At 56.1% G+C, this 114,824-nt stretch carries 105 protein-coding genes, 2 tRNA genes and 1 pseudogene (2 of these 108 cut by a window edge); 69 read left to right on the top strand and 39 right to left on the bottom strand.

Annotated elements, in window-relative coordinates; genetic code table 11:
• The 6 genes in view from HMPREF0573_RS00750 to HMPREF0573_RS00725 are tightly spaced (at most 44 nt apart) and all read left to right on the top strand, a layout consistent with a single transcriptional unit that may run on beyond the window.
• Positions 1–197, top strand: the 3' portion of a protein-coding gene (locus tag HMPREF0573_RS00750; protein ID WP_013188621.1) for a type II secretion system F family protein. Its footprint begins 691 nt before the window's first position; the window shows 197 of its 888 coding nt (coding positions 692–888); the start codon falls outside the window, past its left edge; its stop codon occupies positions 195–197.
• A gap of 3 nt (positions 198–200) precedes the next feature.
• On the top strand, positions 201–1,112 hold the full coding sequence (locus HMPREF0573_RS00745) for a type II secretion system F family protein (RefSeq protein WP_013188620.1): 912 nt from the start codon (positions 201–203) through the stop codon (positions 1,110–1,112).
• A 32-nt stretch (positions 1,113–1,144) separates the two neighbouring features.
• A complete protein-coding gene (locus tag HMPREF0573_RS00740; protein WP_004009881.1) occupies positions 1,145–1,330 on the top strand; it encodes a hypothetical protein in 186 nt (61 codons plus the stop codon).
• A complete protein-coding gene (locus tag HMPREF0573_RS00735; protein ID WP_244855359.1) occupies positions 1,299–1,769 on the top strand; it encodes a TadE/TadG family type IV pilus assembly protein in 471 nt (156 codons plus the stop codon). Before HMPREF0573_RS00740 ends, HMPREF0573_RS00735 begins: the two co-directional genes overlap by 32 nt.
• A gap of 44 nt (positions 1,770–1,813) precedes the next feature.
• Positions 1,814–2,230 (top strand): hypothetical protein, encoded by a 417-nt coding sequence (locus HMPREF0573_RS00730; protein WP_013188618.1) that lies wholly within the window; start codon positions 1,814–1,816, stop codon positions 2,228–2,230.
• A 22-nt stretch (positions 2,231–2,252) separates the two neighbouring features.
• Positions 2,253–2,735 (top strand): pilus assembly protein TadG-related protein, encoded by a 483-nt coding sequence (locus HMPREF0573_RS00725; protein ID WP_236589562.1) that lies wholly within the window; start codon positions 2,253–2,255, stop codon positions 2,733–2,735.
• Between the two features lie 11 nt (positions 2,736–2,746).
• Here HMPREF0573_RS00725 and HMPREF0573_RS00720 read toward each other — a convergent pair whose 3' ends face one another.
• The 3 genes from HMPREF0573_RS00720 to HMPREF0573_RS00710 form a co-directional block, all read right to left on the bottom strand.
• Complete coding sequence (locus HMPREF0573_RS00720) at positions 2,747–5,461, bottom strand: ABC transporter permease (RefSeq protein ID WP_013188616.1); 2,715 nt, start codon at positions 5,459–5,461, stop codon at positions 2,747–2,749.
• Between the two features lie 3 nt (positions 5,462–5,464).
• Positions 5,465–6,310: an ABC transporter ATP-binding protein gene (locus HMPREF0573_RS00715; protein WP_041797846.1), complete on the bottom strand. Its 846-nt coding sequence runs from the start codon at positions 6,308–6,310 to the stop codon at positions 5,465–5,467.
• 190 nt (positions 6,311–6,500) lie between these two features.
• On the bottom strand, positions 6,501–7,481 hold the full coding sequence (locus tag HMPREF0573_RS00710; protein WP_004009876.1) for a hypothetical protein: 981 nt from the start codon (positions 7,479–7,481) through the stop codon (positions 6,501–6,503).
• 118 nt (positions 7,482–7,599) lie between these two features.
• On the opposite strand from HMPREF0573_RS00710, the gene HMPREF0573_RS00705 reads away from it, so the two are divergent.
• The 9 genes from HMPREF0573_RS00705 (at position 7,600) to HMPREF0573_RS00670 (ending at position 19,057) form a co-directional block, all read left to right on the top strand.
• Positions 7,600–8,127: a ribosome maturation factor RimP gene (locus HMPREF0573_RS00705; protein ID WP_211582371.1), complete on the top strand. Its 528-nt coding sequence runs from the start codon at positions 7,600–7,602 to the stop codon at positions 8,125–8,127.
• A 23-nt stretch (positions 8,128–8,150) separates the two neighbouring features.
• On the top strand, positions 8,151–9,137 hold the full coding sequence (gene nusA, locus HMPREF0573_RS00700; protein ID WP_013188614.1) for a transcription termination factor NusA: 987 nt from the start codon (positions 8,151–8,153) through the stop codon (positions 9,135–9,137).
• A gap of 287 nt (positions 9,138–9,424) precedes the next feature.
• Complete coding sequence (locus tag HMPREF0573_RS00695) at positions 9,425–10,684, top strand: cell wall-binding repeat-containing protein (protein ID WP_013188612.1); 1,260 nt, start codon at positions 9,425–9,427, stop codon at positions 10,682–10,684.
• A gap of 342 nt (positions 10,685–11,026) precedes the next feature.
• Positions 11,027–13,795 carry a translation initiation factor IF-2 gene (gene infB / locus HMPREF0573_RS00690; protein ID WP_013188611.1) on the top strand — a complete coding sequence of 923 codons (2,769 nt, stop codon included), beginning with the start codon at positions 11,027–11,029 and terminating at the stop codon, positions 13,793–13,795.
• Between the two features lie 96 nt (positions 13,796–13,891).
• Complete coding sequence (gene rbfA, locus HMPREF0573_RS00685; RefSeq protein ID WP_004008140.1) at positions 13,892–14,329, top strand: 30S ribosome-binding factor RbfA; 438 nt, start codon at positions 13,892–13,894, stop codon at positions 14,327–14,329.
• Positions 14,313–14,444, top strand: a complete 132-nt coding sequence (locus HMPREF0573_RS10010; RefSeq protein WP_013188610.1) for a hypothetical protein — start codon at positions 14,313–14,315, stop codon at positions 14,442–14,444. The genes rbfA and HMPREF0573_RS10010 overlap by 17 nt, the downstream gene beginning before the upstream one ends.
• Positions 14,437–15,501, top strand: coding sequence for a tRNA pseudouridine(55) synthase TruB (gene truB / locus HMPREF0573_RS00680; protein WP_013188609.1), 1,065 nt, complete (start codon positions 14,437–14,439; stop codon positions 15,499–15,501). Before HMPREF0573_RS10010 ends, truB begins: the two co-directional genes overlap by 8 nt.
• A gap of 54 nt (positions 15,502–15,555) precedes the next feature.
• Positions 15,556–17,490: a cell wall-binding repeat-containing protein gene (locus tag HMPREF0573_RS00675; RefSeq protein WP_013188608.1), complete on the top strand. Its 1,935-nt coding sequence runs from the start codon at positions 15,556–15,558 to the stop codon at positions 17,488–17,490.
• A 136-nt stretch (positions 17,491–17,626) separates the two neighbouring features.
• Positions 17,627–19,057 (top strand): alanine/glycine:cation symporter family protein, encoded by a 1,431-nt coding sequence (locus HMPREF0573_RS00670; RefSeq protein WP_013188607.1) that lies wholly within the window; start codon positions 17,627–17,629, stop codon positions 19,055–19,057.
• 44 nt (positions 19,058–19,101) lie between these two features.
• Here HMPREF0573_RS00670 and HMPREF0573_RS00665 read toward each other — a convergent pair whose 3' ends face one another.
• Both HMPREF0573_RS00665 and HMPREF0573_RS00660 read right to left on the bottom strand, forming a co-directional pair.
• Entirely contained in the window at positions 19,102–20,373 is a 1,272-nt protein-coding gene (locus tag HMPREF0573_RS00665) for a CapA family protein (protein ID WP_013188606.1), read from the bottom strand.
• A 38-nt stretch (positions 20,374–20,411) separates the two neighbouring features.
• Positions 20,412–21,407 (bottom strand): bifunctional riboflavin kinase/FAD synthetase, encoded by a 996-nt coding sequence (locus HMPREF0573_RS00660; RefSeq protein WP_013188605.1) that lies wholly within the window; start codon positions 21,405–21,407, stop codon positions 20,412–20,414.
• Positions 21,408–21,528: 121 nt separating this feature from the next.
• Between HMPREF0573_RS00660 and HMPREF0573_RS09865 the strand changes: the two genes are divergently transcribed.
• The 5 genes from HMPREF0573_RS09865 to HMPREF0573_RS00640 all read left to right on the top strand — a co-directional run bounded on the left by HMPREF0573_RS09865 (position 21,529) and on the right by HMPREF0573_RS00640 (position 27,045).
• Complete coding sequence (locus tag HMPREF0573_RS09865; protein WP_013188604.1) at positions 21,529–22,011, top strand: alcohol dehydrogenase catalytic domain-containing protein; 483 nt, start codon at positions 21,529–21,531, stop codon at positions 22,009–22,011.
• Positions 21,956–22,522: a zinc-binding dehydrogenase gene (locus HMPREF0573_RS09860; RefSeq protein ID WP_236589564.1), complete on the top strand. Its 567-nt coding sequence runs from the start codon at positions 21,956–21,958 to the stop codon at positions 22,520–22,522. The genes HMPREF0573_RS09865 and HMPREF0573_RS09860 overlap by 56 nt, the downstream gene beginning before the upstream one ends.
• A 240-nt stretch (positions 22,523–22,762) precedes the next feature.
• Positions 22,763–23,032 (top strand): 30S ribosomal protein S15, encoded by a 270-nt coding sequence (gene rpsO, locus HMPREF0573_RS00650; RefSeq protein ID WP_004008132.1) that lies wholly within the window; start codon positions 22,763–22,765, stop codon positions 23,030–23,032.
• Positions 23,033–23,240: 208 nt separating this feature from the next.
• A complete protein-coding gene (locus HMPREF0573_RS00645; RefSeq protein WP_169310017.1) occupies positions 23,241–25,619 on the top strand; it encodes a polyribonucleotide nucleotidyltransferase in 2,379 nt (792 codons plus the stop codon).
• A gap of 76 nt (positions 25,620–25,695) precedes the next feature.
• A complete protein-coding gene (locus tag HMPREF0573_RS00640; RefSeq protein WP_013188602.1) occupies positions 25,696–27,045 on the top strand; it encodes a carboxylate--amine ligase in 1,350 nt (449 codons plus the stop codon).
• A gap of 12 nt (positions 27,046–27,057) precedes the next feature.
• On the opposite strand, the gene HMPREF0573_RS00635 is transcribed toward HMPREF0573_RS00640, so the two are convergent.
• Both HMPREF0573_RS00635 and HMPREF0573_RS00630 read right to left on the bottom strand, forming a co-directional pair.
• Positions 27,058–27,327, bottom strand: coding sequence for a hypothetical protein (locus tag HMPREF0573_RS00635; protein WP_013188601.1), 270 nt, complete (start codon positions 27,325–27,327; stop codon positions 27,058–27,060).
• Positions 27,328–27,339: 12 nt separating this feature from the next.
• Positions 27,340–29,703 (bottom strand): PspC domain-containing protein, encoded by a 2,364-nt coding sequence (locus HMPREF0573_RS00630; RefSeq protein ID WP_236589566.1) that lies wholly within the window; start codon positions 29,701–29,703, stop codon positions 27,340–27,342.
• A gap of 113 nt (positions 29,704–29,816) precedes the next feature.
• Here HMPREF0573_RS00630 and HMPREF0573_RS00625 point away from each other — a divergent pair, with 113 nt between their 5' ends.
• The 4 genes from HMPREF0573_RS00625 to HMPREF0573_RS00610 all read left to right on the top strand — a co-directional run bounded on the left by HMPREF0573_RS00625 (position 29,817) and on the right by HMPREF0573_RS00610 (position 35,673).
• Positions 29,817–31,076, top strand: coding sequence for an ATP-binding protein (locus tag HMPREF0573_RS00625; RefSeq protein ID WP_236589569.1), 1,260 nt, complete (start codon positions 29,817–29,819; stop codon positions 31,074–31,076).
• Between the two features lie 28 nt (positions 31,077–31,104).
• Positions 31,105–31,806: a LuxR C-terminal-related transcriptional regulator gene (locus tag HMPREF0573_RS00620; protein WP_004009858.1), complete on the top strand. Its 702-nt coding sequence runs from the start codon at positions 31,105–31,107 to the stop codon at positions 31,804–31,806.
• Between the two features lie 100 nt (positions 31,807–31,906).
• Positions 31,907–33,043: a sialidase family protein gene (locus HMPREF0573_RS00615; RefSeq protein WP_013188598.1), complete on the top strand. Its 1,137-nt coding sequence runs from the start codon at positions 31,907–31,909 to the stop codon at positions 33,041–33,043.
• Complete coding sequence (locus HMPREF0573_RS00610; RefSeq protein ID WP_013188597.1) at positions 33,040–35,673, top strand: ATP-dependent helicase; 2,634 nt, start codon at positions 33,040–33,042, stop codon at positions 35,671–35,673. The genes HMPREF0573_RS00615 and HMPREF0573_RS00610 overlap by 4 nt, the downstream gene beginning before the upstream one ends.
• Before the next feature lie 42 nt (positions 35,674–35,715).
• On the opposite strand, the gene ppk2 is transcribed toward HMPREF0573_RS00610, so the two are convergent.
• Positions 35,716–36,699 (bottom strand): polyphosphate kinase 2, encoded by a 984-nt coding sequence (gene ppk2, locus HMPREF0573_RS00605; protein ID WP_013188596.1) that lies wholly within the window; start codon positions 36,697–36,699, stop codon positions 35,716–35,718.
• Positions 36,700–36,863: 164 nt separating this feature from the next.
• Between ppk2 and sucC the strand changes: the two genes are divergently transcribed.
• The 8 genes from sucC (at position 36,864) to HMPREF0573_RS00565 (ending at position 46,914) form a co-directional block, all read left to right on the top strand.
• Positions 36,864–38,024 (top strand): ADP-forming succinate--CoA ligase subunit beta, encoded by a 1,161-nt coding sequence (gene sucC, locus HMPREF0573_RS00600; RefSeq protein ID WP_013188594.1) that lies wholly within the window; start codon positions 36,864–36,866, stop codon positions 38,022–38,024.
• 15 nt (positions 38,025–38,039) lie between these two features.
• Entirely contained in the window at positions 38,040–38,963 is a 924-nt protein-coding gene (sucD, locus tag HMPREF0573_RS00595; protein ID WP_004009850.1) for a succinate--CoA ligase subunit alpha, read from the top strand.
• A gap of 195 nt (positions 38,964–39,158) precedes the next feature.
• Entirely contained in the window at positions 39,159–40,571 is a 1,413-nt protein-coding gene (locus HMPREF0573_RS00590) for a cell division protein PerM (protein WP_236589571.1), read from the top strand.
• A complete protein-coding gene (purN, locus tag HMPREF0573_RS00585) occupies positions 40,568–41,212 on the top strand; it encodes a phosphoribosylglycinamide formyltransferase (RefSeq protein ID WP_013188592.1) in 645 nt (214 codons plus the stop codon). The genes HMPREF0573_RS00590 and purN overlap by 4 nt, the downstream gene beginning before the upstream one ends.
• 112 nt (positions 41,213–41,324) lie before the next feature.
• A complete protein-coding gene (locus tag HMPREF0573_RS00580; protein ID WP_013188591.1) occupies positions 41,325–43,169 on the top strand; it encodes a bifunctional phosphoribosylaminoimidazolecarboxamide formyltransferase/inosine monophosphate cyclohydrolase in 1,845 nt (614 codons plus the stop codon).
• A gap of 90 nt (positions 43,170–43,259) precedes the next feature.
• Positions 43,260–43,619, top strand: coding sequence for a hypothetical protein (locus tag HMPREF0573_RS00575; protein WP_004009846.1), 360 nt, complete (start codon positions 43,260–43,262; stop codon positions 43,617–43,619).
• Between the two features lie 51 nt (positions 43,620–43,670).
• Positions 43,671–45,572, top strand: coding sequence for an AMP-dependent synthetase/ligase (locus HMPREF0573_RS00570; protein ID WP_004009845.1), 1,902 nt, complete (start codon positions 43,671–43,673; stop codon positions 45,570–45,572).
• Between the two features lie 124 nt (positions 45,573–45,696).
• Entirely contained in the window at positions 45,697–46,914 is a 1,218-nt protein-coding gene (locus tag HMPREF0573_RS00565) for an NADP-dependent isocitrate dehydrogenase (RefSeq protein ID WP_013188590.1), read from the top strand.
• Here the strand turns inward: HMPREF0573_RS00565 and HMPREF0573_RS00560 are convergent.
• The 4 genes from HMPREF0573_RS00560 to HMPREF0573_RS00545 are packed head-to-tail and all read right to left on the bottom strand — an operon-like array spanning position 46,871 to position 57,528.
• Positions 46,871–47,908 carry an isopeptide-forming domain-containing protein gene (locus HMPREF0573_RS00560; RefSeq protein ID WP_013188589.1) on the bottom strand — a complete coding sequence of 346 codons (1,038 nt, stop codon included), beginning with the start codon at positions 47,906–47,908 and terminating at the stop codon, positions 46,871–46,873. The genes HMPREF0573_RS00565 and HMPREF0573_RS00560 overlap by 44 nt on opposite strands.
• Entirely contained in the window at positions 47,893–48,864 is a 972-nt protein-coding gene (locus HMPREF0573_RS00555; RefSeq protein WP_004008113.1) for a class C sortase, read from the bottom strand. The genes HMPREF0573_RS00560 and HMPREF0573_RS00555 overlap by 16 nt, the downstream gene beginning before the upstream one ends.
• A 56-nt stretch (positions 48,865–48,920) precedes the next feature.
• Complete coding sequence (locus HMPREF0573_RS00550) at positions 48,921–50,420, bottom strand: SpaH/EbpB family LPXTG-anchored major pilin (RefSeq protein WP_013188587.1); 1,500 nt, start codon at positions 50,418–50,420, stop codon at positions 48,921–48,923.
• Positions 50,421–50,433: 13 nt separating this feature from the next.
• A complete protein-coding gene (locus tag HMPREF0573_RS00545; RefSeq protein WP_013188586.1) occupies positions 50,434–57,528 on the bottom strand; it encodes a DUF5979 domain-containing protein in 7,095 nt (2,364 codons plus the stop codon).
• A gap of 346 nt (positions 57,529–57,874) precedes the next feature.
• Here HMPREF0573_RS00545 and HMPREF0573_RS00540 point away from each other — a divergent pair, with 346 nt between their 5' ends.
• The 3 genes from HMPREF0573_RS00540 to HMPREF0573_RS00530 are packed head-to-tail and all read left to right on the top strand — an operon-like array spanning position 57,875 to position 61,125.
• Positions 57,875–59,278, top strand: coding sequence for an ABC transporter permease (locus HMPREF0573_RS00540; RefSeq protein ID WP_013188585.1), 1,404 nt, complete (start codon positions 57,875–57,877; stop codon positions 59,276–59,278).
• Positions 59,275–60,483: an ABC transporter permease gene (locus HMPREF0573_RS00535; protein WP_236585908.1), complete on the top strand. Its 1,209-nt coding sequence runs from the start codon at positions 59,275–59,277 to the stop codon at positions 60,481–60,483. Before HMPREF0573_RS00540 ends, HMPREF0573_RS00535 begins: the two co-directional genes overlap by 4 nt.
• Positions 60,484–60,492: 9 nt before the next feature.
• Positions 60,493–61,125 (top strand): ABC transporter ATP-binding protein, encoded by a 633-nt coding sequence (locus HMPREF0573_RS00530; protein ID WP_004008108.1) that lies wholly within the window; start codon positions 60,493–60,495, stop codon positions 61,123–61,125.
• 44 nt (positions 61,126–61,169) lie between these two features.
• Here the strand turns inward: HMPREF0573_RS00530 and HMPREF0573_RS00525 are convergent, their stop codons facing one another.
• Complete coding sequence (locus HMPREF0573_RS00525; RefSeq protein ID WP_004008107.1) at positions 61,170–62,603, bottom strand: sodium-dependent transporter; 1,434 nt, start codon at positions 62,601–62,603, stop codon at positions 61,170–61,172.
• A gap of 14 nt (positions 62,604–62,617) precedes the next feature.
• On the opposite strand from HMPREF0573_RS00525, the gene HMPREF0573_RS09760 reads away from it, so the two are divergent.
• The 3 genes from HMPREF0573_RS09760 (at position 62,618) to HMPREF0573_RS00515 (ending at position 63,751) form a co-directional block, all read left to right on the top strand.
• Positions 62,618–62,770, top strand: coding sequence for a hypothetical protein (locus HMPREF0573_RS09760; protein ID WP_004008106.1), 153 nt, complete (start codon positions 62,618–62,620; stop codon positions 62,768–62,770).
• A 259-nt stretch (positions 62,771–63,029) separates the two neighbouring features.
• A complete protein-coding gene (locus HMPREF0573_RS00520) occupies positions 63,030–63,314 on the top strand; it encodes an HU family DNA-binding protein (RefSeq protein WP_004008105.1) in 285 nt (94 codons plus the stop codon).
• Positions 63,315–63,442: 128 nt separating this feature from the next.
• Positions 63,443–63,751, top strand: a complete 309-nt coding sequence (locus HMPREF0573_RS00515; RefSeq protein ID WP_004008104.1) for a DUF3039 domain-containing protein — start codon at positions 63,443–63,445, stop codon at positions 63,749–63,751.
• On the opposite strand, the gene HMPREF0573_RS00510 is transcribed toward HMPREF0573_RS00515, so the two are convergent.
• Entirely contained in the window at positions 63,748–65,085 is a 1,338-nt protein-coding gene (locus HMPREF0573_RS00510) for a nicotinate phosphoribosyltransferase (RefSeq protein WP_013188584.1), read from the bottom strand. The two genes, HMPREF0573_RS00515 and HMPREF0573_RS00510, sit on opposite strands and share 4 nt — an antisense overlap.
• 154 nt (positions 65,086–65,239) lie before the next feature.
• Here HMPREF0573_RS00510 and HMPREF0573_RS09755 point away from each other — a divergent pair, with 154 nt between their 5' ends.
• The 4 genes from HMPREF0573_RS09755 (at position 65,240) to murI (ending at position 67,433) form a co-directional block, all read left to right on the top strand.
• Complete coding sequence (locus HMPREF0573_RS09755; RefSeq protein WP_004008102.1) at positions 65,240–65,389, top strand: hypothetical protein; 150 nt, start codon at positions 65,240–65,242, stop codon at positions 65,387–65,389.
• A gap of 73 nt (positions 65,390–65,462) precedes the next feature.
• Positions 65,463–65,765 (top strand): ATP-dependent Clp protease adapter ClpS, encoded by a 303-nt coding sequence (clpS, locus tag HMPREF0573_RS00505; RefSeq protein ID WP_004008101.1) that lies wholly within the window; start codon positions 65,463–65,465, stop codon positions 65,763–65,765.
• A gap of 15 nt (positions 65,766–65,780) precedes the next feature.
• Positions 65,781–66,605 carry a DUF2017 family protein gene (locus tag HMPREF0573_RS00500; RefSeq protein WP_004008100.1) on the top strand — a complete coding sequence of 275 codons (825 nt, stop codon included), beginning with the start codon at positions 65,781–65,783 and terminating at the stop codon, positions 66,603–66,605.
• Positions 66,606–66,623: 18 nt separating this feature from the next.
• Positions 66,624–67,433: a glutamate racemase gene (murI, locus tag HMPREF0573_RS00495; protein WP_013188583.1), complete on the top strand. Its 810-nt coding sequence runs from the start codon at positions 66,624–66,626 to the stop codon at positions 67,431–67,433.
• Between the two features lie 18 nt (positions 67,434–67,451).
• Here the strand turns inward: murI and HMPREF0573_RS09750 are convergent, their stop codons facing one another.
• From HMPREF0573_RS09750 to HMPREF0573_RS00475, 5 genes are all read right to left on the bottom strand, one after another.
• Positions 67,452–67,616 carry a hypothetical protein gene (locus HMPREF0573_RS09750; protein ID WP_004008098.1) on the bottom strand — a complete coding sequence of 55 codons (165 nt, stop codon included), beginning with the start codon at positions 67,614–67,616 and terminating at the stop codon, positions 67,452–67,454.
• A 34-nt stretch (positions 67,617–67,650) separates the two neighbouring features.
• Positions 67,651–67,920 carry a hypothetical protein gene (locus tag HMPREF0573_RS00490; protein WP_231294218.1) on the bottom strand — a complete coding sequence of 90 codons (270 nt, stop codon included), beginning with the start codon at positions 67,918–67,920 and terminating at the stop codon, positions 67,651–67,653.
• Positions 67,921–68,144: 224 nt separating this feature from the next.
• Positions 68,145–68,840, bottom strand: a complete 696-nt coding sequence (gene rdgB, locus HMPREF0573_RS00485; protein ID WP_013188582.1) for an RdgB/HAM1 family non-canonical purine NTP pyrophosphatase — start codon at positions 68,838–68,840, stop codon at positions 68,145–68,147.
• Entirely contained in the window at positions 68,837–69,610 is a 774-nt protein-coding gene (gene rph, locus HMPREF0573_RS00480) for a ribonuclease PH (protein ID WP_004008095.1), read from the bottom strand. Before rph ends, rdgB begins: the two co-directional genes overlap by 4 nt.
• Positions 69,611–69,622: 12 nt before the next feature.
• Positions 69,623–70,840 (bottom strand): YlbL family protein, encoded by a 1,218-nt coding sequence (locus tag HMPREF0573_RS00475; protein WP_013188581.1) that lies wholly within the window; start codon positions 70,838–70,840, stop codon positions 69,623–69,625.
• An 18-nt stretch (positions 70,841–70,858) separates the two neighbouring features.
• Here HMPREF0573_RS00475 and HMPREF0573_RS00470 point away from each other — a divergent pair, with 18 nt between their 5' ends.
• Positions 70,859–72,373 (top strand): zinc-dependent metalloprotease, encoded by a 1,515-nt coding sequence (locus HMPREF0573_RS00470; protein ID WP_013188580.1) that lies wholly within the window; start codon positions 70,859–70,861, stop codon positions 72,371–72,373.
• On the opposite strand, the gene HMPREF0573_RS00465 is transcribed toward HMPREF0573_RS00470, so the two are convergent.
• Positions 72,374–73,390 carry a hypothetical protein gene (locus HMPREF0573_RS00465; protein ID WP_013188579.1) on the bottom strand — a complete coding sequence of 339 codons (1,017 nt, stop codon included), beginning with the start codon at positions 73,388–73,390 and terminating at the stop codon, positions 72,374–72,376. It abuts the gene before it with no gap.
• A gap of 174 nt (positions 73,391–73,564) precedes the next feature.
• Between HMPREF0573_RS00465 and HMPREF0573_RS00460 the strand changes: the two genes are divergently transcribed.
• A complete protein-coding gene (locus tag HMPREF0573_RS00460) occupies positions 73,565–75,124 on the top strand; it encodes an ATP-dependent helicase (RefSeq protein WP_004008091.1) in 1,560 nt (519 codons plus the stop codon).
• A 27-nt stretch (positions 75,125–75,151) separates the two neighbouring features.
• Here the strand turns inward: HMPREF0573_RS00460 and HMPREF0573_RS00455 are convergent, their stop codons facing one another.
• A complete protein-coding gene (locus tag HMPREF0573_RS00455) occupies positions 75,152–75,853 on the bottom strand; it encodes a hypothetical protein (RefSeq protein ID WP_236589574.1) in 702 nt (233 codons plus the stop codon).
• Between the two features lie 312 nt (positions 75,854–76,165).
• Here HMPREF0573_RS00455 and HMPREF0573_RS00450 point away from each other — a divergent pair, with 312 nt between their 5' ends.
• Positions 76,166–79,492 (top strand): UPF0182 family membrane protein, encoded by a 3,327-nt coding sequence (locus HMPREF0573_RS00450; protein WP_013188578.1) that lies wholly within the window; start codon positions 76,166–76,168, stop codon positions 79,490–79,492.
• Positions 79,493–79,659: 167 nt separating this feature from the next.
• Positions 79,660–79,733, top strand: a tRNA-Met gene (locus tag HMPREF0573_RS00445).
• Here the strand turns inward: HMPREF0573_RS00445 and HMPREF0573_RS10070 are convergent.
• Positions 79,693–79,953: a helix-turn-helix domain-containing protein gene (locus HMPREF0573_RS10070; RefSeq protein ID WP_420835176.1), complete on the bottom strand. Its 261-nt coding sequence runs from the start codon at positions 79,951–79,953 to the stop codon at positions 79,693–79,695. The genes HMPREF0573_RS00445 and HMPREF0573_RS10070 overlap by 41 nt on opposite strands.
• 191 nt (positions 79,954–80,144) lie before the next feature.
• On the opposite strand from HMPREF0573_RS10070, the gene HMPREF0573_RS00440 reads away from it, so the two are divergent.
• The 11 genes and pseudogenes from HMPREF0573_RS00440 (at position 80,145) to HMPREF0573_RS00395 (ending at position 89,702) form a co-directional block, all read left to right on the top strand.
• The gene (locus tag HMPREF0573_RS00440) at positions 80,145–80,393 is read left to right on the top strand and encodes a MerR family transcriptional regulator (RefSeq protein ID WP_013188577.1); all 249 of its coding nucleotides are present in this window, start codon (positions 80,145–80,147) and stop codon (positions 80,391–80,393) included.
• Positions 80,394–80,419: 26 nt separating this feature from the next.
• Positions 80,420–80,545: pseudogene (locus tag HMPREF0573_RS10065) on the top strand (helix-turn-helix domain-containing protein); the annotation flags it as partial.
• A 345-nt stretch (positions 80,546–80,890) separates the two neighbouring features.
• Entirely contained in the window at positions 80,891–81,475 is a 585-nt protein-coding gene (locus HMPREF0573_RS09855; protein WP_236589793.1) for a hypothetical protein, read from the top strand.
• Between the two features lie 186 nt (positions 81,476–81,661).
• Entirely contained in the window at positions 81,662–82,141 is a 480-nt protein-coding gene (locus HMPREF0573_RS00430) for a prefoldin subunit alpha (RefSeq protein WP_013188574.1), read from the top strand.
• 97 nt (positions 82,142–82,238) lie between these two features.
• Positions 82,239–83,099, top strand: a complete 861-nt coding sequence (locus tag HMPREF0573_RS10005; protein ID WP_049776686.1) for a hypothetical protein — start codon at positions 82,239–82,241, stop codon at positions 83,097–83,099.
• A gap of 2 nt (positions 83,100–83,101) precedes the next feature.
• Positions 83,102–83,314 carry a hypothetical protein gene (locus HMPREF0573_RS00420; RefSeq protein WP_013188573.1) on the top strand — a complete coding sequence of 71 codons (213 nt, stop codon included), beginning with the start codon at positions 83,102–83,104 and terminating at the stop codon, positions 83,312–83,314.
• 12 nt (positions 83,315–83,326) lie between these two features.
• Positions 83,327–83,743: a PrgI family protein gene (locus HMPREF0573_RS00415; RefSeq protein WP_013188572.1), complete on the top strand. Its 417-nt coding sequence runs from the start codon at positions 83,327–83,329 to the stop codon at positions 83,741–83,743.
• Positions 83,640–86,078: a VirB4-like conjugal transfer ATPase, CD1110 family gene (locus HMPREF0573_RS00410; RefSeq protein ID WP_041797841.1), complete on the top strand. Its 2,439-nt coding sequence runs from the start codon at positions 83,640–83,642 to the stop codon at positions 86,076–86,078. Before HMPREF0573_RS00415 ends, HMPREF0573_RS00410 begins: the two co-directional genes overlap by 104 nt.
• Positions 86,068–87,150, top strand: a complete 1,083-nt coding sequence (locus HMPREF0573_RS00405; protein ID WP_013188570.1) for an RCC1 domain-containing protein — start codon at positions 86,068–86,070, stop codon at positions 87,148–87,150. Before HMPREF0573_RS00410 ends, HMPREF0573_RS00405 begins: the two co-directional genes overlap by 11 nt.
• A 352-nt stretch (positions 87,151–87,502) precedes the next feature.
• Positions 87,503–88,837, top strand: a complete 1,335-nt coding sequence (locus HMPREF0573_RS09360; protein WP_169311386.1) for a M23 family metallopeptidase — start codon at positions 87,503–87,505, stop codon at positions 88,835–88,837.
• 13 nt (positions 88,838–88,850) lie between these two features.
• The gene (locus HMPREF0573_RS00395; protein ID WP_013188568.1) at positions 88,851–89,702 is read left to right on the top strand and encodes a VirB6/TrbL-like conjugal transfer protein, CD1112 family; all 852 of its coding nucleotides are present in this window, start codon (positions 88,851–88,853) and stop codon (positions 89,700–89,702) included.
• Here HMPREF0573_RS00395 and HMPREF0573_RS00390 read toward each other — a convergent pair.
• Genes HMPREF0573_RS00390 through HMPREF0573_RS00365 form a run of 6 tightly spaced genes read right to left on the bottom strand, consistent with a single transcriptional unit; the run spans position 89,637 to position 94,599 of the window.
• On the bottom strand, positions 89,637–91,496 hold the full coding sequence (locus HMPREF0573_RS00390; RefSeq protein WP_112668461.1) for a VirD4-like conjugal transfer protein, CD1115 family: 1,860 nt from the start codon (positions 91,494–91,496) through the stop codon (positions 89,637–89,639). The genes HMPREF0573_RS00395 and HMPREF0573_RS00390 overlap by 66 nt on opposite strands.
• A complete protein-coding gene (locus HMPREF0573_RS00385) occupies positions 91,480–92,010 on the bottom strand; it encodes a hypothetical protein (protein ID WP_013188566.1) in 531 nt (176 codons plus the stop codon). Before HMPREF0573_RS00385 ends, HMPREF0573_RS00390 begins: the two co-directional genes overlap by 17 nt.
• On the bottom strand, positions 92,000–92,281 hold the full coding sequence (locus HMPREF0573_RS00380) for a hypothetical protein (protein ID WP_013188565.1): 282 nt from the start codon (positions 92,279–92,281) through the stop codon (positions 92,000–92,002). Before HMPREF0573_RS00380 ends, HMPREF0573_RS00385 begins: the two co-directional genes overlap by 11 nt.
• 19 nt (positions 92,282–92,300) lie before the next feature.
• A complete protein-coding gene (locus HMPREF0573_RS00375) occupies positions 92,301–92,858 on the bottom strand; it encodes a PcfB family protein (protein ID WP_013188564.1) in 558 nt (185 codons plus the stop codon).
• A 9-nt stretch (positions 92,859–92,867) separates the two neighbouring features.
• Positions 92,868–94,262 carry a relaxase/mobilization nuclease domain-containing protein gene (locus HMPREF0573_RS09355; RefSeq protein WP_169311385.1) on the bottom strand — a complete coding sequence of 465 codons (1,395 nt, stop codon included), beginning with the start codon at positions 94,260–94,262 and terminating at the stop codon, positions 92,868–92,870.
• Positions 94,198–94,599, bottom strand: coding sequence for a MobC family plasmid mobilization relaxosome protein (locus HMPREF0573_RS00365; RefSeq protein WP_041797840.1), 402 nt, complete (start codon positions 94,597–94,599; stop codon positions 94,198–94,200). Before HMPREF0573_RS00365 ends, HMPREF0573_RS09355 begins: the two co-directional genes overlap by 65 nt.
• Positions 94,600–94,896: 297 nt before the next feature.
• On the opposite strand from HMPREF0573_RS00365, the gene HMPREF0573_RS00360 reads away from it, so the two are divergent.
• From HMPREF0573_RS00360 to HMPREF0573_RS09350, 5 genes are all read left to right on the top strand, one after another.
• Positions 94,897–95,232 carry a hypothetical protein gene (locus HMPREF0573_RS00360; RefSeq protein WP_013188562.1) on the top strand — a complete coding sequence of 112 codons (336 nt, stop codon included), beginning with the start codon at positions 94,897–94,899 and terminating at the stop codon, positions 95,230–95,232.
• Between the two features lie 14 nt (positions 95,233–95,246).
• Entirely contained in the window at positions 95,247–95,465 is a 219-nt protein-coding gene (locus HMPREF0573_RS00355) for a hypothetical protein (protein ID WP_013188561.1), read from the top strand.
• The gene (locus tag HMPREF0573_RS00350; RefSeq protein ID WP_013188560.1) at positions 95,462–96,271 is read left to right on the top strand and encodes a Fic/DOC family protein; all 810 of its coding nucleotides are present in this window, start codon (positions 95,462–95,464) and stop codon (positions 96,269–96,271) included. The genes HMPREF0573_RS00355 and HMPREF0573_RS00350 overlap by 4 nt, the downstream gene beginning before the upstream one ends.
• 284 nt (positions 96,272–96,555) lie before the next feature.
• Positions 96,556–96,876: a hypothetical protein gene (locus HMPREF0573_RS00345; RefSeq protein ID WP_013188559.1), complete on the top strand. Its 321-nt coding sequence runs from the start codon at positions 96,556–96,558 to the stop codon at positions 96,874–96,876.
• Between the two features lie 12 nt (positions 96,877–96,888).
• A complete protein-coding gene (locus HMPREF0573_RS09350) occupies positions 96,889–97,386 on the top strand; it encodes a hypothetical protein (protein ID WP_013188558.1) in 498 nt (165 codons plus the stop codon).
• Between the two features lie 191 nt (positions 97,387–97,577).
• Here HMPREF0573_RS09350 and HMPREF0573_RS10040 read toward each other — a convergent pair whose 3' ends face one another.
• The 8 genes from HMPREF0573_RS10040 to HMPREF0573_RS00300 all read right to left on the bottom strand — a co-directional run bounded on the left by HMPREF0573_RS10040 (position 97,578) and on the right by HMPREF0573_RS00300 (position 102,724).
• Positions 97,578–97,952 carry a glutaredoxin domain-containing protein gene (locus tag HMPREF0573_RS10040; RefSeq protein WP_013188557.1) on the bottom strand — a complete coding sequence of 125 codons (375 nt, stop codon included), beginning with the start codon at positions 97,950–97,952 and terminating at the stop codon, positions 97,578–97,580.
• Positions 97,945–98,604, bottom strand: a complete 660-nt coding sequence (locus tag HMPREF0573_RS00330; RefSeq protein ID WP_013188556.1) for a hypothetical protein — start codon at positions 98,602–98,604, stop codon at positions 97,945–97,947. Before HMPREF0573_RS00330 ends, HMPREF0573_RS10040 begins: the two co-directional genes overlap by 8 nt.
• 11 nt (positions 98,605–98,615) lie before the next feature.
• Entirely contained in the window at positions 98,616–98,981 is a 366-nt protein-coding gene (locus tag HMPREF0573_RS00325; protein WP_013188555.1) for a hypothetical protein, read from the bottom strand.
• Positions 98,978–99,742, bottom strand: coding sequence for a ParA family protein (locus tag HMPREF0573_RS00320; RefSeq protein ID WP_013188554.1), 765 nt, complete (start codon positions 99,740–99,742; stop codon positions 98,978–98,980). Before HMPREF0573_RS00320 ends, HMPREF0573_RS00325 begins: the two co-directional genes overlap by 4 nt.
• A complete protein-coding gene (locus tag HMPREF0573_RS00315; protein WP_013188553.1) occupies positions 99,742–99,987 on the bottom strand; it encodes a hypothetical protein in 246 nt (81 codons plus the stop codon). The genes HMPREF0573_RS00320 and HMPREF0573_RS00315 overlap by 1 nt, the downstream gene beginning before the upstream one ends.
• Positions 99,988–99,998: 11 nt before the next feature.
• On the bottom strand, positions 99,999–100,295 hold the full coding sequence (locus HMPREF0573_RS00310; RefSeq protein ID WP_013188552.1) for a hypothetical protein: 297 nt from the start codon (positions 100,293–100,295) through the stop codon (positions 99,999–100,001).
• Positions 100,296–100,317: 22 nt separating this feature from the next.
• Entirely contained in the window at positions 100,318–100,986 is a 669-nt protein-coding gene (locus tag HMPREF0573_RS00305) for a tyrosine-type recombinase/integrase (protein ID WP_013188551.1), read from the bottom strand.
• A gap of 490 nt (positions 100,987–101,476) precedes the next feature.
• Positions 101,477–102,724 carry a YibE/F family protein gene (locus tag HMPREF0573_RS00300; protein WP_004008088.1) on the bottom strand — a complete coding sequence of 416 codons (1,248 nt, stop codon included), beginning with the start codon at positions 102,722–102,724 and terminating at the stop codon, positions 101,477–101,479.
• A 736-nt stretch (positions 102,725–103,460) separates the two neighbouring features.
• Between HMPREF0573_RS00300 and HMPREF0573_RS00295 the strand changes: the two genes are divergently transcribed.
• Positions 103,461–103,534: transfer RNA gene (locus HMPREF0573_RS00295), tRNA-Val, on the top strand.
• A gap of 521 nt (positions 103,535–104,055) precedes the next feature.
• Here the strand turns inward: HMPREF0573_RS00295 and HMPREF0573_RS00285 are convergent.
• Both HMPREF0573_RS00285 and HMPREF0573_RS00280 read right to left on the bottom strand, forming a co-directional pair.
• The gene (locus tag HMPREF0573_RS00285; protein ID WP_004009816.1) at positions 104,056–104,730 is read right to left on the bottom strand and encodes a response regulator transcription factor; all 675 of its coding nucleotides are present in this window, start codon (positions 104,728–104,730) and stop codon (positions 104,056–104,058) included.
• A gap of 2 nt (positions 104,731–104,732) precedes the next feature.
• Entirely contained in the window at positions 104,733–105,905 is a 1,173-nt protein-coding gene (locus HMPREF0573_RS00280) for a sensor histidine kinase (protein ID WP_013188549.1), read from the bottom strand.
• Positions 105,906–106,159: 254 nt separating this feature from the next.
• Between HMPREF0573_RS00280 and HMPREF0573_RS00275 the strand changes: the two genes are divergently transcribed.
• The 5 genes from HMPREF0573_RS00275 to lipA all read left to right on the top strand — a co-directional run bounded on the left by HMPREF0573_RS00275 (position 106,160) and on the right by lipA (position 112,950).
• Positions 106,160–106,882 (top strand): ABC transporter ATP-binding protein, encoded by a 723-nt coding sequence (locus HMPREF0573_RS00275; RefSeq protein WP_013188548.1) that lies wholly within the window; start codon positions 106,160–106,162, stop codon positions 106,880–106,882.
• Positions 106,875–108,746, top strand: a complete 1,872-nt coding sequence (locus tag HMPREF0573_RS00270; protein WP_013188547.1) for an FtsX-like permease family protein — start codon at positions 106,875–106,877, stop codon at positions 108,744–108,746. Before HMPREF0573_RS00275 ends, HMPREF0573_RS00270 begins: the two co-directional genes overlap by 8 nt.
• A gap of 463 nt (positions 108,747–109,209) precedes the next feature.
• Positions 109,210–109,896 carry a lipoyl(octanoyl) transferase LipB gene (gene lipB / locus HMPREF0573_RS00265; protein WP_041797838.1) on the top strand — a complete coding sequence of 229 codons (687 nt, stop codon included), beginning with the start codon at positions 109,210–109,212 and terminating at the stop codon, positions 109,894–109,896.
• Positions 109,897–109,945: 49 nt separating this feature from the next.
• Positions 109,946–111,754 carry an FAD-dependent oxidoreductase gene (locus tag HMPREF0573_RS00260; protein WP_013188545.1) on the top strand — a complete coding sequence of 603 codons (1,809 nt, stop codon included), beginning with the start codon at positions 109,946–109,948 and terminating at the stop codon, positions 111,752–111,754.
• Positions 111,755–111,915: 161 nt separating this feature from the next.
• Positions 111,916–112,950, top strand: a complete 1,035-nt coding sequence (lipA, locus tag HMPREF0573_RS00255; protein WP_013188544.1) for a lipoyl synthase — start codon at positions 111,916–111,918, stop codon at positions 112,948–112,950.
• 24 nt (positions 112,951–112,974) lie between these two features.
• Here the strand turns inward: lipA and HMPREF0573_RS00250 are convergent, their stop codons facing one another.
• Positions 112,975–114,594, bottom strand: a complete 1,620-nt coding sequence (locus HMPREF0573_RS00250) for a class I adenylate-forming enzyme family protein (RefSeq protein ID WP_236589579.1) — start codon at positions 114,592–114,594, stop codon at positions 112,975–112,977.
• Between the two features lie 143 nt (positions 114,595–114,737).
• Here HMPREF0573_RS00250 and HMPREF0573_RS00245 point away from each other — a divergent pair, with 143 nt between their 5' ends.
• A protein-coding gene (locus HMPREF0573_RS00245) for a S1 family peptidase (protein WP_236589580.1) crosses the window boundary here: on the top strand, positions 114,738–114,824 show its 5' portion. Its footprint extends 651 nt past the window's final position; the window shows 87 of its 738 coding nt (coding positions 1–87); it begins with the start codon at positions 114,738–114,740; the stop codon falls past the right edge of the window.

The following is a 114,824-nucleotide window of genomic DNA, read 5'->3' as shown; positions in this document are numbered from 1 at the left end:
CGGGGGCGCGTCTGGCGGCTGCCTCCCCATGGATTATCCTGGCGCTACTATTGAGCCGTCCGGGCACCTTAGAGGTGTATTCCACCCCGGTAGGTTCCATGATTTTGCTGGTGGGGGCGCTGGTGTCGGCGCTGGCTTACCTCATGATGCTGCGGCTGGGGCGCCTGGAAGTTAGTCCGCGCACGATGCGGGAGTAGACCGTGGAAAACGTTGTGCCCTGGATTGTCGGTGGTCTCGCTGTCTTGGTCGGGAGCGGGTTTATCGGGGTGTGTCTGGGGCCGTGGATTCGTCAAGGCGCCTTTCCGACCTGGCGAATCACCCCTTATGTCCAGGCTGACCTCATTGGTATGGCGACTTACCGAGGCGCGGGCTTGCGGGATATTTCGTTTTCTCCTAGTGGCTTGACCAAGTTTCTCACGTTTATCAGTCCCTCTAAAGAATCTGTCGAGCGTCGGCTAGAACTGGCGGGTTTACCCAAGGACGTGTGCGAATTTCGCCGCTCGCAGCTGCGGTGGGCAACGTTTCTGGGTGTGCTGGCAGTAGTCTTGAGTATTATCGGATTCTGGGGGAGAACCTTGCCGATACCGGGAGCCTTCGTGATGCTGACCTGTTTTGTGTTGGCAGGACTGTTGGTTCCCGATTACCGGCTGACCGGTGCAGCACGGCGTCGCCAACTGAGTCTCAATCAAGAGCTGCCTGATGTCATTGAACTTTTGGCGTTGGCGGTGGGAGCCGGAGAACCTCTCTATGGAGCTTTGCATCGTGTCTCTGCCCGCTGCACCGATGTCGCCGGTCAGGAGCTGGAAAAAATCTTGGCTGCCGCAGATAATGGGGACTCTTTGGCCCCCAGTCTGACCGCGGCTCGAGCCCGCAATGATTCCGAAATTCTCGCGCACCTCATTGATGCCATTGTCTCCGCGCTGGAACGCGGTTCTCCCTTGGCGGGCGTGTTGCGGTCCCAAGTGGCGGATTCACGAGCGGTGGCGCGAACCCAGTTGCTCACGGAGGGCGGAAAGAAAGAAGTCCTCATGATGGTGCCGGTGGTGTTCTTGATTTTGCCACTCACCGTGGTGTTTGCTCTGTATCCCGGTTTGGTGGCTCTGCAGCTGTAAATCGTTTGTATCGAAATCGAAAGGATAAAAACATGCAAAAACTCCGTGCTTTGCGAAACTTTGTGTGCGCCCGTCTGGGGGCTGAAGACGGCGACGTTCCCGGCTGGGTGATGGTCACTCTGATGACGGCGGGGTTGGTGGTGGCGCTTTCGGCAGTAGCTCTGCCCGCCCTCACGAATCTGTTTAATGACGCCATCACGCATGTCTCGGCTCTCTGAAAGCCGTGCCTCGCTGCTTCGTCGTCTCGGGCAGGGCTGGCGTGGGGAGTCCGGTTCGGAACCCGCCAGTTTCGCTCTCGTCATGCCACTGGTGCTGATTTTGGTGCTGGGATTGCTGCAGCTGTCGCTGGCGCTGTGGGTCCGCACGACTTTGATTGATGCGGCGGGGGCAGGGGCGCACGCAGCAGCTCTGGCGGGGGCGCCGGAGAGTGCCGCCGATGAAACCGTGCGCGGTGTCCTCGCCTCGACTCTGGGTTCCGGCTATGTGCATACGGTCAGTGCCCAGCGGGTCGGCTTGGCGATGCTGCCGGGTTCCTTTGCCGCCTCTGACCTGGAGGTTATGGAGGTACAGGTAAAGGCGCCGATGCCCATCATCGGACTGTTCGGAGTGGGGGATATGACCGCAGTGGGTCACGCGGTGATAGAGGAGGGACCGTGAAGTGTCCGTTGCGCCGAAATCGGTCTCGGTTCGTTTCTCGCTTGATGCGGGGGGAATCCGGGGAGGCTACGGTGGAGTTTGTGGGCATTGCCATGATGCTGCTGATTCCCCTGGTGTACTTGATTCTGGCTTTCTTTCAGATTCAATCCGGTCTGTATGCGGCAGAAGCGGGGGCGGCTGGGGCGGCGCGCATCCTCACGTTACATCCCGTCACCGGGGTTGACTCAGCCAGTTTGGCGGTGCAGCTGGCGGCCACTGATCAGGGTTTACCGGCGGGGAAGGCGCAGTATTCTCTGGAATGCGTGACCGGACCGTGTCCTGCCGCGGGTTCGCGCGGTATCGTTCACGTTAGCCTGGAGGTTCCCCTGCCGTTGGTGGGAACCATTCTGCAGAGTTCCTTTCCGACGTCCTTGACGTTGCATGCGGATCATCCGATTCAGTGGGGTGAGCATGGGGCTTAGGGGAGGGCACCAGGGCGGGGCGATGCCACACCGTTTTGCTGCCCGGTTCGAGCGTCTCGTTGACGAGGACGGGCGCATCATGCTGTTGGGACTCGCCGCTTGTGTGCTGCTCTGTGTGATTATCCTGATGAGCATGGCAGTGTCGGGGGTGTATCTGGAGCAGCGGCGTTTGCAGCGCTTGGCGGATCAGACCGCATCTCTGGCGGCGGCAAACATGGCGGACGCGGCGTATTACCAAAATGGCATCGTTGACGGTGTCCCCCTGCAAATCGAACCATATCACGCCTCAGAGCGCGCTGCCGAATACCTTTCCGGAGCGGCGATAAGCGCAAATTCTGGTCTGGAAGGAATTGACCTGGTTGACGTAGATGTAGCTTCGACCCGGGTGCAGGTGACGCTGCGAGCGACCGGAAAAATTCCTCTGGTGCTCCCACTCATCAGTTCCCTGACCCAGGTCGAACTCACCGCTACCGGGGCGGCTTCGCTAAAGGCTAGCTTCGGCTAGCCGCCCCACCTTTAGTCATGAGCCAGCGCCTCCACCGGCGTGACCCGCGCTGCGGCCCGCGCCGGACCAATTGATGCCAAGAGCGCCACCACGATGGTGAGTGCTGCGGCCACGATTGCTAACGGGGGTACCACAATGATTTGTGCGGACGCCAGTTCCGTCACTGGCAGGGCGTTGATGCCGGCTATCGCGTAACCTAAACCGGCTAATACGCCTACAATCAGCGCTCCGAGAGCTGTTAGCAGTGCTTCGAAGGCGAGCATTCCTTGCAAACGCCCCTTCGTCATGCCCAAGGCGCGCAGCATTCCATTTTCCCGCCGGCGTTCCATCACCGACAGCGCCAACGTATTCGCCACCCCAACCAGCGCAACCAGCACCGATACTCCCAGCATCGCGAAAGCGCCCCACATCAATCCTTGTGCAATCTGGGTAAACATGGCACGGTCGGGCGCGGAACCGGTGATGTGGGCATCCTGCTCGGAGGCAGCCGGAATATCCGAAGCGAGCTGCTCAATGTCAGAAAAGCTGCAATCCGAGGAAATCCGCATCAGCAAAACTCGGGGTGCCAGCACCGTGGCATTACGCTTGAGTTCCTGGTCGGAGTCGGTTTGTGCCGGACGGACTACCTGGGTAGAGCTGACCAGACCAGCCAAATCCTGAGGGTTCAGGGACACAAAATCCAGAGAAGTTTTCTCAGCCGTGAGTTTCAGCACCTTATCCCCGCTCCGGACGGCATAAGGCGTGCCCACTTCCTCCTCATTCAGCTGTGGGATTCCCACGTGACCGGGAGTAACCACGGGAATCCGGCTGTGCGAAACTGTCGAGAAATCTTTAGATTCCAACAGCAGTTCCTGAGTGTCCGCGTCGGGGTCACAAGGCTCGTTCGTTGCGGCAACGATACAGCCGCCGTTTTCGTCATGGGTCAGCTTTTCCGGCTGAGATAATAATTTCTGGGTTTTTTCGTATTCTCCCCAGGGGACAGCGCTTCCCAACAGCCCATTTACGGCGATGGTATGTTGCAAACCGGAAGTGGCTTTCACATTGGCAATGGTGGTTTGGCTCAGCGGTTCGCCCTCCGAAACGAGTTGCAGGTCTATCGGTGTGTGTTCGTCAATGACTTTTTTGCCGGTAGCGTCTACCGAGGCTGCCCCGACCAGCAGCAACACCAGCAGGGTAATACCGAGGGTCAAGGCTGCGCCGGTAGCTCCGGTACGCCGCGGGTTACGCCCCGTATTTTCCGCCGCTAAACGCCACGTCACCGCCGCGGGGGAACTGAACACGCCCAAAGCGGAAGTCACGTAGGGCAAAACGATGGAAGTCAGCATAATCAGCCCCAGGAAAGAAATCATTCCGGCAAACATCGCTATTAGGAAGAAATTGGAGGTGTAGGTATCCATGTCTCCCTGCTCTGAGACACTCATCATCAACTGATGGTTCTTCAGGGTGGCGTAGACCATGGTGGCGGTGCCGCCAAAGAACAGCATGGAACCAAAAATGGCGCGAACCGTCCGGTGCTTGCGCCGCCGGCTGAGCTTGTCCTCCGTCGCCAGAGCCTCAATCGGGGTGACTTGGGCGACCCGGCGAGACGGGGCAAACCCCGCCAGGAAAGAAATCACGGTACCACAGAGGAATCCCGCCAGCAGACTTTGCCAGTTCAAAACGGTGAAAGCGTGACCCCAAGTGTCGGCGAGGTTGGCAATCCGGCACGCTATGGCTGAAAAAATCACGCCTGCCAATACCCCAATCATCGCCGAAACGGCACCAACCAGTAAGGTCTCGCGCGCCACCAGGGAACGCAGCTGACCGGAGGTGGCACCGACCGCCCGCAACAGAGCCAGTTGGCGCCGCCGGCGGGCAAACAGCACGTTGTAGGTCACCGACACGACAATAATGGCGGTAACGCCGGCGATGAGCGGGAACACCAAGGCCAACACGAGCAGGACGTCCTGTCCGCCCGTAATGCTATCCACGGCACGATCCAAGTATTGATCCGCGGTGAACACCTCATAGTAATCTGCGTCGGCAATGTGGGAGGTCAACTGTTTCAGCTCGGCCGTGGCCGCTTTCAGGTTTGTGGTGCTAACTCCCGAAATCAGCAAGATATCAGCTAAATAATCGTCCCCAGCCCAGGTTTTCACCAGGGAATCGGAAACGTAGCTGGTGGGGAACGCGCCGGGACGGGCTTTATAGATACCGCTGACCTTGAGTGGCACGGTCTTGGTGTCATCGGTGGCAGGATCGTAGATTCCTGCGTTGATCGTATCTCCGACTTTGACCCCGAGAGTCTTAGCGTTGGACTGCTCGATACCGATTTCTGATTCAGAGCTGGGGCGCTTTCCCTCCACGACCGAACTGGGGTCGAACGCGGGATTGCCCAGCCCTAATACCGAGGCAGACACCTTCTTGCGATTTGCGGACAAATCCACGCTCATGGACGTGCGGGTCAGGATTTTCCACTCCGGGTGGGCCTGATGGGCTTGATCCGCGACCTTTTGCAGGTAGTCCGGTTCGGGTCCCTCACCGTCGTAGGGAACCCCGTTGGGAGCCGTGACAATCAGGTCAGCACCGGCGGCTTTCTCCGTAAGGTTGCGAGCCAAAGTCGTCTTGAGCCCGGCGGTCAACCCTAGGCAGGTCAGCAGGAACGCTACCGCTAGGGCAATCGCCAAGGCAGTGGCGGTGTAGCTTTTCACGTTTTTGCGCAAATCTGCGCGCAGAATTCCTTTCATCTCTCACGCCACCTTCGCGATGTCTGCAGGTTCGGGGTGATGCAAATCGTGCACAATCATTCCGTCACGGACAATCAAGACCCGGTCCCCGGTCGTGGCGGCGTGCTGGTCGTGGGTGACCATCACCACGGTTTGCCCGAAGTTATCGACCGCCGCGCGCAGCAGGTTCAGGACTTCTGCAGAAGACGCCGTGTCCAGGTTTCCGGTCGGCTCGTCAGCGACCAGCATGGCGGGGTGGGACAGCAGGGCGCGGGCGACCGCGACGCGCTGCATCTGGCCGCCGGACAGCTCGTAGGGCTTGTGGTTCAGTCGGGTGGTCAGGTCCAGCCCGGTGACGATTTGGTCGAACCAGTGCCGATCTATCGGTTTATTCGCTAGGCGCAGCGGCAGTTCGATGTTGGCTTTGGCGCTCAAAGTGGGAACCAGGTTAAACGACTGGAACACAAACCCCACGTTGTCGCGGCGCCACAGAGTCAGCGGCTTGTCCTTCAGCTTCGTGATGTCCATGCGGTTGACCGTGATTGACCCGGAAGTGACCGCGTCCAAACCGGCTAGGACGTGCAGCAGCGTGGATTTACCGGAACCGGAGGGGCCCATGATAACCGTGAATTCGCGGGCGTTAATGTCGACGTTAACTCCGCGCAGAGCCTCGACGCGCGTGCCTTTTTCCCCATAAACCTTGGTGACATCGCGCAGCTGAGCTACCGGGACAGTTGGTAGGTCTGTCTCTGCATTGGTCACAAGGGGTGAGGGGAAAGTCCCGGGGGCAGCTGCGTTTGGCGGGGTCGGGGGCGTTACGGGAGTAAACGGTGTTTCGTCTGAGGAAACGGAGCTATTTGGGGCAGACATGGCTAACCTTTCGCTAGATTTCTTACGTGTAATCCAGCGTAACCAGCCCGAAACTCACCGGCTATAGGGGTTTACCCTGAAAAAACCCCGAGCCATCCCTGAGCCGATGAAAAGGTCTCTAGTGATCCAGTTTTCCTGGTGACCGCGGCGTTAGGCTGGGCAAACCTACTAGAACCTGTGTCTGATCCGGTTAGGGCCACAGTTGCGCGAAAATCTGGGAAGGCGGTATGCCGAAACGGTTTTGTGAAGTGACGTCATCTTTTACTGCCCTTATCCAGGGTTGGCGCAACGCTGACAGGGTCTGGTCTGGCGCTTGCTTCGATGCGGCATCGGGAGACGAAATCATCGCGATTATCTGGAGGTGTGCGGCGAATGCGTCAGCATCAGCCTGATTGATGAGGTGAATCGCGTCTGCAGCGGACTTAATTTGTGGAAAATCCAGGGCATATTGAGAGGCCCGCACATCCTCAACCCCCCCGTCTACCAGTGACTGTACGTCCCAAGCCAGGGAGCTCGCCCTTTGCAAAGCCCACTTCCGGTTATCACCGTTGAGGTGCGCTGCTGCCACTTCCATCCGGAACCGCGCAAAATCCAGGGCGGTTTGCGCTGCGGTAAGGTCTTGCAGATTTTTCCGGTCGGCTATCGGTTCGGGGGAGCCTTCCGGGTTCGTTCCTGCCGGTGCGTCTACCGGCACTTTTGACTCGGGGAGTGGGTTTCCCGAGGCTCCTGCTAGGTGGGATGCATCCAGCTGTTGCGCGGCACACAGTGCCGTGAGCAGTTGCGCGTCCTTAGCCTGGGGTGCCCGCGCTCCTGCTTGACAGGAAGTCGCGGCGGCATCTACCAGGAGTTGCAACAAATCCTCCACGCTGCCCGGAGCGGGGGAAGGCTGCGGACCGGGGTCCGCCCCCTCCGGCATACCCTGGGGCCACGGCTGCCAGACCCCGCCCATTGCGGCTAAACGGGTGGCGGAAAGGTCGCGTACCGTTCCTATGGCAGTGCGTAGCCCAGGGGATAGCGAGGCATCGTCAGCCATCTTCTCACTGCCGGCATTGATGGCGGCTTCTGCCCGAGAAACAGCGGAAATTCCTGCTTGTCCGGCATCCAGTTTCGGCAGGGCATCGGGGGGAGTGTCCAGGCGCAGTCCACACCCGGTCAGCGCGAGACCCGCCATAAGCCATAGACTTAGTCTCAGGAAATGGGACGGGCGAAAAAACATAGACCCATTGTTTCATACCCCCGTTCCATTCACGCGCTCAGACAACTCTGAGAAAACGAAAAAGGGGAGACTATTGCAGATAACAACAGAGGCCCAACCGCATACTTCAACGGATCCGAGTGTAGAGGCAATTATCCAGGTCGTGAACCCGGTCGTGGAGGCAGCCGGTCTGTATCTGGAAAAAATTGCCGTGACCGGTCCGAAACACCAGCGGGTTGTGGCGATTAGTTTAGATTTACCTGATGGTGTAGACAATCTGGGCAGTGCGCAACTAGAGGACGCCAGCCGCGCTATCGGTGCTGCCTTAGACGCCGCCGATCCGTTATCGGGAGCCTATACGCTTGAGATTTCCACGCTTGGTGCCGAACACGAGCTGACGAACCTGCGGTTGGCGCGTCGCGCCTTGGGTAAAGACGTAGAAGTGCGCACTGGCGGCCAGGTTCGTGCCGGAATCTTGACTGAAGTCACGGAAACCGGGTTGAGCGTAAATGATGACGGAGACGTTACGGTTTATCCCTTCGAGGACATAGAATCGGTACGTACCGTTATTTTGTTTGGGAAGCCTCGGGGGTCCCAGCGCAACGGGCGAAAAAATAAATAGCGACAAATCAATACGGAGGAATCATGCAAATTGACATGTCTGCATTGCGCCTGGTGGAAGCCGAAAAGGGCATGGATATGAACTCGCTTATCGACACGGTCGAGCAAGCGCTTTTGAAGGCATACCGCAACCAGCCGGGTGCTGAAAAGGAACATTCACGGGTTGAGGTTGATCGCAAGACCGGCGAGGTGCGGGTTTTGGTAAATGAGCTGGACGAGGACGGCACTGAGCTGGGCGAGTCCGAGATAACTCCTAAAGATTTTGGGCGCACCGCCGCGGCTACGGTGAAATCTGTAATTATTCAACGTTTCCAAGAGGAAGAAGACAAAGCTGTTCTGGGCGATTTTAAAGATCGTGTCGGTCAAGTCGTTTCCGGGGTGGTGACTGCCGGGCGCGATCCGAAGCTGGTGACTGTGAATCTGGGAGATGTGGAAGGCATTATTCCGCCGGCAGAACAGGTCCCTGGCGAGAAGTACCAGCACGGAGTGCGTCTGAGCGTTTATGTTCTGGCGGCATCGCGTGGTTTTAAAGGTCCGCACATTGAACTGTCTCGGACCCATCCCGGTTTGGTGCAGGGCTTGTTTAAACGCGAAGTTCCCGAAATCGACCGGGAAGAAGTCGTCATCGAATCCGTGGCTCGCGAACCGGGACATCGTACCAAGATAGCCGTGCGTCCGACTGAAAAAGGTATCAATGCCAAGGGAGCCTGCATCGGTCCGAATGGTTCCCGGGTCCGGGCAGTTATGAACGAGCTGAACGGAGAAAAGATTGACATCGTGGATTGGGCGGAAGACCCTACGGTTTACGTGGCAAATGCTTTGAGTCCTGCCAAAGTTATTTCGGTGCGGGTCATTGATGAGGCGAAGCGTTTGGCACGCGTGGTGGTCCCGGACTTCCAGCAGTCCCTGGCTATTGGCAAGGAAGGTCAAAATGCCCGCTTGGCTTCGCGCCTGACCGGTTGGGGTATTGATATTCATTCCGACACGGAAAATGGCGGCACTCCAGCCTAGATTGGCAGCTTTTACGAGGCGTGCGTGCAGCCCTCCGAGGTGCTCCCTCGGGGGGGCTGCGTGTTTTTTGCACAAGGGGTGACTACGGGTTTCCGGGGTGGCACGGTAACGTCTGGGACCGCCCTTGTGAAGGTATATCCGCAGGTAGCAGCTCTAAAAATTGACCAAATGGACACGGCTGTTACCAAAACGTTATAATCGAGGTTCGCGGCATAGGGTCGCGAATTGTTTGAAATAATGAGGAGGGCATTTGGCTGGGTCAAATGAGCCGGTCGAATATTTGAGTTATGCGTATTTCTAAACTGATGGCAAGTTCATTTGCAATTGCTGGAATCGGTGTAGCGGGCGTTGCTCCGATTGCCAATGCGGAAGATGGGGGCTCCGCAACCATTACAAATCAAACTGTCAGTGCCAAGGTTCGCTTGGCGGGTGTTGATCGTTACGAGACTTCTCAAGCTGTGTCCGCGGCAACTTCGTTGGACTCCGTGTTAGTCAGTGATAAGTCTCCTGACGGGCTCATTGCTTCCCTGCAGGCTGCTAATGATGATAAATCTGCGGTGATGAGTCCGAAGGCGCCCTCTCTGGGAGGCGTCAACCGTTACGAGTCCGCCGCAAATGTGGCTGTGGCAGGCGACGCGGATGCCCCCTTGGTCATCGCCAACGGTCGCTCAGATGTAGATATTTTGGCAGCTACATCCTATGCGGCGAATCTGGAGGCAAACCTCTTGCTGTCCGAGCCGAATCAGCTGGGTGAATACGCTGCAAAAGCTCTCTCCGAGTTGAATCCGGAGAATATCACGATTATCGGGGGGACCGGGGTCGTGAATGAACAAACTAAAAACCAGATTGAAGAACTGACTGGGAAAAAGGTTTCCCGGATTGCGGGAGATAACCGGTACACCACCGCGCTGGCAGCCGCGCAGGTTATGGGTTCGCACAACTACCTGCTGGTCAATGGCAAGAATCCGGTCGATGCGCTGACTTTGGCTCCCTTGGCGAAACGGAATAACGCCTCGGTCGTGTTGATTCAGACCTCTTGCGTTCCGCAAACCGTGCTGGGGGCTCTGGCGGGTAAGCATCTCACCGCCATCGGCGGTACGGGCGCTATTGCCGACAATTTCGCGGCGAAGACCTGTGAACAGCAGGCGGCCGAGGAAGCCGCGGCAGCTGCGAAGGCTGCTGCAGAAAAGGCAGCGGCAGAACAGGCAGCACGGGAAGCCGCCGCGCGGGCCGCAAATCCGTGGGGAGCCGGTACTCCGCAGGGTATCGCCTATGACATGCTGGGCGAGTACGGCTGGGGACCCGATCAGATGCAGCCCCTGGTGAACTTGTGGAATCGGGAATCCGGATGGCGTACGAATGCCGGACGTCGTGGCGGTCCCTACGGTATCCCGCAGGCTAACCCCGGTCGCAAGATGGCTTCTGCCGGTGCGGACTGGGCTACGAACCCGGCTACCCAAATCCGCTGGGGCTTGAGCTACATTAAGGGGCGCTACGGCAGTCCCGCTGGAGCTTGGGCGAAATTCTGTGCCCGCGGCTGGTATTGATTTTGCCTATAACTTAGGGGGTGGAGCTGTCACGGACGGCTCCACCCCCTAAGTTTTGCCTGATGAGAGGGCTCGATTCAGGTGCATAGAGAAAAGTCGGGTATAATCAAAAGTGGTGCTTTGCGCGGCTCCAACAGTCGCGCTTGGGCACAGGAACTTATCAGCTGAGGATACTTTGCGGCTTGCGGTTTTTCATTAATCCGGCGGCACTGTGTTCGCAATGACCTAGGAGCGGGTTGGAAGATGTTGGGCACCCGATGAGTACCCGATGAGTACCAACGATTAATCCATTCTCACCCTTCGCCGGGTGGAGTGGCGAAGGACAGGAGAAAAGTGGCACGAATGCGCGTGCACGAGCTTGCGAAAGAGCTCGGTATTGAATCCAAAGAAATGCTGGCGTATCTGAAAGACGCTGGAGAGTTCGTAAAATCTGCATCCTCCGTGGTGGAAAGCCCCGTAGTGAAGCGGATGATGGAACGCTTTGCAGAGGAAAAACTGGGCAAGTTCAGCCCGGAAGCCGCTGAGAAAGCCGAAAAAGCGACCGCGAAAGCGAAGAAGCCAGCTGTCAAGACGACTACAAAGAGTGAAACTGCGGATGCGGATTCTGCGGAAACAGAATCTTCATCACCCGCCAGTCCTGTTGAGCCAACGGCTCCAGAGACGGCGGTCACTCCGGATGACGCAACTCCAGAAACACCCGAAGCGCCGGAGACTCCCGCAGCCCCTCAACCGACCCCGGAGAAAACAGACTCGAGTCCCAGCCCTGCCAAACTGCAGGCGAAACCGAGTGCTCACCCTGATATTCCCAAGCCAGGAGCCGGGATTCCCAAGCCGGGCGCGCGTCCGGGTAACAACCCGTTCGCTTCTGCGCAGGGAATGCCACGTCCCGGTGGTACCAGTGGGATTAAAGCCAAGCCGGGTCCGCGCCGAGGGCGGCTGGGCAATAACCCGTTCGCTTCTGCGCAGGGAATGAGCCAAGGTATTCCCCGTCCCGGTCAGGGCGGCGGTCCGCGTCCCAAGCCGGGAGACCGCATGGGTTCCCCGCGCGGTGACTCCGGTCCCGCGGGTCGCGGTGGGCGTGGCGGGCGTGGTTCTCGCCCCAGCCCTGAAGCATTAGCAGGGGGCGGTTTTGGCGGCGCTCCGGCTTTTGGCGGTCCGCCTTCGCCACCTCGCGGTCGCGGTGGGCGCGGCTTTACCCAGGGCGCTTTCGGTCACGGCAAGTCCCGGAAAGGCAAGAGTCGTCGGGCTAAACGTCAGGAAATCGAAGAGCAAAATGCACCCGTCATTGGCGGTGTCACCGTCCCGAAAGGCAACGGTCAAGAGGTTCGGATTCGTTCCGGAGCGTCGGTTGCCGACTTTGCAGACAAGATTCACGTCAATCCTGCTGCGTTGGTGACGGTGCTGTTCCACATGGGCGAGATGGTCACTGCCAATCAGTCCTTGGACGAAGACACTTTCAAGCTGCTGGGAGCGGAACTCGGCTACGAGATTGAGGTGGTTTCACCGGAGGATGAGGACCGCGAACTGCTGGAATCCTTCGATATTGACCTAGAGGCAGAAGAACTCGATGACATCGAGGCAATGGAACCCCGACCCCCGGTGGTGACGGTGATGGGTCACGTCGACCACGGTAAGACCAAGCTGTTGGACGCCATCCGCAATACTGACGTGATTGATACCGAGTATGGCGGGATTACCCAGCACATTGGCGCTTACATGGTCACGTTGAAAAAGGCCGATAAGGGTCGCAAACTCACCTTTATTGATACGCCGGGGCACGAAGCCTTTACCGCGATGCGTGCCCGTGGTGCTCAGGTCACTGACATTGCGATTATTGTGGTCGCCGCTGATGACGGCGTGATGCCGCAGACCGTGGAGGCAATCAACCATGCCAAGGCTGCGAACGTGCCGATTGTGGTGGCAGTCAACAAGATTGATAAACCGACCGCTAACCCGGACAAGGTCAAAGCCCAGATGTCTGAATATGGGGTGCTGCCCGAAGAATACGGCGGTGACACCATGTTTGTGCCGATTTCGGCTAAGCAGCGGATGGGCATTGAGGACCTGCTGGATGCGGTGCTGTTGACTGCTGACGCAGTGCTGGATTTGCAAGCCAATCCGCACGCTCCCGCCCGCGGTGTCGCTATTGAAGCGAACTTGGACAAGGGACGCGGTACGGTTGCCACCATGCTGGTGCAGCGTGGTACTTTGCGCGTCGGTGACGCTATTGTGGCGGGAACTGCCTACGGTAGGGTGCGTGCCATGTTCAACGAACGTGGTCAAAATGTAGAAGAGGCCACCCCCTCCACACCGGTGCAGGTGCTGGGGCTAACCTCGGTGCCGCGAGCTGGTGATAACTTCCTGGTCGCTGAAGACGACCGGACAGCGCGCCAAATTGCGGACAAACGCGCTGCTGCGGAACGTGCAGCACTGCTGGCCAAGCGCCGCAAGCGCGTGACGCTGGAATCCTTCGACGAAGCCCTAAAGGCCGGCAAGGTCGACATGCTGAACTTGATTATCAAGGGCGACGTGTCCGGCTCGGTCGAAGCTCTGGAAGACTCCCTGCTAAAGATTGACGTGGGCGAGGAAGTCGGTTTGCGTATCATTCACCGCGGTGTCGGTGCGATTACCCAAAACGACGTCAACCTGGCTACCGTGGACAACGCCATCATTATCGGATTCAACGTACGTCCTGCCGAGCGCGTGGCGGAGTTGGCAGATAGCGAAGGCGTGGAGATGAAGTTCTATTCCGTCATCTACCAGGTCATTGAGGATGTCGAGAACTCCTTGAAGGGTATGCTAAAGCCGATTTATGAGGAACACGAACTCGGTACCGCCGAGATTCGCCAGGTCTTTAAGTCCTCCAAGTTCGGCAATATCGCGGGTTGCTTGATCAAGTCGGGCACTATCAAGCGTGGCGCCAAAGCCCGCTTGGTTCGCGATGGTGTGGTCGTCAACGGAGAGCTGGAGATTCATTCCTTGCGTCGCGAAAAGGACGATGTCACCGAGGTCCGCGAAGGCTTCGAGTGCGGTATCGGTCTGGAGTTTAAGGACATCCAGGTGGGCGACCGCATCGAGACGTGGGAAATGCGCGAAATCCCGCGCGACTAATATTCCTAATCAACCCGGTGTCCCGGTCGGGCTGCGGCGGTTTACTGCCGGGGCTCGGCTGGGGTGCCGTGATAACACAGCAGATTGAGAGAAACAATGGACGATACTCGGCGCGAAAAAGTCGCCGCAAACATTTTGACCACGGTGGCCAGCATGTTGGCCGGCAAGATTAAAGATCCGCGATTAGGCTTCGTCACCATTACTTCGGTCGAGGTCACGGGGGATTTGCAGCACGCCAAAGTTTATTACACGGCTTATGGTAGCGACACGGAACGCACCGCTTCGGGGGCGGCTTTGGAATCTGCCAAAGGATTGATTCGCTCCCGCGTCGGCAAGAATTTGGGCACCCGCCTGACTCCTACCTTGGAATTTGTCTCCGATCCGGTGCCTCAGCAAGCCGCGGCTTTGGAATCAGCCCTCGCGGAGGCTCGCGCGGCAGACGCCGAGTTGGCAGCGCGCAAAGGCACCCAGTATGCCGGGGAAGCTAATCCTTATAAGACTCCTCGTGAAACTGAAGATGACCAGGACTCCTAACCTGGCGGGGCAGGGGACTGTCCGCGGGGAAACTTTCGTCGGGAGCGGTCCGGAGGACACCTTTGGTGGGGGACGGCTGGTTCACAAGGGTTCCGGGGCAGGTTACGATGTTTGACGCGCCAGACTTTTTGCCTGACTGCCCTGAGGATTTACCTCGGGGTGAAACTTGCCCGCCCGGACTGGTCATTGTGGATAAGCCACGGGGGTTGAGTTCTAACGCGGTAGCGTCACGGATTCGCCGGTTGGCAGGTCAAAAGAAAGTCGGTTACGCCGGCACCCTTGACCCGCTGGCCACGGGAATCCTGATCTGTGCCATCGGCAAAGCCACCCGCCTGCTGCAATACCTGACGGCTCATGACAAGGTCTATACCGCGCGGGTGCGATTCGGTATCTCTACAGATACCGATGACGCGCTGGGACAGGTTCTATCCCGTGCGGGAGCCGCCTTATCCACGGCGGAAATCACGGCAGCGCTGGAACCGTGGCGCGGAGCAGTCGACCAAATTCCAGCCAAGTTTTCTGCCATAAAAATTGGTGGAAAACGTGCCTATGACTTGGCACGTGCCGGAAAAAACGTGGAAATACAGCCCCGTCCGGTGACCATTCACCGGCTCGAGCTGCGCGGTGCACCAGTTCTCGAAACGGTGGCAGGAGACGACTCTAACCCTCCAGTGCAGGTCACCGATGCGGACATCGTAGTGGGCTGCTCGGCAGGAACCTACGTGCGTTCCCTGGCTCGAGATCTCGGCGCGGACCTGGGCGTGGGGGCGCATTTGACTGCATTGCGACGTATTTCGGTCGGGTCATACGGACTGGACCAAGCACACAGTCTATCCGAGTTCGAGACCGAAGTCCGCCGTTACGGAGTGCTGCGCCCCTTGGGTTTGGACGCCGCGATATTGGGAATCTTCCCCGAATTTCCGGGAGATGAAACTCAGGTGCGAGCGTTGTCTTTCGGACAAGCTCCAGCGCTGCGGGACTCGACCCATGCTGCCCCAAACATCCCCCTTGAGACAGCAAATTCGTGCCCCAATGCGTCCGACGGTGCGCTGGTGGCAGTAACCGAACCAGTAACTGAAACAAAAGCTGGGGATAAACGCGTCGTGGCGCTGGCGGAGCGAAATCGTGACAGGCTGAAACCAATCTGGGTGCTGAGACCTGCAAAATCTTGAGTTGTCGAGACATAAAATAGTTAAGAGCTGATTTTATTTTGGGAAAGTGAAGAAATGAAACAAAACGCGTCTCTCAAATCATGGTGGCCGATGGTTACACTCGGTTTGTTGGGATTTGTAGGTCTGCTCGCCGGACCCGCGGAAATGAGTCTCGCCAGTCCGGTTGCACCAGCGGATACTCCCGCAATTTCCAGCACGGCGGCGGCGACAGTTCCGGCTGCGGATGAAACCGGTGAATTTCCTGAACTTCCGAAGAACTTCACTTCTCTCACCGATTCCGAACTGCCTGCCGGTAGTGAGCCCTCCGGGGGTTCTGACTACGGTGATTTGATGATTGGAGGGGGAACCCCCGCCAGCGCGGCACAGGCCGATTGGGTCGCATATATCAGTATCAGCAATCGGGACAACACCGGCGCTATCTGTACCGGTATGCTCATTGACCCCTCCTGGGTTTTGACCGCGGGTCACTGCGTCGCCAACGGTCCTAAATACATCAACGTGACTTTTGGACCGACCCGGCAAGCAAATACTGCCGTGAATGACTACAAGATCAATCCCCAGTACGATGCGACGCTGTTGCATCTAAAAGACCCGGTATATGGAATCACCCCCATCACCTTAGCCTCTGGTCAAGCCAAAGTTGGCGATGTGGCAGTGGAATATGGTTGGGGTGGCACCTCGAAGGCTCTCATGTCATCGTCGCAGCGGATTGTGGCGACCTGTTTCACCGTGGTACAGGGAGCTAGACAGGGTGAATTCTCCGCGAACTGCGGTGTCGCAAACGCCCCCGGTCAGCTCAGCTACAAGACTTCTTGGCCGGGAGTGAAAACTGAACACGGTGACTCCGGCGGTCCCCTGGTGGTGGGTAATCAAGTCATAGGTACGTTGATTGGGGGCAATGATCAGGGTGCCTACTTTGGATCCGTGATTCCCTTGGCTTCTTGGCTGAAAGATATTACCGGCTTGACCTTGGGTTCGCCTGCTCCACAAACGGCTGAATATCCTTATGAATCGCGATTGAACCGAATTGCTGGAGCTGATCGTGTCTCGACGGCTTTGGCGTTGCATGCGGCGAGTGGCACCAGTGGGGACGCAATGGTATTGACCACCGGTCGTCTCGCTCCGGATGCGTTGAGCTCAGCAGCTTTGGTGGGCGCGCGCGGAGCGACGGTGCTGCTCACCGTGTCCAGCCCGGTGGAACCGGCAGTAATTTCTGCCATTAAGGCTTCCCCGCGTAAGACTCTGTACGTGGTCGGCGGGGGAGTGAAACTGTCGGCTGCCCAACGCGCGGAATTACAGCAGGCGGGAGTGACCATCACCGACCTGGCGGGATCCGATCGCTTCGACACGGCGGGTCGAGTCGCTGCCCGTACGGTGCGGGAAAATGCCTCAGTGATTGCCCACACGAAAGTCCTTGACGTGTTCCTGGTCGACGCCACCAGCGACCCGAACATTCCTGATGCGATTGCTGCCGGTCCTGCTGTGGCAAATGCTCATGGCGTCATTCTCTTTACACGCGCAAACAACATTCCTACCCCCACCCAGAAAGCGATTTCTGACCTGGGGCGCACCGTGACCCAGCAGGGGGGCAAACTGCGCTTGTGGGGTATAGGTGGCGGGGCTGCCACAGCCGTTACCGCTAAAGCCGCTCACGCGGACGCGGCGTGGAAAGGTGCCGTCAGTGAGGTAAAGACTATCGTGGGTCAAAATCGTTTCCAGACCTCCACCCAGTTGGCACAGAACTTCTTCCCTAGCGCTGGGGGATACCTGGTTGCTTCCGGTATGGTTTTTGCTGACGGTTTGGCAGGCTCGGGCTATGCGCACGCAAATCATCAAGCTATCCTGCTGAGTCGTCCTGCCACTCTGGACTCGAGTCTGCAAAGTTTCGTGCCGGCTCATCCCCAAGCTTCCTACACCATCGTTGGTGGTGCCGGGGCGGTGTCTCGTGGCGTGGCAAACCAGATTGGCGCCCTGCTAACGTCGCGGTAACCGACCTAAATACCGAATTTTACCGGGTCTGTTGCTCGTCTCCAATCTCGAGCAGCGGCGTCAAATTATGGATAACGTGGGCTGACTCGCTAAACTTGCCACAAGTTCGTTTCCGACAACATTGAGGCAATAGACTATGGACAAGTTTTTAGAGGTACTCAGCACGGTAGATTCTTTCGTTTGGGGTCCGTTTTTCCTGATCCCTCTGCTGCTGGGGACCGGGTTGTGGCTGACTATCCGCCTGGCAGGACTCCAATTCCGCAAGCTGGGACCCGCCATGCACCTCGCCTTGCTGAAACGTGATGAAGCAGCCGGGGATAGTGCCGCGGGGAAACAACCGCTCGATGACACTATCGAGGGCGACATTTCCCACTACCAAGCTCTCACCACTGCTCTGGCAGCTACCGTTGGGGTCGGAAACATTGCCGGTGTCGCCACTGCCATCCACATTGGTGGGCCGGGGGCAGTGTTCTGGATGTGGATTACGGGGCTGTTCGGGATGGCATCGAAGTATTCCGAAGCCTTCATGGCGGTACGTTTCCGCACTAAGGATGCCAAGGGAGAGATGAGTGGCGGTCCGCAGTATTACCTGGAAAAAGTCACGAATGTGAAGTGGCTGGGGCGGACTTTAGCGGTTGCTTTTGCGGTTTTTGCGATTATTGCCTCGCTTGGCACCGGTAACCTGACCCAAGCAAACTCGGTCGCGACCCAGCTGCAGGCTTCTTTCGGGATTAACCCCTGGATGACAGGGCTGTTTATGGCGGCGCTGACCGGCATTGTGCTGCTGGGAGGAGTGAAGTCCATCGGTCGGGTGACTTCGGCTTTTGTTCCGATTATGATTATTCTCTACGTGGGAGCCGCATTGATTGTGTTGGGGCTGCACCTGGCGGAAATCCCTGACGCGCTGGCTCTGATTTTTCATGATGCCTTTACGGGTACCGCTGCCACAGGCGGTTTTGTGGGCTCCACGTTCATGATAGTGGTTCAGTACGGGGTAGCTCGAGGAATCTTCTCAAACGAGTCCGGGATGGGCACGTCTGCGATTGCTGCGGCTGCGGCACGCACTCGCGAACCGGTTCGGCAAGGTCTGGTGTCCATGACGCAAACTTTCATCGACACCATCATTGTGGTCTCCATGACGGCACTGGTCATCGTGGTCACGGGAGCTTGGAAAGCCACCGATGCGGACGGTAACCCGCTAGACGGTTCGCCTCTCACCGCTGAGGCATTCAACCTGGGATTCCCCGGCGGGCAGGGTCACTTTGTGGTCGCAATTTCCCTGGTATTTTTCGCATTTTCCACGGTGCTGGGCTGGGCGTATTACGGGGAACGTTGTGTAGAACGTCTGTTTGGTTTAAACGCTGTCACCGTCTACCGCGTATTGTTTGCCATAGTTATTTTCGTGGGCTGCATCACCGAGCTGAAAGTGGCGTGGACACTGGCGGATATTACGAACGGGTTGATGGCTCTGCCGAACTTGATTGGGCTGATTCTCGCTTCGGGTCTGATAGCTCACGAAACCAGAGCCTACCTAAAGCGCGACCCGAAACTGCGAGAATCCCGGTAAACTTTCCGCCCCGCCCTTGTGCCCCCGACGGAGGGCGCGGACGGTTATTGCTTTGGCAGCGCCTTAATCTGGGCAGGGGAGGGGGTTGCGGGCGGTTCGGTCAGCTCAGGAGTTTCGGGACCCACCAGGGACTGCAAAAACTCCCGGTATTTTGTGGCTTTGCTCGCACTCATGGCACTGCCGGGCGGGATCTGTCCTCGCGCAGCGGCAGCTAGCGGTACCACCATATGCGAATCGGGTTCCAGACCAATCCCCACCCACTGGGCAGAAATGACTTCGGCGTTGCCCTGCGCGGGAACCTTAATCGTCGCCCAGGCGATTTGTTCCGAGTCAGTGTGCATCGTAGCCAGGGGACGCATGTCCGAAATGACATTCCCCACGCTCCAATATGTCCACATGCCTTTTCCGTCCACGCCACCGGGTAGTTTCTCAATGCCTTGGGGCACGTGTGGATGATGACCGATATAGAGGTCAATCAGCCCACTAGCCGCAGCTTCTTGCGCCCATTGGCGCGCCCAGCTGGAGGGCTGCAGCTCGTATTCCAGCCCGTTATGACCGGACAGAATCACCACCTTAGCGCCTTCTTGGCGAGCTTCGGCCGCCCACTTGAGGATTTCACTCATGTTGTCCACATTGACCAACCAAGGCTTTTCTCTAATGTAGGGCATCCCGCCCAGTTTCCCCCACGCCAGGGACAGGTGCGCAATTTTGATGGTGCGACCGTCTTTCGTCAGCTGATACATCTGGTAGGGTTTTTCTGCCGCGCTGCGCCGGGAACCGGTAGCTCCCAGACCGGCTTTTTCCAGCACGTTGAGAGTCTGATACACGCCTTCGATGCCTTGGTCAGTAGTGTGGTTCGAAGCGGTGGAACAGCCGTCGTAGCCCAAGCCTTTCATGTCTTGCGCCCAGCCCGTCGGCATAGCGAAGTTAGGAAAACCCTGGTAAGCGGCCCCGTCTGCGGCGAAGGCAATTTCTTGATGGCAAATCGCCAGGTCAGCCCCCTCGAGAAACGGTTTGATCCCTGCCATCAGATTGGTGAAGTGCGTATTTCCCGCGGCATCACGCGACACGTCTGGCATGAGGGCGTCGTGTGTCAGAGCATCGCCCGTAGCGGCAACCGTAAAGGTCATTTCCGCGGGTTGGGTGGCGGTTGATTTTGGTTTGACCTTCACCAGGGAGGTCTTGGTGGGTACATCTTTGGCGGCAGTTTTACCGGCTGCACCTTCGCAGCCCGTCAGCCCCCAGGTGCCGCCCAACACCAGCAGGGTAGTCGCGGCAGCGTAGCTAATTTTACGGGTAATCTGTCTGTTTCCCATGGTACTTTTATATCAACGCCCCAGCGATTCAGCCATGCTCAGGCTGTGACCGCGGCGGGGTCGATGCGCTGAGCTTTGGGAACCCCCAGAACTACGGCAGTTTCCCACAGGTCACAATCCATGCGTTCCAGCAGCGCGTCCAAAGAATCAAAAGCCAAGTTGTCACGAATCCGATGGACGAACTCGATTACGACTTCTTCCCCGTACAAATCCAGGTCCGCACGCCCTAAAACGTGAGCTTCCACAGTACGTCCCACATCGCCGAAATGCGGGGAAGTCCCCACCGAAATCGCGGCGGGCACCACCTCTAGGGAACTTGGTGTTTTTGAGTGGGGAGGGTAGGGCATCCGCAGCCAACCCGCGTAAACCCCGTCAGCGGGAATTGCCTCTATAAAATCCGCATCCAGGTTAGCGGTGGGAAATCCCAGTTCGCGTCCGCGACGCTTGCCGTGAACCACCGTGCCTCGCACCGAGTGAGCGTGCCCCAACACGTAAGCTGCCTGGTCGACCCGCCCTTGTGCCAGGAGCTCGCGCACCCAAGACGAGGACCAACGGCGTCCAAATATCGGATCGACAATGTTGGACACCGTTTCGACAGTGAAACCGAATTCCTCGCCCAGTTCCCGTAAAGTTTGGGCATCTCCGCTGTTTTGGGCGCCAAAACGCATATCTTCCCCGATGACGACCACTTCCGGACGCAGCGGAGCGACCAGGTATTTGTGGACAAATTCAGCGGGGGATTGGGCAGCAAAATCAAGGTCATACTGTTGAACCCAGGTCGTATCCACCCCCAGCTGTTCAATGCGGGTCAGGCGATCTGCCAGGGAACAAATCAACTTGTTCTTCGGGTCGGGATGGTGAACCTGGCGTGGCAGCGGGTCGAAGGTCAACACGACGGATGCCACCTCGTGCTGGTGAGCCAGCGTCACGACCTTTTCAATGATTCGTTTGTGTCCGGTGTGAACCCCGTCAAAAGTACCGATGGTTACGATACTCGGTCCGAAATTTGACGGTTTGTCACGAAATATTTGCACCCCCCAACCTTAGCATGACGCTATCCTCCCGGATTCCGTCTCTCCCGGTCCCACCCGGGCTGAATGCACGCCGGCGTACCCTTGTTCTACACTGGCTTTACACGAAATAGAAGGGGGATTTATGTGGAGCGTGCAGGGCGTTGACGGCGTGCCAGTTCTGGTTGAGGTCGAACGTCCCCCGGTCGGAGCCGGTGAGATTCTGCTTGAAGTAGTGGCGGCGGGAGTGAACCGGGCAGACTTGCTGCAGGTCGCGGGTCATTATCCGCCGCCTGCCGGAGCTCCGCAGACGCTTGGTCTGGAGGCTGCTGGCACCGTCGTGGAAGTCGGTCCAGGTGTTGACCCGGTGTGGCTGGGGCGCGCCGCGGTGGCTTTGGTTGAGGGCGGGGCACAAGCCCAGTTCTGTGTCGCCCATGCGGATTTGGCTTTGCCTCTACCTGTTTCCGGGCGACTCAACGGCTATGTTGCGGGGGCTGCCTTGCTGGAAGCGGCGGTGACTGCGTGGCACAACCTGGTCGACTGCGGATTCCCCGCTGATTCGGGGGCGTGCCGTGCTGATTCACGGCGGTTCGGGGGCAGTGGGCACGGTAGCGGTGCAGCTAGCTAAGGCTTTGGGAGCCACCGTGGGGACGACCGCGGGAGAACCCGACAGATGCCACAAACTGATTCTTTTGGGGGCAGACGCGGCTGCGGATTATCACGACCCGGATGGGCTGTTGCGGATGAAACAGGAACTGACAGCAGGTCGTGGCTTTGACCTAATCTTGGACGTAGCCGGGGCGGGAGGCTTGGAGACTAATCTGGAGCTGCTCGCCCCATCCGGAATCCTCAACATTATCGGTCTGCAAAAGGGGCGTCATGCCCAGCTGGATTTGGGTCAAGTTTTGTCCAAATCGGCGCGGATTCAGGGTTCTACCATTCGTGGTCTCGATGTGGCGTCAAAAGTCAGGTTGGTGCGTGCTGTGGGGACACACGTCTGGCCGCTGGTACAGGCGCAACGGATACGTCCGGTTATCGCTCATACGTTGGCATTTTCCAAAGCGAAACGCGCGCACAAATACCTGGCCAAAGCTACGGCACGACCCTTGGGAAAAATAGTGCTTTTTACCGAGGCATGAACACGGGCTCGTCAATAACCGGCTGTGGCTCCGGGGCTAGAATTTGGGCGCTACGGCAACCTGCCACCTGCCTGATGAATTTGTCGTCTCTCCCGTAAAAGTCGTTCGTGCAGAATCTGTGTAATTCGCGGGAGTTGCGGGTTTTTGCTAGACTTGTACAGCCGTCATGTCGGCCGCGCTACCGATGGTCCAGGAAAAGCCTGGGCGCTGCGCGCAACGAGTTAGTAAAAAGGAGAACCTGTGGCTCTGACCAAGGAAGAAAAGCAAGCAATCATCAACGAATACGCGACTCATCCCGGGGACACGGGATCCCCCGAAGTGCAAATCGCTCTGCTGTCCAAGCGAATCAAGGACTTGACCGAGCACTTCAAGACTCATCAACATGACCATCATTCCCGTCGTGGTTTGATGCTGCTGGTTGGTCAGCGCAAACGTCTGCTGGGCTACTTGCAGGACATTGACATCGAACGCTACCGCAGCCTCAAAGAGCGCCTCGGTTTGCGTAAATAGCAACTAAGCTGGCCGGATACCCGGTCAGCTTTCTTTTCATGCCGGTATTTCCGGCTGGTATATGTAGGAACCCAGCGTTAATCGGTCCTCGGTAGTGGTCTCCTGGACCTTTCGCGAGTGTCTCGGTCTGTCCGGTGAGATTTGCGGAGAACCAGCCCAGTGGACCTCGATCGATGACCGCCGCGCTGAACAAAGAGAGGGGGATCCCTTGGAGGGACCCGAAATCACGGCGGCAGAAGCCGTCATCGACAATGGTAAATTTGGCAAGCGCGTCCTGCGCTTTGAAACGGGTCTTTTGGCTCAGCAGGCTGCCGGTTCGGCAATGGTCACCCTCGATGGTGAGACCGTTGTGTTCGCAGCCACCACGGTTGGCAAGCAACCGAAAGATCAATTCGACTTTTTCCCCTTGACCGTAGACGTTGAGGAAAAGCAATACGCCGCGGGACGTATTCCCGGATCCTTTTTCCGTCGCGAAGGTCGCCCCGGTACCGAGGCAATCCTGGCGGCGCGCCTGATTGACCGTCCGCTGCGCCCGGCTTTCGTAAAAGGGCTGCGCAACGAGGTGCAGGTCGTCGACACCGTCCTGTCAATCCACCCCGACCACGCTTATGACGTAGTGGCGATTAACGCCTCCTCAATGGCGACCCAGCTGGCTGGGCTGCCTTTCTCCGGTCCTATCGGGGGCACCCGCCTGGCTTTGATTGATGGGCAGTGGGTGGCATTCCCGACCTATCCCGAGATGGAACAATCCACATTCAACATGGTCATTGCCGGTCGCGTTGTCAATGAGGGTACCCCCGAAGAGGACGTCGCCATCATGATGGTGGAAGCCGGCGGTGGTGAATACGCTTGGGATTTGATTCAAGAGGGCAAACAGGCTCCGACCGAGGACGTCGTGGCCAGCGCGCTGGATGCTGCCAAGCCCTTCATTAAGGAACTGTGCCGCGCCCAATCCGCAGTGGCCGCCAAGGCTGCCAAGGAAACTCAGGAATATCCGCTGTTCCCCGACTATGAAGACAACCACTTCGAGGCGATGAAATCCGAGGTAGAAGCGGATTTGCTCGCGGCTATTCAGATTGCTGACAAGCTGACTCGAGAGAATCGCGAGACTGAAATCCGCGATGCCGCCATCGAGAAACTCGCGGTAGAAGGTGGCGAGTTCGAGGAGCAGGAAAAGGAACTGAAGGCCGCATTCAAGGCTTTGGAAAAGAAGCTGGTGCGTGCCCGGGTGCTGCACGAAGGTAAACGTATCGACGGACGCGGGCTGAAAGACATCCGTTCCCTGTCCGCCGAGGTCGAGGTGCTGCCTCGGGTTCACGGTTCGGCTCTGTTCCAGCGAGGGGAAACCCAAGTTTTGGGTGTGACCACGCTCAATATGCTGCGCATGGAACAGCAGTTGGACAACTTGAGTCCTGTCACGCACAAGCGGTACATGCACCAGTACAACTTCCCGCCCTACTGCACCGGTGAGACGGGTCGAGTTGGTTCGCCTAAGCGCCGCGAGATTGGTCACGGACACCTGGCAGAGATGGCTCTGGAGCCGGTCATTCCGGCTCGTGAGGAGTTCCCCTACGCGATTCGCCAGGTCAGCGAGATTATGGGTTCAAATGGCTCATCTTCGATGGGTTCAGTTTGTGCTTCTACACTGTCCCTGTTGAATGCGGGTGTGCCACTGCGTGCCCCGATTGCCGGCATCGCTATGGGCCTGATGAGTGAACCGGGTGAAAACGGCACCCAGTTTGCGACCCTGACTGACATCTTGGGAGCGGAAGACGCTTTCGGCGACATGGATTTCAAGGTCGCCGGTACCCAGGACTTCATTACCGCCCTGCAGCTGGATACGAAACTTGATGGCATTCCTGCCGATGTCTTGAAGGGTGCCTTGGGTCAGGCTCGCGACGCTCGCCTGAAGATTCTGGATGTGATGCACGCCGCTATCGACGGACCCGATGAGCTGGCTCCGACCGCGCCGCGTATCCTCACCGTGAATATCCCGGTGGACAAGATTGGAGAGGTCATCGGACCGAAAGGAAAGATGATTAACCAGATTCAAGAGGACACCGGCGCCGAGCTGACCATTGAGGATGACGGCACGGTCTATATCGGGGCAGATAACGGTCCGGCGGCAGAAGCCGCTCGTGATGCCGTGAATGCAATCGCGAACCCCCAGATGCCCGAGGTCGGCGAACGGTTCGTGGGTACCGTGGTGAAAACCACCACCTTTGGGGCGTTCATTTCCCTGACCCCCGGCAAGGACGGTCTGCTGCACATCTCCCAAATTCGTCGCCTGGTCGGCGGCAAACGCGTGGAAAACGTCGAGGACGTGCTCCAAGTCGGTCAGCAAGTTCAGGTTGAGGTCGCCGAAATTGACCAGCGCGGCAAGCTTTCCCTGCACGCCGTGGTAGACGATGAGGACGGCGAAGCCGTAACCGATTCGGAATCTGCCTCCTGCGCAGCTTGTGCAGAGGACCCGCGGGACCGTGAACACCGTGACCCTCGTGATAGCAGCGAACCGCGCCGTCCACGGGAACGGGCCCGCCGGCGGACACATCGTTCTCGCGGCGAGGACGATCGCGATTTCTCATAGAGTAACGCTATTGAAAACTACGGTGGCTCGGCGGGGGACATTCCCTCGCCGGGTCACCTATTAGAGGAGAGTCTCAATGAACACAGCTGAAAAGTCCGGTGCACCATTTTTGCCAATTATCCTGTCCGGCGACATTGGAACGTATGCGTTTGCGCGGTCATTTTATGAGCAATGGCATGTGAAATCTCTGATAATTACCCCTCAGGTGCTGGGACCGATTCGCCACTCCCGGCTGCTTGACGCGATAACGATAGATGAAAGCAAAATTGACCCGAACCTCAGTGTATTCATTGAAAAACTCATAGAGATGGGTCCCGAACTGGCGGCGCGTTACCCGGACACCCCGCTGGTGCTGGTGGCGAACCAAGATACCCACGTGGTCAATATCCAAAAGAACGTTTCCCGGCTGTCTCCTTACTATCGCTTTGCTTTCCCCAGCGTGGATGCCATCGAGCTCACCAATGATAAGGCGCATTTTGCGCAGGCTGCCGAAAAGTACGGTTTGCGGGTACCCACGACTGTGGAACTCCATCTTGATTCCGGCACGGACACGCTGATGGATGCTATTACCGCAACCCTGGGTGACAAATACCCACTGATTATCAAGCCCTGCCAGTCATACGGCTATGAGCGGCTGCGCTGGCCGGGTAAATCTAAGGTTTATACTGCGGAGAACCCGACCCGAGCCAGAGAAATCCTGCAGGATTTGGAAACACACACTGCTGGTACCCCGGAGGCGCGTCGGTTCGTGGCGCAGCCCCGGGTGTCTGGAAACGACACGCACAGCTTGTCCATCACCGCTTATGTAGATTCAGAAAAACGGGTCAGCTTTCTCGGCTCGGCGCATGTGTTGCTGGAAGACCACGTTCCGACCGCTTTGGGTAACCCGGCGGCGATGATTACAGAAAGCTATCCGGACCTGTATCGTCAGGTCAGCGATTTCCTGGTTGGCATCGACTGGCACGGTTTCGCGAACTTTGATGTCAAGGTCGACAGTTCCACCGGTCAGGCCTATTTCTTTGAGGTGAACCCCCGTATCGGCAGGAATCTCTATTACAACACCGCCGCCGGGAACAACCCGCTGCCGGCTTTGATTAATGACATCATCTATCACCAGCCTACGGAGCCGGCGCGCCACTTTGACACGATTCTCTATACCGTGTTGCCCATCCGCCTGATTTTGAAGTACACGACGGGTCAGGTGCGACACCAAGTCCAGTCGCTGCATCGGGCAGGTAAAGTATTTAATCCGCTGCTGGCTCCGGCGGAGAGACAGTTTTCCCTGCGATACCTGCGGCGGCGTCTCTATGTGTGGCTGTCCACTCAGCGGCATTGGTCTAAGTTCAAGCGCTATTATCCGCTGGACGCCTTAGAGGCAGAGGGGCGTGATTCTTTCGATACCGTTCAGCTGCGCGCGCAACGCTAGACTCTGCGCGCCCTAGCGACGTGATTCCGCCAGGGCGCCGATGAGCAAGGCGATTCCGGACGTTCCAAAAATCAGCAGGATTAGCGTCCACAGCGACACGATGACGCCCAAGGCAGACCCGACGACGATTAATCCAATCAGGATAAATACCACGCTGAAAGCGATGGCTGCCAGGCTGCGATGTTCACGGCGGGGTTCCAAGGGTGACTTCGAGAGAGTCTCCGCAGCGTTTTCTTCCTTTAGGTTGGCAGTGAGGGGGATAGTTTCTGTAGTGTTTTCCATAGTTTTCACCTGTTAGTTGTTCTCAATGTCGGGAGCGCGGTACGGGGAAGGCGTCGTGGATGAATCCGGGGGAACCGGTGTCGCAGATATGCTCGGTGTTCCGTTGGACATCCCCGCGGAACGCGGGGTTCCGTTTACCGGGTCAAACAGATTATCGCCGGGTTTCCACAAGCTGCCGCCGGGCTGGAACAGGTCATTGAACCCGTCTTGATTGACATCCGTCCACTTTCCGGCCTTGCCCGCCTGCACGTCAGCGAGAGTCAAAGTGTTGTTTAGGTCTAATTCCGATACATCTTTTCCGTTCAGTGCCAGAGCTACGCTTTCATCTCCGTCTGCAGTTTTGACGTCTATAACCCCGTCCCCGGATACGGCACGGCGGCGAAACTCTTGCAACGCGGTCCCGCTCTCACCCTCGGCGCCAGTCTCAGTGCTGTTATATTCCTCCAATTCGTCAGTCATCAAAGTCCGACCGTTCAACACGTAGTTGACCAGGAAATGCCCGTCAGGCAGCACCGCACCGTTCCATAAGTCCATGGCGGGACGTTCATAGAGCGACACACTTCCTTGTGCCAGGTTGATTTCGATAGTTTGGGATTTCGTCTTAATGTTTCGCGAGCCGTCCGACAGCGGGACGTGGTGACGAATTTGCAGTTTCGTCACATCCGAACTGCCCAGACTGATACTGGCAGCCTCATATTCCTTGGTTCGATCTATGAATTCCACGCGCTGATTGCCATCCATCGTGAAGTATTGCGGGCGGTGCTTGTCTCTGGACGAGGACTTGAGGAAGGCTTCACTCATGTTCCATTTGCTGTTTTTGAGAGTAGATGTCCGCACCTTGCCCTGTGCCAGGTTGATTTTCAAGTCAACGTTTTGCTCCGGGAGCGTATAAATCGAAACATCCCCGTTCGCCAGATTGACTTTGATGGGTTTCCCTGGGGTGGCGGCACGCAGGTCGATGTCCGCGCTGCCCCGCATGGCGCTGAGTTCATCGCCGGGGTGTAACTCATTGCTTTGGTAGCTAAACATTTCGGGAAAATCGCCCCAGTCAATGCTGGAACGCAGCACGCGCAGCTGGGGCATCACGGACATTCCCACTGTTGCCAGAGGCAGCGTCACGAACAAAATCACCAACGGGGTGACGACGGCGAGCCAGCCCGTCCGGCGCTTTTGCAGGGCGGCTATCAACATGCCACCCCCCAACACCATCGTCAGCAGCCCGACTGCCAAAAGCGCGGAACTGAGCGGATCGAGTACTCCAATCAGAGGCAACAAGACGCCGGTGAAAATCGACAGCAGCGCCAGTCCGCAAACCGTGAGACTGAGGGCGCGGCTCGGTCCGGGAATCAACGGCTTGAGGGGAGCGCCCGGTCGCGGATACGGTGGCGCAGACATAGTTGTGGCGCTGTTGAAGGGTGGCGTGACAGCAGCCGGGGGGACGGTAAAGTCGGCACTGGGAGTCGCAAATCCGGTGGTTGGTTGCGTAAAGCCAGCGGCGGACGTGGCGGGAGAGACGGGGGTGTTCATAAGCCCGTCTGTGGGGTTGGGCATGGCAGGCGTAGGTGCCTGTGGGGTGGGAACGAATCCGGTGGGTCCGGGAACGTAAACGTTCGCGACTGGTGGGGTACCGGTCTTGCTCTGGTTTACAACGTGAACGATGACCAGCACTATCACTACTAGAGGAGCCAGCATCAGGCACAAGACCAGAGCTATGAAAAAGAAAGCGAGTAAATCGTCGAATCCGCCCCCGCCGTCCCAGATGTCAAATATGTTGAACAGAAAAATGCCCTGGGGCAGCATCCGCATCGCCCCGAAACACATCAACGCAATCGCACCGGTGACGGCACCGCTCTGGTTGAGTAAGCCGGCGCGCCAATCGGTCCACAAGCTGCGTCCGGTGGTTTGGTTGGGCATCCACAACCATAGCGTCCCATAGAGCAGGGGAATAAACCCAAAGAACAGCAAACCGACCACTGCCAAACCGCGTACAATTACGGGGTCGATGTTCAGGCGTGAGGCAATTCCTGCACAAACTCCGCCGATGACCCGGTTGGGGGACCGCATCCATGCCGATCCGGCGGAATCTGGACCTCCGGGGTAGCCTCCCGCGCCCGTGGTGCCATAGTTTGCGCCGTTGTTGGAAAAATTGCCGGAACCGGGGTGGTCCGCAGGGCGGTAGCTTGTACCGTCTGGGCTAGGCGCACCCTGATAAGGTGCGCTAAATCCGGTGTTACCAGTCCCGTTTGGCGTCGTGGCACCAGGTGAGGTTGCGCCGGCAGCAGGGGTTGCGCCGGCAGTTTCGCCGCCATTGCGAGGTTCGCCCCCGACGGGGGGAACTGAGTTTGAGAGATGCTCTGAATCCATTTTTTCGTTCATGATTCCATCATGGTCGCAGTGTCGCGCAGTGGCTATGGGGGTTGTCCCTGATTTATCCCTGATTTATCCCTGAAGCCGGGTGAAACCCCGCTAAATCGTGGCAAACTGGACTTATGTCAACATCTGCTGCCGCCCCCCATATGCGGCTTCCCCTGCGACGTCCGGTGTCCGGGACGGTCCCGCCTGGTAAAGACGGGGTTCTGGCTGGGGTCGCCGCGGGACTGGCGCTGCATCTGGGAATACCACTGTGGCTGGTGCGACTCATTCTGGTAGTTTTAGCCCCTACCGGAGTCAGCATTTTGCTCTACGCCTGGTTGTGGATTTTTGTGCCACGCGGTAATCCTTGGGGTGCGGCGGGGCTACCGTTTCGCACAGATTCGCGGCTGGCAACCCCTAACGCGTCACTCGAGGGGCACTTTGGTGGCAATGAACGCTGGCGAAATGTGACCGTTCCAGCAATTTTGCTGGCGCTGGGATTAATCGCCATAGCTGGGGTCGGTGCTTATTCCGGACCAAAAATCATGAGCGATTTGCGTCCCCTCATCGTCATCATCATCCTCATCACCGGTATCGCCCTGATTTGGGCGGGGGCTTCGGCAGGTTCATCACCGTCCGAGCTGCGGATGGGAAGATTCCTGGGGTTTGCCATTCCCGGTGCCCTCCTGGTGATTTTTGCGGTTATGTTTGGATTCTCTGGAACTATCAGTCTGCGGGACGCGCTGCGCGGGGGACTCATTACCCTGGTAGTTATCGCCGCGCTGAGCTTGGCAGTTTTGCCGCTGTGGGCGCGTTTCTGGATGTCTTACAAGGCATCTCTGGCGGAGCAAACTCGCCAAACTGTCCGTGCCGATATGGCTGCCCACCTGCACGATTCGGTGTTGCAAACCCTCGCGTTGATTCGTACTCGGGCTGATGACGCTGCAGAGGTGGCGAAATTGGCTCGCGCCGAGGAACGTCAGCTGCGTGCCTGGCTCTATGAAGACCGCGGACATGTGGACTCGTCGCTGTCCCAAATTATCAAGGAGCTGGCAGGCGAAATCGAGGACCGTTACGGGGTGGTTTTAGACACCGTCACGGTGGGAGATGCCGTTCCGGGAGCGTGGTCCGAGCCGCTGGTGGCGGCGACCCGAGAAGCCCTGACGAACGCGGCACGCCACGGTGCGCCACCGTTTTCGGTCTATCTGGAAGTGGGGTCGGACGCGGTGGAATGTTTCGTGCGCGACCACGGCACTGGGTTCGACCTCGCCGCTATTCCGCAAGGACATCAGGGCGTGAAACATTCCATCATTGAGAGGCTGGAGCGTCACGGTGGCAGTGCGACCATCCGGTCGGGACCTAGTGGCTGTGAAATCGCGATGAAAGTGCCCCGCTAAACTGGGCAAGACTAGGGAGGAAACAAACATGAGTGACAGCGACGTGAGTCCCCAGGCTGGTGGGGAACATCCGAAATGTCCCATTTCGGTGCTGGTCATTGACGATCACGGACTGTTTCGGGCGGGAGTGGTTGCGGAACTGAGCAAGTATCCCAAAGAAGTCCAGGTCGTGGGGGAGGCAGACAGTGTGGAGGATGCTGTTGCCGCAGTGCGCCAGAACGTTCCCACGGTGGCGCTGCTGGACGTGCATCTGCCAGGTGGTCACGGTGGCGGGGGTGCCGAAGTCGCGGCGGCGTGTCTGGGAGTGCCGACCCGATTCCTGGCACTGTCGGTGTCTGACGCGGCAGAAGACGTGGTGGCGGTCATTCGGGCAGGGGCTCGAGGTTACGTGACCAAGACTATTGCGACACCTGACCTGGTCGATGCCATCGTCCGGGTAGCGGGAGGAGACGCGGCTTTCTCGCCGCGGCTGGCAGGTTTCGTGCTGGATGCGTTCGGGGCGGCGCGCACCGATATGGTGGGTACTGATTCCGAACTTGATTCGCTCACTGAGCGCGAGTTCGAAGTCATGCGCCTCATTGCCCGCGGTTTCGCTTACAAAGAAATCGCCTCTGAGCTGTATATTTCTGTGAAAACTGTGGAAACGCACGTGTCATCCGTGCTGCGCAAACTGCAGCTGTCCAACCGCTACGAACTGTCCAAATGGGCCCAAGATCGTCGGATTAGCTGACCCGCGGGGAGCCTGCGGAGCGCTTACCGAAGGTGAAGCAAACGGCTGCGAGATGATAACGTAAAGGCGCAATTATTTTCGGGTCAGAAAAGGAACAATCATGCAGCGCACCGTGGTAGCCCCGCACGCTTCAGCAGGCTTCATGCAGGCGCGCTATCCCGCTATTGCGCGCACTTCCAGCCGAGTGCTGCTGATGATTTGGGAGGCACTGCCCTCCGAGTGCGCCGCCTCAGCCCGGATGGAGCAAGCCAAAGCGAAATCTGCCAGCTTAGAGGAACCTCATTACCGTCGGCTGTGCCCGACCAGTCTGCGGCTGTCACGGTCTTTTGACAACGGTCTGACCTGGGAAGAACCCCGCACTTTGGCAGCAGGCAACCCGCAGGAATTTTTCGGATTTCATGTCCCCTCGTTCCTGCATGACTGCGTGACCGGGCGCATGTTTTGTTTTTATACCCGTTCCCTGGTGCCGGATTGGGACTTGCGGCAGGCGCAAACGGCACTCTTTGTGGCGTGGACCGATGACGATGGTCTGAGCTGGGAACACCAAGATATTACTTCCATGATTATTGCCGGTCGGGACTTTTCGATGGCGTATATCCCGCGCGGGCGGGGCACGCAGCTGACGAGCGGACAATGGGCGCAGCGCCTGTGTCACGCGGGAGTAATCGTGGACGAATCGGGGGATCGTAAAGCCGTGTTTATCGGCTCGGATGACCATGGCGCCAGCTGGTGGGCGTCGTCTCCGGTGGGAGCAAACGTGGATTATTGCACGGCGGTGTCCAACAGTGACGGAACTGAAGTCATGCTGTTGATGAAGACCCAAGGTTCGACGGTAAAAACGTGGGCGAAATCAGCCGATGCCGGTCGCACGTTTGGACAGCCCGCTGCCGCGACAGATTCTCGGCTGATTAACATCATGAGTCCGTTGGAAGAAGTGTTTCACGGAGCTTGCCCGGGCACTCCGCATGCGGACGTGTTCAGCTACATCGGTGAACGCACCACGGATCAAGGAGACTGTACCGTGTTGATGCTGTCTACCGATGGTGCCAAGTCATTTCGAGAAGCCGAGATGTTCGATGTGCAAACCTACGGTGCTCTCGACATTGTTTCAATGGCAGACCAAGCCAAGTTTGCCATCGCCTTCGAGGGCGCTGACGGTGTGGTCTGTGAAGTCTTGCCTTTCTCTAAACTCGGTAACATTGATGCACTAGCGGAACAGTGGGTTCACCAAGCATGAATGATTTGTTTTCTTCCCTCGCAGAAGGTTCTGGTGGCGAGATTCCCGTGTCGGCAGTCTTGCCGCGCGGAGCGGTCGCGCATTTTGAAACTCCCGATGCTACCTCTGATTTTGCAGGCTGGTCCGAGGCGGACGCGGCGCAGCGCGAGGACTGGCGGACGCGCAAAGTTGCGGCAATCGTGGACGGTCTGAACCCGGAACAGCACGCCGCGGTGACCCACGAGTCCGGTCCGCTTCTGGTCATGGCAGGAGCCGGCTCGGGCAAGACCCGCGTGCTGACCCGACGGATTGCGTGGCTGTTGGCGACCGAACGAATCCGCCCTTGGGAAGTCCTGGCGATTACTTTCACCAATAAGGCGGCCGCGGAGATGCGTCAGCGCGTCGAATCCCTGGTCGGCAACGCCGCGAAATACATGTGGGTGTCGACTTTCCACAGCGCTTGCGTGCGGATTTTACGTGCTGAGGCGGACACCCTGGGGGTGACCCGGTCCTTTTCAATCTATGACACCGCCGACACGAAAGCCCTGCTGAATCGCATCATTAAAGGGCGAGGTTTGGACCCGAAACGTTTCCCCCCGAAGTCTTTTGCTGCCAAAATTTCCCAAGCCAAAAATGAACTCATCACCCCCGAAGTCTTTGCTCTCGGTGCGGGGGTTGACAAAATGAGCCAGCTCACGGCGGAAATCTATACCGAGTACCAGCAGCTGCTGCGTCGCGCCAACGCGTTCGACTTTGACGACCTCATTGCGTCCACGGTCTATCTGTGGAAAGCACATCCCGATATTTTGGCACGCTATCGAGCCAAATTCCGTCATGTTTTGGTCGATGAATACCAGGACACGAACCCGGCGCAATATGAGCTGATACGCTTGCTCACGGTGGGCGCGACGGGCGATGCCCAGCCTCCTGCCGAGCTGACGGTAGTGGGGGACTCGGATCAATCAATTTATGCCTTCCGCGGCGCGACTATCCGTAACATTGAAGAATTTGAGTCGGATTTCCCCGGCGCCACCACGGTTTATTTGGAACAAAATTACCGTTCTACCGGCACGATTTTGTCGGTCGCCAACGCGATTATTTCGGAAAACGAGGGGCGGCGGAAAAAGAATCTGTGGACTGACGCCGGGCAGGGCATGCAGGCGGTACTGTACGCGGCTGACACCGACCGGGACGAGGCCGCTTTCATCGTCCGCGAGCTGCAAAAGCTGCGTCAGGAAGGCTCATCTTGGGACGAATTCGCGGTGTTTTACCGGACCAATGCCCAGTCGCGTTCTCTGGAAGAAATGCTGACGCGGGAAGGCATTCCGTACCGGGTCGTGGGCGGCACTAAGTTCTATGACCGGCGCGAAATTAAAGACGCTATCGCTTACCTGTGCGCCGCGGCGAACCCTGCCGATGACGGAAACCTGCTGCGGGTGCTGAACGAACCGAAACGCGGTTTGGGAGACAAAGCGGTGCAGACCATCCGGGAGGTTTCACTGAGTGAAAATCTCGATTTTGGTCAGGCTCTGCGCCAGTTCCTGCCGGGGGGAACCCATCACGGCGACTTGAGCGCGAAAGCCAGCGCAGGGATTACCGAGTTCGTGGGCGTTTTGGACGCGATGCGCGCTTTAGACGCGGCGGGCGCCCCCCTGGACGAAATCTTGGACACGGCCCTGGAGGACAGCGGCTACCTGCCGAAATTGCGGAAATCCAATGACCCTCAGGACGATGCGCGGGTGGAGAACCTGGCGGAGCTGCGTAACGTGGCGCAGGATTTTTCCCTTTCCGAGCCCGATGCCCGCCTGGCGGATTTCTTGGAGCGGATTTCCTTGGTCGCTGACGCCGATCAGCTTCCTGACACCGCCGGCCAGCCTGAACGCCCTGCTGACCCGGTACACCCCGCTGCGCCTCCGGAGGTGACTTTGATGACGGTGCATACCGCGAAAGGACTGGAGTTCAACACCGTGTTCGTGACCGGGATGGAGGACGGTCTGTTCCCGCATTCGCGTTCTTTGGAGAGTCCTCAGGACATCGCGGAGGAACGTCGGTTGGCTTATGTGGCGGTCACGAGGGCGCGCCAGCGGCTGTATCTGACGCGTTGCGCCGCCCGTACGGTGTTTGGTGAGACGGTAACTATGCCGGCTTCGCGTTTCTTGGATGACATCCCTGCCGAACTGGTGGATAACCGGCGCGAAGCCACCACTGTGGACTATTTCGGCGGGTTGGCATCCCGTGGCTACGGTGAACCGACCAGCTCCGCCTATGGTTACGGCGGGCGTGGCGGACGCGGGGGAGTCTCGGGCGGCTACGGCACGTACCATGGCGCTCGGCAATCCTCCGGGTCACGAGGGTCGAGCTCCGCGTTCGGCGGCAAGTTCGCCAACTCGCGGATAGGGCTCACCACGGCACGCGACTTGGCGGGCGGCAAGGACTCGGCGGCTGCACCGGCGAAAAAAGCGAAAGCGAAACCGGCAGGCAAGATTCCTGAACTTCACGTCGGTCAGCGGGTCCATCACGATATTTACGGGGAGGGCAAGGTTACCGGCTTGGAGGGGCAAGGTAAAGGCACTATTGCCACCGTGAAGTTCCGCACGGGTGCTGCCAAGCGGCTGCTGTTGAACTTTGCCCCGCTCACTCCGGTGGATTAAACGGTGCAGACCGGTGGGGTGCCGGTCTGCCGTAAAGTTCAGCTACTTTTTCTTTTTCTTTTTCTTCTTTTTGGGTTTGTTATTGACTCCCTGCGCGGGATTGCCCGCGGTCGGCGGTTCTGTCCCTTCCGGCAAGGCGTCCAACGTCACGAATGGGATTTTGCCGGATTTGGCACGTGCCACCACCTCGGCGGCATGATTGGGCGCCGAACGTACCGTCTCAAACGACGTGCGCACGTATCCGCTCGAGGGTGGACGTGCGGGCAAGGTAATGGGGGCAGTATCGCTGGGCAGGTCCGTATAGGGAATAGTGGACAGGAAGTGGGCAATCATATTCAGCCGGGCGGCTTTCTTGGAGTCAGAGGAGACCTGATACCAAGGGCATTCCGTCGTGTCGGTATGCACCAGCATTTCGTCTTTTGCTCGTGAATAGTCCTCCCACCGGGTGATGGACTCCAAGTCCATGGGCGAGAGTTTCCACTGGCGCAAGGGATCGTGTAAACGCCGGGAAAACCGCTCGTACTGCACTTTGTCGGATACCGAGAACCAGTATTTGCGCAGCATGATACCGTCCTCGACCAGCATCCGTTCAAAGGTCGGGCACTGCTGCATAAACTTTTGCACCTGAATGGGGGTGGCGAAGCCCATGACCTTTTCGACTCCGGCACGGTTGTACCACGAGCGGTCAAAAATTACGATTTCTCCGGCGGCAGGCAGGTGAGAAATGTAGCGCTGGAAATACCACTGGGTTTTTTCGCGTTCCGTAGGAGTGGGCAGCGCCACGACTCGGGCGACACGCGGGGAAAGGTACTCGGTCAGGCGTTTGATGGTGCCGCCTTTTCCGGCAGCGTCGCGACCTTCGAAGATGACCACGATGCGAGCTCCGGTTTGTTTCACCCATCGCTGTAGCTTTGCCAGTTCAGTTTGTAGGCGGTACAGCTCAGTTTCATAGATTTTATTGGGAACTTTGAGAGGTGGTTCCGGTTTAGCCGTCGAGAGCTTGTCCGGGTTATCGTGGTTTTGCATGGCGACGCTCCTTTGCTACGCTAACGCCCTACAGAGATATACCTCCAGCATAGACGGAAATTGCAGGACGGGGCGGTAATTATCGGAGTGGAAAATCTGATATTTTTCGATACACTAGAAATATCTCGATGTCGAGACATAATTTCTAGACCGAAAGGAACAGCGTGGACCTCTACGAGTACCAGGCGCGTGACCTGTTTAATAAACACGGAGTTCCGGTTTTGCCGGGTAAAGTCGCAAGCACTGTGGAGGAGGCCAAGGCTGCTTTCACCGCCTTGGAGGTTCCGCTGGCAGTGGTAAAAGCCCAGGTTAAGACGGGCGGTCGCGGTAAGGCGGGTGGCGTAAAGCTGGCTCGCAGCGTAGAGGAGGCCGCAGCCAACGCCCAGGCGATTTTGGGTATGAACATCAAGGGTCATACGGTTTATCGCGTGATGGTGGTGGCTGGCGCCGACATCGACCGAGAGTTCTATTTCTCGATTCTGCTGGACCGTGCGAACCGCCAGAACCTGGCGATGTGCTCGGTCGAAGGTGGCATGGAAATCGAGCAGCTTGCCAAGGAAAAGCCCGAAGCGCTGGCAAAAGTCCCGATTCCTGCTTCCGGCATGGACGTGACCGTGGCGCGTCAGATTGCCGACGAAGCCGGGTTTGATCCAGAAACTGCTGCCAAAGTCGTGCCGGTTTTCCTGAAACTGTGGGATGTCTACACCGGTGAGGACGCCACCCTGGTGGAAGTGAACCCGCTGGTGGCGACGCCCCAGGGCGACATTATCGCTCTGGATGGCAAAGTCACTTTGGACGACAACGCCCGGTACCGTCACTCCGAACACGCCGAACTGGTCGACCAGCGGGCGGCTGACGAGCGCGAACTCAAGGCTCAGGAGGCCGGGTTGAACTACGTGCGCCTGGAGGGACAGGTCGGCATTATTGGTAACGGTGCTGGTCTGGTCATGTCTACCCTGGATGTGGTGGCGTACGCCGGTGAAAAGTACGGGACGAAGCCGGCGAACTTCCTGGACATCGGCGGCGGCGCTTCGGCTGAGGTCATGGCGAAGGGGCTGGATGTAATTCTGACCGACCCGCAGGTGAAATCCTGTTTCGTCAACGTGTTTGGCGGTATCACCGCCTGCGATGAGGTCGCCAACGGCATCATCGGTGCGCTCCAGATTCTCGGCGACCAGGCGACGAAACCCCTGGTGGTGCGCTTGGACGGCAACAAGGTCGAGGAGGGGCGCGCAATTCTAAAAGCTGCCAATCACCCCTTGGTCACCATGATGGAAACGATGGACGAAGCCGCCGACAAGGCTGCGCAGCTAGCAGCGAAGTAAAGGAGAAGCACCACCATGTCGATTTTTCTTGATGAAAACTCCAAAGTAATTGTCCAGGGCATGACCGGTTCGGAAGGTCGCAAGCACACGACCCGAATGCTCGCCTACGGCACCAAAGTGGTCGCCGGCACGAACCCGAAAAAGGCCGGAACCACCGTCGAATTCGACGTCGTTCCCTACGGTCCGTTGGTTGACTCGGTCCAGGGCGGTACCGTCAGCGTTCCGGTGTATGGTACGGTCGCCGACGCCAAGGCAGCGACCGGCGCAAACACTTCGGTTATTTTTGTGCCCCCCGCCGGGGCAAAAGGCGCCATCATTGAGGCGGTAGATGCGGGCATGGAGCTGGTGGTGGTCATCACCGAGCATATTCCCGTCCAGGACACGAACGCCGCTTTTGCCTACGCAAAGTCTCACGGGGTGCGCATGATTGGTCCGAACTGCCCCGGTATCATCAGCCCCGGCAAGTCCAACGTGGGCATCACTCCCGGCGACATTACCCCGCGTGGCAAGCTCGGCTTGGTGTCCAAGTCCGGCACCCTGACCTACCAGATGATGTATGAACTGCGCGATTTGGGCTTCACCACCTGCATCGGTATCGGTGGGGACCCCATAATCGGCACGACCCACATCGACGCCCTCGAGGCTTTCGAACAGGATCCCGAAACTGAGCTCATCGTAATGATTGGCGAAATCGGCGGTGACGCAGAGGAGCGCGCAGCCGCCTACATCAAAGAGCACGTCACCAAGCCTGTGGTGGGTTACGTAGCGGGCTTCACCGCGCCCGAAGGCAAGACTATGGGTCACGCCGGCGCTATCGTCTCCGGTTCTTCCGGGACTGCGGCTGCCAAGAAAGAAGCGCTTGAGGCGGTGGGGGTGCGCGTCGGTAAGACTCCGAGCGAAACCGCGCGCATCGCCCGCGAAATCATGCAGAGCAAATAGGACTGCCCTAGCTTTTTTAGGGGGGCGCGGTCGGAACTGATTTCGGTCGCGCCCTTTTGCCTGTTCACGAGGGTATTGGGTCGAGTCACAAGGGTGTCGCGGCGGGGAGTACCGGTGTGGCAAGTCGGCGCAGTTCCGAGGGTTTCTTATACTTAGGTGGGACGAGGCGCGCTCAATGCGCCAGGGAGGAGAGTTATGGACGCACGGTCTAACCGTCCCGGTCAACGTCCCCCGACTCGACCGGGGAGGCGCCAGCGTCGCGTCAACACTGCTCCGGAAGGACAAACCCTGCCGGTCGATTCCAGCGAGGTAGGTTCCGGTTTGCCGGCACCCGCAACCGGCACTGCGGGGTTGAACACGGCAGAATCTTTCCGCCATCCCGACTTCCGCTCGGCATTCCGTGCGGTTTTCCACAAACCAACCCGCGCCGAACTGTTCCCTGCCGGAACTTGGCGCTCACTGTGGTTGGGGTTTCAGGCGTGGGCGATTAGCTGGGCGGTGCTGGTGCTGTTGGCGATTGCGGTGTGGACGCCTTCTGCCACTACTCCTTCGGAAAAAGGCACGAAGTGGAGTGATGCGCTGGCGGTGGGTAACGCTATTTTCGCGGTTGCGTTCCGCGCTGAGTTTTCCAGCGAAACTATGCGGTTTTCCCTCACCCCGTGGGGGTTCACCTTGCTGATGGGGTTGCTGTTGGCAGCGAGTTTGCGGACGGCGAAACCGTCGAATCCCGCGGCTTTGGGTTGGGGGCTGGCGGCTTTCCTGATTCCCTGCTGGGGGTGTTTGTGTTTTGCCGCGATTTCCCTGGTGGTGTGGCGTGCGGTCATTTTTTCGCTGTGCTTTGCTGCAGTGGTGTTCTTTGCCGTCGCCAGGCATCAGACCTGGTGGAATCTGACCGCGTTTTTCCCTGAAGGCGAGCCGTGGCCTTGGCTGAGTCTGGCAGGTCGCTGCCTGCGCGTGTTGGCTCGAGGGGGCATGGTTCTCTCCGCGATTTTCCTGGTAGCGGGTATGTTTACCGGCTGGGAGCAGATGCGCACTATCTGGATTGGTCTCAAGCCGGACGCTTTGGGTTCTGTCGCGATGGTCTTGGCTATCCTGGCATACCTGCCGACCTTGCTGGTGTGGGGAGCAGCGTGGATTACCGGTCCGGGGATTACCTTGGGGCAGGGGACAGTGTTTTCTCCTGGTCAGGTCATTGGGGGAGACTTGCCCCCGGTACCCGTGCTGGCGTGGCTCCCGGACGGACCGGTAGGGTGGTGGCCTCTAATCTTTCCGGTGTTGTTAGCCATTGGTTTGGGGCTCTACCTGGGTGGACGTCACCAGCTCGAACTGGCTGACACCGCGTTGTCCCTCGCCTTGTTTCTGGCAGGATTGCTGCTGGGAGGGCTGCTCATCGTGTGGTTCGTTAGCGGTTCACTAGGTCCGGGTCGCTTGGTCAACGTGGGTCCCCTCGGCTCGACCCTCTATGCGGGAGTGCTGGCTTGGGGGGTACCTTTTGTGGTGACTGCCCTGCTGAACCACCCCTGGACACGCGAAGCCACTCGGCGCTTCGCGGTGCGAGTCTCGGGCAAGAATCCGCAGGCTCTGCCCACTGCTAGAATCGACTTATGACGAAGCGAGTCTTTACGCTGCCCGATGATCGCCCCACCCGTTTGGTGGTGCTGATTTCCGGAGTCGGCACTAATCTGCAGGCGCTCTATACGGCGACCACTAACGCGGCTTACGGTGCGGAAATAGTCGGGGTTGTCTCTGACCGGGACACTGCTGAGGGACTGCGCTGGGCACAATCACGAGGAATTCCCACCGCTACGGTCTGTTTGGGGGACTTTCCTGACCGGGAATCCTGGGATGTCGCTTTCACGGCAGCGGTGCAATCCTGGGAGCCGGACTTAATCGTCAGTGCCGGATTCCTGAAAATTTTAGGTCCGAAATTCTTAGCCCAGTGGCCTTCCCGCGTGGTCAACACCCACAATTCACTGCTGCCTTCTTTCGTGGGCATCCACGGTCCGCGCGATGCTCTGCGAGCCGGTGTGAAGCTGGCGGGGGCGACGCTGTTTATCGTTGATCCAGGTATGGACACCGGTCCGATTCTGGCTCAGGTGGCGGTTCCCGTCCATGGTGATGACGACCTGGAAACCTTGACCGAGAGAATCAAAGTTGCCGAACGTGCTCAGCTGGTCGCCAGCGTGGGGCGGATGGTGCAGCACGGCTGGTGGATTGACGAAGTTCGTGCCGGTTTTGAAAGTGACTAGGATTAAACCGCGGGTTTCTGGCGACGGGATTGCGTTCAAGAGCCGAAAACGCCCAATTAACTGTTGATTTTTAGAAAAAAGCAATAATCCAAATTAAGGAAGGCAAGACAAGGTGGCGGAAACGACAAATCGGAACAAGGATACTCAGATTCCTGTCAAACGGGCTTTGATTAGCGTGTGGGACAAAACCGGACTGGAACAGCTGGCACAGGCTCTGGTCGAAGCTGGCGTGCAAATCATTTCCACCGGCTCCACCGCAAAAAAGATTGCAGCCGCGGGTCTGCCAGTTACCCCGGTAGAGGATGTGACGGGTTTTCCGGAATGCTTGGAAGGTCGGGTTAAGACTCTGCACCCGCACATCCACGCCGGTATCCTCGCGGATCGGCGCAAACCTGACCACGTCAAGCAGTTGCAAGATTTGCAGGTCGAGCCGATTGACCTGGTGGTGTGCAACCTTTACCCCTTTGAGGATACGGTAGCCAGCGGCGCTGACTTCGATGCCTGCGTGGAACAAATCGACATCGGCGGGCCTTCCATGGTGCGTGCCGCCGCCAAGAACCACCCTTCAGTGGCGGTCGTGGTGTCGCCCTACACTTATGACGCCGTTATCGAAGCGGTCCAGGCAGGTGGCTTTGACCTGCACGAACGCAGGCTCTTGGCGTCGCAAGCTTTCGCGCATACCGCTGAATATGATGCTGCTATCGCCACTTGGCTTGATGACCAGATGACTCGTTTCGCGATGGAGAACGTCGGGGAGCTGGACTCGGCAGACGAGTCGGATGAGGATTCTGCGATGCCGGAATGGGTGGAACTTTCCGGGGACCGGATTGCCTCCCTGCGCTATGGCGAAAACCCCCATCAGTCCGCGGCGCTCTACGTTGATTTGGAACAGACTGCGGACCAGATGGAAGAAAATGCACAGGGAGAATGCAACTGTCCCGCTTGCACGCATTACCCCGAGCTGGATGATATTGAGGCTTGCGACCGGGCAGGTTCGGACCCCCACTCCAAGCCGGCTCCCGGCATCGCCAACGCGATTCAGCTGCATGGCAAGGAAATGTCGTTTAACAACTACACGGACGGGGACGCGGCGATTCGGGCAGCTTATGACCACGCTGAGCCCTGTGTGGCGATTATCAAACACGCCAATCCGTGCGGGATTGCGGTAGCCGCTGACGTCGCGACCGCGCATCGTAAAGCTCACGCCTGCGATCCGGTCAGTGCTTTCGGTGGGGTGATTGCGGTAAACCGTCCGGTGACGGTGGAACTGGCGAAACAGATTGCCCCGATTTTCACCGAAGTGGTGCTGGCTCCCGCCTATGAGCCAGGAGCGGTGAAAGCCCTGGCATCCAAGAAAAATCTGCGCGTGTTACGCGTTACCCCGCCAGCCCGAGGGGCGCTGGAAGTGCGTCAAATCAGCGGGGGATACCTGGCGCAGCAGCGTGATGATGTGGCGGAGTCAGGGGATTGCTCCAGCGGATGGACCAAAGTGTGCGGTCCTGACGTTGACGAAGCGACCCTGCGTGACCTGGAGTTTGCTTGGCAGACTATCCGCGCCACGAAGTCTAACGCTATTCTCTTGGCACATGACGGTGCGACGGTTGGTATCGGCATGGGTCAGGTCAACCGGGTGGATTCCTGCAAACTGGCGGTGGAACGCGCCAACACCCTGGGTGGACGGGAGACTGGAGACGCCGCCGCGAGCCAGAGCGATACCGCCGGGGGAGCGCGGGCTGAAGACTTGGCAGTGGCTGCTCCGCCCGAGCGAGCTCGGGGCGCTGTCGCGGCGTCCGATGCGTTCTTCCCGTTTGCCGATGGGCCACAGATTCTCATCAACGCAGGTGTGAAAGCTATCGTGCAGCCCGGCGGTTCTATCCGCGACCAGGAAACTATCGACGTGTGTGAAAAGGCCGGGGTCGCGATGTTTACCACCGGGGTGCGTCACTTCTTCCACTAGACGTGCTGGCGGGACCGGTAATCTGGCGATGGCTGGTCCCGCCGTGACTTCGAAACCGTAACCGACTTCAGAAAACGTCAAGGGAACCTTTTGAACACGCCAAACCCGCAAGCTCCCGAACCTGCCGCGCCGGACTGGCAGGCGTTGGACTCCGTGACGCCTGATCAGCCCACTTTGGTGCCTGACTCGGCTCCGCATCCGTTTGATGCCCCCAGCCGGGTTCAGGTGCTGCTGTTGGGGGCAGCGGTAGTGGCTCTGTTGGTGTGTTCCGTGATTGGATGGTGGCAAGCGGCAGTTTGGGGTTTAGTGGTGGTTTTATTGGCACTGGCAGTGTTTCGCCTGACCAACCGCCACGCGTGGACTCGGGCGCGCGGGACCATATTTGACGTGACGATGTTGGTCGCGGCGGCGACAGGAATTACCTTGGTGATGCTGGTATTACCAGGGTGAACTGCGATGACTCAATGGCAGGATATTTCAGAAAGTTGGTAAGCTAACCCTATGGCTGATGAAAAACGTAACAATCGAGACGAGATTTCCACCGATGCACAGAACCCGATGGATAAGCCTGGCTGGGTGGAAATAGACGGGGAGCGATTCTGGCATTGCCCCCGATTGTTTACCGCTGAACAGCATCAAACTTTGCCTTGGACGCTGGCAGACCGGGTGCGTCGCCTGCCCAACGCGAAACTGCTGGATCGAAAGACCGAGCTCGGCGGGTGGCGTTCGATGACGGCAGTGGAGTTTAACGAAGATGTTCACTCGGTCGCGCGCGGCTTGATTGGGATGGGCTTACAACCCGGAGATCGGTTCTCTATCATGGGGCACACCTCGTATGACTGGATGCTGTTGGAATACGCGGGATTTTGCGCCGGACTGGTGGTGGTTCCCATCTATGAGACGGATTCCGCGGAACAAATCGCGTGGATTCTGGAGGACGCTGACCCGGCATTGGTGGTGTGCGAAACGAACGCAATGCGTGAGCTGGTCAGCTCGAAACGGGATTGCGGTCGCAGCTTGAAACACGTGTTGTGCCTGGAAGATTCCGCGGTGGTCAGGATTAAGAAAGCCGGGATGGACGTTCCCGATTTTCAGGTTGACGAGCTTTCCCGCGCGGTGACTATCGACGATATTGCCACGATTATTTATACGTCCGGGACTGCCGGAAAGCCCAAAGGTGTGGAGCTGACGCACGGGAACTGGATTGAGTTGCTGGCGAACGGCATGAGGTGGATGCCGGAAGTCGCAGGGTATCCGTCCTCTCGGCTGCTGGTGTTCTTGCCTTTGGCGCACGTTTTGGCTCAGTATCTGCAGTTCCTCCAGCTTTGGGGCGCGGGCACCCTGGGGCATGCTCCCAATATCCGCAACCTGATTACGGATCTGCAAGAATTCGCCCCGTCTTATGCGATGGTGGTGCCCCGGGTACTGGAAAAGATCTACAACACGGCTCAGGTTCAAGCCCGAGCGCACCGGATTTCGCGAATCTTGTTCTCACGGTCGGTGAAAGTCGCCGAGGCGTATTCGCGCGCTTTGGATACCCCCGAGGGACCCAACCGGCGGCTGCGGGCGAAACGTCTGGTCTATTGCCAACTGGTTTACCGCCGGATTTTGTCTCTGTTTGGTCCAAACCTCAAGTTCGTGATTTGTGGCGGAGCGCCGTTGAGCGAAGAACTGGGGCATTTCTTCCGCGGCATCGGAATGCCGGTGCTGGAAGGCTACGGCTTGACCGAGACCTGTGCGCCCCTGTGCTTTAACAACCTAAGGACCAACCGCATTGGCACGGTTGGTCCCGCCGTTGCCGCTACTGACCTGAAAATTTCTCCCACCGGAGAGCTGCTGGCAAAGAGTCCCGCGATTTTCCATCGCTACCATAACAATCCAGAACAAACTGCGGCAGCTTTTGAAAACGGCTGGTTTAAGACCGGTGACTTGGCGACTATCGACCAGGATGGCTTCGTCCGGATCACCGGGCGCGCCAAGGACATTATCGTCACCGCCGGGGGAAAGAACGTGGCGCCTTCCGTGTTGGAAGACCCGCTGCGCCAGTATGCCTTGATTAACGAAGTAGTGGTGGTAGGCGAGGGAATGCCGTTCGTGTCTGCCCTGATTACTCTGGATGCGGATATGTTGCCGACCTGGCTAAAGAACCACGGTATGCCTACGATGGACCCGCTGACTGCTTCCAAGAATCCCCAGGTGTTGCAGGCAATTTCACGAGCGGTGGAACGGGTAAACGCTCGGGTGTCTCGCGCCGAGTCCATCCGTAAGTTCAAGGTCTTGCCGACCGCCTTTACCGTCGAAAACGGTCTGCTGACCCCGTCGATGAAAGTCAAGCGCAAGCAGGTCGCCGAGGCTTTTGCTGCCGAAATCGAGGAACTTTACGCCGATAAACTGGTGAAGTAAGACTGCCGAATCGAACCCGGTGCTCCCACCCTGGGGGGCAATTTCCTGGAAATTTATCTCGATATCGAGTAAAATTTCGATAGTGGCGCCAAGCCCGGAAAATTGACCTCTACAAGGAGTAAAAATGGCGAAAATCAAAGTGGAAAATCCGGTGGTCGAACTCGATGGCGATGAGATGACCCGCATTATTTGGCAACAAATTCGCGAAAAACTCATCTTGCCTTACCTGGACGTGGACCTGAAGTACTACGACTTGGGTATCGAAAATCGCGACCGGACTGAGGACCAGGTCACGATTGATTCCGCCAACGCCATTAAGAAGTACGGGGTGGGCGTGAAATGCGCCACCATCACCCCTGATGAAGCCCGCGTAGAGGAGTTCGGGCTAAAGAAAATGTGGAAGTCCCCCAACGGCACTATCCGCAACATTTTGGGTGGGGTCATCTTCCGTGAGCCAATCATCATGCAAAACGTGCCGCGTTTGGTCAAGGGGTGGGACAAGCCGATTGTGGTGGCGCGGCATGCGTTTGGTGACCAGTACAAGGCGACGGACTTTAAGGTTCCCGGTGCTGGCAAGATTATGTTGAGCTGGGTGCCTGACGACGGCAGCAAGCCCATCGAGCACGAGATTATTCACATGCCCGAGGCGGGCGGTGTCGCCATGGGCATGTACAACTTTAACGACTCCATCCGCGATTTCGCCCATGCCTGCTTTAACTATGCCCTGGCACGGAAATACCCGGTGTATCTCTCGACCAAGAACACAATTTTGAAAGCCTACGACGGGGCGTTCAAAGACATTTTTGCCGAAGTCTATGAATCCGAATTTAAAGCCAAGTTTGAATCTGCCGGTTTGCTCTATGAGCATCGTTTGATTGATGACATGGTCGCCAGTTCTCTCAAGTGGCACGGCGGCTACCTGTGGGCGTGCAAGAACTATGACGGCGACGTCCAATCCGACACGGTGGCGCAGGGCTTCGGCTCGCTGGGGTTGATGACTTCTGTGCTGATGACCCCGGATGGGCGCACCGTTGAGGCAGAGGCAGCGCACGGCACGGTGACGCGCCACTATCGGGCTTGGCAGCGGGGGGAACAGACCTCTACGAATCCGATTGCTTCCATCTATGCCTGGACGCGCGGGCTGGCGCATCGCGGCAAGCTCGATAACACCCCGGCGGTCATTGAGTTCGCCGAGACCCTCGAGGACGTCATCGTAAAAACTGTCGAGGGCGGTCAGATGACCAAAGACTTGGCGCTGCTGGTCGGCGGGGATACCCCGTGGTTGACCAGCGACGAATTCATGAACGTCCTGGATCAGAACCTGCAGGCTCGCTTGAGTTAGAGCGCCGGCGCATCAGCACCAGCCCCACCACAATCAGCCCGGCGCTGAGCGTCATGGCTCCGGCTATCTGCACCCCAGTCTTTGCCAGCGCACCGGCGACTTTGCCGGGCAGCGACTGACTGGGCGGGGTCAGACCCCATTCTTCCCAAGTGCCAGCCACCCGCGGGTCGTCCGGGTTGGGAATGTAGGTGTTCGTCTTTGGGTCGTAAATCCAGCCGGGGATGTCATAAGGGTCGGTGACTCGGTTCGGGTCGACCCCTTTCGGCAGCTTTGGCAGCGGGGTATTGCTGGGGGAGGGAACCGGGCTAACGCTGGGTTTCGGGCTCTGACTGGGGGTGGCGCTCTGGCTGGGCGTGGGAGCGAATCCAGGCGTACCTCCGCCACCGCCAGTGCCGCCTCCGGGCTGAGGCGCTGCGGTCGCTACCGGTTTTGGCACCAGTCCCAGTCCGTAACTCCATTTGGGGCTGCCAGACGACGTGTCGCCGTAGGGTAGAGTCACCAGGGAGGGGCAGAACTTCAGGAAGTTCGTGTTAGGTGTGTTTGGTGGGGTGGACTCGATGAGGTACACGCCCAGTGCTAAGTTCTTAAACTCCACCACACCGGCGTAGTTCGTGGTGCCGGTTTGGGGGCTTTCCAAGCCTTTTTTGCGCGCTTGGGTGACAGTCAGCTGTGCCAACTTGCGGTAATCCACGCCTGTCCCGGTGGTGGCGACGTCTTTTACTTTCGAAATTTTTACCGTGTAGTTTGCGGTGGACCCGTTGGGTACGGTCGGGTTTTTCGGGTCATCATTGGGGTTCTTGCGGGTCAGATGCACTTCAATAGTGCCGGTCTGGGAGCCAGCAATGGCGTTTACGTTCAACCCGGTGGTGGTGCCGGTGACGGCATGAATGTGGTCCTCTTCGTTGCTGGCCAGGGCGGGCACGGCACCCAGGCTGAGAGCCAGCGCAAATCCTGCCCCCAGCGCGGTCAGGCGCATTTTCAGTTTCGTTTCCATGACTTCATCTCCCTGGTTTTTTCGGTTTCACGCGGTGCGTCACCTTTAAAGTTTTCGTTTCTTCGCCGACGTAGTTGCCCCCACACCCACACTATTGCCAGCACTCCTGCCGCGGTGGCGATAGCGACCAGCACCCACATCCACCAAGACAAGGTCTGCAGCGGAGCCTGCACCGCGGGGAAGTCCTCGGGGGGCAGGGTGGTGCGTTCCCCGGTGACCAGCAGGCGGTGGGAGTTGATTCCATAAGGGGTGCAGGTCAAGACCGTCAGCAGGTCGCGTCCGCCCTGGACTTTGAGGGTCTTTATTTCGTCGGGTTTCACCACGCGGATGTCGTAAACCCGGTAAGCCATCTTGCGTCCCATCACGTCCAGGAACATCAAATCGCCTTTTTCCACGTCTACCAGGTGGTCCAGCAGGGTCGCGGTGGGCAGTCCGGTGTGTCCGGTCAACACGGCGTGGGTGTCATTTCCGCCCACCGGCAGGGACGAACCGTAGAGGTGACCAATCCCGCGCTCCAGAGTCTCCACTTCGGAACCGTGATAAATCGGCAGGTCGACCCGCGCTTTGGGGATAATCAGGCGTCCCATCTCGGGCAGCAGGTCCAGCTGGTGCAGATACCCCTGATAGGGATAGTTGTTCTTGGACACGCGCGCCATCCACGGGTCCAGCACGGGGGTGCCGGGGATGCTTCGGTTGTATTCCTCGGCTTTCGCGAGCATTTCGTCCAGTACCTCGGGTCGGCTCTGTTCGATTTGTTCGCTGTAGGTCAGGGTGTGGCGGTGCTGCACATAATTGTTGAAGTTTGTTGCCACCACCGGGTAGAGCAGTACCCCTATCCCGATGATGGTCAACAGCACAGGAATCCACAGGCGGGGGCGTGAGTGGACGACGTTGATATGTTTTGGTGCGTTCGCGACCGAGCGTGGCGCCAACACTACAGTGTTCTTTCCGCTCACGTTTACCCCTCCTTTCGGCTAGTTGAGTTTAATCCCGGTACTGCGGGTGAGCGCGCTTAGGAGCGCTGGCGACGCATATAGACGGCAGCTCCACCCAACAGCACCAAACCGACGATGACGAACAGGATGATGCCCTTGCCACCGGTATTTGGCAGCAAACCGGTAATGGAGCTGGTGGAGGTGTTCTTTACCGTCACCTCTAAGGTGTTGCCAGCGGCGCCGGTAATCTTCGCCTTAGTGAATTCGAACTTTTGTGGACCAGCCAGCTGCTGGTAGCCATCGGGTGCCTTGGTCTGGACCAGGCAGAGCTCTCCCTCAGTGGCGCCCAGCGGACCGACGATCACACCGTTAGCGGCATCGGTAATCTCGAACTCACTGTTGGCGCCGATGGTCAGCGCGTTCCCGGTCGTTTTGGTGCCCAACGGGTCGCCCGCGCACTGGTAGATTTTAAACTTCGCTCCGGAAAGTTTGGTGCCGGTAGCGTTTTCGTTCAAAATCTTTAGCTTGCCGAAAGTGGTCTTGGCAGGGTTATCCGGATCGGACACAATAGTCGTTTCGCCGCCGCCGCCGTTTGCCGTGGTGTAGATAGCCTTCGCGGCGTTGGTGACCCCGTCGGTAGTATTGACCGAGTTCAACACTTCGGTTTTGACAATCAAACGCATGGTTTTGCCCTTGGCAGCGTTAATTTTAGTTAGACCATTAGCGGTAAAGGTGACCTCCAGCTGGTTAGCGGTCGGTGAGTCAGTAGCCACGGTGTAGTCATTGGCATTGCCAGCAGTCAAACCGGTATTCGCGTGTTCGGGGTCGATGGTAACGGAGGAGACGATTGTAGCTTTCATATTGGTCGGCAAATCCTGCACCTTAAACGTCGCGAAGGTGTCGTTGGTGTCGATATCTGGAATCGGCACGTCCATTTGCCAAGTCATTGTGGAACCGACCGTGATAGGAGTACCTGCCGGAGTAATGTCCGTCTTTTTAATCTTGCTGGCATCCCCATTCTTGGGATAGACATGGATGTCATACACCCAGTTGGCAGTGTTGGCTGGATCCGTCATGGGGACAAACACGACCGCCGGAGCCATCAGGGTTTTCCCCTCCGGGGCAGCAGTCTGCGTGAGTCGATACACGCCCGGCTTTAGACCCTGGAATTTATGGGTACCGTCTGTTGTAGTCTTGCCGGTTTGTGCCGCGAAGGTCGGATCCAGGGCGCCGAAATTTTTTGCTGTCAATCCGAGGGCACTCGAATATCCAGCATTGGTGGTGATGTCAATGTTGGATTTCTCGAGTTTAAAGGTGGCGTTTTCGATTGCCGTTGCACCTGCCGGTAACGGAGTCGTTTCCATACCAGTGGGGGTTGCCGTCCGACCGCCGGTGGGCATAGTCAGAGCGTGCACCGTGATTGAGCCGGTAGCGTTACCGTTAATCGCTGCGGCGGAGGCGACCGGCGCGTTGAGCATTCCCGCAGCCCCCAGCAGGGCGACCGCTCCGGTGGCAAAAATCGCCACAGTGCGACGCCAAATGGGTATTCCTATGGATTTCATATTAACTAACCTCATCTTCCTGTGTTTATTAATGGTTTTCTTTGAGTAAAGTCTTGCGTCGGTAAGTCAGGGCGAGCCCACCTGCCAGAATCAGCAGTCCCGTCAGCTCAATCCAGAGACGTGCCCCACCGGTCTTGGGCAAATATCCGGAGGAAACCTCCGCCACATCAATAGACCACGGCTGGGTATCGTTTGCGGGGGTCCGCACGGCTACCATCCCGGTGTGGGAGACATAGCCTGCCAATTTGACCTCGAGGTCCTGACCAAAGTCGGTGTACGGGTCGAATTTCCGGTTGCTATCGAGGTGATTCTGAGGACTGACCGTGAAATTCCAATAGGTCGGCAGCATTTCGCCCATCCCGGACTTGGTTTCCTCCAGCGCATACCCGCCGGGTGCCAGCGTGGCCGTGAATACGCCGGGTATTGTGTTGCCGTTCACGTCCGTTTGCGCGCTTACCTCGATGCCTTGATTTAAATCTGGCTGACCGTTCGTGTCGACGGGGTAAATCTTGAACTTAGCCCCGGTATCGATTGCTGTCTGGAAATCCTTATCCACCTTGCGGACCTGGACTTTTGCCTTGTCTCGATAAATCGTGTGCAGCACCACGCGCGGGTCGTCGCCAGCATTCATCGGGAAACCCGCCGAGGGTACCTCCGCGCGGTTAGCTGCCGACCATTCCACGTTGCCTTCGGCGGTGAGCACGTCACTAAACTTCGGTGCGGTGCGGGGCGTTCCGGTGGCAGGGTCTAGCAGCTGTTCCCGTGGCGGTGTCATCAGCGAGGTCAGGTGTGTCAGACCCTTATTTGTCAGGCTGCTCAAATCTGCCGAGGGCGGTTGGGGGACAATGGTGCATTTGGTGTCTACTGGCACGATTGCGCGAGCCAACTGGGCAGCCTTGGCGTCGCCTACCGCGACGGGGGAGGCGCTGGTGTATTCATACTGCAGACTTCCCGTTTCTGGATACGTGACCGGCAGCGTCGGATAGGTACAGCGGTAGGTATAGGGGTACTTTGTCGTGTCCTTTGCCAGCAGCCGCTCAGCGCGGTCGCCTTGCGGATACGCCACGACCCCAATATCGGCCTTTTGCACCAGGTAGGTGTTCGTAAAAGTGATGGTGGTCTGATTCTTGCCCGTCGGATCGAGGGTCACGCCTTTCGCGTGCTGATACTGGGTCAAATCAGATTTCTGGGTCGAGCATTGCTGATCCGGGTCAGTTTCAGTTGGGCAGGGGTATTTATCGTCCATGTATTCGGACTGGAATTGTTCCGCCGAGACTTTCTTCGTGCTGGGTGTCGGGTCACTGGTCACAGTGTCTTCGCGCCAGTCTGCGCCCAGCCGGTGACGTAAAGTCGGGTAGTTGGCTATCGGGTCGGTAGTGTCGGCGTTTTTCAGCGTGAAAGCGCAGGTAGCCGTGGCAGGCAGAATCCCCTCTGTCTCAGCATTCCGCTGGACCTGAACAGCGTGACCGGAACTGTCCACGTTCACGGTGCCGGTGTATGTCACCGGGGTGTCCTCGGTGGCGGGCGGCTGAGCCGGATTCCGCAGGTAAGCATCGGTGCAGGTGTAGTTGACCTGGTATCCCGCAATGGTGAGCTTCGAACCGACGTTTTCTTGGTACGTGGTGCTTGGCGTCGTCGTGTCCACCAGGGCAGTGACCCTCAGGTTTGCTTCGGGACGGATGTAGGTGTTGGTGAGGTCGAAAACCGTGTACTTTTGCTCGCCTCCCTGTGCCGAAACGTAGTCGGGATGTACCCGGAAGCCCTTGAGAATGCCTTCGTTTTGTGCCGGCACCAGGTTTTCATCCGCCGCGTATGTTACGCCGTCTGCGGTACCACCGTTGACATCAATGTCCCCAAATAGGGTCGCTAAATGATCTTTCAGGGTCGCCAGGGGGTCGGTGGCATCAGCGGGAATATCATCGGTCAAACTGGTGGAGGTATCCGAACTCACTCGGTGCAGCTGGTAGTCCACCGTAGCGTCATAGGACTCCGGTCGGATTTCTGCCAGCACACAGTTATAGTCCACCGGCACGAACACGTCCGACACGGCGGTAGCCGTGTAGGGGTCAGCCTTACTGGGGGTTAGTTTCAGCGTGGTGTTATAGATAGCGGCAGCGTTACCGGCGTTTGGAATCGTGACTCCGTTCGCCACCAGGGTGGGTGGTTTGCAGTACAAACGCAAGGAGACTGCTTTGCCCTCGCCCAGGCGTTTCCCGTTACCGTCTATCTTTAGATTTACCTTTACGCGGGTCTTTTCAAACGTGTAGTTGTTCCACGGCACCATCGTGCCCGCAAAGTTTTCCGGCAGTATCTTGGGCACGATCGGGTTGGTGGAACCGGCGGGATTGTCTTTATCCGACCAGAATTCGTTTTTCTTGGTTCCAGCGTCGCGTGGCAGTTTCACCAGGGCGATGGCTTTCGAAGTGGCAGTCTGGTAGCTGCACAGGTCAGTGCCTTTCGTTTCGCAGTTGGACACAATCGGTTCGCGGGAACGGAACCCCTCATTCAGCTCCCAATAGTTGTCCCACTTGGAGTGCGGACGCTCGGCTACGGTCGAATCTTCGGATACCGCGCAGACGGCACCGGCGGGCAGGGCGTCAATCGGGTGCCATTCACCTTGCTCGAACCGTCCCATCTTGATGCTCTGCTGGTCTGCCAAATCCGCGAGTCGGTCGTTGAGGTCGTTGCCTAACGTGGCAGTAACGTCCTGCTTACCCTTGATAGTGCGGGCAGCGGGTATCGGAATCTTTACCCCGTTTAGCGTGCAGGAATAATCGACCTTGAACTGGTGATTTCCCGGAATCATCGACGTGCCTTCGCCGCCGACCTTTTTCTTAAGGTTAAACGAACCCAGCTGCATCCGGTAGGGGATATGCAGTGTCAGGCTGTTGGCATCAGCAGCACTTCCAGCTCGGGTGACCACCTTGCCGGTTAAACCGCTCTGGGTGGCATCTGTTCCGGAACCGCCCACGGCGTTCCACGTAAAGTTGGCTCCCGAGGGGGCATCGGCGTTGAGTGCCTTGCCGTCAGCACCCACCAGGTCAGCGCCGGGAATCTTAAACCGTGGCTGTTTGAGGTCAATCTGGCAGCTCCAGCCCACCGGCACCGTCAGCGGGTTGGGCAGTCGCCAGCCGTCCTCATTCACCGTAAAGTCGCCGGCGATGGTGTATTTGTCCGACCCGCTGGTACACACCAGTTTGGCACGAGCCTTGTAGTCGCCCGTGGTGGCTCCGGTATCCGTTTTGTGGATGAACAGGGCTTTCTTCCACTTCGCAGGTACGTTAATGTTGGCTGCTGAGTCGGTATCGGCAGAAGTTTTCACGTCCGTGGTGGTCGAGAGCATCAGCTGTGTATATGCCACCGCATAGTTGTTGACAATGTTGATACTCAAGCTACCGCTCGCAGTGGGGGAAGTAAACGTGAGTACGGGATTGCCGGTATCGCTCGACGTATGCTTGACGGTGTAGCCGTTAGAGGGGGTCATTTTGGTAATCCGGGTCAGTCTCGGGTCATCGTTCGTGATCTGGGTCAGGGTGCACCGGGCGTTTGCGGGAATCTGCGTGTTCCCGGATAGTTCTTTGACGCCACCGTCGCGAGTCAAGGTCACATTTATTTCGCCATTCCCGCAGTTAATGGTGTAGTTGTAGTTTCCGGGCAGTCCGGACTTGAGGGAGGCGTAGGGCAGGGTGTCCCCGGATTCGGTGTGCAAGGTGATATTGCCAGCAGTTTGCAGCTTATAAGTGGTGGTAATTTTTGCGGGAGCCCCATCCAAAGTCACGTTAGGGGATTCCACCGTGGTAGAGGTGATGACCCGATTGGCGTCAGGATAGCGTGGGGCTCCGTTTGCGCCGGTCGCTTTCGTCAAATCTGGTAATCCCGGTATCTCCGTGGCATAGGTACAGGTCGTGCCTATGGGAAGGGTTCCCAAATCGACCGTGCCGTCACCGTTAATACTCGTTTCAATAACCTCAGGCTTTGCGACTCCCGGCTTCGTGCAGGTAGCAGTAACCTTCTTGGTCAGACTCTGCAAAGCATCTTGCAGGTCCTGGTCAGAGACAGTGGTATCAAAGCTGGAAACGTGCTGTATCTGTTTCTTGACAGTTTTATACGTGAATTTGGTATCGGTCGTAACCGGAACCGGAGTGGTTGTATCCGTAATCGGACCGAAAGTCTTTTGCCCCGGTTTAGTGACGGTGATGGCATTCGGCACACCGGTCAAATTCTCTTCGGTAACGCTACATTTGGCAGCTGCCGGAACCGTGACCGTGACGGGCACGTCCGCTTGTGCGATAAAGCTCGCGGTACCGGTGTGGATGTTCGCGCCATTATGCGTACAGCTGAGGTTTTCCTTAAATGTTTGTTCACGCCCCACCAATTCTGCGTCCCCGCTCACGGTCTTGGTGAAGGTTATCTGCGCATTCTTCCGTACTAGGTCCTGCTGGAGCGTAATGGATTTCTGTCCCCCGGAATGAACCCAGAAATAGTTATTGGTACACTTTTTCTCCGCAGTGCCCTTATCCTTCCAATCACTGGCGCACACGTTGGAGGAGTAGCTGTCGATGATGTTAAAGCCCTCTACGCTCCACGGGTGGGTTGTTGCGGTTCCGGGTGCGCCTTTCGGGGGCAGGGAAGTGAACAGGCAGTGGGTGCCGACCGGCCAGGTCGGAATGGTGTGACCGGCTTTATCCAATATCGGCTCATGGGTAGTGGGGTCACGTTTAATCCCCAGCTCGTAGTAATCAGTATCGTTGGTAGGCACATCTACCGCGCCGAGTTCCACATAACCGGGCATCGCGGCAGCGCCGGATTCGGGAATCTCCGGCGGGCGAGTCGGGTCACCCATATAGCGGCAGTTGTAGTAAACCGGCACTTTCCCTGGCTTAGTTAGGCTCGAAAATGCGGGATCGTTACTTTTGTTGGTGAGCTCGACCTTTAACTTCACCGAGGCTTTCTTCGAGGTGAAAGTGGTTAGTGACTCCAAGATGGATTTCTCGGTAGGAGCCGCGAACTCCGGCTTGGTCAACTGCTCCCCGGAGGCGGTAAAGCTGTAGTCGTAGCCGTTGGCGGCTGGGGCAACAGGTTTGGTTTCTTTGACCTCAAAGTATTGCGAGTGATCCAGGGTATCCTGGACGGTCATCAGGTTATCCCAGTCGGCTTTTTTCCACGGCTCAGGGCAACTAGCGGACTGATCCCTGCCGTAACAGCGATGCGGATACTTCACGGAGCTGTCCACCTGGCACGTGGCGCCAACCGGCAGACGGTGCACGTCATCCCGACCCTTAGTGCCGATGGGTATATCGGGGAAAGTATATTCAGTGTTCAGGGTGACGTCGGGACCGCTGGTATTTTGTTTTGCCAACACCAATTCTCTGGAATCTTTTACAAAAGGCTGCTGGGGGTCTGTAACAGCGTAGGGATCCTTACAACTCCACGCCACTTTAAACTTGGATTTCAGCACGTCAAAGCGGATTTGCTCATTGCTGACTTTCACGGATTTACGCAGCACGGATTCTTGCAGGAGGCGGTGATAGAACCCACATTTAATATAGGTGTACTTATCGAAGTCGGCTTGCGCGAGGGAAATCCCGCCGCGGGTATTTGTACCCGTGGCATCTGCCGGGGCAAAAGTAAACGGATCTTTGCGGCTGGAGAAACCTACGCACCGGGCGTTAGCCTCTCGGGGCAGTTTTTCCGGGGAGTATTTGTCATTCGGCAGCCGGAGGCGGGTCAGGGCGTACTTTTCCTGATTTGGTCGAGGCACAATTTGCAGGCTGCGCTCACCCCTGGTGGGTTTTTCAACGATGCCGTCCGTGCCGGTAGACAGTTTCCTGCCACCGATGATTTCAAAGTCGGTGTTCGCAATGGGGTGTTGGAACACCAAGTTTTCATCCACCGCATCCGCAGTAATCTCCAGACCTTTGTCTCTAAACAGGTAGTCCTCGACGGTTTCAGCAAACTTTCCATCCCGCACGTGATTGCAGCGTTGTTCAGCTAAGTCGTACGGATTGCCCGTCGGTTCCGGACCGGTAGAGGGGTCAAATTGGTTACAGGCTTTTCGGATTGCTTCCCGCTGGGCAGCATCTTTCTTATTGGTCGGTTTGTTGTACCAGTCAGAGTCCATATTCCGGGGGTCCTGGAAGTGATACCAGTCGTAGTTCAGCAGGGTATTCGAGGTTTTAGTTCCGTAGCCGTTCAGATTATGTTTGATGACGGTGATATTGCCGCCGGCTTTCCCAGCTAATTTGGTGAGGAAGTCTTTCCGTCGGCCATCATTGTAATAGGACGGTCCCATAGCTAAAAAGTTCACGTGGGCGCCCTTGTCGGCAATCGCTTTGGCTTCATCGTACGCGGCGTTTTCGGCATTTAACCTGTCCAACACCGGTCGGCATTTCTCATTGCTGGGATCGCCGTAGCAATATCCCAGTCCGGTGGTGAACACGATGATGTTGTTATACAGGGGCTGGGAGGGCGCAGTTCCGTGCTTGGCTTGATATTCCTGCGCATAGGCATCCATATCGTTGCGGATTTGCTTTAGTCCCCACTCGAAGTTCGAGCCGTCCTCAGCCTTCATCCGATAGCCTTCCCCATCGGTGGCGTCCAAGGTACGCAACTTGGCGACGACCTTGTCAAAACCGTCTTTGTTCTCCAGGGAAGTCGCTTTCAAGTTCGGGGTGTTATTGGGGGATACCCCGTTAGCAGAACGAGCCCGGTGGAAAGTGTAGACCCCGACCGAGACCGGAGCGCCCCGCAGGTGGCTGAGCATCTGAATGATTTGATTGGACTGATCAAAGTTGCGGTAGGGTTTGCCGTCTTTGTAACTGAAATAGGCTCCGCCCATGGTTTCCCAGGCGTAGCTCGGCTCGAAGTTAAACACCAAAGCAACGCGGTTATTAGTCAATTCGGGGGCATGTTCGACATTGTCGGGGCGTGGGAAGTTCGTGGTCCAGGGATCATTTTCGGCGTCGCCGAGGGGACCGTAGTCCGGCGGAATGTTCTGGGTGTTTGTAGATGCATCGGCCGGTGTGGGTCGCACCATCATGGAAACTAGCTGTACTGTACCTATCAGCAAGGCGAAAGTGGCGATTATCGCCAGAGCTTTTTGCACTATTACCCGGTTTATCATTGTCCCCACCCTGATTCCGTAGCGGCTTTCAAGCCTTTATTCTTCATCCATACCGTCAGGACGCGCTATTTCTCTATTCACACCATACATCGGGTATTTACCTGGGCTTTTAGCCTTCCCGGCAATTTCCCCTGATATTTTGAGGAAATCTACAGGAAAATAGGTCTTTTTGCGTGTTATGATGATTGTTTCGGAATAAAACGACCCTCAGGCAATATGGATACTCAGCTCGGCAAAGTGGTGCTCTGGTCTGAGGACGAATCGACGGGTTAATACCCTGGTATGAGGCTCCACGAGGGCGGGTGCCGCCGCAGTTGCTTATGCTTACTGAGCAAAGAAAATCACTATGCTTACGCTAAACACCACGACAGGAGGGAATCTATTGTCGTTCGTAGGAAGGTCCTGGCGTTACGTCGCCCGGAAACGAATTAAAACCATCATCATTTTCGCTATATTTCTGGCGATGTCTACGGTGCTGATGTCCGCTAATGCCGTGTCCCGCGCTACTGACGCCACCGCGGCGGAAATCGATGCAAAAACTGGACAGGGATTTGTGCTGGGAAACAATCCCCAGTTCAACACCGGCACGCCGCGAGGCGCCGGAAACGTGAAGCCCGCCGACATTAAAAAACTCGCCTCGCTGGACGGAGTGCAGAACTACGTCGCCCGCCAGAACGTCACCGCTGACCTGGTGGACGCCACAGCCCAAAAGCTCGACCGTCAAGACTATGACGAAACGAAAGAAGCCCAGTTCGGCAACGCCGTGAACGTGTGGGGAGTCAACGACACCAAGATGGATAATAACTTCCGCTCCGGGGCGTTAAAACTGGTGGCAGGTCGCCACCTGAATGCCCAGGACAAAAATAAATCCATCATCAACCAGGACTTGGCAAAAGCCAATCACCTGACCATCGGCAGCAAACTGACACTCAAGGGCAACCCTTATGACGCCGATAACCAAAACCACTCGACTAATGAAGTCACCACCGAAATCGTCGGACTCGTGTCCGGTTCAAACGCAGACCGGGCGGTATCGCGCAACGAACTGTTTTCTAACACCGTGTTTACCGACTTGGACACCACCCGGACGCTGTACAACGTCACACCTGCCACCGAAATCTATCAAGATGCGAACTTCTTTGTGAAAAAGGGCGCCAACTTTGACGATGTGGTGAAAGCTGCCGCTGCCAAAGACATCGACTGGCGCAGCTACCAGTTGAGCCGCTCGACCCAATACCTCGCCGGTATCACCGGCGCGATTGACGGGGTTCGTAGTGTCATGACCACCACCACGATTGCTACCTTTGTGTTGGCAGGAGCCATTTTGGCGCTGGTGCTGTGTCTGTGGCTCAACGAACGTAAGAAAGAGACGGGAACCCTGCTGTCGATGGGGGTGACCAAAGCGAGCATTATGGCGCAGTACGCCCTGGAGCTAATCTTTATTGCCGTTCCTGCTTTCGTCCTGTCCTATTTCGGGGCGGGAATGCTGGCGCAGGGGATGGGCACTTCCGTGCTGTCCTCGGTCAATCACCAAGCTGCTCAAGAAATGGCGAAAGCCGGTCAGTTTGGGGCGGATATGGAATCTTCGGCGTCTATGAAGACGCTAGAGAAACTCACCGTAGACCTGAGCCTGGCATCCGCTGGTCAGATTGCAATCACGGTGCTGGTGCTGATTGCGATAGTCGTGGTCATTGTCTCCGTGCCGATGCTGCGAAAAAGCCCGCGTGCCCTGTTGGTGGATAACAAATGAACGGGGTATGGTCACGTTCTTGGCGTTCGGTCATTCGCCGACCGCGTCGCAGCCTGCTGATGGTGGCGATTATTACCCTGGTGTTTACCGCCCTGGTCGCCCAGTCCGGGGTAAAGTCCACCATGTTGAGTGTGCGCGATGCCATCAGCTCTAACGTTTTGGCGGGGTTCACCGCCACCAGCCAAACCGGTCAGCTCCCGGACCAGACCTTGAAACAACTCGCTGACCTGCCGGGAGTCAAACGCCACGCCTATGAAGGCGAAGCTGCAGCAAAACCGGAAAATGCCAGCCTGGTCAGCGCCGCCAGCGGAATCCAGCTGGACCCCGAGTTTGGCGGGGATTTGCTGGGAATCAAAGGCACCAGCGATTCGTCGCTAAACCCAGAGTTCTTGGGGAAAATTTATACCTTGGAACAGGGCTCTCACATCGGTAAACCTGGTGTTGAGGCGATGATTCACCGCGACTTCGCGCGGAAAAATTCCCTGCACTTGGGAGACACCCTGGAACTGCGCCACGAAAACACCGTGGTGCGACTGAAAATCGGGGGGATTTATTCCGGGAAAGCCGAAAACCGTACCGGGCTGCCCTCGGGGAACTCCGAAAACCAAGTGTTTACGAACCTCGACGCCCTGCAAAAGCTCGGCGGTCAGGTCAGTACCGCACGTTACTTTACCGAGCGAGCTGACCAACTGCCCCAGGTCCTGAAAGCCGCTCAGACCACGGCCCCCAAGCTGAGCCTGGAAAACAATTCGGCGCAGTTCGCCGATGTGCTCCAAGCCATTTCCGGCGTCGACCAGATGCTAGGAATGCTGCTGTGGGGATTCTGCCTGGCAGGAGCGCTGGTATTGGCACTGGTGGCGACATTCTGGGTGCGCTCGCGATTGCCCGAGATTGGTATCTTGCTGTCCCTGGGCAAGACGAAACTGGAGGTCGGGCTGCAGTTCCTCCTGGAGGCAATCATATTTGGGGCGCTGGGCGCCGTGCTGGCAGTCATCCTGGGACGGCTGCTGTCAAACAGCTTGGGTCAGCTGGTGCTGTCCAAAGCCGGGAATGAGACGTTAGCGGCGCTAGAGCCTGCCAACGGAATCGCGGGGAATGCGATGTCCCTGGGACTGGGCTTCCTGGTCATCATCATCGCGCTGGGGCTGGCGCTGTTCCCCATCATGCGTCAAACCCCGAAATCTATTCTTTCCAAGTTGAGTTAAGGAGAAAAAATGAGCATTTTACAGTTGGATCACATCGATTACACCTACAAAGGTGCTGGGGCAAAAGTCCTGGACGACGTCAACTACGAGTTTCAGAAAGGTAAGTTCTATGCCATTCTGGGAGCCTCCGGGGCAGGCAAATCCACGATGCTGAGTCTGCTGGCAGGACTCGATGCCCCGACCGCGGGTACGGTCCTATTTGACGGGGCAGACATCGCGAAAAAGGGTTATTCCTACCATCGCAAGCACCAAATTTCCCTGGTGTTTCAAAACTACAACCTCATCGACTACCTGACTCCACTGGAGAACCTGCGCTTGGTCAACGCGAAAGCCAGCACAGAAATGTTGGAAAAGTTGGGCTTGGACGCGAAAGAAGCGAAACGCAACGTCCTGTTGCTGTCCGGCGGGCAACAGCAGCGGGTCGCCATCGGACGCGCCCTGGTGTCCGCAGCGCCGGTCATTTTGGCAGACGAACCGACCGGCAACCTGGATGAAGCGACCGCCGCGGGAGTGACAGAAATCCTGCAAAAGGCTGCCCACGAGGAAGGCAAATGCGTCATTGTGGTGACTCACTCCAAAGAGCTCGCCCGCAACGCCGACGTGACCCTGCGACTACAGCGACGCAAACTTGTGGAACTGTAAAGTTTTGCCTCCGGTCGATTTACTCGCCGGAGGCAAAACTCTTTTTAGAAGCTGATAATGCCGAACGTTTTCAACACGCTGGTGATAAAGATTGCCACCAGCAGGATGGGGGCGACGTATTTAATCATCACACCCCACAGCCCGGCTCTTTTGAACTCCCCAGAGAGACGCACTTCGTCAATGAGTACTGCTGGCTTCTTTCGCCACCCAAAGAACAGACACATCAACAAACCACCCAGTGGCATCATCACCGAGCTGGTCATAAAGTCCAGGAAGTCAAGTATGGTCGACCCCTCACCGAGAGGCTGAATAAACGACAGGGAGCTGTAGCCCAAGGTCACGATGATTCCCGCAGAGCTGAGCACCACGACAGTGACCAACAGGGCTTGGCGTCGTTTCCATGCCAGAGTGTCCTGAAGGATGGACACACAGGCTTCGACCAGGGAAATCATACTGGTCAGAGCGGCAAACATGACCAGCAGGAAAAACACGAAACCGATACCGGTAGCGATTCTGCCAAACTTTTCAAACACCTCCGGGATAACCAGGAACATCAGGGACGGTCCGGAATTCTTTGCCACGGCGTTGGCAGAACCCAAGGTCGCGAACGTGGCGGGAATAATCATCAATCCCGCCAGCAGACTAATCCCCAGCGTGGTGCCGGTCGTTTGGAGGGCCGAGGACGTCACCGAGACGTCCTTTTTCATGTAAGACCCGTAGGTGACCATCGTCGCCGCACCCAGCGACAGACCAAAGAACGTCTGTCCCAGAGCGGCGATGAGCAACTCTAGTGAAAACTTGGAAAAATCGGGAACCAAGAAATATCGCAAACCGTCCAAAGCGCCGGGCTGGGTCAAAGTAAAGATTCCAATCAACAGTGAAACCAGAATCAGCGCCGGCATCATAATCAGGTTAGCGCGTTCCACCCCACCGTTGACCCCCAGTGCCACGATGATGAACGTAATCGCCCCGAACAGCAGCATGAACGCCACAGATTGCGGACCGTCAGAGATGAATGCCCCGAAATTATCGCCTCCGTCAGCCAGTTCTTTCGTCATGCCGGCGGCGTAGGCGAACATGTAGCGGGTCACCCAGCCGCCCACCACGCCATAATACGAAGCAATGATGAAGGGGACCGCGGCGGTGAGCATTCCCACAAACCGATATTGCTTACCGAAAGATGCAAACGCCATGATGATGGATTTGCCCGTGTTCCGCCCTAGTGCAATTTCCAACACCAGCAGCGCAACACCCAAGGTCAGCATAAAGAGAAAGAACACAAAGATAAACGTGCCCCCACCGTAGTGCGCCGCCAGGTAAGGGAAACGCCAGATAGTGCCCAATCCGACCGCTGAACCGGCTGCCGCGAGGACGAAACCGAGTTTTCCTGACCACGAGGCTCGCTGCTCGGGGACCACACTGACATCTACCAAAATAATCTTCCTTTGTCTTTTCGATTTTGCAGTGGGGACAGCCAACGGTATTTTGGGTTGTGAAACCAGCCGGGGCTCTCTCCGCAGAAATCTTACATTCCCAACCCAAAAAGACCGTATTTTGGATGCGTTGGGGGAAAGTCGGGGCGGTCGGGGCAACGTTTGTGGCGCACCAGCCCGGTGGGGCGAGTGACGTGACCCGCAACGGTTAGTTCCGTTCGTGACCCCGACCAGCCGCGCCACGAAATGTCGCTAGGGAAGTGCGCGGTACCGACCCGTCGGGATGCCCCGCAGCAAGGCTAAAATATGAGGCTTTTGTGGTCGTTGTGAAACGAGTGCATCCAGAGGGTGGAAAACCGCGGAAAAATCGAGATTTGTTTGCTAACTTGCTGACAAATGCGCTAAATTTGCGTAGTCTCTAATGGAGGATTTCACCAAAGTGAAATCGACGATCTATCCGAAAGGAATCACATGTCTGTGAATCGTACTGAACTTGTTGCCGAGATCGCCAAAAAAGCCGGTCTGTCCAAGACCGAAGCTGACGGCGCTCTGTCTGCTTTCCAGGAAATCTTGATTGACTCCCTCAAGAAGGGTGAAACCGTGAAGGTAACCGGTCTGATGAATGTGGAGCGCGTTTCTCGTGCCGCTCGTACCGGTCGCAACCCCCGCACCGGCGAAGAAATCAAGATTCCCGCTGGCTACGGCGTTAAGATTTCTGCCGGCTCCACCCTGAAGAAGGCTGTGTCCAACAAGTAATCGAAGCATCTCGTACGAAGCGGTCGCCCCCGTGGCGACCGGCTTTGTTTTTAGGGGCGTCGCTCGGACCGAGTCTGCCACCACCACAGCCCAGGCTGACCCGGGCGGTTACAGGTTACAATGGTGGCATGAGCGAAACAACTGCGGGTCAGCCCCTGACTCAAGGTGGCACGGCGGTGCTGGAACGCACCGAAACCGAACTGAAACGTAATCCTGGTGACAACGAACGTTATGCCCACTACGTGCGCAAAGATCGAATTACTGCCTCGGCAGTGACCGGTCAAGCTGTCATCGCCCTGTGCGGCAAAGTCTGGGTGCCGATGCGCGACCCTAAGAATTTCCCGATTTGCCCGGCGTGCAAAGAAATCATGAAGTCCATGAACGGGGACCATAACGGTCAACCCGGCTGGCCCTTTTTCGGTGGTTCTGAGAGCTAAAGGTCCACGTATTCCGTGGGGATAGCCACTTCGCCTTCGCTCAAGCGCCACGCCTGATAAGGCAGTTCGTTACGGAACTCGATGTGGTGCTGCTGAGCGCGCTGCAGGGCATCGGGACCAATCCAAGATTTGTCAATAGTCCCGTCGATTACGAAATCCCGCTGCAATGGGCGAGCCTCGTGACTCGCGAAGTATTCCGTAGCAGCCTCCCGGTTCGGGGCAGTCACCAGCAGCTCGGTCGTGGCAGTGTGATCCTCAATAGCGCGTCCCGCCCATTTCAATCCGCCCCGAGTCGACTTCTCAACCGAGCGTTTCGCCACCGATTCCAGATTCCCGTTTGCGTCCTCACGAGCGACCAGCTTGTAGACCAGGGCAGCGGTCGGAATCCCCGAACCGGTCACCAATCGGGTGCCCACCCCGTAGGAATCCACTGGCGCGGCGCCCAAACCGGCAATAGCGTATTCATCCAGATCATTGGTCACCGTAATCTTGGTGGAAGTCGCCCCCAAATCATCGAGCTGTTGGCGAACTTTAAACGCGCCTGCCACCAGGTCACCCGAATCCAAACGAACCGCACCCAGTTCCCCCCCGGCAGCTCTGGCAATTCGCACCGCTTTCTCGACGGCAGCAGTCACGTCGTAGGTATCTACCAGCAGTGTAGTGTCCGGACCCATCGACTCAATCTGAGCGGTGAAAGCGGCTTCTTCATCCTCAAACAGCAGGGTAAAGGCGTGGGCAGCAGTGCCGATAGCGCGAATCCCGTATCGTTTCCCGGCCTCTAAGTCAGACGTACCCTGAAAACCGCCAATTTGTGCGGCGCGAGCAGCGGAAACAGCCGCCCGCTCATGTACCCGGCGCGCCCCCATATCCAGACAGGGTCTGCCGTGAGCGGCAATGGTCATCCGGGATGCCGCCGACGCCACCGCACAGTCGAAGTTCAAAATCGACAGCAGGTAGGTTTCCAACAGGCAAGTCTCGGCAAACGTCCCGCGAACCGTCAAAATTGGCGAATTCACCATGAATACTTCGCCTTCGGGATAGCCGAAAATGTCGCCGGAAAACTGGTAATCCTCCAGAAACTTAATCGTTTTCTGTCCGACGATTTTGTGATCCGAGAGGTATTTCAGCTGGGAATCATCGAACTGGAAACGCTTGAGTCCCTCCAAAATCCGCGCCACTCCAGCCATCACCAGGAAACGCCGCGAAGCGGGAAATCGTCGGGTAAAAATCTCAAACACGCATTGGCGCTGTCCCATCCCGTGCTCCAAAGCGGAGTCCACCATGGTCAGCTCGTACATATCAGTCAGTAAGGCAGTCGATTCGCGCGTGTTCATAGGTATAATTATAGTCGTGCCCGGCGGGTTTTCCGTTTTTACCCGGAGACGCCGGCATCCCTCTCGCGCGTTTACCTGTCACCAGGACGGGGATAAAGCCGACATCTGTTCATTCCCGTCTCGGTGGCGTGACGGGAGCCGGTAGCATAAAGCTATGCGCAAGGATGATGCTGATTCCCGTAAAAACCTAGTTCCCCACGTGTCAAATGCCCACAAGCTCGGCAGCGGCAGAGTGACCAGGGCTGTCGTCGCCCTCCTGGTGGTGCTGCTCCTGGCAGGTTTGGTCGGTTTACTGGTGCTCTAAGATGCTGGTGGAGCTTTTTGCTTCGAGGCGCGGTAATCCTGCGCGCCTGGTCAAAAACCTTTAACCTTAAAGCGTGAGTATTGTCGAACCCGGTACCGAATATGCTCCGTCTGCGGTCGCCCAGCTGGACCGGGTCCTTCCCGGTCAGTGGAACACAGTGGTGTGGAACGACGCCGTGAACCTGATGAGCTATGTGACCTGGGTGTTTAAGACCTATTTCGGGTACTCGCACGAGCGCGCGGAGCACCTGATGAAAGAAGTCCATTTTAAAGGTCGCGCTGTGGTGAGTGCGGGAACCCGTGAACAGATGGAAGCTGACGTGTTGGCGATGAGTGAATACGGGCTGTGGGCGACGCTCGAACAGGAAGCTGATTGAGGGGGACCGGACAAGATGCGTGCATTTGCAGCGCTGAACGCGCCTTCAGAAGGGTGGTTCAGCAGGGTTGAGCCGCACGAGGCGGTCTTGCTGGCGGGGATTTTCGAGGAACTGGCTGACGCGATGGAAGCCGAAGAACAGCGCGACGTCCTGGACATGATGGGGGTGGACCTCGATCCGAATTCCCCGAAAGAACACACTCTCATGTTTGAGAAACTGTTGGGAGTAGATACGGTGTCTTCCATCACCTCGCGTCCCGAACTGCACAGCGCCAGTGAGGAAACAGAGACGGAAACGGACCTCAATCAGCCCCACGAACAGCCTGGTGAATCCGCCACCCCACGCCGCGGAAACACCGGCTTTGAACCGAACTCACGGGGCATGACCGACGATCAAACCTTAGCGGCGCTAGACTTCGACCCCCTGGGTCCGCGTCCATGCCCAGCGAACCCCTACATTGCGGCAATCTTGCGCCCCATGAGCCAGGACCCGGAAGAAGCTGCGGAACTGCGCGCCTTGACCACCCCCGATTTGGCAGCGAAAAAAACTGCTGCCATGCGAACGGTCGCTGAAAGCCTGCGGTGGGCTGCCCACAGCAACGGTGCCGTGATGGTGAAGCCGGAAGCCTTGAAAGTGTGGGTCACCGCTATCAACGATGCACGCTTGGCTTTGGGGTGGTCCTTGGGCATTGATAACGACACCAGAGCGGAAGAAGTCGAGCTGATGGCGGAGTCCGACCCGGAGACCGGGGTCTACACAGCTTACGAAATCACCATCGCCAGCATTTATAATGCTTTGTCGTGGTGGTTGGAAACGTTAATGTATGCCGTTGATGGTTAGAACGCAAAGGATTTGATAGTGAATAACGCACCCATTGGGATTTTTGATTCCGGGCTGGGCGGGCTGACAGTGGCTCGTTCTATCATCGACCAGCTGCCGGGTGAATCGGTGATTTATATCGGAGACACTGCCAATAGCCCCTACGGCACCAAACCGGTGGAACGAGTCAAAGAACTGTCCCTGAGCGTCATGGACAAGCTGGTGGATCGCGGGGTAAAGATGCTGGTCATCGCCTGTAACACGGCTTCGGCTACGGCAGTATTTGCGGCGCGGTCAAAGTATGATGAGTTGGGGATTCCCGTCCTGGAAGTCATTTCACCAGCCGTGCATCGTGCCGTGTCCGCTACCCGAAATGGGCATATCGGGGTCATCGCTACCCACACCACTATTGAAACGGAAACCTATCAACGTGCCCTGCACGCTTACCAGCAAGTGCAGGTCAGCGCGAAAGCTTGCCCGGCATTCGTGGACTTCGTGGAACGCGGCATTACTTCGGGTCCGGAATTGCTAGCGGTAGCGCGAGAATACTTGGAACCAATCCGTGATGCCGGGGTGGACACCCTGGTGTTGGGCTGCACTCATTATCCGTTGCTTTCCGGTATCATCAGCTACGTTATGGGACCGGAAGTGACTTTGGTTTCTTCTGCCGAGGAGACTGCTCACGATGTCTATCGTCAACTGTTGGACAAGGACTGGTTGAACACAGATGACGGCACAGATACGGTAAACCCCCGTTACCAGTTCTTGGCAACGGGGGATACGCAAACCTTTACACGGCTGGCACGCAGATTCTTGGGACCGGAGGTCACTGCGGTCGAGCGCGTGTGAAAATCAGATTACTGAACCTTAGGCGTAAACGTCGAGCCCGCCTTGCGGGTTCATGACCTTTAGCGCTGCGGCTGCCGTAGCAGCTTTAGTCGCGGTGGCTGTCTGTGCAGCGACAGCCGTTACCATCAGGGCTTTCATCGTTTCTGCGTCCATAATCGGCGCAGCGCCAGAAATTGGGTTCATGACTCCGTCCTTTCCTCAGTACCTCGGATAACCGTCACAGCATGACATCGAGGTGCGAATTCGATGACTTGTAGGTGTGCGGCAAATCCGCATGGGTCGGTTGTGAAGGACCAACGACAGGCTTGAATTCAGCAACGTTACCGTTCAAGGCACTGTGACCGCCGGTAGCCGCAGCCTCGGTTTTCGAGGTGTTCGAAATGGGCTCGGGCTTGTCTGCTTTCCCACTGGGCTCCGGAGCCGGGCGGGTGAAAGCCTGATTTGTCAACGCGGGGTTTATCGCCCCAACTACATCTGTTGAAAGCATAATTTCCTCCTGAAACTCTGGCGAAGTTAAACGACTCCGCGAGGGCAATCCTTTGCTCTCACCCTCCATTGTGCCATTTTGCCCCGTGAAAGGCTAGACTGCCGGGAAAAATCAAAGAAAAATTCTCCCTCCTTACAGGCGACTCACAGAATTTGTCTGGACAATTGAGGCAGCGTCGGTTGCGACCCAGCGCGATGAGGGCAGTCCGGAGGGGGACGCTGCCGTTACCGGGTGAGACGAGTGCGAACCCCCAGCATTGCCTCGAGCTGTGGAGCAATCTGGCTAAAGGCTTTGGTGCGGTGTGAAATAGCGTTCTTGGCGTCCTTGCTGAGCTCACCATTGGTGACCTCCTGACCGTCTGCCAGGAAAATTGGGTCGTATCCGAAGCCATTTTTTCCCTTCGGCTCGCGCACCAATCGTCCGCCCATAACCCCGTTTCCCAGGTATGTTCCACCTCCCGGAATCAGCAGCACCGCGGCACAGATAAAAGCTGCCGTGCGATAACCATCGTCAATGTCTTGCAGCTGGTTCAACAAAAGTTCCAGGTTGGCGCGGTCGTCGCCGTGATGCCCGCACCACCGAGCGGAGAAAATTCCGGGGGAGCCACCCAAAATATCCACGCTCAAACCGGAGTCATCTGCCAAAATCGGCACATCCACCACGCTGGCCAAGGCCCGTGCCTTAATCAGAGCGTTGGCAGAGAATGACGTACCGTCCTCGCGCGGTTCTGGCGCTCCCAACGTGCCGGCGGCGACAATCCCCCCCGGGCGCAGGCTGGGCACCAAAGGACGCAAAATTTCTTCAACTTCCCGAACTTTGTGGGCATTACCCGTAGCCATCACCACCTGAGCCTCCGGTGGCAGTTTCAGTTTCTGAGCGTTCTTATCCCGCAAATCCGGTACAGAAGTCAAAATACTCACGCGATTACTCCATCTGTTAGCGTCAGCACCGCTCCGGGTGCGCTGTCTACTGCCGCGCGCTGCAGCCGGGTTAAGTCACGGCAACCAGCCTGTGCTAAATCCAGCAAAGCGTCCAGCTCGGCACGGCTAAACGGGGCGCCTTCTGCGGTTCCCTGTACTTCCACCAGGGATCCGGAGCCGGTCATCACCACGTTCATATCAGTTTCGGCACGAGAATCTTCCTCGTAGGGCAGGTCCAGGCGGGGGATGGAATCAATGATACCCACCGAAATAGCACAGACCGAGTCACGGGTGGGATTGCCGGGGATAAAACCGCTGTCCCGCCCCACGGCAATGGCGCGCTGCAGGGCAATCCAAGCCCCGGTAATCGAGGCGGTACGGGTACCCCCATCGGCTTGCAAAACGTCGCAGTCTATCGCAATAGTGTTTTCCCCCAGCGCGGCGTAATCCACCGCAGCGCGCAACGCCCGTCCGATGAGTCGGGAAATCTCTGAGGTGCGCCCGCTGATTTTCCCTTTGACTGACTCGCGGGTGTTACGGGTGTCGGTAGCACGGGGGAGCATGGCATACTCGGCGGTGACCCAGCCAAAGCCAGAATCTTTGCGCCACCGGGGGACCCCCTCCGTTAAGCTGGCGGAACACAGCACCCTGGTGTTCCCGCAAGACACCAACACACAGCCCTCCGGGGCACTGACCCAATCCATGTGCAAAGTCACCTCGCGGAGCTGGTCCATCCGACGACCGTCTGCGCGCTCTATTCTCTCAGTCATATCCACAGTCTATTATTTCTGGGCGGGAACCGTGCATTGAGGCAGTTCAGAGGTCTTTCCGTCGCGGATTTTTTGCACTGCGTCCAGCGCTTCGGAAAACGTGCCGATTTTTGTCACCGTCAGCCCTTTCGGGATATGACCCACGACTTCGTCACAGTTCTGGGTCGGAGCCAGGAAAAACTTAGCTCCGTCAGCTTTTGCCCCCGCCATCTTTTGGGCAATTCCGCTGATAGGACCGACTTTTCCAGCCAGGTCGATAGTCCCGGTTCCGGCAATCACCGATTTCCCTGTCAGGTGTTCGGGTGTGAGCTGCTCCACTATTCCCAAGGCAAACATGGTCCCTGCGGAAGGTCCGCCCACGTCTTGCAGATGGAAAGTGATGTCGAGGGGAATCTTTACATCCGAAGCCAAATAGATGCTGAGTTGCGAACCTTTCCCGATTTTGCCTTTTGGTAATTTTGCCGGAGCAGTTTTCATACGCACCGTCTGGGCTTGTCCATCGCGGACGATGCCGAGTTCTATAGTGTCGCCGCCCGGCACTCCTTCCAGGAATTTTCGCAAGTCCTCGACCGTGTGGACAGTCACCGGGGTTTGACCAGGTCGGGCTATGGTCCGTACCACGTCTTTGCGATGCAAGACTCCGAACGCGGGGGATTTCTTGGCAATTTCAGCTACAGACCAGGTGATTTTCACGTTATATCCCAAGGTTTCCAGTGCCACCGCCTCGGCAGAAAGCTGGGATTGGTCCATCTGTTGCACGCCGAGTTTCTTAATATCTTTGCTAGAGACGTTGCGGGGATAGACCACATCCACCGGCAAGATGGTGGCATTGGGGTTAAATGCTGCCATAATCAGGTCCCAACCACTGACCATGGAACCGGGCCCGCCCAGGGAAGAAACCGTGGTCATGCGGAGTTGTCCGTTGTGATTCGGATAGGTTTTCGCGCCTTTTACCTCGATGAGGGGAGTCTGCTTAGAATCCTTACCCAGTACGTCAAAAGTCGGTCCGGGATAGTTGATGACCACCGGGTAGGAATAGAGGAACAGAAAATACCCGCCCAGGACGATGAGGACGAGACCCCAGACCCAACGACTCAAAGACCAGCGGGAGCGGGTCGGTTCGGGCGCGTCAGCAGGGTCTTCTGGTAGCGCATCAGTTCCGGATGCAAGCGTCAGTGAATCTTTGGGTACGGGCGTGTCCGCCCCCTTATCCAGCGCATCGGTGTTCATCACGGATACTATAGTCTCATGGATGAAAGTGAGATGCCTGACTGGGCTCAAATGCTGCGCCAGGTTTTTGGCGAGGAAAAAGCCCGCGAGATGGAAGAAAAGCTCCGTTCCGGCACCCCGTTTTCGGCGTTTTCTGGTGGAGAAGGTATTTTTGCTTTCCCGTTACAGTCGCTGCTGTCCAGTTCCGATGAACCGGTGAACTGGGACTTGGCGCGCATGACCGCCTTGGGGCGCCTGGGCGGGGCAACCCAAGTGGTGACTTCCGCGGATGCAGACCGAGTGCGTCAAGCTCTGTCAGAAGCGAATTTGCGTCTCGACCCGGTCACTTCGCTCACGCCACCCCCCGCCAGCTATGCTGCCCTGTCCGTACCAAAGTGGCTGGATGCCTCGTCTGAAGTCTGGAAAATCTTGGTTACCCCGGTGGCTGCGAAGACGTCTGATTCTATGAAACAGGCATTGTCTGCGCACATTGCGGACGGGGATTTACACGTTGAGATTTCTTCCGGACCACCCGAGCTGCATCAGCTGATGGGGCTGTTTTCCAAGGACGGTGACCCGGCGTCGCTGAATCTGGATTCCCTGCTGGGGGTGTTGAGCTCAAATCTGTTTGGGCTGCAGTTTGGTCAGGCCTGGGGGACTTTAGCGGCGGAGAGTTTCGGCTCGACCGACATCGGGCTGCCGGTTGGAGAGGTGAATCAAGCGGCAATAGTGCTGGAAAACGTGGAAAAGTTCGCTGCCGACATCAGCCTGGAAGTCGAGCCGGTGTTGACCTTCCTGGCGACTCGTGAAGCTGCCTACGTGCGGCTTTATCACGCGGTGCCGTGGTTGCGGATGCACGTCATTAAAGCGATTGAGGACTATGCGAGGGACATCAACTTCGATTTGCAGGCGATGGAGTCTGCCCTGCAAGGGCTGGACCCGATGGATCAAGATGCCCTGCATAGACTTATTGCCCAAGGCGTGCTGACTCCCAGCCAGACGAACAACCAAACCGCGGCGAAACAAAGTCTGGAAACCCTGCTGGCAATCATGGAGGGCTGGGTCGACATGGTGACCACGCGCTGCTTGGCAGGGGCGTTACCCCAGATAGGCGCTTTGCGAGAGATGATGAATCGGCGCCGCGCCACCGGTGGACCGGCAGAAAAAGCGTTCGCCGCCCTCATCGGCTTGGAACTGCGACCCAAACGATTGCGCGAAGCCAGCGCCTTGTGGTCCAAGCTGGTGGCAAAGCTCGGAGAAGCCGGGGCAGAAGGCTTGTGGGACCACCCGGACCTGCTGCCGGAGGAAAGCGACTTCGACGCCCCCGACCAGTTCGTGGCGCGTTTGGCAGGAGAAGGTCCGAAAGACCCTCTGGAAGCCGATTTAGAGGCCATGCTGCAAGGGACTTTGGGATACGCCAAAGGGTTGGAACCCGGTATCGACTCGGAGGGTGACGCGGAGGTGTCACAAGACCGTTTCGGTACCGATTCTCCCGATGGTTCCGGTGACGGGACGGACCCGGACAGCCCGCAAAATCCCGCTTCTGACGCCTAGTCAGGCAGCGGGAACTGTCCGTGCCCGCTTCGCAAATGCCGGTTCTGGAGGGACGTCAAGTTCCATCGGGAGGTAACTACAATCGCATTCCGGGTGAGACTCAAAGTGCCGCGTGGTGACGGCGCCATCCACCGAGATACGTGTGACATCGCCGGGATGCAGAGCACGGCAATCTAGGAACGCCAGAGCCTGCGCTGCCGCAATCGCTGCCCCCACTCCTGCCAACGCGGTTTCTACCCGTGGAAATGCTGCCCAGTGCAGGTTCGCGGCGCGTTCTGCCAGGTGCGTCACCGCTGTGGCTTGGTGCAGGGCGAGACAGGATGTACACGGTGTCAGTCCGGGCACGACCAACGGTCCGACCTCAACAAAATCGTGGCCTGCCACCACTGCCAGGAAAGATTGATTGGTCTGCATCGCTTTTTGTGCCGCTACCGGATCGGGGATGCCCCAGCTGAACTGCACCGCCAAGTCCGCCGCGATTCGCTGCGTCGTTACCGTGGCGTGCCGTCGACGCTGTTCCACCAGGTCTTTCGTGGTGAGCCGCGGATGGGGGGCAGTTTCCAAGTCCGGTTCGGGACTGCGGGTGGAGGTGGGGACCTGAATCTTGCCGATGCCGGCGGCGCCCAGTTCCACCGCCAGCAGTTGTGCCATGCGGTCGGCTCGATTGAGGGAGACGCTCAGTTTTTGGCGAAGCCGATAGGTGCGGCGCATCTTGGCGCCCCCCACTCGTGACCAAAAACCGTCATCGGGACCGCCGTACAGGCGGGGATTGCGCAGTTGCAGCAGTTCCGCATCAGCCAAGGTCCGCAGCATTTCCGAGACTCTGGTCAAGGGGATGCGGCAGGCTTTGGCAAAATCGGACAAATCCGGGCGTGTACAGCCTGCCACCAGGCGTTGCAGTAGCTGGAACTCTTTTTCGGAACATTGCGGAAAGTGAAACATGGTTTCCAACCCGGCGCACAGCTCGACGGAGCCATCAGGTAGCCGAACCAAGTGAATACCCTCATTTAGTTTCATAATATATCACCTCTATTCAAAGCATCTCAAAACATATATAATAAACTCAAATGACAATTTAGAGCTTGTGGATAACTCAGCGTCCAGGCTGGACAGACCCCCGGTTTCGTGCCGTGTCGACCGGCGTGGGACACTTGAGGAAACCCGGAAACGCGGGATTGAGAGGAGGTAACCGTGGACCGTAAGCGTCAGGACGCGCTGCCCAGCCCGGAAGTGAGCGCCGTCCAACTGCTCGATGACCTAGATGAACAGCAACGCGAGGTCGCCCAGCACCAGCACGGAGCACTGTGCGTGCTAGCGGGGGCGGGTACCGGAAAAACCAGGGCAATTACCTACCGCATCGCCTACGGGGTGCGCAGCGGTCAGGTCAATCCCGAAAACGTGTTGGCGCTGACATTCACCCAAAAAGCCGCGGCAGAGATGAAAACCCGCCTGGAAGGTCTGGGGGTGGGACAGGTCTGGGCGCGCACATTCCACTCCGCGGCGCTGGCGCAAGTCAGGCATTTTTGGCCACAGGTTATGGGGGGGACCGTGCCCACCGTGACCGGGCTGAAAGCGACCCTGGTGACGGCAGCGGGAGTACGTTTGGGGCTGAACCTCGGAAAAGCGCAGGTGCGCGCGCTGGCGGGGGAAATTGAGTGGGCGAAAGTTTCACTAATAGACCCGTCGCATTATGCCCTGGCAGCGCGAGCGGCAGGGCGCGAAGCCGTAGCCGATTTGAGCACCGAGCGAGTGGCAGAACTGCTGGACGCCTATGAGGACGCGAAAATAGCGGCAGAAATGCTGGATTTTGAAGATATTTTGCTGCTCTGCGCGGGCATGATGGATGAACGCGAGGATGTGGCGCGGACCATCCGCAACCAGTACCGCTACTTCGTGGTGGACGAATATCAGGACGTCTCACCCCTGCAAAACTACCTGTTGATGAGCTGGTTGGGTCGCCGCCGTGATCTGGCAGTAGTGGGGGACGCGGCACAAACCATCTACTCTTTTGCCGGCGCCACTCCGGAATACTTGACCGAGTTCACCCAGACCTATCCCGAAGCGAAGGTTGTGGAACTCATCCGGGACTACCGCTCCACTCCTCAGATTGTAAACTTGGCGAATCAGGTTCTCGCTCAGGCAAAAGGCACGGACGGTAGACCTCTGGGAGGTACTGTCCGTTTGGTATCCCAACGTGAAACCGGTCCGGAAGTGTCATGGTTCGTGGCGCCGGATGATGAAACTGAAGCCAAGGAAATTGCCCGCCGCATTCAAGACCTGCTGGCGGAAGGTCTGTCGCCCCGCCAAATTGCGGTGCTATTCCGCACCAACGCCCAAGCTGCCCTGTTCGCGGTGGCGTTGGGGGCGAAACGAATTCCTTTCGTAATCAAGGACCAGGTCACGAAACTAGCGGGAGGAACTGCGAACAGCGGGACAGACACGGAGGACGACGAACCCGGCGGCGTAACGTTAGCTTCCCTGCATTCTTCAAAGGGACTCGAGTGGGAAGTCGTGTTTCTGGCAGGAGCCAGTGAAGGGCTACTGCCCATCAGCCTCGCCCAAACCGCTGCGACCATCGAAGAAGAACGTCGCTTGTGCTATGTCGGGGTGACTCGGGCGCGCAGCCGACTTATCGTGTCTTTTGCCAAAGCCCGCCGTGACGGTTCCTCTCAAGAGCGTGAGGCGTGCCGTTTCCTGGCGCCGTTTTGGCCTCACCGCAGTGCCACGCTGCGGCGTTCCGGCAGGCACTAGACTCGGTTCGGTCGGCGCTAGCGCAGGTCAAGAAGCGGTGTTTGAACCACCGTTGATGCCGTTGGTAATCAGCTGCAGCAAATCCGCGACTAACGCCGGGCCCTGTTCAATATGCTCCGGGTCAGTGTCGAAGCGCGGGTGCACGACCGACCAGGCTTCAGTGCGGGTGGCTGCCACAACGAAGCGGGACCGTTCCTGACCAGCAGTCTTTTTCTCCAGGTAGGCTTGCCGTTCCTGGGGGTCAGCGGGGGCATCTGCCATGTCCGCGGCGGTCAACATGGCGTTCGTTTCATAGAGCACCGCCACGCCTTCGATTTCGTCGCTCCACACCACGCGCCCCAGCTGTTTTAAGAAATCTAAACCGTCATCGTTGGGCAGCTGGAAAGGCAATGCAGTCAACGATTCCGGATCTGACTCGGCGGTATCACGCATCGCGTTGACCAGCTCATCCGGAGCATGTCCGGTCAGCATTTGGGCGGCATCCCCGGTCTTGTGCAGAGTAAAGAGCTGACCTGTTTGCAGGTCTGTCAGTGGTTCGGCATGGGCGTCAATCTCCCACACTACCCGCACAATAGCGGGAATCTCAGCCGGGACGGGAACCTGTTCAGACGCGGGGGGTACGGATTCTTCCCCGGTCGGGGTCGGGCGGGAGTCCCCATCGGGAGTAAATGACATCCCCATTACGGTCCCGCCGGGAAAATTCGTTAAAGGATTGCTTGACTCACTCATGATTTCCATTATCCCATCAAAAGTTGAAACTTCGGGGAATCACTCAGGTGAGCGGTCACAGTGGACGAAAAATGTCCCGAATGGAAGAACACCGAGGTTTTGTGGAAAGATGGCACTTGAGTACCCGATTTGAAACTGAGGTGTTAAGTGAGTACAGGGCATCCCTCCAACGGTTCATTCTTTGGCAACATTTTTGCCGGTCCTCCGGGGGGTGTTTCGCGTGGTCCGGGCGGGATGCAGCCGCCCCGTATGCCACGTCCCGCTGCCGGGGGAACGAATTCCGCTCCGCAGGGTGGAAACAAGACATTGGGCATGGTCGTCGCGATTATCGCGGTGCTTATCGCCGTGGTAGGTGTCATGTCCAAAGTTTGGGCAGAACTGGCTTGGTATCAGCAGCTGGGTCGCATTTCCGTGGTGTTGACAGCCTGGGGGTGGCGCATTGGTCTGGTGGTCGTGGCAATGTTGTTGGCGGCCGCGGTGACATGGGTGAACTTGATGATTGCGGCACAGGCGAGTCCCGATGCTTCGCAACGCGGCAAAGCTAAGAAACGTCGCAACGCGGAACGCAAGATGGACGCGGCGAAACGCCAAGCGCAGCGTAACGGTAAAAAAACTAACCCAGATACCGGTAAGCAGGAAAAGCCAGACTCGCAGAGTGATGAAACTCTCTACCCAGGCGAACAGTCAACGGACCGTAAAGGTGCCGACAAGCCTGCTGACTCGGAAAAAATTATTGACTTGGATGCTGAGTTTGAAACGGTCTTTGACACGGCTGATTTGGAGGAGGAATTCCGGCGTGCTACCCGCCGCTCCGAGCGTCCCGCGGTGGCAGCCCTGCACGATACTCTGCAGCCGTGGCGTAAATTCCTGATTGTGGTGCTGCCGCTGGTGGTGGGTCTGATGGTCGCCACCCCGTTGATTTCGCAGTGGGAGTTGTTCGCGGCATGGTTCCACCGGAGTAACTTTGGGGTCAAGGATCCCATCTTCGCTCGCGATTCGTCATTCTTTGTGTTCTCTCTGCCAGTATTTTCCGAGTTGACCACCCTGCTGTTCTATGTGGTGGTGGCTGCCGGAATGTTTACCCTGGGTCGCTACTATCTGCAAGGTAACTTGTCCACGAAGATTGCTGAAATCCCCAACCGCACCCGGATTCATATTTCGGTGTTGCTGGCTATCCTGGCTGCCATCATCGGTCTGCGCTACTACCTGGATCGGTTCGTGCTGCTGCTGGGCACGCACGACAAATTCTCCGGGGCGTCCTATACCGATATTCATGCCGTCCTGCCAGCCAAGAACATCTTGGTAGGGATTTCCTTGGTCATCGCGGTATTGTTCATCATCGGTGCATTTCGGAAGTCTTGGGTCATTCCCGCCACCGGGGTCGGTGTCATGGTGCTGTCATCAGTGCTGGTGGGTGGGCTATACCCGTGGCTGGTGCAGCGGTTCCAGGTCGATCCTTCCGCGCAGGAACTTGAAGCGCCCTACATCTCGAACAACATCAAAGCGACTCGTGACGCCTTTGGAATCGCTGACGTAAAGGAAGAAACCTATAAAGCGACCACGGAGGCGACTGCCGGTCAGCTCCGGTCGGACAGCGAGTCTACCGCCTCGATTCGTCTGTTGGACCCTTCGGTGGTGTCCCGCACTTTTGGCCAGATGGAACAGAACCGGCAGTACTATCGTTTTGCCTCCAACCTGGCGGTAGATCGCTACACGATTGACGGCAAGGCACAAGACACCGTGATTGCGGTTCGCGAGCTGGATACGAACCAGCTGGGCGATTCTCAAAAGTCCTGGGTCAACCAGCATACGGTGTTCACTCACGGTTTCGGGGTCGTTACTGCCTACGGTTCCAAGGTTGAAGGGGACGGTTCTCCGGCGTTTTGGGAAAAAGGTATCCCTTCCCAAGGCGAGTTGGGTGAGTATGAACCGCGGATTTACTTTGGTCAGTTCTCGCCGGATTATTCCATCGTGGGGGCGCCAAAGGGCGCGCCGAAACGCGAGTTTGATTACCCTTCGGATGTAACTCAGGACAAGGGCGTGAACAACACCTTTACGGGTAAAGGCGGACCCAGCGTGGGTAACCTGTGGGAGAGGCTGATGTATGCCCTCAAGTTCCGTTCGTCTGAAATCTTCTTTTCTCAACAGGTCAATAAATCATCCCAAATCCTGTTTTATCGTTCTCCCGAAGAACGCGTGGCGAAAGTCGCCCCATACCTGACATTGGATTCGCGGGCTTATCCCGCGGTCGTGGACATGGACGGCGACCCGAAAACCCCGAAACGGGTGGTATGGATTGTTGACGGTTACACGACCTCGAACTCCTACCCGTATTCAAACCACATGGATTTGAACACTTCTATCTCTGATTCGCGCAACATTGGCTACGGCTACCAAGTCATGAATAACGTGAACTATATGCGCAACTCGGTGAAAGCCGTGGTTGATGCCTACGACGGTTCGGTCCATCTGTACCAGTGGGACGCGAAAGACCCCATCGTCAACGCTTGGAGTAACGTGTTCCCCGGTCAGATTGAGCCGCTGAGTTCGGTTTCTGGCGATTTGATGGCGCACTTTAAGTATCCTGAGGACCTGTTCAAAGTGCAGCGAAACCTCATTGCGCGCTACCACACGACCGACCCGCGTTCGTTCTATTCCGGTTCGGACTTCTGGAAGCTGCCTGATGACCCGACTCACGAGGGTTCCCAAACCGTCTCGTCAGCGCTGCAGCCTCCCTACTATCTGACTATGAAAGCCCCCGGTCAGGAATCGACCGAGTTCTCACTGTACTCGACCTATATTCCTTACGGACAATCGGACCGAAACGTGTTGACCGGGTATTTGACGGTGGACTCGGAAACGGGATCAGAGCCCGGCAAGATTCGTGACGGGTATGGCAAGCTACGGCTGCTGTCCTTGCCCTCGGACCTGGCAGTTCCCGGTCCGGGTCAGGTGTCCAACAAGTTCAAGACCACCGATACGGTCTCGCAGACCTTGAACCTGCTGTCCCAGCAATCTACCGAAGTTGTTCGTGGTAACCTGCTGACTTTGCCAGTCGGCGGGGGGCTGCTGTATGTCCAGCCGGTGTATGTGCAGGGTAATTCGGGTACGTCCTATCCGCTGCTGCGTTTCGTGCTGACATCTTTCGGTGACAAGATTGGTTTCGCCCCGACGCTGCAGGCTTCCCTGGATCAGCTATTTGGCGGTGACGCCGGGGTACAGACTTCTGAAAATGACGTGCCGGGAGCTTCCGGTGCGGATGGTGAGCAGAGCCCTGCCGAACCGAATTTGACGCCGCAACAGCAGCTCCAGGCGGCTCTGAACGGCGCATGGAAGGCCATGGATGATGCGGACGCGGCTATGAAGGCAGGCGATTGGGAAGCCTACGGTAAGGCTCAAACCGAGCTAAAGCAACAGCTGCAGCTGGCTTTGACCTTCGATGGCGGGGCGCCGTTGCCTTCGGACGCGACGCAGCCGGCAAATCCCGGAGATACCCCTAGCGTCCAGCCAACTGCTCAGCCCAGCGGCGCAGCGACCCCGGCGGCTAGCCCCAAGGTGAAAGCCTCTGCGGCCAGTCCCAAGGCGAAATCCACCGCGGCAGCCAGCGCCCGTCCACAACCCCGGAAATCCGCTAGCTGACGCGGGAGGGTCGACTGCGGAAAGTCCCCAAGTCGAGGTGAAAATCGCTGGTCTGAGAAACCGTCAGTCGACCCGGAAAGTGCCGCAACGGGCTTGTGACCTCGACTCGTGACGCCCGCCAAGTTGAGGTAAAACCTCAGAACTGGTAAAGTGTACGGGTCGCTTGACGCGGGGTGGAGCAGCTCGGTAGCTCGCCGGGCTCATAACCCGGAGGTCGTCGGTTCAAATCCGGCCCCCGCTACTGTTCCACGGTCCCTGGAAGCATTCGCTTCCAGGGACTTTGCTATTTCTACGGTGTCTTCGGGCATGAGTTCTGAGAGTGGAACTTCTAGGATGGCAGCCGTCTTTGCTAGCTCGGTGACTGTCCAAGTTACCTTGCCTGAAATCTTGCGCGAGACTGTTGCTCTAGTAAGTCCAAGCAACTTACCAAGTTGCGGTTGATTAATATCACGGCGGTACATCCAAAATCGGATAAGTTCACCGACCCGCTGGTCAACGGTCTGTGCGCTCATAGGAGCAGCTATCACTGAATTCATAGGTTCATACTGACACATGATTGCAAATCATGCAACATCAACACGCTTGACAACACATAATTATCAGTATATTCTCAGTCATATAGTTACAGTAAACGTAACAATGAGAGGTTTTTATGGGTGAGGTACTGAGTCCTAAGCAAGCTGCCAAGCTTCTGAAAGTGACCACCGGAACAATCTACCGGTGGATAAGCGAGGGGAAGCTTGCTTACACGAGACTTCCATCTGGCTATTACAGAATCCCGGCTTCTGAGATTTCTCGTATTCTTACCCCCACCCCAGCGACCGAGAACACCAGTGCTGAAGTGGTCGATGATGTTGAAACCGAGTCTGACAATGCGGTGTTTCCTCCGGAGTTGTTTTAGGGGGTGGCTCGGTGAGTATTCAGGCGATGACGTGGGCGTTCGGAATTCAGAATTTGAAGCCTTTGGACAAGTTGGTTTTGGTATCTCTTGCTGACCAGGCTAACGATGAGGGGCTGTGTCATCCCTCTATTGATACTTTGGCGCGTATGGCTTCAACTTCTGTGCGGAGTGTGAAGCGGTCGGTTGCTTTTTTGAAGGGTAATGGTTTTCTGGAAGTCGTGCATCGGTCGAGTCAGGATGGCCGTTTGCCTAATGGCTACCGGCTTTTTGTCGGTGTAGAGATTTCGTTGGGAATAAACCAAAGGGCCAATTTGGCACTTAGCGAAACAGAGCCTGTGGATAACTTGGACGAAAACGGGACTTTTCGTTGCGAACAAACCAAAGGGTCAGATTGGCACTTAGCGGATTCTGAGAGTTCGCAAAGTGCCAACGTTGGCACTTTGCCTCCTTTAAACAACCCCAATTTAAATTCCATACCAACCACTGAACCTTACGTTATGTGCGACCAGGGTGGTTTGGTTGGTGTGGATGGGTTGGAAAAATCTTCGTCCGAGGGGGCGGGGGAGGTGGCTCCGGATTGGGGGTTGATTCGAGCTTGTTTGCCATCGGTGATGATGGGGGTTTTGCCGGATTCGGCGGCGCAGGTGGTGTCGGGGCTGCTGCACGAAGCGTTGGGTGCGGGGTGGAGTGAGCGTGAGATTCTGAAGCGTTTAGCGGCTAATGCTTTTCCCTCTGAGGTGCGTAACGGTGCGGGGTTGGTGATTTATCGGTTGCGTGATGTGTTGGCGGCTCCGGTGCCGGGCAGTGTGGCTCCGGTGGTGGCGCAGAAGCAGCGTAAGCGTGATGAGTGGGGTCGGGCGGAGGTTTCCGCGATTCTTGAAGGGCGGTCAAAGCTTGATTTGACTGCTCAGGAGAATGTTATGTCTACGTTTTTGTGTGGCCATTTCGGGTGTATGCCGGATCAGTCTGAGGCGAGTGTTATTACTGCCAAGTTGGGTGAGATTACCGAGGCTTTGTATGCCAAGGCTGATGCTGAGCGGGTGAAGCGTCGGGTACGAGAGGTGAGAGTTGGTGTTCCTTGATGTGTTGCCGAAGTTTTTGGCTTGCCTCGTTTCCAAAACGTTTATCGACGGTTCGGGATTTCGCATTGCGGGAAAGTCAAAGATTTCGGTTCCGGGGTGGGTGCTAGATTCACAATTGCGGGGCGTTTGGCCTCGTTTGGTTAGGAATCTAGCACCCAGGGAAGGGAAATAACGGAAGGAAAAATCATGATTATTAACAAGGTTGCAGCTGCGGGGTTTGCTGGGTTGCTGTTGGTTGCTGGTCTGGCTGGTTGTGCTCAGCAGTCTCAAGAGGAAAAGGCGTTGAAAACCTTGGAAGATGCTGGGTTGTACAAGGAAAAGGACTATGGGAAGGCTACTCCGAAAGACTATGACGCGGCATATGAAAAGCTCGTTGCTGCCGATAAGGAGTTGAAGCAGTTGGTTGAGGAGGCTACTGAGCTAAAGACCGAATGTGAGGCATTGCAGTATCAAGCCTATAGCGCTTCTGCTTGCCACGAATTGCTGTACTGGAAACCTACGTCACAGCTAGACCCCAAGACCGATATAACCGGGGAAACTCCCGAGGAGATTGCTTCGGTTATTGATTCTCTCGGTTATAGGCAGAGGGAGTTCTCGCGCGATATTGAGAAGTTGAATAAAGATATGGATGCCGTTAGGCAAGAAATGGCTGATATGAGCCAATGATGGTTTTCCCCGTCCCAGGGAGGGGGCGGGGTTTGTTGGTTCCGACCGGATTCCAGGATGGTGTGTTCGGTCGGGAATGAATGAAAGGTTTTGAACGATGAGTAAGAATGCTAAACATCGTGTTGAAACACATTATCTGGCAAAGATTGGTGCGGGTGCGGCTGGGTGCGCGTCTGTCTTGGCGATGGGGATGCCTATGGCGGCAATGGCTGCACCGGGTGACCCGGTTACGCCCAAGTCGGATTCTTCTTCGACCCAGCCGGTTACACCGGCTCCTGAGGATCCGGGTACAACCCCGGTGACACCTGACCCGGTAACACCGGGCGAATTCACTCCTGCTGAGCCTGTACAGCCTGCGGAACCGGTTAAGCCTGCCGAGCCGGTTAAGCCTGCCGAGCCGGTTAAGCCTGCGGAACCTGTGCAACCTGCGGAACCGGTTAAGCCTGCCGAGCCGGTTAAGCCTGCCGAGCCGGTTAAGCCTGCGGAACCTGTGCAACCTGCGGAACCGGTTAAGCCTGCCGAGCCGGTGGTTCCGGCGCATCCTTCTGTTCCGGTGGTGGTTCCTCAGATTCCGGTTACGCCGAGTTCGTCTGGGTTGGGGTTGCCATCTTTCCGTGTGGTTCCTCTAACGCCGGTGGGTCCCAAGTCGAAAGCATCGCTGCCTGAAGATGTTGTGTTGCGTCCGAGTGTGACTGCTCCTGCGCCGTTGGTGGCTGGGGTTAGTGAGGCTGCACCGAAGACCCCTGGTAAGGCTGTCTACGGGCGTGCTGGCAAGGCTGGCGTGGCCAGCAAGTCCGGCAAGGCTGGCATTGCCAGCACGGCTGGTAAGCAGGATGTTGCTCCTGAGTTGGCTCAGACTGGGTCGGTTGCTGAGACTGCTGCTGTATGGGCTGCTGGATTCATGGCTGTGGGTGCCGTGCTGATGTTGCGCGCTCGTCGGTTGACGAAAGGAGAGTGAGCATGGGTGGCGGTGACATGCTTGGCCAGGCTCTTCAGCTGTTTACTAAATTCGCTATCATCGGTGGAGGTTTGTGGACAGTGTGGGGCGTTATCAATCTTGCGGGTGGCCTGAAAGACCAGAATGGGCCGCAAACTCAGTCAGGGATGTGGCAGGCGATTGGTGGCGGCATGATTGTGGCTGCTGCTGCCCTGTTTTCCGCCGTGGCGATTTAGAGGTTCCTTGATATGGCTTTGGAAGTCAAGGTATTCCGGGAAATCACTGATTATCAGGCCAAAGTGATTTTCGGGCTGTCGTGGCGGCAGGCCGGCACACTGCTCGTGGCGATTCCTGTACTGGGTGGAGTGTACGCGGGGTTTTTCCTCGCGGGCCTCCAAGACCTGGGGGTTGTCGTTGTGTCGGTGTTGATGGTGCCTGCCGCCGCGTTTGGCTGGGTGCGTCCGATGGGTATTCCTTTCGAGAAATATGTGGGATATTTTTGGGCGTTTCGCCAAGGTCGGAAGTTCTTTACTTTCTCAAAGGTTGACTTGAAAGATTTGGATGGTGAAAAGCGAAATGAAGACGAAATCAAAGAGGCCAAAGCGCTCCCCAGGCGGGGACGCAGGGCACGCAAGAAGTTCGCGGCGTTCGAGTCAACGAACTGAGAGGGGTCGTAGCGGGAAGCTACATCGCCCTAAAGTATCTGTACAGTCAAAGATCCAGTACGAGGCGTTGGCCGAGTCTGGGCTGTGTTGGCTGGGTGGTAATAGGTACTCGGTGACGTTGAGACTGTCTGATATTGATTACCAGTTGGCCACGCAAGACGTACAGGAAGGCATTATTGAGAAGTATGCCCACTTCCTAAACTCTCATCTGTCTGGTCAGCATGTTCAGGTTACGGTGCTTAACCGGGTGTTGAATAAGGAAAGGCTGGCTCGTGACGTGCAGTTGTCCCCGCGTGGGGATGGATATGATGCGCAGCGAGGCGAGTATAACGATTTGATTGTGCAGCGCTTACAGAATGGGCGCAACAACGTGATTACCGAGAAGTATGTGACGTTAACGGTGGAGGCTCCGACTTTGGAGGAGGCTAAGACGGTGCTTTCTCGTATCGCGGCGGAGGACGCGGCTGCTTTGCATGAGGTTGGTGGGTGTCACGCCGTCCAGTTGAATGGTGAGGAGCGGGCGCGACTGTTGCAGCATTTCCTTCGTCCGGGTGCTGAGACTGATTTCAAGTATGAGGAGTTGCTAGCTCAGGCAGCCACCACCAAGGACTTCGTTTCGCCCTGGTCGATTGACACGTCTAGCCGGGAATATATCGGGTTAGGTTCTGTGCGGACCAGCTATTGGCAGGTTTTGGTATTGCGGAAGTTGCCTCCGTGGATGAGCGACAGAGTACTGAAAGAGCTGTCTGAAATCCCGGTAGATTTGACGGTGAGCCTGCATATTGACCCGCTGGATCAGTCCGAGGGGCTGAAGCTTGTGAAACGTCAGATTGCGTCTATGGATATGCAGCGTGGCACTGAGCAGCGAAAACTTATCAAGCAGGGATTGACCTATGACCTGCTACCTCATGAGCTGCAAGCCTCGTATGACGAGGCGGTGGATTTGCGTACCCAGCTGGAACAATCGAACGAAAAATTGTTCGAAACCACGATTGTGGTGGGTGTGGCCGGGGAAACGGTTGAGGAAATGCATGAGAACGTGAAACGGGTCATGCGTGTGGCTGGTAAACACTCTTGCCAGCTGGAAGTGTTGCGTTATATGCAGCTTGACGCGCTTAACGCGTTGTTGCCGTTGGGTGTGTGCAAGTTACCGATTTCTAGGATGCTGACTACTGCGGTAGCGGCGGTCATGGTGCCGTTTACGACCCAGGAAATCATGCAACCGGGCGGACTGTTTTACGGGATTAATGCTTTGAGTAAGAACCTGATTGTGGCTGACCGTAGGGAGGGAATGAACTCTAACGGGTTCATTTTGGGTACGACCGGCTCGGGTAAGTCTCAGTTCGCTAAGTTTGAAATGGAGCAGCTGTTTCTGCGTCGTCCTAATGATGAGATTTTGATTATTGATCCGGAGCGGGAGTATCCGCCTCTTGCTGCTGAGTTGGGTGCGACCAGGGTGGTTATCTCGGCTGGAAGCCAGGACTGTCTAAACCCGCTGGATTTGGATAAAACCACGAAACGTGAGGAGGGTAATCCTGTCAATGAAAAATGCACTTTTGTCACGTCTATCTGCGAAGTGTTGCTGGGGGGTAATGATGGGCTGAGTGCCGCGAAGCGTTCCATTATTGACCGTGCGGCGCAAAAGATTTACCGCGCCTATTGGGCAGACCCTACCGCTATGCCTCCGACCCTGGCTACGCTTTACGAGCAGTTGCGTCAGGAGCCTGAAGCTGACGCGGCAGAAATCGCCACTGGTCTAGAGCTGTATGCGTCGGGTTCAGCTGCGGGATTTGCTCAGCAAACAAATGTAGACCGGGCTAACCGGGTCACTGTCTATGACATTGCCGACCTTTCTAAGGATTTGCAGACTTTCGGGATGATGGTGGTGTTGGAGGAAATCTGGGCGCGGATTGTGAAAAACAAGGCCGAAGGTCGACGCACTTGGCTGTATATTGACGAGTTTCACCTGCTTTTCGCTAACGAGTATGCGGCTTCTTATACGCAAGGGATTTATAAGCGGGTGCGTAAATATGGTGCTGCTGCGACGGGTATCACCCAAAATATTGAGGAGCTGCTGGCTAACGAACGTGCAAGGCTGATGCTTTCCAACTCTGACGGCCTGTTTCTGTTGAACCAGCAGTCTACAGATGCTGATGCTTTGACCGACTTGTTGAAGCTGTCAGTGCAGCAGCGGGGATACTTCACTAACGTTCAGCCTGGCTGTGGATTGTTCAAGACGGGTGAAGCGGTCGTGCCGTTCGATAACACGATGGATACCAATTCGCACCTGTACAAGGTGTTCTCAACGAAATTCGAGGAAACTTATGTTGGATGATGATTTGCGTGAAGAAAATCTATACCTGATTGCTTCGGGTCAAGACCCCTCGGAAGAGCTGTTGGAGGAAATCCGGAAGCATCCGGCTTGCTATCCCAAGCTGGATGCTTGGGCGGAGTATGTGGAAAAAACCGGCACGAAAATCGAGCCGCCGCCACCACCAGCTATGGAAGCACCTGTTGAAGTTGAGGATCCGGGTGTAGATGACGTGACTGCCCCACCATCGGAGCCGACGGGACACAAGAGGGGATTGTTGCGTAGCAAGAATGTCGAGAGTGGGGCGCCTCTGCCGGTAAAGAACCAACGGATGATATTCGCGGTTGCTGGTATTGCAGGAGTTCTTCTCGTCGGGGCTGTTATCAGTGTGGTTGTTCTGCAAGCAGGTTCCGGTAATGCTAAGGCTGCTCCCACACCGGCTAAGACGGTCACGGCTCAGCCTGTTGTTGAGAAGGCACTGACCGTTAGCGGGGATGGGTTTGTGTGCAGCGCTAAGGGGAAAACGGTAACTTGCCTGGGCCAGAACAATCTTGGCCAGCTGGGGGACGGAGGCCCTTCAACGAACCACACGGGCAAAATTAGTCTCGTGAAGCCGGTAAAACTGTTGAGTAGTGGCGCGGATTTCGTGTGCGCGTCCTCAGGCAAGGGCGTGACCTGTTGGGGCGACAACCGTTGGAAACAGTCAGGGGATAACGTGAATCCAACAATCGCACCGACAGAGGTTTCAGCTTTGCACGGTAAAACGGTTGTGTCCCTGGCTTCTGGGGAACTGCATACCTGCGCAATCACCTCAGAAAAGAAGCTTTACTGTTGGGGTAGTGGTTTCTCCGGCCAGCTGGGGGACGGCAAGGAAGGCGAAAAGGCATCAGGCGTTAAAGAGATGCCTTTGCCGGAGGGCCAAATACCTCTCAGTGTTACGTCTTCGCGGTTCGGGTCATGCGTGACCATGAAATCTGGCAAGACGTTTTGTTGGGGTTCAAATGAAGGGAATCGTATAGCGGAAGGTGAGGCGCAGTACCTTGGCATGACCGAGATGGGGGTCGAGAACGATGCCGACTCAGGTACGCAAAACTAGCGTTTATCATTCCACCGCCGATACACGGTTTTTTAACGAGAGTAATGTGCGTCACGGTATCAGGGTTGATACTCGCCAGTCCGGGCATCTCTCTTTTGGGTCGGGGTTTTCCTTGCATCGTGCCCAAGGTAGAGCCTTTGGGCGGCAGGAATTTAATAAAGGGTTCAGAGGAAAAAGGTTCGGGATTAAACCAAGAAGAAGCAGGGGATTGCGGGTCTGGAATGAGGCAAATAATCCTGGCAAGCTTGCGGGTGTTGGCACCAGATTTCTGTCTGAGAATGCTACAGATGATTCCACCGAGGCTCTAGGGCGAACTATCGAGGCCGAAACGGGCCGAGCTAGCATCGCCGGTGTGAGAAAAGTCGGGGGTAGCAAGGTAGGAAAAGTTTCTGGCTATGTGGTGAAACAGTCTCGGAATAGAGCCGAGAGACTCACTGTTCATGCAGGTAAACAGGGGGCGTCCCTAGCTATGCGTTCAGCTGCTCTGGCGGCACGTTCGGCGGCTCGAGTGATTCAGGCGGTGGCGGCGGTATTGAGCGCAGCCGTGAGCATTATTTCTTCCTTACCGATTGTTTTAGCTGTGTTGGCAATTGTGGTTGTGGTGGTGGCGATTATTTCGTTCATATTCCCTAGTGCGGGCGCGGTTTCGGCGGCTTCGAGCTTGTGCGGAGGCGACGAAACGCAAATATCGGCTGCGTCCTTTCCGGATGGAACAACGGGGGCAAATATTAGTGATTCTGTTCCTGCGGGGGGCAGTAGCGTGTTTGACGGACATTTTCAGCCCCCTCTAAAAGGGGCGTTAACGGTCAGCTCAGGGTTTAATCCCGCCAGGCGTAACCCGGTTGATGGTGTTGTTAGATCTCATGATGGAGTCGACCTTCCTGCGCCGGGTGGAACGCCTATCTATGCGGCAGGGCCGGGGAAAGTCGTTAATGCTGGCGACGGTGGTACTTGCGGGAATTGGGTCAGGATTCAGCATCCGAGCGTGGGCGGCACATCATATTTGACCCAGTATTGTCATATGTCTGTGGTAGAGGCGTATGTCGGTCAGCAGGTCTTAGCTGGCCAGGAAATCGGTAAAGTCGGTTCTACGGGTCGCAGTACCGGTAATCATTTGCATTTCGGGCTAAAAGTTAACGGTAAATATGTCAATCCCTATCCTGTGATAGCCAACGGGACTATTCCCACCACTTACGCGGCAGCTATCGGCTCGGAAGCGTGTGCCGGTGCTTATGGGGGCTTGTCGCCGTCGAATGGCAAAGCAATGAGTAAAAAATTTCCACCGGAATCTATGACTGTGCCGGACAAGCGTATTTCCGGGGCAAAAATTACCCCGCGTTTGGCCAAACTTCGAGACGCGCTCATGGCGCAACCCAACCTTATCGGTAAAGCTAGAAACGACTTTCAATGCTGGGACGCACACCCTCAGAATCCGTCGTCAGACCATAGCCGAGGTAGGGCCTGTGACCTGCCATTTGTGTGGTACGAACAGGCTACCGGGAAAGACCTGGCCGACGGGAACAACATTGCTCGCTGGCTGATTGCCCACCAAGAGGAATACGGGGTGAAATATGTGATTTGGCAAGCCCAGATTTACTATTCGTCCACTGGCAAATGGCAACCATACTCGAACAGTGGGTCTGTTATTGCCGGACATCGTGACCATGTTCATGTTTCCGTCTATTGAGGGAGGATAAACCATGTTTCCAGGCAGTGATGCTCTCGCTCAGGGCTTGTACACCATGTTTAAGTTCATTTTCAGCCCTGACCTGGCGGGAGGAATTACAGACCTTCAAAAGACCATTGCGACGTTTAACGTCGCTGCTTACGGGCTTGCGGGTGATATTAACTCGACCATAATCAAACCGATAGCGGCAGTAGTTTTAGCCATTATTTTAGTTTTAGAGCTGGCCAGAATTTCCTCTAGGTTTGACGGGGATCAAAAGCTTGCCGTGCAGCAGGTGGCCACGGCCATGATTAAAGCTGTTCTGGTCATTATTGCTATCCAGAATGTGGATTTGATTCTGGGAGCAATCAACCAGGTAGGAGACAATGCCATTAGTGCTGTTGCCGCGCCTGGCTCATTATCGAGCAGTCAAAGCTACCCCTCTGTGCAGGAAATTCAGCAGGCAGATTTGCCCTCTCAGCTGTTTACTGGTGGGCTGCTGATAATCCCGTGGCTCCTAGCTTTAATTGCTGGCATTATCCTCAAGGTCATTGTGTTTGTGCGGTTCGCGGAAATCTATGTGCTCTCCGCTGCTGCTACCTTGCCTTTAGTGTTCATGGCCCACCCTGAAACGAAAAGCATCGCGGTGGGATACTTGAAAAAATATGCTGCCGCAGTTCTGCAAGGCCTAATGATTATTATCATGGTCAAAGTGTTTGCAGAGTTCAAAAAAGCCTGTCTTGGTGGGGGAGGCTCAAGTATCTCGGGGAGTGACTTACTTGGTACCACGCTAAACGCGGTACCCAGCATGGCTCTGAGTTCAGTCGTGTTCCTGTTCCTTATCATCGCTTCGGGCAGGCTCGCACGTGCTTTGGTCGGTGAGTAAAGATTCTTCTGGTTCGCCAGGCTCCCAATCAACCTCAATATCCCCGTCTTCTTCAGCCAGCGAGGCTGGCGTTGCGGGCATTGCCAGCGAGGCTGGCATGGTGGGCGTGTAGGTGTAGTTTTCGGTGAAGCTAGGGGCTGGTAGCTTCTTGGAGCGGAAGGGTCGCACACCGCGCAAAATGTAGATGCATTCGCCCCCTGGCAGTCGGCCTAGCTCGTCAGCTGTGAGTAGTTCACGTCCGAGTTTGCGTTGGGATTGAGAGAATGACCCGGTACGGCCTTTAGACTGGCTGGTTTCCTCGCTCATGATGGTTTGTTTCCCGAGTACTTTAGAAATGTATTCGGTGGTGGATTTCTCGTTACCGCCCAGGAATAGCAGACTATCGCAGTTGCCCACGATGGTTTCCCAGTCGTCTTTGTACATCGCTTTGCCTTGGGAATAGTTTTGCATGATGATTGCGGTCGAGATACCGCGACTGCGCATGACCGCGATTTTACGTTCAAAGCTGGGCATTTTGCCGATGTTAGCGAACTCGTCCATGAAGCATTGCACTTGGAATTTGAGTCGGCCGGTTTCGTTGTGGTCGGCCAGGTATAGGTTCGTTTCGAATAGCTGCTCATAAAAAATTGATGCTATGAAGTTGAAGGCGGCGTGAGTGTCGGGAATGACCAGGAATAGGGCAGTTTTCTCGGTTCCGATTTTGTCCAGCCCTATCGTGTCTGCGGCCAAGAGTTTGCGCATCTGTGCCATGTGTAGCGGAGCCATGCGCACGCCTAGCGAGATAATGACAGATTTTTTCGTTTCTCCCGCGCCTTGCAGGTAGGTGTTGTATTGGGCGGCGGCAAAACGCAGCCCATCAATTCCGGATACCGCCTCGCTGCCCCAATCTGCGGGGTCAGCGTCATATTCCGCAATCTTTTCGTTTACCGCCTCAAAAATGAGGTCTATATCGCTTTCAGCGTTTTCGTCTTCCTCGCTGGCTTGCATCCGAGCCAATAGATCCACCACGTCCACTAGGGAGCCTTCCCCGCCTTGAGTGAAATATACATAAGAAATCAGTGCGTTGAGTAAGGCGCGTTCGGCTTTTTCCCAAAACCCGTCCCCGCTGGTGGGTTTTTGGCCGTTCGTGTTCGTAATAAAGTTTTCGGTCAGGACTGTGCAGTCCACTTCGGCCTGGTGGGGGTTGAAGTAGGCGAGGGGGTTGAACTGGTCGGACTGGGCAAAATCTACCAGGTTGAAAACCCGGATACGGTACCCGGCATTTTTTAGGCTCTGTCCGGTGAGGCGTAACAGTTCACCTTTCGGGTCGGTGATAGCGAAAGAGGTGTTGGCTTGAGCGAGGTTCGGCATCACGAAGTACCTCGACTTGCCCGAACCGGAAGAACCAATCACTAGCGCGTTCAGGTTACGTTGTGTTTTTCTGGAATCCAGGGATAATGCTTCGCTGCCGGTAAACAGCAGTTGGTTACGTTTGTCCTTATCCGTAAATGGTTTCATGTCTGACGGCTTAGCCCACTGGGCTGAGCCGTGTTCTTCCCCAACACGTTGGCTCATTTTCCCCACATTGTGATACGCCCAGACCAGAAACATCAGCACTATCGCGCCGAGCCCTGCTCCGAGGTCGGCCGTGTACATTGACACGTGCAGAGGGGAGTGAAAGTCGTCCAGGACGTGATCTTGGACGAACGCTAGACCTTTATTCCAAGTGGTGCGGACTTGAAACGCTATCTTGTTGGCTGCCCAGAATGCGGCCAGCCCAAGAAAAGCGATAAACACTCTACGAGCTGTATTCACGGTTGTATTCTCCTTGTCTCTTGTGTTGCGTGCTGCGCCTGTGGGCTGCTGCGTGTGCCTCGATTTTCGCGTTGGCTAGCTCGGCCAACGATTTCGCTAGTTCTTGGCGCGTCTGCGGCGGTTTCCGACTCTCCCGAACGTCCTGGCTGGCATTGCTGTCATCGCTGGCAAGGCTGGCAATGCCGGTGTTGCTGGCGGGTGCCTCGGCCTGTATCGTCTGTGTGTTCGCGTCTTCGAGCGGTGCCGGACGTTCTTCCAGAACAACAGGCGGATGGTTCTTGACCCAGGTCAGAAATTCTGCCAACTCGGTTGGGGTATTTGTTGCCAGAATCAGGTTCGGGGTGGACAACACCGCTGCCTGATCCTGGTCAAGCCCCAGGCGGCGCAGAGCGGGATCAATCTGGCCGGGGTCGTTTTGCTCGACTTCCAGAGCAAAACCGAAATTTCCAAGCTCTCGCCTGGCCAACACTTCCGCCTTGGCCGTGCGGGTGAGGATGTGAATCCTAATAGCCATTTGCCTGCGCCCATTCCTCATAAATATCGAACGCTACATGCTCAGCATCCAGGTAAGGGAACCCGTCTTTCGTGGCCATTTCTCCCATACACAAAACTTTCATGCCTGTAGCGATACGCTCTGAATGCAGGAAACGCGCCAACCCGCCCTCGGTCCAAACCAGCGTGTTCACCGGGTCATATCCAGGTAAATCTGCTTTCACACTAAATGTCAGCAAGTTATCGCTTTCACGAACCGCGCCGACAATCTCCCCATATATTGCGGCTCTCATTACCTTGCTCCCTTCCTTCTCAAAGTTTCACAGCCGGTTTGGGTGTGACACCCTTTGTGGCTTTCGCTGTGCGAGCTTTCTTTTTCGCTGGGGCTTTTGCTTTGGCTTCTTTCTTATCTTGAGCGCGTTTTTCTATGTCTTTTTTCAGGTCTTGGCGGGTTTGTGGTTTGCTCAGCTTCGCTTGTACCTGTTTGAGCGCGTGCTTCATGGTGTCCGCGTCCTTACCCTGAATTTGCACATAATAGTTGCCGTCTTGGGCTTTATCTATGGCAAAATCGACCCCGCGTTTCTTCAATTCGTGCTGTATTCCCTTCAACATTTCGGGTGGGATTTCTATGGCGTGTAGCCCGTCGTTCGTTTTTCGCTGTAGCGCTTTCACGGTCATTTTTCCGTGCTCTGGTTGCCCTGGAAGTCCTGGAATTTTCTCTATTGCTTTTGTGGCTGCTTTCAGCGAAGTGGTCACGGTTTTATGTGTGAGCTTTGTGCCAGCGTTGAAAGCAACCCGGACTCCTTGCTGGCTGACATCAATCAGAATACGCTCAACCTTTTCTCCGGCTTCGTCTGTGAGTTGGCTCATTTCTTTCTCCTATCGAATTTTTTTCTGTTTCCGGTTGTCTTTTTCTTGTTCCTTGATTGCTGTGCGTAGCACCCGGGCTTTCCTGGTCGCGTTTTCAACTTCGATGTCTTCGCCCAGGTATGGGGCTTGTAAGTCGTCTCGACGTTGTTTTTCAATCAGTGCGCTTTCCAGCTGTTTCAGGGTGGTTGCCAGTTCTTCTCGTAGCCCGGAAATGAATGCCTGTTTATCCGGTGCTTTTTCGTATTCGAGGCGCAGCCCGTCTAGGGCGGCTTCTTCTCTCACGTCCTCGATTTTTTTAGCGATGACTGCCCGGTATCGCTCCCGAGCGGTGTTGCTGTCTAATCCGATAGGAACTGTGGTGCGTGCCGGTGCTGACTGGCGGACAGGATCAAGACGGGAAAACCAGTTGTAGAGTTCCGCTGCTGTGGTAGGTTCGGCAAGCTGACCGAAAGAGTCAGTCATGCGTCCTTCCCAGTTGTCTGGGAGGTACATCCGGAAGTGTGTCCCGTGGTCGTTTATCTGATGATTGAACACAACGATGTAACGTTTACGCCTATGCCCTGGCACCTGCACTCGATAGCGTTGCTCGTCTAGCACTTTCACCATTGAAGGCTGCACTATGTATTCTGAAAGGTTCTGCCTCCCGATCCGAGACATGAGAGCTGACTCGCTGTATGCCACGCCCAAAGTTTTGCCACGAATCTCCCGGCTAAAAATCTTTGGAGCCGCGTACAAGAGTTGTCCGCCTTTGAAATGGACTGAAATGCCCATCTCTCCAAGGTTGTCAGTGAAGGCCTCCCACGAGTAGGAATTGCGTACCGCTTCGTCTATAAACAGTTCGAGTTGCGCCTTTTTCGAGCGACCGTGCGCTCGCGCATGTAGCTCAGTCGTGGGTACATTTTCTCCGGGATTTTCGATAATGGACAAGCCGTGTTTACGGCATAGCTCGTCTGATATTTCTCTTATCTCAAAGTATCTTCGCTTCGGACAGCGGAAGTGTTTCAACGTGTTTCGGTTCACGGAATGAAAAATGATGTGGTTATGGATGTGGTCTTTGTCCACGTGGGTTGCCACCACATAGTCGTATTCTCCGTGTGTAATGGCTTCGACGAGTTCCACGCCGATGTCGTGTGCTAGGTTCTGTGTTACTTCGCCGGGTTTGAAGGATTGGATGACATGGAAAGCAAGCACAGTTCCGTAGCTCCCGGTCGTGTGCGCGTTCTCGGCTTTCTCGTGAATCTCCCGAAAAGCGATATACACCGAGTTAGCCAAGTGTGGGATGCCGCAGTTAGATGAAGTGAGGATGCCGCCGTTGGTTTTCTTCGGATCAACAACGTACTCAATCGCTGCTTTCAGCGTTGAGCGTATCTGGCCAATCTTCGTTACCGCCATAGTCTTTGTCATCCTCCAAGCGTTCAATAACTGCTTGAACTTCTGACATGAGCCGGAAAGTTTCCTCAACCATTGCATAGGTGGCAATATCGTTAGTATTTGCCTGCCTAGCAATCTGGTTGATGTTGTTTCCTATCGGCGCGATTAGCCTGGTGAGAATTTCCGATAGCGCACGCGACGAAGAAACTCTGACTTTACCGTTTGTCAGAAGTACCCGAGCAAATCGAGAGAAATTAGTTTGCTCGACGGCGTGCATCCGCGACGCTATCATGTCCCATTCCCCAGGCGAAACATAGGTTTTCCGAACCACGCTCCGCCCGTTCCTCCCGGCATCTCGTGGAACGTCCACGGTGCCTCCTTAAAGGGTTTGGGTATTCACTTGTGATACCCAACCAGCATACAGCAGAAAAGCGGTACTGTGTCAAGCGACACGGTACCGCTCTGCTATGCTGGCTACCAAAATAAAATATGAGAATACGGCAAGTTTTACTTGTCCTCTTTTCAGCCGCTCAGGGCAGCGATGCTGCCCTGAGCTTGCGCCCAGGAAAACCTGGGCGCAATAGACGGAGGCGCGCTACGCGCGCCCGTTCCTTTTCTGCTAAGATTGAACTTGCGAAATCTTGAACCGTCGGGTTAGGACAATCCGATGGAATACCAAACAAAAAAGGCTCGGCGTACCGCCGACCAAATCCTCTTTGCTGAACAGGAAAAGCTTGAGCAAAAGAAACGCGCCCTACGCTCTTTTGAAAAGCTACTTTCCCGATTCGAGAAAATCTCAACCGAGATTATCGAGGCTCGTGATGAACTCGAAGCAGCCGGGATGGCTCGCGCCAACATCATCGACGCTTTCCAGCTCGACCCCGTAGCCACCAAGCTACTAAAAACCACAACCAAGAAAACCACCCCAGCCAAGACCGAAACGGAAACCGTACCCGAAACAAACACAACGACCGAGACCAATCCTGACTGGCAAGACAACTGAAGGAGGTGAAATGTATGGCACTGGAACTTGAAAAAATCTTTCCTGATCTCTTTACTGGAATGACCACTGAGGAAATACAACGCGAAAATGACCTCTGGGCTAACCAATGGCTGGAAGGCTGGCAACCGGATAGGGAACAAGTGAAGCTCGGCCTGATGCGTCGCCACGGTGAACTCACTATGGACGAATTCATTAAAGCGGTCGTTAAGGACGCAGAGGAAAAATACTCATGAGATTCTTCTCTGACCCCTGGGACAGCTACTTCATCCGTGACACCCGAAAAAATCTGATTCCAACGTTAAAAAACAAGTTGGGTATCCACGACTTCTACATCCTGAGCAAAGCTGAGTACGCGATTACTTATGAGCGAATGTCGGAGATACTTTTTGATGACCGTCACGACTATAAGACCTTCGACGCGAGTCACGTCAAGACAATCCATGCCCACCTCTTTCAAGACATCTACAAATGGGCAGGAAAATACCGCACGGTCGAAATATCGAAAAAGAATAACGGAACTATCCATAGTTTTGCTCCTAAAAAGCTCATCGATACCTACCTAGAGCGCGTATCCGAAACAGTCAAGACCACGGACTGGGCGCACATTTCTCGCCAGGCTTTTGTGGAACAAATCTCAAAGGTGTTTGCCTACCTCAATCAGGCACACCCATTTCGAGAAGGGAACGGGAGAACCGCTCGTGTTTTCCTGATGCAAGTAGCGGAACTCTCACCCTTCGAACTAAGAATTTCCCGCATAGACGATAAAAAAGAGTGGAACCTGGCCTCAGCCGAATCCGCACCCCTTCCTGGAACCTTCGAGCCACGTCCCGAAGCCATGCACAAAATCATGGAAGGATACACTTTCCAGCGAGAAATTCCTGGACAAAATCTTCAAACTCCCGACATTGAAACAAAACCCCCGCAGACAAGACAGGACTTGGCAGAGTCAGTGTCCGAACGGGTAAAGACGAAAATCCAGGCTCGACAATCCAAAACGGAATCACAACCTAGGCGGGATAGAAAACCACCCACAAGATAAAGCGTCCTCTTTGAAAACATCATAAAAATCCCTAAGATCACAACGCCCTTCTGAAGTGAGGCACTGTACCGAGTCCGGAAGACACTACCTAACCCCTCGATTGGCTGGGGTAGATTCATTTTTGCGCTGGGGGAGTTTGAGGGGGTGCCGCGCTTGGCACCCCCTCATGACCGTGCTAAACGCGGCTTCTGGTGGGAGTTGGCAAAAACGCTGAGAGGAAGGACGAATCGGTACGGTAGAATGTTCTTATCACTGTGCAACTTGATTTTCGTGAGGTGAGTGCAATGACGGATGTTAAGCCTTGGAGTTTTACAATCGAATTTGACGCTGCGAAGGCTGCACGTAACGGTTACGATGTTGACACCCTGTATGAGTGTGTGGATAAGAACGTGCAGCGCTACGGTCTAACCCGTTTGGATCGGGGCACATGGAAAGCCAACGAGAGTAAAAAGGTGGAATCTCAATGCCTCTCTTTGTTGATGCTTTCCAAGCAGAAATGGGTCATGCAGAACTTGCACTCACTTACTGCCTACGAGCGCAGCACCGACCCCATAGACATAATTGCAGCTCTAAGGAAACGCAACCCAGAACGCGTCTATGCATAGGCTGTTGACCGCATGGATGAGCAAAATCGGAGGCTGCGGTTCGCGTTCCATTTCGACCTAGCCGAAGCTAAGTTGAAGGAACGCTATCCATCGGAGTCGGCTACTGGATACAAACAGGCCTGGGCGGATATTCGCTCATTCCTGGAAGCAAACGGTTTCACTCATACACAGTACTCAGGGTATGAATCTGTTGAACCTATGACTTATTTTGACGCTTACAACATACTGGACAATTTACAAGACCAGTTTTCGTGGTTCCAACCTTGTGCGCAAGGTGCGACGCTGACTGAAATCGGAGAGCGTTACGATGTGCTGGAGTACCTGAGGGCACAGACAGTGGATCACCGTGCAATGCCTGAAAAAGCTCTACAGAGTGACGCGCCTGGTGTTCCGCAGTCCCGTGAGGATGTTGCCAAGAGTATCGCGGAAGCAGTCAAGGTGAAACTTGAGGAAAGAAAGTCGAAAGGTAAACCGTCACCTGACCGGGGTAAAAAGCGTCCTTCAAGATAGAATCCTTCTCATTCAAACGTCCTAAAACTTGTCCCACATTCGCAACGCCCTTCTGAGGCGAGGAACTGTACTGAGTTCGGAAGACACTACCTAACCCCTCGATTGGTTGGGGTAGATTCATTTTTGCGCTGGGGGAGTTTGAGGGGGTGCCGCGCTTGGCACCCCCTCATTCGTAGTTGGTTGGCTGGTTGTCACTGTCGCCGTGGCTTCGGTTTCCGTTCTCGTTGTGTTGCTTCTTGTGTAGGTTTGGCAGTGTCCATTGGTTTACCGAATCTTTCCTCATAGATTTTTGCTAGAGCTTCGTCTACCTGGTCGGCTGGCATTGTTTCTACGGTCTGCTTAATCTTGTCGGGACGGAAACCGCTCCATTGATCTCCCTCGCCGGTGCGTACAATCGGGGCTTGCATCAGTCCTTCTGCTTTAAACGCTTCAATAGCCTCAGGGCTGAGCGTGGTCAAGTCCACAAGCTTGAACTTGACCCCGGCTTTCTGTAAGGCTCGGGCGGTCATTTTGCATCCCATACAGTTGGGTGCGGAATATATTGTTAAAACCTCAGTATCAGTCATTGTCTGTATCCTTCTTTTCGTTGGGCGGGTTGGTAAATTTCGCGGTTTGTATCCCGTTTTCGTCCTCTACGATTTCAGCGACTATGACTTTTTCCTTGCTGGTCTTTCCTTTACGGCTGACTTTCACGGTTTTTCCGGTTTCCAGTCCTTTGCCACGGATTGCCCACTCGTCGCCTTCCAGGCGGGTGAAAACGATACGGCCGTCATTCACTAGGTCATCTGGGCTGGTGCGCGGCCACTCGAATGTTGCGGTTTGTATCCCGTCCTCGTTCACGTCCAAAATCTTCGTGACGATAACTTCCTTTGTGCCGCCATCTTTTACACTAACGGTGGCGGTTTCTCCCTGTACCAAGTTCATGCCGGTAACAACGTAGTCGCCGTTATCAAGGCCGTGGAAGTACACTTGACAGTCCGAGTAGTCAATATCTGGGTGTGGTTCAGCCACCCAGTCAAACTCGGCGGTCATTATGCCGTCGTCTTCGCTCAAGATTTTCCCGACAATCACCTGGCGCACGGTGCCGTTTTTGGAAGTGACTTCAACCTGTTCACCCGGAAGCAGCGTGCTGCCAACAATGGCGAAAGTGTCATCATCAAGTTTCCGGAAAAACACGCCACCTTCATCAAGTGCGCCGGATTCAAATTCATCATTCATTACTGTTCTCCTTAATTTGTGTTGGGCATTATCCCCGTCGGGATACTGCCGGTTTCGATTGGTTGATAATGCTTGCCGCCGTTGTAAGCGGCTTCGGATTGAATCACGGCGCTTTCTAGGCTCGCCGCTGCCCAGGCAGATAGTGAGCCGGAAAAGCCGTTAGTGAGGTCGCGCAGGTATGCGGCGCGTACCCGCCCCATCAGTTCACCGCTCAACCGAATGGTGAACTTTGTGTCAGTCTTGCCAGCGGTGCTGGTATGGCTGGCGTGGCTGGTAATGCCGGTGTTGCTGGTGTTGCCAGCATTGCCAGCAATTACGGGGTCTGTTACTGCGGCCTTGCGCAGTCCGGCCAGTGCGGCAGGATCAGGTGTCTTCATGCGTCCTCCAATTGCTTTGCGAGTTCGGTAATGACTGCGGTCGTTTGTTCGTCGCTTGCCGGGATTGGTTCGTGACGAGTCGCGGCTGCGGCGATAGCTTCCCGCTCTGGTATTGAGACATCAAATAGGTAGTTGCCGAAATATTCGCGGAGCTTGTCTGCCCAGGCGCGCCGGTCGGTACGGTCTGGCCGGTAGGCATTCAGCACGATTCCTGCCAGGGTCAAGCGTGGATTGTAGTGGCTGCGGATTGTGGCAATGGTGGACACCATCTCGCTTACGCCGTCCACCGACGTTTCTCTTGCCTGGGTAACAATCAACGCCTTATCGGCCGCCACAAGCGCGTTAGTGGTTAGCATTCCGATTGCAGGGGGACAATCAATAATTATGTGGCCGTAGTCTTCTCTAAGTTCCTCAGTCACTGTAGCCAGTCTGGTTTCCCTTCCCAGAGATGTGTCGGATTCCCGTGAGGCCAAGAGCCTGTCAGCAGGAAGTAAATCAAGGCTCCACGATTCTTTGATATTTAGGATTGCTCCACGAGCGACTGATCCCGCCGAGCCAGTTGCCACCGCAGCCAAGACATCATTAAGGGTGAAATCTCCCGGTTTTATCTCAACGCCTAAAGTGGTGGTCGCGTTGCCCTGCGGGTCGCAGTCCACCAACAGATTCGGCTTGCCAGTCGGGCTTTTCATTCTGACGGCGAGATTCGTGGCGAGCGTGGTTTTTCCCACCCCACCTTTCTGATTACAGATAGCCAGTATCATCAGACGGTGCTCCTTCCGCTCATTACACGGTCAAGCTCTGCCAGTTCTGCCTCAAGGATTGGCTGAAGTCCTCGGACTTCAGCCAGTCGGGCTTCCCGGTAGAGTGCAAACAACTCCGGGTTGTCGACTTTATCCAGTTGCCAGTCGCAGGCGTAGCACCAAGCTTCCCAAGTGCTCACTTCAACATCACGGCTTCCGCAGTGAGGGCATTTCTTTACAAATGCTTCTTGTGTTGATTCATTCATCTGTTTTCTCCTTACTTTTCGTTGTATTCGGACTCAATAAACTCCTTGAGCTGCCTGCGCAATATGCGCAGTTGCTCTGTGGCCATTTCGACACGCCAGGTTTCGATTACCTCGGGCAAATTGGCGCTGTGCGCGATATTGATAAGTTGGGCATCTTTCAACGCGCTCAGAGCAGCCTCAAGATAAGCACCCAGCCGCAGCCGTTCTTCTGTGACAGATTTGCCAGCAATGCGGGCGTGGCTGGCATGGGTGGCATTGCCACCCCTGCCGGCGTTGCTGGACTTGCTGGCAATAGGTTCGTGACTCATCGTGTTCCCTTCCTCACGGTTGTTAGTGGATTATCTGGGCGCTGTTGGCGGCTCGGCGCATCGCGTCCGAAGGTGGCTCAACATAGCGTTGCGTGGTAGATACGGACGCATGGCCAAGGAGGCGCTGCACCGCCACCAGGTCACGATCACCTGCATAAGCATGGGTACCGAAACGATGACGAAGTGTGTGCATAGTCCACGGGGACGGCAACAAATTCGCGCCCAGCTTAGAAATCCACCGCGGTGTAACATGACCTCCATCTGCGCCGGGAAACACCCAGCCTGTTCCTGGCTCAGCCAGGTCACGGATTGAAGCGGCCAGGCCGTCAGTAATCGGTACAACGCGCTGCTTATTGCCTTTCCCATGCACTACAAGGGAATATCCAAGTAAGTCCTCGGTGATGTCGCCAGCATTCACCCGCGCGACCTCACCTGAGCGCAGCCCAGCCAGTGCGGCCAGCTCTAGCGCTAAACGGTGGCGGGGAGTGCAGCCAGCGAGGGCTTCGGCCAGGAGATTGTCAGGAATAGGGCGAGGCATCGGCGAACCGCGCTTTACTGTAGGCAAAACAAGTGCCGGATTCTCATACTTATAGATGCGGCTGTACCAGGCGAAAAATTGTTTCAGAGAGGCGTAATAGCTGTGGCGTGTTTCCGATTGCCACGGCTTTGCTGAAACATATTCCAGGAGCATCTCTGGTGTAACTTTTGACGGTGCGCACTCAAGACCCCTCGCAGTCGTGCGAACGTGCTGCAAACGGGTTCTGATTGTTTCAGGAGAGAGAGAACGGGCGCGCAAAGTCTTTTCCCATTCACTCAGCGGTTTTTGCCAGCCACGTGGGACTGGCCAAGGTTTTAGTGTGTTCATGCATAGATAATGACCAGCACCGTTGCTGGTCGCGAAAGCAAAGCGCCACAATAAAACGCAGCTCGATATACTTCAGGAAAAGATTTTTGACGAAAGCAGAAATTAACCCGGAGGTCGTCGGTTCAAATCCGGCCCCCGCTACTAAATAAATACCCCCTGAACTGCCTCTTTGCTCGGTTCAGGGGGTTTCTTTTTGTCTGTAACGAGGGCTCAAATACGGGGGATTTTCGCGTGTCTGCTGTCGGGCGTGTCGAGAGCTGTCGGGTGAGGGGGCGAGAAATCGGGGGACTATACCTTAGACCACCCCAACCCCAATCTAATCGCAAATTTCAGTCACCGGCGGGGTGGGTTTGCGTACCGCCAAGGTAGAGATAGCGGTGGTGATGGGGACGCTGGCAATGAGGGCAGAACCGGAAGCCAATATTTGCAAGGCTTGGGCGGCGAGAGCCTCCGTCGTGAAGAGGTCGCTGAGTGAGCGTTCAAAGAACAAAACTATCAGCATCACCGTAGAGAGTGCCGCGCCGGTGTAGGCAAAGACAATGGTGTAAATCGTCGACGCGATGTGGTCGCGTCCGATGCGCATAGCGCTTTGATAGATTTCGCGACGAGTATAGGTTGGGGCTGCCAATCGCAGCTCCCACACCGCCGAAGCTTGAGTGATGGTCACGTCGTTAAGCACCCCCAGTCCCGCCAGGATAGTGGCAGCAACGAACAGTTGGCTCATGTTGAGGTGCGGGATAGCGGCGGACAGGTCAAAGGAGGTTTCGTCAATGTAACCCGAAATGTGCGCGCTTTTCACAGCGATGGCGCCCAGCAAAGCCGAAAGCCCCAAACCGCACACGGTGCCCAGCAGGGCAGATGCGGTCCGCATGGAGATGCCGTGGGCGATGTGAATGACGATGAGCATGATGGCGCACGATCCGACCACTCCGACCCAGATGCCGGGGCGACCGCTGGCCAGGGACGGCAGCATGAAGTACACAATCACCACGGTCGCGAACGCTAGTCCTACCAGCGAAAGCGCTCCTTTGACGCGGGCGACTGCCAAAACTATCACGGCGAACAGGATGGCAAAGAGGATAATGGGCAGGTCGTGGGGGACGCCGGTGAAGGTGTAGGTGTCGGCGCCGGGTTTTTCCCCTGGTGAGCGCATGACTTGGATAGTGTCACCGGGTTTCAAGTCCGAATGTGCGCCGGGTCCGACTGCCTCCAGGGTGGTGACCTGGTTGGAATCGGGTCCACTGGTCAGACGCACGGTCAGGCGGACGCAGTCGTCTAGGTGGCTTTGCGCGCCAGAAGAGGAAATGTCGGTGTCTCGACACTTTGGCTCGAGTTTCACGATGTTGGCGCGTTCATAGGAAACTCCCGGCGCGGTCGCGAAACTGAAGTTCAGCTGGCGGACTTCTTGCAGATGGTGCCAATCGGGCCAGAGCCAAACCACTCCCGCCAAGGTCAAGACCGTAATCAAGCCCAAGGAAATTATCATCGCCAGGCGCGAAGCAGGCGAAGTCGTCGAAGCCTCTTGAGTCCGAGAAATCCGAGAAATCGAGTGAGAATGAGACACAGACAGCAAGTATATCCGTGCCAGTCACGGTTGTGCAGGGCGAATAGCTCGTCTTTTACAATGATTTCGGTGCGGAAACTGACATGGGGCATGGTTCTGGTTTCCCAGCGACAGTGCCTATTGAGAGTGTCGAAGGCAACAGGTCCGTAGGGGGAGCGGGAACACCCGCTCTGTCGACCGGTCTGCCACAACGCTGCAATCCGGTCACCAAGCGCGGCGCACACGGAGCGGTTGGCGGGGGGGATTAATGATGCGGGCTGCCTCAAAAGGTTGGGATTCACGACCAAAGAATCAGACCTGGGAAACCCGTGGTCTTAAAGTGCTGACCTGATTCTAAGGCTGCGGAAAATCGTCTTCCTGACTATAGCGGGAGTTTTAAATATGAAAAGTACGCGATTCTGGTCTTTGATGGACCACAAACAGTGGCTGGCACGAGCGGGGATGGAACCGGCATGCAAACCGGTTCAGCGAAGCTGCTCTGTGTGGGCGCATATTATGCGGGCGTAGATGGCGTTGATACCACCCCAGGGTGGGTTCCGTACAACGGTAAAAGAGTAGTTGTTGCGGCAACTGCAGGAGACGTGGGCTGGCCTTCGGATACAAGCCTGCCGGTGGGGGAGCCTAGAGGTGGTGGAGAGATTATTTTTGCGGAGTGATTCGGGCTGGTCAGTTCGCAACTTGCCGTGGCAAATGTTATCCTCAATAGTCTCGTGTTTGCGTTTCGCGCAAACCCTTAGGACCTATAGCTCAGTTGGCTAGAGCGCCACGTTTACACCGTGGATGTCGGGGGTTCGAGTCCCTCTGGGTCCACAAATATTTTCGGGCGGGTTTATCCCGTCCGAAAATATTTAAAGGGGTTGGGGACTCGAACCCGTGAGGGGCAGCGCCGTCCGAAAACGCGACAGCGTTTTCAGGCGCTGGCGTGAGAAATCGAAGATTTCGAGCGGGTGGTGATTTTGCGTAGCAAAATCACTGAGTCCTTCTGGGTCCACTTTTTTGTCGGGCGGGTTTATCCCGTCCGAAAATATTTAAAGGGGTTGGGGACTCGAACCCGTGAGGGGCAGCGCCGGGTAAATCTTGACTTGCTAGATATACGTAAGGGGTACCGCACCGGCGACAAAGCCGGAAAGGGATGGGAAAACCCAAACAAAAAACACACAATTAATCCTAAAATTCTATCCTTCATACAGAAACTTTTTGGCAGTGTGCGATTTTTCGAGGATTTTTTCGGTTGATAGGTAACTTTTCTCGCCCACTTTTGCGTGGTGGGAGCGGGCAGTCGTGCACTATGGCTAGGTTAGGATGCGCGGGTATGAGGTACCTGGATTGACTTATTCGCGAATAGCTCCGTTTTTGGCACTGAAAACCAGGAGTTCAGCGCGGGAGCGTACCGAGAATTTTTGCATGATGGCGCTCATGTGGGTTTTAATGGTGCTTTCCTTGCTTTGCATGACTTTGGCGATTTGCGCGTTGCTTTTTCCCCTCAGGGCTTCCTGCCAGACTTGCCGCTCGGTAGCGGTGAGAGCTTTTTCCCCGGCACGGAACCTGGGGTCGGGGGTGAAATTGGGGTCCTCGTAGTTGGCTATCAGCATATTGAGGGGTTTGGTAGACATGAACCTGCCACCATGGGCGACACGTTTAATCGCAGCGGACAGGTCGGCGCGGGGCGTGTCCTTGGTCAGGAATCCGTCCGCCCCGGCATCTAGGGCTTCTTTCAGCCAAGTATCATGGCGGAAGTTTGTTAACATGATTACTCCCAGGTTAGGGTATCGGGATTTGAGTTGTCGGGTGGCGGCGATGCCGTCCACTTTGGGCATTTCTACGTCCATCAGAACCACGTCGGGATGGTGGGTTTGCACTAAGTCCAGGACGTAGCTCCCATCAAAGCCGATGCCAGCCACACTGATTTCGGGATCTGCTTCGATGACTAAGCGCAGATCTTCAAGGATTTCGTGGTCATCGTCTATCAGAATGACCTGGTAGTGGTGGTGGGTGTCTGTGGTCATGATTATCCTTTCAATAGTTTTTCCAGGTCTGGAATCAGGGGGATTTGGGCCTCTGTGAGCCACATTGCGCCGATGGTGCTGGTCTCGAGGTTTCCTCCGAGGTTGTCCAGCCGGTAGGCCAAGCGTTGCAGTCCGGTTCCCCCGGAAACGTCGGGGGGTTTGGGGGATTGCCCGATGCTGTTGCTTTGAAAAAGCATCACCGTCTGTCCTTCTAGGTTTAGACTCAGCTCGACTTCACTTAGTGGAGCGGCGTATTTTTCCGCATTAGCGAGCAGTTCCGCTACGGTTTCGGTTACTATCAGGGTGTTTTCCACGGGTAGATTGTAAAGCCGTGGGTCAATGTCTGTGGTGAGGCTGATATTGGCGTGAGTCAGGTGCTTGTGGGCTTGCTCTAGGGTTTCTTTCAGGGTGAGTGCTTCCTGGTCGATGCCTAGTTGTACCCCTTCGAGAACCCGAATCAGGTGTCGCAGCCGACTGAGGGACTCGGCGGCTTCTTGCTGCAGTTCTTGTTGAATAATTTGGCGGTCGCAAGTGTTGGACTCTTCCCAATGTTGTAGGCGCAGCACCAGACGGGTGAGGTCTCGGGCGGTGGTGTCGTGGATGGCAGCGGCGATGCGTTGTTCGGTTTCTTCCTGGATGCGTCGGACGTTTTCTTTTGCGGTTTCGCGTTCCTCCACAATCACGCGTGCTGCCCAAGATAAACCAACAGTTATTAGGCTCAGGATTAACTGGCTGATGAGGGACTCAATCTGGTAGTCGAAATGTTGGAATGATGCAAAACTGGAGAGCACAGTGGCTATGACTAGCCAGCGTTGCCGATGCACTGTCCCCTCGGCGCATAGCACTAGCGAAGCCATGCTTTGAAGCAATATCGGGGTTTGTACTGGCAAGAAGATATAGAGGACACACACAGCTAACAGAATCCAGCGTCCCGGCGCGGGACGGAAAACCATCAAAATCCAGGCGGTAACTATAGGCAGTATCAACAGCCACAACCAAAGGGAGTGCGGTGGGGTTTTTATCCAAGTCCAGACCTGCCACAGGGCAAAAACAGCAAGGCTGGTCGACAAGAGCAGTCCACGCAGGGTCAGAGTGGTCATGAGCCATTGCAGTCCTGCTCTGGCGGCCACATCGAGGCGGAAGAGTCGGCTTAGTTGAGACCGAGGCATATCCATGTTTTTTATAATAAACCAGATTCCCTCTAAAGAATACAGTCATAAGAAAATGTAGTGATTTAAAAAATAATTGTGAAAAATATTCGACTTTGGTGCTGGTTGTTCTCCTACTTTAGTAGGAGAAGTTATGCGATGAAAGTTGGACAGGAATTGTTAGTAATCTCCTAGAACTCTCTTCTGGTGGTGGTAGATTGAAAACATGCACAGACCTGCATCTATTAAAAGAGTATCTCGAATTGGAAAGGAAGGTTTAAATGGCTTTGTTTGATATTAATAATATTTCTTTTCGTTATCATTCTAAGCAGGGTGATATTTTGAAAGGGGTAAGTTATACGGTGGAGTCGGGTGATTATTTGGCGATTATGGGTCCGTCCGGGTCGGGGAAGACTACGTTGCTGAAATGTATTGCGGGATTATTGTCTCCGACGGGTGGTGAGGTTCTTTATAAGGGGAAGGATACAACACGAGTGAAGCAGTCTGTGCTTAATCGGTTGCGCCGGACGGACTGGGGATTTGTGTTTCAGGAGTATAATCTGGTGGATGCAATTAATGTGGTGGATAATGTGCGTTTGCCAGCGTATTTTAATCATCAGCGTTTGAGCAAAGACGCAGTGATGACTGCTTTGGAGAGTGTTAATCTGGGGTCTTTTGCGTCGCGTTTTCCTGATGAGCTTTCAGGCGGTCAGCAGCAGCGTGTTGCTATTGCGCGGGCGATTGCGAGTAAGCGGGAGGTAGTGTTTGCTGATGAGCCGACGGGTGCTTTGGATAGTAAATCCAGTAAAGAGGTTATCTCGAATCTGACGGAGCTAAATAAAACCGGGGCGACCGTGTTGATGGTGACGCATGATCCGATGGTGGCGGCAGCGGCGTCGAAGGTGTTGTTCCTCTATGACGGCAAGATAGTACAGCAAGGAAACTATCAGTCGGCGCAAGAAATATCCAATATCCTGCTAGATATGGAGAACGCAAATGCTTGAGCTCGCGAATTTAGCCACTAGGCTATTAAAAGGTCATAAATCCCTATACCTCAGCTGTGCCGTAACGATTAGCATCGTCACTATACTTTCTTCAGCACAAGTTGCCTTAGGTATGAATCTGTCAAATCCTGCACTAGTTCATGTTGATGGCGTCTCCTCGGAAGAAGTAAGCCTGGAATTGATTCCTTTAAGAGGTGTATTGATCTTTTTAGGGATTATTCTTTTAGTGCTGAGTTCTTTTCTTATATTCTCAGCTATAGTGCAGGTGGTACAACTTCGTAGTGAAGAAATTCAATTATTAAAGTTGTCCGGAGCTTCCAAAACGCAATTAAACTCGCTAATTGCTTTTGAGGCTTTCGCGCTTGGCTTGTTTGTGGGTATCCCGTCCGCCGTAATTGGTAGCTTTTTCTCTATACCGCAGTTACAATTTTTAGGTGCTATTGGATTTTTTGGAAAGAGCCTACACGTAACATATGAATTCAATTTTATGCAGGTCTTATTTGTGGTAGGGCTAGTCATATTTGAGTGTGCTGTTGCTGGATATTTTGCGACAATAAAGGTGGGGAGTGAAAAAGAAACAAAAAGCGCTATAAAGAGGATTTCTCCGGTTACGGTTGTGTGGAGGGTTTTGCTGGCTTTAGCTATTGGGATTTTTCTTTTTGCAGTGAATCTAGATGCTTTTGGTGGTTTGTACATATTACTTGTACCACTGATGATAGTTATAGCTATTTTGTTAGTTGCACCATTGTTTATCCCTATTGTATCTAAACTGATAGGTAACGCTATTGGACTGTTTAGACCGGGCATTGGTTTATTAGTATCTCAAGTAAGTCAAAAGAATGTATTTAGGTTTTCACATTACGCGGCACCGCCTATTATATGTCTTGGGATTGTTGGCACTTTTATGGCCCTGGACTTTCCGACGTCAGAGATGCTGTATCAAGATTTTTACAATAGTTCAAAGGCTTCTTCGGTATTCATTACAGAAGGGTCAGCGGATGCTAATAAAATCTATGATCTAGTATCAGCGAAATCTGCGGATGTATCACGCATACGTGAAAGGCTAATATCGGATAAGCGAGGATATTGGAGCCTTTACTATGTTGATTTTAAGGAAAACTTTAATCTTTTAAATCAAAAACTTATTCAAGGACAATTAGATAACGTTGGAAATACAAATGTGGCCAGCAGTATATCTGGTAGTGTTATTGGGGATAAGGTTACTATATATAATGAAAATGGTGAATCTTTTGAATTAACTGTGACTGCTCTTCTCCACGACTCCGTACATGAAGGTTACTTTATAGATTGGTCGATGCTTTCTCATTTCCCGAAATTTGCGAAGTCCAAGAATACAGAAACAATGGTATTTGCCCGCGGAATTACCCCTCAGATGTCACAAGATATTGCAAAGTCTGTCAACTCTGAAGTTAAAGTACTTACTAGGTATGGCTATGCTAAGTACTTGCAAAATATGCGGCACGTACTTGCTTTTAGAGGTAATGTCGGCATGTTCGGTGTCATACTTATCATGACTTTGATAGCCTTATTGCAATTAACGATAAGTGAGGAAATCGCTCGTAGAAAGCAATGTCAACAACTACATGCCCTGGGAGTAGATAATAAGGATATCCTTAGCTTTGGATTAGCTACGGTTTTCTCTACTCAACTGGTTTCTTTATTATTGACTTTGCTCAGTCTACTATTTACAGCATATCGATGCTCTTCTGTGGCGAAAACCTCAACTATAGCGGATTTTATGTATGTAATGCCGCTAATCCTTATTTGTTGGGTATCAATTTTGCTCTTTACCTTAGTGATACAAACGCTGGCAACGCACCATTCACTACGTGCGGTACTATAAAATGTTTAATAAAGCCTCAATCAGATTGTATACTAAACAAGTTGCTGCCATAAAGTATTCGTTTATAGCTACGCTTGTGATTGGTGTGGTTACGTCTCTAGTGAATACGGTTCAACCACTACTTCTGAAATCTCTTTTTGATAACATTAACTCAATTAGTGCATATCAGATATTGGTTATTTTGGCTTTTTTGCTATTTTCCCTTTTTTGTCGGCATTGCAAGGATTGCTACAGCATACCTTTGTTAATAAAATTATCGCCAATGGTAGGAGGCAAATCACCAGGTAATTCAATACATTGATCATGAAAGTTTGATTATTGACTATAGGCGAGTTATTTCCAGATTTGTCTTAACCCCCTTTGTGATGGCTTTTAGCCGTAATTTCCTGCCAGATTGCGAGCAAAACTCTGCCCAGATGTCTGGTTCGCGCTCGAACACCCCCGACGCGATAGAGTACACCCCGTGCGAGTGGAAAATTTGCTGCCCAGAGGGCTGGTGTCTTACCTGGACGCGGACCGGATTCAGCGTGAGACTTGGGCGCAGGTACGTGATGGGGAACTGGACCACACCCTCATCTTGGGACAGTTCGAACCGACCTATACCGCCGGACGCAACACCCACGACAGTGACCTCATCAACAAAGACTTGCCGGTCATTCGCACCGACCGGGCCGGGTCGCTCACCTGGCACGGTCCGGGTCAGCTGGTGATCTATCCGGTGGTGAGGCTACGCGAGCCGGTGGACCTGATTGCCTACATTCGCGCTGTGGAGGGCGCGGTCATTGACGCGGTTCGCGGCAATTGGGGTCTGGACGTTGAGATTGTGCAGGGTCGCGCGGGAGTGTGGCTGCGTTACCGTGATGCCGCGGGGCGCACCGCCACTGAGCGGGGGACGGGACGCGACCGCAAACTGTGTGCCATCGGGTTGAAAGTCGTGCAAAACGCGACCCTGCACGGGTTGGCACTCAACATTCACCCGGATTTCAGCCACGCGTTTACGGGGATTATTCCTTGCGGTCTCAACGATGCCGGGGTCACCTCCCTGTTCGAGGAGGGGATCGAGACGGACTTCGACACCGCCGCAAAAGTCGTGGTGGACCAGCTCACCGTGAAACTCACCCCCTTGCTGGCTCCGTTTTCAGAAATTTAGGGACCGAAGACCCTGACGCGAACCAACGAAGTGGTCTAGCATTTAGCTTATGAACACAAAGAAGTCTTCAGCTCGTAAGCCCTTTGACCGTCCCAGCAAAGATACTTATGACGTCATCGTCGTTGGTTCCGGAGCTGCCGGTCTGTCCGCTTCTCTGACTGCCGCGAGGCGTGGTCTGAAAGTTTTGATGGTCGAAAAAAGCGATCAGTGGGGAGGTTCGACCTCCAAATCTGCCGGCATGGTGTGGGTACCCGGTAATAACGTTTTCGCTCGACTCGGGGGCTCGGATTCCACTGACCTGGGTCGCCAGTATATGAAAGCGACCGTGGGGGACTGCACCAGCGATGAAATGATTGACACCTTCCTGGAGGAAGGCAAGAAGTGCATGGACTTCCTCACCGCTTCGTGCCCCCACCTGGAGTTTAGGCGGATGGAAGGCTACCCCGACTATTGGTTGGATGCACCGGGCGCGGCAAAAACCGGGCGTGGCGTTGAAGCAGGCGCTTTCGATTCTCGCCTGTTGGGGCCGTGGGAGAAAACGCACGTCAAGGCGTACTTCCGCCCGATGTCTCCGGTGGACATGAACTCTTATGATTCGGCCGATTTGCTGCTGGCAATGACCGACCCTCGTCCCTGGATACGTGGCATGAAACTGTTGTGGCGCAACCTGAAACATTACGCCAAAGGCGCCCGCCCGCTCACTATGGGCGCGGGCTTGACCGCTGCCATTATGTACTCCGTCCTGCGTGAGGGAGTGGAAGTGAAACTGCAAAACGCCCTGGTCGACTTCCTCATCGGAGACGGCGACGCGGGCAAGAAAGGCAAAGGCGAGCAGCGCGTGACCGGTGTCGTGCTGGAACACAATGGCACCCGGTACCCAATCAACGCGACCCACGGCGTCATCCTGGCTTGTGGTGGCTTTGAACGCAACGAAGTCATGCGGCAAAAGTACCAGCGTCATCCCATCACCGGCACCTGGACCGTGGGTGTGGAAGGCAACACGGGCGACGGCATCGAACTGGGCATGAAGCATGGCGCCGCCATCGACAACATGGCTGACGCCATCTGGTCGCCGGTCATTAAGCTGCCGCGCACCGAAGGGTTCCAGCCCATCGTGATTGAGGACGAGGAACGCTTCATCATTCCCGACCGCTCCCTGCCGCACACCATGATGGTCAACGGCAAGGGTAAGCGGTTCATGAACGAAGCCCTGCCCTATTGCGCGGCTGGTCAAGGTCTGTATGGTGGTGTCTTTGGGAAAGGCGAGGGCGACGCTGAGAACATGCCGGCATGGCTGATTTTCGATCAGCAGTTCCGTGACAAATACTTCTTTGCCTACGGTCATATGCCACGGGTGGAGCTGCCTGACGTTTATTACGAATCCGGTGCCCTGGTACGTCGCGACACCCTGGATGAGCTGGCTGAAGCCATCGACGTGCCATCAGCAGCCCTGGCGGAGACGATTGAGCGGTTCAACGGTTTCGCCGACCGCGGCATCGACGAGGACTTCCACCGCGGCGAAAACGAACACGACAAGTTCTATGCCAATCGTTACCATCACCCGAACCCCTCGCTGGGACGCTTGGAAAAGGGTCCGTTCTATGCCACCCAGGTCTATCCCGGCGACATTGGCACGGCAGGCGGTCTGGTCATCGACACCAAAGCCCGCGTGACTCGTGAAGACGGCAGTGTTATCCCCGGTCTGATGGCTGCCGGCAACACGACCAAGTCGGTCATCGGTCACACCTACACGGCCGGAGGCACCTCCATCGGGGCGGCGCTGGTCTTTGGTTACATCGCCGCTAACACCGCTGCTGACGAGGCTTTCGCCGACAATCCCGTGTTCGTAGCGCACTAGCCCGACCGGGTCAACAGACTTTCCGGGAGCTTCACCGCGTGGTGAGGATCCCGGATTGTTTTTGTCGCGTGTGTCATATCGCAGGAACGGTAGTGAGGCAGGCAGAAAACGTGGGTAAAATGGACAGAGAGTGTCCCCAAACCGACTGAGAGAGAGCCACTATGTCCACGCTGGAGTCCGCGCAGCATCGAAAACTGTTGCGCCTGGAAGTGGCGAACGCGCGCAAACCCCGTGAAGATCATCCGCGTTGGCTGCGGGTGGTGGCAAAAGCTGGGACGGAATACCAGGAAATGCGTTCCCTCATGCAGGGAGCGGGACTGCACACGGTTTGCGCCGAAGCGGGATGCCCCAACATTTTTGAATGCTGGGAGGACCGGGAGGCGACTTTCCTGATCGGCGGGGCAGTGTGTACCCGGCGGTGCGGGTTTTGCGATGTGGCTTCGGGTAAACCGGAGGGGTATGACCGCGACGAACCGCGTCGTCTCGCGGAAACTGTCAAGCATCTGGGGCTGAAGTATGTGACGGTCACCGGGGTGTCTCGTGATGACCTGGAAAACGGGGCGTCGTGGCTCTATGCAGAGTCGGTGCGCCAGATTCGCGCGCTGTGCCCCGAAACCGGAGTGGAACTGCTGGTCGATGATTTTCAAGGTAAATCGGTCGCGCTGGAGGAAATTTTTGCCAGCGACCCCCAAGTCTTTGGTCATAACTTGGAAACGGTGGCGCGCCTGATGCATACGGTGCGTCCCGCCTTCACCTACGCGCGTTCCCTGGACGTCATCACCCAAGCCAAACAGTTCGGGCTAATCACGAAGTCGAACCTGATGCTGGGGCTGGGCGAAGAACCCGAGGAAATCGAAGCGACCATGCGCGATATGCTGAACGCGGGGGTAGACATCTTAACCCTGACCCAATACCTGCGCCCCTCCGAGCGGTACCTGCCGGTGGTGCGCTGGGTCAAGCCTGAAGAATTTGTGCGACTCAAGGAGCTGGCGTTGGACATGGGGTTCGCCGCCTGCATGTCAGGACCGCTGGTGCGCTCCTCGTACCGTGCCGGCAAGCTGTGGGCACAGGCGATGCGGCACTACGAACGTTGCATTCCGCCCCAGTTCGCGCATCTGGAACAGGACCGTCCCCCGGCTCGTCAGGAAGCCGAAGCGGTTGTGGAACGGGAAAAACAGCGGCAATCGTGCGCTTGAGTGCGCGGGCGGTCGCTTTGGGGGTTATTGGAACAGTGTCAAAAGTCCTTGCCGGTCAGGTTTGCCGTTTGAGTTCAGTGGGATGCGGCTCACGAGGCGCAAGGCTCGGGGGAGTTCCGCTTTCGTCAGGTAAGGGCGGGCGAAGTCTTGGAGTTGTTCCAAACTGAGCGGTTCCGCGTTTTCGGGAGTGTCGGGGGTTTGTACCACCACCGCTGCCACGATTTCACCCCAAGTCGGGTCGGGAACCCCAACGACCCGCGCTTCTGACACCCCCGGATGACGCGAGAGCACCGCGGCGACCCGCTGGGAAAAGACCTTTTCCCCGCCGGAGTTAATCGTGTCAGTCAGGCGTCCCACCAGGTGAAGGAAACTGTCTGCATCAAAAAATCCCAAATCCCCGGTCCGTAACCAGCCCGTTTGCGGGTCAATCAGGGCGGCGTTCAGTTCCGGATTTCGGAAGTATTCCCGCGTCACGCTGGGGCCGCGGCATTCCAGCTGGCCAATCACTCCAGGTTTGACCGGATTTCCCGCACCGTCAACAGCGCGCAGCTCAATATGCGGAAACGCCCGACCCACTACCAGTTCGCGCCCCGCCATGACATCCGTGGTCAAGGCGGCTCCTGAAGCGCTTTGCTCGGTCATGCCCCAAATGTTGATGGGGTTCCACCCTAAGCCAATCATGTCAGCGGCCAGCTGCTCATCCCACGGCGCGCCGCCCACCAGGGCTTTTGTAAACCGAGAGGTGTCCACTGGGCGCCCGGATTGCGCCGCCTGCCGGACCTCGCGCACCAGCATCCGGTACATGGTCGGCACCGCGAACATCATCTGGACCCGATACTTCTCGATAGCGGCGAGGATAGCGGCCGCATCGAACTTCTCAAAAATAACGACCGTACCGCCGTGGGAAAAAATATCCGTCGTCGTGCCGTTGAACCCGCCGATATGTGACAGGGGAGCCGTGACCGCCTCGACGGTGGCAGCAGAATACTCGAAAACTTCGCGGAAATTCGTGCAGCCCCACCATAGGTTTTTGTACGTCAGCAGGGTGCCTTTCGGGTGAGCGGAGGTGCCGGAGGTATAGATAATCGCGCCGGGTACATCGTCCCCGCATTCGGGCAGGTCGTCCAGCATTTTGGTGACCGCGAGCGCCAACGTCACGGGTGGGGTCGAGTCGTCGCGCGGCTCTAGACAATCCTCCAGGTCAGAGTACGTCACCAGGCGGGGGCGAGGAGTCGCGGTGGGGTCGCAGTCCGCCAGTTTTTCGTTCTGGGTGGGGTCACAAATAATGATTTTCGGTTCACAATGCGCCAGGATTTTCGCTAACTCCGGGGCGGGGAGGTTTTGATCCAAGGGCACTGTAATCGCCGGAATGGCGGCGGCAGCCACGAAAGTCAGCAAATGCCACGGGGAGTTTTTCCCGATGACAACCACGCGCTCGCCGGGAACGACGCCCCAAGACCGAAACTGGGCTGCCAGCCTGGTGGCGCGTGCCAGCGTCTGTGCCACGTTCCAAGTCGGCGGGGCAAAACTGGGTTCAGCGATGGTCTCGGCGCTGATTCCCTGGGCAATCCAAATCATCGAAGTGCGCCCAGGGTGTCGCAAAGCGGCTGCTTGCAGGAATTTCATCGGGGAATAATCGACCACTGTTGAATCATACCAAGATTGCTGGATTGGTAAGATGAGCATAAGTCGCTCAATGCAATGCTAGGGGATTATAAAAGCATTGACGGAATGTGTGACATAACTGTAACATTTTAAATGTGTTTCCTAAAGCTGAGGAGGATACGATGTATTACAAAATAATACCTATTTTGGTAATAGGATTTTCTCTGGTTTGTCTTGGGAATGCTCCGGCATTGGGTGTAGGCGATACT

The organism is Mobiluncus curtisii ATCC 43063 (genome assembly GCF_000196535.1).
In the GTDB taxonomy this organism is placed as follows: Bacteria; Actinomycetota; Actinomycetes; order Actinomycetales; family Actinomycetaceae; genus Mobiluncus; species Mobiluncus curtisii.
The sequence above is the reverse complement of the archived record's forward strand: the minus strand, read 5'-3'. Positions and strand labels throughout refer to the sequence as shown.

Bases quoted from the DNA above. Each gene is read 5' to 3' on its own strand.
- HMPREF0573_RS00740 (WP_004009881.1), top strand. From the start codon at position 1,145: ATGCAAAAACTCCGTGCTTTGCGAAACTTTGTGTGCGCCCGTCTGGGG.
- HMPREF0573_RS00735 (WP_244855359.1), top strand. From the start codon at position 1,299: ATGACGCCATCACGCATGTCTCGGCTCTCTGAAAGCCGTGCCTCGCTG.
- HMPREF0573_RS00730 (WP_013188618.1), top strand. From the start codon at position 1,814: ATGCGGGGGGAATCCGGGGAGGCTACGGTGGAGTTTGTGGGCATTGCC.
- HMPREF0573_RS00725 (WP_236589562.1), top strand. From the start codon at position 2,253: ATGCCACACCGTTTTGCTGCCCGGTTCGAGCGTCTCGTTGACGAGGAC.
- HMPREF0573_RS00720 (WP_013188616.1), bottom strand. From the start codon at position 5,461: ATGAAAGGAATTCTGCGCGCAGATTTGCGCAAAAACGTGAAAAGCTAC.
- HMPREF0573_RS00715 (WP_041797846.1), bottom strand. From the start codon at position 6,310: ATGTCTGCCCCAAATAGCTCCGTTTCCTCAGACGAAACACCGTTTACT.
- HMPREF0573_RS00710 (WP_004009876.1), bottom strand. From the start codon at position 7,481: ATGGCGGGTCTCGCGCTGACCGGGTGTGGACTGCGCCTGGACACTCCC.
- nusA (WP_013188614.1), top strand. From the start codon at position 8,151: ATGCAAATTGACATGTCTGCATTGCGCCTGGTGGAAGCCGAAAAGGGC.
- HMPREF0573_RS00695 (WP_013188612.1), top strand. From the start codon at position 9,425: ATGCGTATTTCTAAACTGATGGCAAGTTCATTTGCAATTGCTGGAATC.
- infB (WP_013188611.1), top strand. From the start codon at position 11,027: ATGCGCGTGCACGAGCTTGCGAAAGAGCTCGGTATTGAATCCAAAGAA.
- rbfA (WP_004008140.1), top strand. From the start codon at position 13,892: ATGGACGATACTCGGCGCGAAAAAGTCGCCGCAAACATTTTGACCACG.
- HMPREF0573_RS10010 (WP_013188610.1), top strand. From the start codon at position 14,313: ATGACCAGGACTCCTAACCTGGCGGGGCAGGGGACTGTCCGCGGGGAA.
- truB (WP_013188609.1), top strand. From the start codon at position 14,437: ATGTTTGACGCGCCAGACTTTTTGCCTGACTGCCCTGAGGATTTACCT.
- HMPREF0573_RS00675 (WP_013188608.1), top strand. From the start codon at position 15,556: ATGAAACAAAACGCGTCTCTCAAATCATGGTGGCCGATGGTTACACTC.
- HMPREF0573_RS00670 (WP_013188607.1), top strand. From the start codon at position 17,627: ATGGACAAGTTTTTAGAGGTACTCAGCACGGTAGATTCTTTCGTTTGG.
- HMPREF0573_RS00665 (WP_013188606.1), bottom strand. From the start codon at position 20,373: ATGGGAAACAGACAGATTACCCGTAAAATTAGCTACGCTGCCGCGACT.
- HMPREF0573_RS09865 (WP_013188604.1), top strand. From the start codon at position 21,529: ATGTGGAGCGTGCAGGGCGTTGACGGCGTGCCAGTTCTGGTTGAGGTC.
- HMPREF0573_RS00640 (WP_013188602.1), top strand. From the start codon at position 25,696: ATGAACACAGCTGAAAAGTCCGGTGCACCATTTTTGCCAATTATCCTG.
- HMPREF0573_RS00635 (WP_013188601.1), bottom strand. From the start codon at position 27,327: ATGGAAAACACTACAGAAACTATCCCCCTCACTGCCAACCTAAAGGAA.
- HMPREF0573_RS00630 (WP_236589566.1), bottom strand. From the start codon at position 29,703: ATGAACGAAAAAATGGATTCAGAGCATCTCTCAAACTCAGTTCCCCCC.
- HMPREF0573_RS00625 (WP_236589569.1), top strand. From the start codon at position 29,817: ATGTCAACATCTGCTGCCGCCCCCCATATGCGGCTTCCCCTGCGACGT.
- HMPREF0573_RS00620 (WP_004009858.1), top strand. From the start codon at position 31,105: ATGAGTGACAGCGACGTGAGTCCCCAGGCTGGTGGGGAACATCCGAAA.
- HMPREF0573_RS00615 (WP_013188598.1), top strand. From the start codon at position 31,907: ATGCAGCGCACCGTGGTAGCCCCGCACGCTTCAGCAGGCTTCATGCAG.
- HMPREF0573_RS00610 (WP_013188597.1), top strand. From the start codon at position 33,040: ATGAATGATTTGTTTTCTTCCCTCGCAGAAGGTTCTGGTGGCGAGATT.
- ppk2 (WP_013188596.1), bottom strand. From the start codon at position 36,699: ATGCAAAACCACGATAACCCGGACAAGCTCTCGACGGCTAAACCGGAA.
- sucD (WP_004009850.1), top strand. From the start codon at position 38,040: ATGTCGATTTTTCTTGATGAAAACTCCAAAGTAATTGTCCAGGGCATG.
- HMPREF0573_RS00590 (WP_236589571.1), top strand. From the start codon at position 39,159: ATGGACGCACGGTCTAACCGTCCCGGTCAACGTCCCCCGACTCGACCG.
- purN (WP_013188592.1), top strand. From the start codon at position 40,568: ATGACGAAGCGAGTCTTTACGCTGCCCGATGATCGCCCCACCCGTTTG.
- HMPREF0573_RS00570 (WP_004009845.1), top strand. From the start codon at position 43,671: ATGGCTGATGAAAAACGTAACAATCGAGACGAGATTTCCACCGATGCA.
- HMPREF0573_RS00565 (WP_013188590.1), top strand. From the start codon at position 45,697: ATGGCGAAAATCAAAGTGGAAAATCCGGTGGTCGAACTCGATGGCGAT.
- HMPREF0573_RS00560 (WP_013188589.1), bottom strand. From the start codon at position 47,908: ATGGAAACGAAACTGAAAATGCGCCTGACCGCGCTGGGGGCAGGATTT.
- HMPREF0573_RS00550 (WP_013188587.1), bottom strand. From the start codon at position 50,420: ATGAGGTTAGTTAATATGAAATCCATAGGAATACCCATTTGGCGTCGC.
- HMPREF0573_RS00545 (WP_013188586.1), bottom strand. From the start codon at position 57,528: ATGATAAACCGGGTAATAGTGCAAAAAGCTCTGGCGATAATCGCCACT.
- HMPREF0573_RS00540 (WP_013188585.1), top strand. From the start codon at position 57,875: ATGCTTACGCTAAACACCACGACAGGAGGGAATCTATTGTCGTTCGTA.
- HMPREF0573_RS00535 (WP_236585908.1), top strand. From the start codon at position 59,275: ATGAACGGGGTATGGTCACGTTCTTGGCGTTCGGTCATTCGCCGACCG.
- HMPREF0573_RS00530 (WP_004008108.1), top strand. From the start codon at position 60,493: ATGAGCATTTTACAGTTGGATCACATCGATTACACCTACAAAGGTGCT.
- HMPREF0573_RS00520 (WP_004008105.1), top strand. From the start codon at position 63,030: ATGTCTGTGAATCGTACTGAACTTGTTGCCGAGATCGCCAAAAAAGCC.
- HMPREF0573_RS00515 (WP_004008104.1), top strand. From the start codon at position 63,443: ATGAGCGAAACAACTGCGGGTCAGCCCCTGACTCAAGGTGGCACGGCG.
- HMPREF0573_RS00510 (WP_013188584.1), bottom strand. From the start codon at position 65,085: ATGAACACGCGCGAATCGACTGCCTTACTGACTGATATGTACGAGCTG.
- HMPREF0573_RS09755 (WP_004008102.1), top strand. From the start codon at position 65,240: ATGCGCAAGGATGATGCTGATTCCCGTAAAAACCTAGTTCCCCACGTG.
- HMPREF0573_RS00500 (WP_004008100.1), top strand. From the start codon at position 65,781: ATGCGTGCATTTGCAGCGCTGAACGCGCCTTCAGAAGGGTGGTTCAGC.
- HMPREF0573_RS09750 (WP_004008098.1), bottom strand. From the start codon at position 67,616: ATGAACCCAATTTCTGGCGCTGCGCCGATTATGGACGCAGAAACGATG.
- HMPREF0573_RS00490 (WP_231294218.1), bottom strand. From the start codon at position 67,920: ATGCTTTCAACAGATGTAGTTGGGGCGATAAACCCCGCGTTGACAAAT.
- rph (WP_004008095.1), bottom strand. From the start codon at position 69,610: ATGACTGAGAGAATAGAGCGCGCAGACGGTCGTCGGATGGACCAGCTC.
- HMPREF0573_RS00475 (WP_013188581.1), bottom strand. From the start codon at position 70,840: ATGAACACCGATGCGCTGGATAAGGGGGCGGACACGCCCGTACCCAAA.
- HMPREF0573_RS00470 (WP_013188580.1), top strand. From the start codon at position 70,859: ATGGATGAAAGTGAGATGCCTGACTGGGCTCAAATGCTGCGCCAGGTT.
- HMPREF0573_RS00465 (WP_013188579.1), bottom strand. From the start codon at position 73,390: ATGAAACTAAATGAGGGTATTCACTTGGTTCGGCTACCTGATGGCTCC.
- HMPREF0573_RS00455 (WP_236589574.1), bottom strand. From the start codon at position 75,853: ATGAGTGAGTCAAGCAATCCTTTAACGAATTTTCCCGGCGGGACCGTA.
- HMPREF0573_RS00450 (WP_013188578.1), top strand. From the start codon at position 76,166: ATGGTCGTCGCGATTATCGCGGTGCTTATCGCCGTGGTAGGTGTCATG.
- HMPREF0573_RS10070 (WP_420835176.1), bottom strand. From the start codon at position 79,953: ATGTACCGCCGTGATATTAATCAACCGCAACTTGGTAAGTTGCTTGGA.
- HMPREF0573_RS00440 (WP_013188577.1), top strand. From the start codon at position 80,145: ATGGGTGAGGTACTGAGTCCTAAGCAAGCTGCCAAGCTTCTGAAAGTG.
- HMPREF0573_RS09855 (WP_236589793.1), top strand. From the start codon at position 80,891: ATGTGCGACCAGGGTGGTTTGGTTGGTGTGGATGGGTTGGAAAAATCT.
- HMPREF0573_RS00430 (WP_013188574.1), top strand. From the start codon at position 81,662: ATGATTATTAACAAGGTTGCAGCTGCGGGGTTTGCTGGGTTGCTGTTG.
- HMPREF0573_RS10005 (WP_049776686.1), top strand. From the start codon at position 82,239: ATGAGTAAGAATGCTAAACATCGTGTTGAAACACATTATCTGGCAAAG.
- HMPREF0573_RS00420 (WP_013188573.1), top strand. From the start codon at position 83,102: ATGGGTGGCGGTGACATGCTTGGCCAGGCTCTTCAGCTGTTTACTAAA.
- HMPREF0573_RS00415 (WP_013188572.1), top strand. From the start codon at position 83,327: ATGGCTTTGGAAGTCAAGGTATTCCGGGAAATCACTGATTATCAGGCC.
- HMPREF0573_RS00410 (WP_041797841.1), top strand. From the start codon at position 83,640: ATGGTGAAAAGCGAAATGAAGACGAAATCAAAGAGGCCAAAGCGCTCC.
- HMPREF0573_RS00405 (WP_013188570.1), top strand. From the start codon at position 86,068: ATGTTGGATGATGATTTGCGTGAAGAAAATCTATACCTGATTGCTTCG.
- HMPREF0573_RS00395 (WP_013188568.1), top strand. From the start codon at position 88,851: ATGTTTCCAGGCAGTGATGCTCTCGCTCAGGGCTTGTACACCATGTTT.
- HMPREF0573_RS00385 (WP_013188566.1), bottom strand. From the start codon at position 92,010: ATGGCTATTAGGATTCACATCCTCACCCGCACGGCCAAGGCGGAAGTG.
- HMPREF0573_RS00380 (WP_013188565.1), bottom strand. From the start codon at position 92,281: ATGAGAGCCGCAATATATGGGGAGATTGTCGGCGCGGTTCGTGAAAGC.
- HMPREF0573_RS00375 (WP_013188564.1), bottom strand. From the start codon at position 92,858: ATGAGCCAACTCACAGACGAAGCCGGAGAAAAGGTTGAGCGTATTCTG.
- HMPREF0573_RS09355 (WP_169311385.1), bottom strand. From the start codon at position 94,262: ATGACAAAGACTATGGCGGTAACGAAGATTGGCCAGATACGCTCAACG.
- HMPREF0573_RS00360 (WP_013188562.1), top strand. From the start codon at position 94,897: ATGGAATACCAAACAAAAAAGGCTCGGCGTACCGCCGACCAAATCCTC.
- HMPREF0573_RS00355 (WP_013188561.1), top strand. From the start codon at position 95,247: ATGGCACTGGAACTTGAAAAAATCTTTCCTGATCTCTTTACTGGAATG.
- HMPREF0573_RS00350 (WP_013188560.1), top strand. From the start codon at position 95,462: ATGAGATTCTTCTCTGACCCCTGGGACAGCTACTTCATCCGTGACACC.
- HMPREF0573_RS00345 (WP_013188559.1), top strand. From the start codon at position 96,556: ATGACGGATGTTAAGCCTTGGAGTTTTACAATCGAATTTGACGCTGCG.
- HMPREF0573_RS09350 (WP_013188558.1), top strand. From the start codon at position 96,889: ATGGATGAGCAAAATCGGAGGCTGCGGTTCGCGTTCCATTTCGACCTA.
- HMPREF0573_RS10040 (WP_013188557.1), bottom strand. From the start codon at position 97,952: ATGACTGATACTGAGGTTTTAACAATATATTCCGCACCCAACTGTATG.
- HMPREF0573_RS00330 (WP_013188556.1), bottom strand. From the start codon at position 98,604: ATGAATGATGAATTTGAATCCGGCGCACTTGATGAAGGTGGCGTGTTT.
- HMPREF0573_RS00325 (WP_013188555.1), bottom strand. From the start codon at position 98,981: ATGAAGACACCTGATCCTGCCGCACTGGCCGGACTGCGCAAGGCCGCA.
- HMPREF0573_RS00320 (WP_013188554.1), bottom strand. From the start codon at position 99,742: ATGATACTGGCTATCTGTAATCAGAAAGGTGGGGTGGGAAAAACCACG.
- HMPREF0573_RS00315 (WP_013188553.1), bottom strand. From the start codon at position 99,987: ATGAATGAATCAACACAAGAAGCATTTGTAAAGAAATGCCCTCACTGC.
- HMPREF0573_RS00310 (WP_013188552.1), bottom strand. From the start codon at position 100,295: ATGAGTCACGAACCTATTGCCAGCAAGTCCAGCAACGCCGGCAGGGGT.
- HMPREF0573_RS00305 (WP_013188551.1), bottom strand. From the start codon at position 100,986: ATGCTCCTGGAATATGTTTCAGCAAAGCCGTGGCAATCGGAAACACGC.
- HMPREF0573_RS00285 (WP_004009816.1), bottom strand. From the start codon at position 104,730: ATGACCACAGACACCCACCACCACTACCAGGTCATTCTGATAGACGAT.
- HMPREF0573_RS00280 (WP_013188549.1), bottom strand. From the start codon at position 105,905: ATGGATATGCCTCGGTCTCAACTAAGCCGACTCTTCCGCCTCGATGTG.
- HMPREF0573_RS00275 (WP_013188548.1), top strand. From the start codon at position 106,160: ATGGCTTTGTTTGATATTAATAATATTTCTTTTCGTTATCATTCTAAG.
- HMPREF0573_RS00270 (WP_013188547.1), top strand. From the start codon at position 106,875: ATGCTTGAGCTCGCGAATTTAGCCACTAGGCTATTAAAAGGTCATAAA.
- HMPREF0573_RS00260 (WP_013188545.1), top strand. From the start codon at position 109,946: ATGAACACAAAGAAGTCTTCAGCTCGTAAGCCCTTTGACCGTCCCAGC.
- lipA (WP_013188544.1), top strand. From the start codon at position 111,916: ATGTCCACGCTGGAGTCCGCGCAGCATCGAAAACTGTTGCGCCTGGAA.